Origin of the sequence: Prauserella muralis (assembly GCF_003202285.1) — a bacterium.
GTDB classification, from domain to species: domain Bacteria; phylum Actinomycetota; class Actinomycetes; order Mycobacteriales; family Pseudonocardiaceae; genus Prauserella_B; species Prauserella_B muralis.
The window spans coordinates 395,509-509,265 of record NZ_MASW01000002.1 but is presented as its reverse complement, the minus strand read 5'-3'; the positions used below and the strand labels follow the sequence as shown (position 1 = coordinate 509,265).

107 protein-coding genes, 1 tRNA gene and 2 pseudogenes (2 of these 110 cut by a window edge) are annotated in these 113,757 nt (G+C 72.1%); 46 read left to right on the top strand and 64 right to left on the bottom strand.

The features are described from left to right. Positions 1–118, bottom strand: partial view of a histidinol dehydrogenase gene (gene hisD / locus BAY60_RS13480; RefSeq protein ID WP_112281283.1) — the beginning only. Its footprint begins 1,208 nt before the window's first position; only the first 118 of its 1,326 coding nucleotides appear in the window; its start codon is at positions 116–118; its stop codon lies off the left edge, out of view. Positions 119–166: 48 nt separating this feature from the next. Between hisD and BAY60_RS13475 the strand changes: the two genes are divergently transcribed. After that, complete coding sequence (locus tag BAY60_RS13475; RefSeq protein WP_112281282.1) at positions 167–967, top strand: carbon-nitrogen hydrolase family protein; 801 nt, start codon at positions 167–169, stop codon at positions 965–967. On the opposite strand, the gene BAY60_RS13470 is transcribed toward BAY60_RS13475, so the two are convergent. Genes BAY60_RS13470 through nadA form a run of 4 tightly spaced genes read right to left on the bottom strand, consistent with a single transcriptional unit; the run spans position 964 to position 5,131 of the window. Beyond that, the gene (locus BAY60_RS13470; protein WP_112281281.1) at positions 964–1,602 is read right to left on the bottom strand and encodes a LuxR C-terminal-related transcriptional regulator; all 639 of its coding nucleotides are present in this window, start codon (positions 1,600–1,602) and stop codon (positions 964–966) included. The genes BAY60_RS13475 and BAY60_RS13470 overlap by 4 nt on opposite strands. A 21-nt stretch (positions 1,603–1,623) precedes the next feature. Further along, the gene (gene nadC / locus BAY60_RS13465) at positions 1,624–2,493 is read right to left on the bottom strand and encodes a carboxylating nicotinate-nucleotide diphosphorylase (protein ID WP_112281280.1); all 870 of its coding nucleotides are present in this window, start codon (positions 2,491–2,493) and stop codon (positions 1,624–1,626) included. After that, positions 2,490–4,127, bottom strand: a complete 1,638-nt coding sequence (locus tag BAY60_RS13460) for an L-aspartate oxidase (RefSeq protein WP_112281279.1) — start codon at positions 4,125–4,127, stop codon at positions 2,490–2,492. The genes nadC and BAY60_RS13460 overlap by 4 nt, the downstream gene beginning before the upstream one ends. Continuing rightward, complete coding sequence (gene nadA / locus BAY60_RS13455; RefSeq protein ID WP_112281278.1) at positions 4,124–5,131, bottom strand: quinolinate synthase NadA; 1,008 nt, start codon at positions 5,129–5,131, stop codon at positions 4,124–4,126. Before nadA ends, BAY60_RS13460 begins: the two co-directional genes overlap by 4 nt. A gap of 112 nt (positions 5,132–5,243) precedes the next feature. Between nadA and BAY60_RS13450 the strand changes: the two genes are divergently transcribed. Both BAY60_RS13450 and BAY60_RS13445 read left to right on the top strand, forming a co-directional pair. Continuing rightward, complete coding sequence (locus tag BAY60_RS13450; RefSeq protein WP_112282361.1) at positions 5,244–5,927, top strand: NUDIX hydrolase; 684 nt, start codon at positions 5,244–5,246, stop codon at positions 5,925–5,927. A 4-nt stretch (positions 5,928–5,931) separates the two neighbouring features. Next, entirely contained in the window at positions 5,932–6,642 is a 711-nt protein-coding gene (locus BAY60_RS13445) for an LON peptidase substrate-binding domain-containing protein (protein WP_112281277.1), read from the top strand. A gap of 97 nt (positions 6,643–6,739) precedes the next feature. Here the strand turns inward: BAY60_RS13445 and BAY60_RS13440 are convergent, their stop codons facing one another. The 6 genes from BAY60_RS13440 to BAY60_RS13415 form a co-directional block, all read right to left on the bottom strand. Continuing rightward, complete coding sequence (locus BAY60_RS13440; RefSeq protein WP_245992483.1) at positions 6,740–7,315, bottom strand: DUF2567 domain-containing protein; 576 nt, start codon at positions 7,313–7,315, stop codon at positions 6,740–6,742. 46 nt (positions 7,316–7,361) lie between these two features. Continuing rightward, positions 7,362–7,571, bottom strand: a complete 210-nt coding sequence (bsaP, locus tag BAY60_RS13435; protein ID WP_112281276.1) for a biotin synthase auxiliary protein BsaP — start codon at positions 7,569–7,571, stop codon at positions 7,362–7,364. Beyond that, entirely contained in the window at positions 7,568–8,584 is a 1,017-nt protein-coding gene (gene bioB / locus BAY60_RS13430) for a biotin synthase BioB (RefSeq protein WP_112281275.1), read from the bottom strand. Before bioB ends, bsaP begins: the two co-directional genes overlap by 4 nt. Before the next feature lie 77 nt (positions 8,585–8,661). Continuing rightward, on the bottom strand, positions 8,662–9,384 hold the full coding sequence (gene bioD, locus BAY60_RS13425) for a dethiobiotin synthase (protein WP_112281274.1): 723 nt from the start codon (positions 9,382–9,384) through the stop codon (positions 8,662–8,664). A gap of 35 nt (positions 9,385–9,419) precedes the next feature. Next, a complete protein-coding gene (locus BAY60_RS13420) occupies positions 9,420–11,687 on the bottom strand; it encodes a SulP family inorganic anion transporter (RefSeq protein ID WP_112281273.1) in 2,268 nt (755 codons plus the stop codon). A gap of 302 nt (positions 11,688–11,989) precedes the next feature. Further along, positions 11,990–13,279, bottom strand: a complete 1,290-nt coding sequence (locus BAY60_RS13415; protein WP_112281272.1) for an adenosylmethionine--8-amino-7-oxononanoate transaminase — start codon at positions 13,277–13,279, stop codon at positions 11,990–11,992. A 118-nt stretch (positions 13,280–13,397) separates the two neighbouring features. Here BAY60_RS13415 and BAY60_RS13410 point away from each other — a divergent pair, with 118 nt between their 5' ends. Continuing rightward, positions 13,398–14,036, top strand: a complete 639-nt coding sequence (locus BAY60_RS13410) for a nucleoside/nucleotide kinase family protein (RefSeq protein ID WP_112281271.1) — start codon at positions 13,398–13,400, stop codon at positions 14,034–14,036. 24 nt (positions 14,037–14,060) lie between these two features. Here BAY60_RS13410 and BAY60_RS13405 read toward each other — a convergent pair whose 3' ends face one another. The 6 genes from BAY60_RS13405 to BAY60_RS13380 form a co-directional block, all read right to left on the bottom strand. Next, a complete protein-coding gene (locus BAY60_RS13405; protein ID WP_112281270.1) occupies positions 14,061–15,218 on the bottom strand; it encodes a glycosyltransferase family 4 protein in 1,158 nt (385 codons plus the stop codon). A 41-nt stretch (positions 15,219–15,259) separates the two neighbouring features. Further along, the gene (locus BAY60_RS13400) at positions 15,260–16,312 is read right to left on the bottom strand and encodes a C40 family peptidase (protein WP_112281269.1); all 1,053 of its coding nucleotides are present in this window, start codon (positions 16,310–16,312) and stop codon (positions 15,260–15,262) included. Positions 16,313–16,725: 413 nt separating this feature from the next. Continuing rightward, positions 16,726–16,953, bottom strand: a complete 228-nt coding sequence (locus BAY60_RS13395) for a hypothetical protein (RefSeq protein WP_112281268.1) — start codon at positions 16,951–16,953, stop codon at positions 16,726–16,728. 42 nt (positions 16,954–16,995) lie between these two features. Further along, positions 16,996–18,795 (bottom strand): D-alanyl-D-alanine carboxypeptidase family protein, encoded by a 1,800-nt coding sequence (locus BAY60_RS13390; RefSeq protein ID WP_112281267.1) that lies wholly within the window; start codon positions 18,793–18,795, stop codon positions 16,996–16,998. A 70-nt stretch (positions 18,796–18,865) separates the two neighbouring features. Further along, the gene (locus BAY60_RS13385; RefSeq protein WP_112281266.1) at positions 18,866–20,245 is read right to left on the bottom strand and encodes an NYN domain-containing protein; all 1,380 of its coding nucleotides are present in this window, start codon (positions 20,243–20,245) and stop codon (positions 18,866–18,868) included. Positions 20,246–20,302: 57 nt separating this feature from the next. Beyond that, on the bottom strand, positions 20,303–21,121 hold the full coding sequence (locus tag BAY60_RS13380) for an endonuclease/exonuclease/phosphatase family protein (protein ID WP_112281265.1): 819 nt from the start codon (positions 21,119–21,121) through the stop codon (positions 20,303–20,305). 118 nt (positions 21,122–21,239) lie between these two features. Between BAY60_RS13380 and BAY60_RS13375 the strand changes: the two genes are divergently transcribed. Together BAY60_RS13375 and BAY60_RS13370 are read left to right on the top strand one after the other, a co-directional pair. Next, positions 21,240–22,931: a DEDD exonuclease domain-containing protein gene (locus BAY60_RS13375; RefSeq protein WP_112281264.1), complete on the top strand. Its 1,692-nt coding sequence runs from the start codon at positions 21,240–21,242 to the stop codon at positions 22,929–22,931. A gap of 50 nt (positions 22,932–22,981) precedes the next feature. Continuing rightward, positions 22,982–23,266 (top strand): Lrp/AsnC family transcriptional regulator, encoded by a 285-nt coding sequence (locus BAY60_RS13370; protein ID WP_112281263.1) that lies wholly within the window; start codon positions 22,982–22,984, stop codon positions 23,264–23,266. A 67-nt stretch (positions 23,267–23,333) separates the two neighbouring features. Here BAY60_RS13370 and qcrB read toward each other — a convergent pair whose 3' ends face one another. From qcrB to ctaE, 4 genes are read right to left on the bottom strand one after another with little or no spacing between them, the layout of a single operon-like run. Further along, on the bottom strand, positions 23,334–25,004 hold the full coding sequence (qcrB, locus tag BAY60_RS37550) for a cytochrome bc1 complex cytochrome b subunit (RefSeq protein WP_112281262.1): 1,671 nt from the start codon (positions 25,002–25,004) through the stop codon (positions 23,334–23,336). Further along, complete coding sequence (gene qcrA, locus BAY60_RS13360) at positions 25,001–26,149, bottom strand: cytochrome bc1 complex Rieske iron-sulfur subunit (protein WP_112281261.1); 1,149 nt, start codon at positions 26,147–26,149, stop codon at positions 25,001–25,003. The genes qcrB and qcrA overlap by 4 nt, the downstream gene beginning before the upstream one ends. A 4-nt stretch (positions 26,150–26,153) precedes the next feature. After that, entirely contained in the window at positions 26,154–26,978 is an 825-nt protein-coding gene (gene qcrC / locus BAY60_RS13355) for a cytochrome bc1 complex diheme cytochrome c subunit (protein ID WP_112281260.1), read from the bottom strand. A gap of 57 nt (positions 26,979–27,035) precedes the next feature. Further along, positions 27,036–27,665, bottom strand: a complete 630-nt coding sequence (ctaE, locus tag BAY60_RS13350) for an aa3-type cytochrome oxidase subunit III (protein WP_112281259.1) — start codon at positions 27,663–27,665, stop codon at positions 27,036–27,038. Positions 27,666–27,809: 144 nt separating this feature from the next. On the opposite strand from ctaE, the gene BAY60_RS13345 reads away from it, so the two are divergent. After that, on the top strand, positions 27,810–28,229 hold the full coding sequence (locus tag BAY60_RS13345) for a hypothetical protein (protein ID WP_112281258.1): 420 nt from the start codon (positions 27,810–27,812) through the stop codon (positions 28,227–28,229). A 4-nt stretch (positions 28,230–28,233) separates the two neighbouring features. Then, a complete protein-coding gene (gene trpD / locus BAY60_RS13340) occupies positions 28,234–29,274 on the top strand; it encodes an anthranilate phosphoribosyltransferase (RefSeq protein ID WP_112281257.1) in 1,041 nt (346 codons plus the stop codon). A gap of 17 nt (positions 29,275–29,291) precedes the next feature. Here trpD and BAY60_RS13335 read toward each other — a convergent pair whose 3' ends face one another. Beyond that, positions 29,292–30,260, bottom strand: coding sequence for a GlxA family transcriptional regulator (locus tag BAY60_RS13335; RefSeq protein WP_112281256.1), 969 nt, complete (start codon positions 30,258–30,260; stop codon positions 29,292–29,294). 153 nt (positions 30,261–30,413) lie between these two features. Here BAY60_RS13335 and BAY60_RS13330 point away from each other — a divergent pair. Further along, positions 30,414–31,232, top strand: a pseudogene (locus BAY60_RS13330) (DMT family transporter); the annotation flags it as partial. Positions 31,233–31,244: 12 nt separating this feature from the next. Here BAY60_RS13330 and BAY60_RS13325 read toward each other — a convergent pair. Both BAY60_RS13325 and ctaC read right to left on the bottom strand, forming a co-directional pair. Then, the gene (locus BAY60_RS13325; protein WP_112282359.1) at positions 31,245–31,664 is read right to left on the bottom strand and encodes a cytochrome c oxidase subunit 4; all 420 of its coding nucleotides are present in this window, start codon (positions 31,662–31,664) and stop codon (positions 31,245–31,247) included. 76 nt (positions 31,665–31,740) lie between these two features. Beyond that, complete coding sequence (gene ctaC / locus BAY60_RS13320; RefSeq protein WP_112281255.1) at positions 31,741–32,691, bottom strand: aa3-type cytochrome oxidase subunit II; 951 nt, start codon at positions 32,689–32,691, stop codon at positions 31,741–31,743. 169 nt (positions 32,692–32,860) lie between these two features. Between ctaC and asnB the strand changes: the two genes are divergently transcribed. Further along, on the top strand, positions 32,861–34,789 hold the full coding sequence (gene asnB / locus BAY60_RS13315) for an asparagine synthase (glutamine-hydrolyzing) (RefSeq protein WP_112281254.1): 1,929 nt from the start codon (positions 32,861–32,863) through the stop codon (positions 34,787–34,789). 9 nt (positions 34,790–34,798) lie between these two features. On the opposite strand, the gene BAY60_RS13310 is transcribed toward asnB, so the two are convergent. Together BAY60_RS13310 and BAY60_RS13305 are read right to left on the bottom strand one after the other, a co-directional pair. Then, positions 34,799–36,181 (bottom strand): FAD-binding oxidoreductase, encoded by a 1,383-nt coding sequence (locus tag BAY60_RS13310; RefSeq protein WP_112281253.1) that lies wholly within the window; start codon positions 36,179–36,181, stop codon positions 34,799–34,801. Positions 36,182–36,368: 187 nt separating this feature from the next. Continuing rightward, a complete protein-coding gene (locus BAY60_RS13305) occupies positions 36,369–37,358 on the bottom strand; it encodes a carbohydrate kinase family protein (protein WP_112281252.1) in 990 nt (329 codons plus the stop codon). Positions 37,359–37,450: 92 nt separating this feature from the next. Between BAY60_RS13305 and BAY60_RS37070 the strand changes: the two genes are divergently transcribed. Next, positions 37,451–37,615 (top strand): hypothetical protein, encoded by a 165-nt coding sequence (locus tag BAY60_RS37070; protein ID WP_170160397.1) that lies wholly within the window; start codon positions 37,451–37,453, stop codon positions 37,613–37,615. 75 nt (positions 37,616–37,690) lie between these two features. Here BAY60_RS37070 and BAY60_RS13300 read toward each other — a convergent pair whose 3' ends face one another. Beyond that, positions 37,691–38,068, bottom strand: coding sequence for a HesB/IscA family protein (locus BAY60_RS13300; RefSeq protein WP_112281251.1), 378 nt, complete (start codon positions 38,066–38,068; stop codon positions 37,691–37,693). A 138-nt stretch (positions 38,069–38,206) separates the two neighbouring features. Here BAY60_RS13300 and BAY60_RS13295 point away from each other — a divergent pair, with 138 nt between their 5' ends. Both BAY60_RS13295 and BAY60_RS13290 read left to right on the top strand, forming a co-directional pair. Beyond that, on the top strand, positions 38,207–38,866 hold the full coding sequence (locus BAY60_RS13295) for a DUF3043 domain-containing protein (RefSeq protein WP_112281250.1): 660 nt from the start codon (positions 38,207–38,209) through the stop codon (positions 38,864–38,866). A gap of 79 nt (positions 38,867–38,945) precedes the next feature. Beyond that, on the top strand, positions 38,946–39,941 hold the full coding sequence (locus BAY60_RS13290; RefSeq protein ID WP_112282358.1) for an aldo/keto reductase family protein: 996 nt from the start codon (positions 38,946–38,948) through the stop codon (positions 39,939–39,941). A gap of 7 nt (positions 39,942–39,948) precedes the next feature. Here BAY60_RS13290 and BAY60_RS13285 read toward each other — a convergent pair whose 3' ends face one another. The 10 genes from BAY60_RS13285 to srlA all read right to left on the bottom strand — a co-directional run bounded on the left by BAY60_RS13285 (position 39,949) and on the right by srlA (position 48,154). After that, positions 39,949–40,302, bottom strand: a complete 354-nt coding sequence (locus BAY60_RS13285) for a hypothetical protein (RefSeq protein ID WP_112281249.1) — start codon at positions 40,300–40,302, stop codon at positions 39,949–39,951. A gap of 5 nt (positions 40,303–40,307) precedes the next feature. Beyond that, positions 40,308–41,045: a 2-C-methyl-D-erythritol 4-phosphate cytidylyltransferase gene (ispD, locus tag BAY60_RS13280; protein ID WP_112281248.1), complete on the bottom strand. Its 738-nt coding sequence runs from the start codon at positions 41,043–41,045 to the stop codon at positions 40,308–40,310. A gap of 7 nt (positions 41,046–41,052) precedes the next feature. Then, complete coding sequence (locus BAY60_RS13275; RefSeq protein WP_112281247.1) at positions 41,053–42,174, bottom strand: dihydrolipoamide acetyltransferase family protein; 1,122 nt, start codon at positions 42,172–42,174, stop codon at positions 41,053–41,055. Next, positions 42,168–43,172: an alpha-ketoacid dehydrogenase subunit beta gene (locus BAY60_RS13270; protein WP_112281246.1), complete on the bottom strand. Its 1,005-nt coding sequence runs from the start codon at positions 43,170–43,172 to the stop codon at positions 42,168–42,170. Before BAY60_RS13270 ends, BAY60_RS13275 begins: the two co-directional genes overlap by 7 nt. Beyond that, entirely contained in the window at positions 43,169–44,140 is a 972-nt protein-coding gene (locus BAY60_RS13265) for a thiamine pyrophosphate-dependent dehydrogenase E1 component subunit alpha (protein WP_112281245.1), read from the bottom strand. Before BAY60_RS13265 ends, BAY60_RS13270 begins: the two co-directional genes overlap by 4 nt. Further along, positions 44,131–45,438 carry an NAD(P)H-dependent oxidoreductase gene (locus BAY60_RS13260; protein WP_112281244.1) on the bottom strand — a complete coding sequence of 436 codons (1,308 nt, stop codon included), beginning with the start codon at positions 45,436–45,438 and terminating at the stop codon, positions 44,131–44,133. Before BAY60_RS13260 ends, BAY60_RS13265 begins: the two co-directional genes overlap by 10 nt. A 173-nt stretch (positions 45,439–45,611) precedes the next feature. Then, a complete protein-coding gene (locus BAY60_RS13255; protein WP_112281243.1) occupies positions 45,612–46,007 on the bottom strand; it encodes a transcriptional regulator GutM in 396 nt (131 codons plus the stop codon). Further along, positions 46,004–46,378: a PTS glucitol/sorbitol transporter subunit IIA gene (locus tag BAY60_RS13250; RefSeq protein ID WP_112281242.1), complete on the bottom strand. Its 375-nt coding sequence runs from the start codon at positions 46,376–46,378 to the stop codon at positions 46,004–46,006. Before BAY60_RS13250 ends, BAY60_RS13255 begins: the two co-directional genes overlap by 4 nt. Positions 46,379–46,460: 82 nt before the next feature. Continuing rightward, positions 46,461–47,507, bottom strand: coding sequence for a PTS glucitol/sorbitol transporter subunit IIB (gene srlE / locus BAY60_RS13245; protein WP_112281241.1), 1,047 nt, complete (start codon positions 47,505–47,507; stop codon positions 46,461–46,463). Beyond that, a complete protein-coding gene (gene srlA / locus BAY60_RS13240) occupies positions 47,507–48,154 on the bottom strand; it encodes a PTS glucitol/sorbitol transporter subunit IIC (protein ID WP_243852296.1) in 648 nt (215 codons plus the stop codon). Before srlA ends, srlE begins: the two co-directional genes overlap by 1 nt. 127 nt (positions 48,155–48,281) lie before the next feature. Here srlA and BAY60_RS13235 point away from each other — a divergent pair, with 127 nt between their 5' ends. Genes BAY60_RS13235 through cobT form a run of 3 tightly spaced genes read left to right on the top strand, consistent with a single transcriptional unit; the run spans position 48,282 to position 50,538 of the window. Then, positions 48,282–48,548 carry an HPr family phosphocarrier protein gene (locus tag BAY60_RS13235; protein WP_112281239.1) on the top strand — a complete coding sequence of 89 codons (267 nt, stop codon included), beginning with the start codon at positions 48,282–48,284 and terminating at the stop codon, positions 48,546–48,548. Between the two features lie 4 nt (positions 48,549–48,552). After that, positions 48,553–49,506: a sugar-binding transcriptional regulator gene (locus BAY60_RS13230; protein WP_112281238.1), complete on the top strand. Its 954-nt coding sequence runs from the start codon at positions 48,553–48,555 to the stop codon at positions 49,504–49,506. Positions 49,507–49,515: 9 nt separating this feature from the next. Beyond that, positions 49,516–50,538, top strand: a complete 1,023-nt coding sequence (cobT, locus tag BAY60_RS13225; protein ID WP_112282357.1) for a nicotinate-nucleotide--dimethylbenzimidazole phosphoribosyltransferase — start codon at positions 49,516–49,518, stop codon at positions 50,536–50,538. Positions 50,539–50,628: 90 nt separating this feature from the next. Here the strand turns inward: cobT and BAY60_RS13220 are convergent, their stop codons facing one another. After that, positions 50,629–51,738 (bottom strand): branched-chain amino acid aminotransferase, encoded by a 1,110-nt coding sequence (locus tag BAY60_RS13220; RefSeq protein WP_112281237.1) that lies wholly within the window; start codon positions 51,736–51,738, stop codon positions 50,629–50,631. A gap of 60 nt (positions 51,739–51,798) precedes the next feature. Here BAY60_RS13220 and BAY60_RS13215 point away from each other — a divergent pair, with 60 nt between their 5' ends. Then, positions 51,799–52,104, top strand: coding sequence for a hypothetical protein (locus BAY60_RS13215; RefSeq protein ID WP_112282356.1), 306 nt, complete (start codon positions 51,799–51,801; stop codon positions 52,102–52,104). 15 nt (positions 52,105–52,119) lie between these two features. On the opposite strand, the gene BAY60_RS13210 is transcribed toward BAY60_RS13215, so the two are convergent. Both BAY60_RS13210 and BAY60_RS13205 read right to left on the bottom strand, forming a co-directional pair. Beyond that, on the bottom strand, positions 52,120–52,749 hold the full coding sequence (locus tag BAY60_RS13210) for a ribonuclease FAU-1 family protein (protein ID WP_245992480.1): 630 nt from the start codon (positions 52,747–52,749) through the stop codon (positions 52,120–52,122). Further along, positions 52,743–53,654, bottom strand: a complete 912-nt coding sequence (locus BAY60_RS13205) for a hypothetical protein (RefSeq protein ID WP_211330317.1) — start codon at positions 53,652–53,654, stop codon at positions 52,743–52,745. Before BAY60_RS13205 ends, BAY60_RS13210 begins: the two co-directional genes overlap by 7 nt. A gap of 80 nt (positions 53,655–53,734) precedes the next feature. Between BAY60_RS13205 and BAY60_RS13200 the strand changes: the two genes are divergently transcribed. Together BAY60_RS13200 and BAY60_RS13195 are read left to right on the top strand one after the other, a co-directional pair. Continuing rightward, positions 53,735–55,228 carry a leucyl aminopeptidase gene (locus BAY60_RS13200; protein WP_112281236.1) on the top strand — a complete coding sequence of 498 codons (1,494 nt, stop codon included), beginning with the start codon at positions 53,735–53,737 and terminating at the stop codon, positions 55,226–55,228. A 30-nt stretch (positions 55,229–55,258) separates the two neighbouring features. Beyond that, entirely contained in the window at positions 55,259–56,215 is a 957-nt protein-coding gene (locus BAY60_RS13195; protein ID WP_112281235.1) for an SMI1/KNR4 family protein, read from the top strand. Positions 56,216–56,386: 171 nt separating this feature from the next. Here BAY60_RS13195 and BAY60_RS13190 read toward each other — a convergent pair whose 3' ends face one another. Next, positions 56,387–56,752: an oxidoreductase gene (locus BAY60_RS13190; protein WP_112281234.1), complete on the bottom strand. Its 366-nt coding sequence runs from the start codon at positions 56,750–56,752 to the stop codon at positions 56,387–56,389. A gap of 178 nt (positions 56,753–56,930) precedes the next feature. Here BAY60_RS13190 and lpdA point away from each other — a divergent pair, with 178 nt between their 5' ends. From lpdA to lipB, 5 genes are all read left to right on the top strand, one after another. Continuing rightward, positions 56,931–58,304, top strand: a complete 1,374-nt coding sequence (gene lpdA / locus BAY60_RS13185; protein ID WP_112281233.1) for a dihydrolipoyl dehydrogenase — start codon at positions 56,931–56,933, stop codon at positions 58,302–58,304. Between the two features lie 62 nt (positions 58,305–58,366). Beyond that, complete coding sequence (gene sucB / locus BAY60_RS13180; protein ID WP_112281232.1) at positions 58,367–60,256, top strand: 2-oxoglutarate dehydrogenase, E2 component, dihydrolipoamide succinyltransferase; 1,890 nt, start codon at positions 58,367–58,369, stop codon at positions 60,254–60,256. 74 nt (positions 60,257–60,330) lie between these two features. Further along, a complete protein-coding gene (locus BAY60_RS13175; RefSeq protein ID WP_112281231.1) occupies positions 60,331–61,215 on the top strand; it encodes a TIGR01777 family oxidoreductase in 885 nt (294 codons plus the stop codon). A gap of 5 nt (positions 61,216–61,220) precedes the next feature. After that, positions 61,221–61,850 (top strand): phosphatase PAP2 family protein, encoded by a 630-nt coding sequence (locus tag BAY60_RS13170; protein WP_245992479.1) that lies wholly within the window; start codon positions 61,221–61,223, stop codon positions 61,848–61,850. Next, the gene (gene lipB, locus BAY60_RS13165) at positions 61,847–62,593 is read left to right on the top strand and encodes a lipoyl(octanoyl) transferase LipB (protein WP_112281229.1); all 747 of its coding nucleotides are present in this window, start codon (positions 61,847–61,849) and stop codon (positions 62,591–62,593) included. The genes BAY60_RS13170 and lipB overlap by 4 nt, the downstream gene beginning before the upstream one ends. 107 nt (positions 62,594–62,700) lie before the next feature. Here lipB and BAY60_RS13160 read toward each other — a convergent pair whose 3' ends face one another. Together BAY60_RS13160 and BAY60_RS13155 are read right to left on the bottom strand one after the other, a co-directional pair. Continuing rightward, positions 62,701–63,636, bottom strand: a complete 936-nt coding sequence (locus BAY60_RS13160) for an LLM class F420-dependent oxidoreductase (protein ID WP_112281228.1) — start codon at positions 63,634–63,636, stop codon at positions 62,701–62,703. An 84-nt stretch (positions 63,637–63,720) separates the two neighbouring features. Beyond that, positions 63,721–64,317 carry a TetR/AcrR family transcriptional regulator gene (locus BAY60_RS13155; protein WP_112281227.1) on the bottom strand — a complete coding sequence of 199 codons (597 nt, stop codon included), beginning with the start codon at positions 64,315–64,317 and terminating at the stop codon, positions 63,721–63,723. 130 nt (positions 64,318–64,447) lie between these two features. On the opposite strand from BAY60_RS13155, the gene BAY60_RS13150 reads away from it, so the two are divergent. The 4 genes from BAY60_RS13150 to BAY60_RS13135 all read left to right on the top strand — a co-directional run bounded on the left by BAY60_RS13150 (position 64,448) and on the right by BAY60_RS13135 (position 67,785). Continuing rightward, positions 64,448–64,990, top strand: coding sequence for a hypothetical protein (locus tag BAY60_RS13150; protein WP_112281226.1), 543 nt, complete (start codon positions 64,448–64,450; stop codon positions 64,988–64,990). A gap of 41 nt (positions 64,991–65,031) precedes the next feature. After that, positions 65,032–65,982, top strand: coding sequence for an oxidoreductase (locus tag BAY60_RS13145; protein ID WP_112281225.1), 951 nt, complete (start codon positions 65,032–65,034; stop codon positions 65,980–65,982). Between the two features lie 37 nt (positions 65,983–66,019). After that, the gene (gene lipA / locus BAY60_RS13140; RefSeq protein ID WP_112281224.1) at positions 66,020–67,027 is read left to right on the top strand and encodes a lipoyl synthase; all 1,008 of its coding nucleotides are present in this window, start codon (positions 66,020–66,022) and stop codon (positions 67,025–67,027) included. A gap of 104 nt (positions 67,028–67,131) precedes the next feature. Then, positions 67,132–67,785, top strand: coding sequence for a DedA family protein (locus tag BAY60_RS13135; RefSeq protein WP_112281223.1), 654 nt, complete (start codon positions 67,132–67,134; stop codon positions 67,783–67,785). A gap of 90 nt (positions 67,786–67,875) precedes the next feature. Here the strand turns inward: BAY60_RS13135 and BAY60_RS13130 are convergent, their stop codons facing one another. After that, entirely contained in the window at positions 67,876–69,810 is a 1,935-nt protein-coding gene (locus BAY60_RS13130; protein ID WP_112281222.1) for an acyl-CoA dehydrogenase family protein, read from the bottom strand. Positions 69,811–69,966: 156 nt separating this feature from the next. Between BAY60_RS13130 and BAY60_RS13125 the strand changes: the two genes are divergently transcribed. After that, positions 69,967–70,725, top strand: a complete 759-nt coding sequence (locus BAY60_RS13125) for an SIR2 family NAD-dependent protein deacylase (RefSeq protein ID WP_112281221.1) — start codon at positions 69,967–69,969, stop codon at positions 70,723–70,725. Here BAY60_RS13125 and BAY60_RS13120 read toward each other — a convergent pair. From BAY60_RS13120 to dnaE, 3 genes are all read right to left on the bottom strand, one after another. Beyond that, positions 70,720–71,922 (bottom strand): low temperature requirement protein A, encoded by a 1,203-nt coding sequence (locus tag BAY60_RS13120; protein WP_112281220.1) that lies wholly within the window; start codon positions 71,920–71,922, stop codon positions 70,720–70,722. The genes BAY60_RS13125 and BAY60_RS13120 overlap by 6 nt on opposite strands. Before the next feature lie 352 nt (positions 71,923–72,274). Beyond that, positions 72,275–73,753, bottom strand: a complete 1,479-nt coding sequence (locus tag BAY60_RS13115; RefSeq protein WP_245992477.1) for an MFS transporter — start codon at positions 73,751–73,753, stop codon at positions 72,275–72,277. 25 nt (positions 73,754–73,778) lie between these two features. Then, on the bottom strand, positions 73,779–77,360 hold the full coding sequence (gene dnaE / locus BAY60_RS13110; protein ID WP_112281219.1) for a DNA polymerase III subunit alpha: 3,582 nt from the start codon (positions 77,358–77,360) through the stop codon (positions 73,779–73,781). 159 nt (positions 77,361–77,519) lie between these two features. On the opposite strand from dnaE, the gene BAY60_RS13105 reads away from it, so the two are divergent. Continuing rightward, positions 77,520–78,305: a PP2C family protein-serine/threonine phosphatase gene (locus tag BAY60_RS13105; RefSeq protein ID WP_112281218.1), complete on the top strand. Its 786-nt coding sequence runs from the start codon at positions 77,520–77,522 to the stop codon at positions 78,303–78,305. A gap of 132 nt (positions 78,306–78,437) precedes the next feature. Here the strand turns inward: BAY60_RS13105 and BAY60_RS13100 are convergent, their stop codons facing one another. Then, positions 78,438–79,001: a DUF4383 domain-containing protein gene (locus BAY60_RS13100; RefSeq protein ID WP_112281217.1), complete on the bottom strand. Its 564-nt coding sequence runs from the start codon at positions 78,999–79,001 to the stop codon at positions 78,438–78,440. 111 nt (positions 79,002–79,112) lie between these two features. Here BAY60_RS13100 and BAY60_RS13095 point away from each other — a divergent pair, with 111 nt between their 5' ends. Further along, positions 79,113–79,637, top strand: coding sequence for a 2'-5' RNA ligase family protein (locus BAY60_RS13095; RefSeq protein ID WP_112281216.1), 525 nt, complete (start codon positions 79,113–79,115; stop codon positions 79,635–79,637). 3 nt (positions 79,638–79,640) lie between these two features. Here the strand turns inward: BAY60_RS13095 and BAY60_RS13090 are convergent, their stop codons facing one another. From BAY60_RS13090 to BAY60_RS13065, 6 genes are all read right to left on the bottom strand, one after another. Further along, positions 79,641–80,756 (bottom strand): sulfite oxidase, encoded by a 1,116-nt coding sequence (locus tag BAY60_RS13090; RefSeq protein WP_112281215.1) that lies wholly within the window; start codon positions 80,754–80,756, stop codon positions 79,641–79,643. A gap of 28 nt (positions 80,757–80,784) precedes the next feature. After that, a complete protein-coding gene (locus tag BAY60_RS13085; RefSeq protein WP_112281214.1) occupies positions 80,785–81,768 on the bottom strand; it encodes a neutral zinc metallopeptidase in 984 nt (327 codons plus the stop codon). A gap of 111 nt (positions 81,769–81,879) precedes the next feature. Then, positions 81,880–83,262: a PhoX family protein gene (locus BAY60_RS13080; RefSeq protein ID WP_211330316.1), complete on the bottom strand. Its 1,383-nt coding sequence runs from the start codon at positions 83,260–83,262 to the stop codon at positions 81,880–81,882. Positions 83,263–83,365: 103 nt separating this feature from the next. Beyond that, positions 83,366–83,437 (bottom strand) — tRNA-Val (locus BAY60_RS13075). Positions 83,438–83,466: 29 nt separating this feature from the next. Continuing rightward, on the bottom strand, positions 83,467–83,928 hold the full coding sequence (locus BAY60_RS13070; RefSeq protein ID WP_112281213.1) for a peroxiredoxin: 462 nt from the start codon (positions 83,926–83,928) through the stop codon (positions 83,467–83,469). Between the two features lie 112 nt (positions 83,929–84,040). Further along, entirely contained in the window at positions 84,041–84,466 is a 426-nt protein-coding gene (locus BAY60_RS13065; protein ID WP_112281212.1) for a DUF3052 domain-containing protein, read from the bottom strand. A gap of 391 nt (positions 84,467–84,857) precedes the next feature. On the opposite strand from BAY60_RS13065, the gene aceE reads away from it, so the two are divergent. The 10 genes from aceE to BAY60_RS13015 all read left to right on the top strand — a co-directional run bounded on the left by aceE (position 84,858) and on the right by BAY60_RS13015 (position 98,483). Next, on the top strand, positions 84,858–87,683 hold the full coding sequence (gene aceE, locus BAY60_RS13060) for a pyruvate dehydrogenase (acetyl-transferring), homodimeric type (protein ID WP_112281211.1): 2,826 nt from the start codon (positions 84,858–84,860) through the stop codon (positions 87,681–87,683). A gap of 109 nt (positions 87,684–87,792) precedes the next feature. Then, positions 87,793–89,004: an alpha-hydroxy acid oxidase gene (locus BAY60_RS13055; protein WP_112281210.1), complete on the top strand. Its 1,212-nt coding sequence runs from the start codon at positions 87,793–87,795 to the stop codon at positions 89,002–89,004. 175 nt (positions 89,005–89,179) lie between these two features. Further along, positions 89,180–90,373: a PucR family transcriptional regulator gene (locus BAY60_RS13050; protein WP_112281209.1), complete on the top strand. Its 1,194-nt coding sequence runs from the start codon at positions 89,180–89,182 to the stop codon at positions 90,371–90,373. 187 nt (positions 90,374–90,560) lie between these two features. Next, a complete protein-coding gene (locus BAY60_RS13045) occupies positions 90,561–91,673 on the top strand; it encodes a flavin-containing monooxygenase (protein ID WP_112281208.1) in 1,113 nt (370 codons plus the stop codon). Between the two features lie 102 nt (positions 91,674–91,775). Beyond that, on the top strand, positions 91,776–93,404 hold the full coding sequence (locus BAY60_RS13040) for a LuxR C-terminal-related transcriptional regulator (RefSeq protein WP_112281207.1): 1,629 nt from the start codon (positions 91,776–91,778) through the stop codon (positions 93,402–93,404). A 156-nt stretch (positions 93,405–93,560) separates the two neighbouring features. Then, positions 93,561–94,460 carry an ACP S-malonyltransferase gene (locus BAY60_RS13035; protein ID WP_170160396.1) on the top strand — a complete coding sequence of 300 codons (900 nt, stop codon included), beginning with the start codon at positions 93,561–93,563 and terminating at the stop codon, positions 94,458–94,460. Next, complete coding sequence (locus tag BAY60_RS13030; protein ID WP_112281205.1) at positions 94,457–95,443, top strand: beta-ketoacyl-ACP synthase III; 987 nt, start codon at positions 94,457–94,459, stop codon at positions 95,441–95,443. The genes BAY60_RS13035 and BAY60_RS13030 overlap by 4 nt, the downstream gene beginning before the upstream one ends. 69 nt (positions 95,444–95,512) lie before the next feature. Then, on the top strand, positions 95,513–95,758 hold the full coding sequence (locus BAY60_RS13025; RefSeq protein ID WP_112281204.1) for an acyl carrier protein: 246 nt from the start codon (positions 95,513–95,515) through the stop codon (positions 95,756–95,758). 40 nt (positions 95,759–95,798) lie between these two features. Further along, the gene (locus BAY60_RS13020; protein ID WP_112281203.1) at positions 95,799–97,046 is read left to right on the top strand and encodes a beta-ketoacyl-[acyl-carrier-protein] synthase family protein; all 1,248 of its coding nucleotides are present in this window, start codon (positions 95,799–95,801) and stop codon (positions 97,044–97,046) included. A gap of 15 nt (positions 97,047–97,061) precedes the next feature. Further along, the gene (locus BAY60_RS13015) at positions 97,062–98,483 is read left to right on the top strand and encodes an acyl-CoA carboxylase subunit beta (protein ID WP_112281202.1); all 1,422 of its coding nucleotides are present in this window, start codon (positions 97,062–97,064) and stop codon (positions 98,481–98,483) included. Between the two features lie 16 nt (positions 98,484–98,499). On the opposite strand, the gene BAY60_RS13010 is transcribed toward BAY60_RS13015, so the two are convergent. The 3 genes from BAY60_RS13010 to BAY60_RS13000 form a co-directional block, all read right to left on the bottom strand. Beyond that, positions 98,500–99,090, bottom strand: a complete 591-nt coding sequence (locus tag BAY60_RS13010) for a hypothetical protein (protein WP_245992476.1) — start codon at positions 99,088–99,090, stop codon at positions 98,500–98,502. A gap of 22 nt (positions 99,091–99,112) precedes the next feature. Beyond that, the gene (locus BAY60_RS13005) at positions 99,113–99,604 is read right to left on the bottom strand and encodes a DUF3145 domain-containing protein (RefSeq protein ID WP_112281201.1); all 492 of its coding nucleotides are present in this window, start codon (positions 99,602–99,604) and stop codon (positions 99,113–99,115) included. Positions 99,605–99,915: 311 nt separating this feature from the next. Continuing rightward, the gene (locus tag BAY60_RS13000; RefSeq protein WP_112281200.1) at positions 99,916–101,379 is read right to left on the bottom strand and encodes a S8 family serine peptidase; all 1,464 of its coding nucleotides are present in this window, start codon (positions 101,377–101,379) and stop codon (positions 99,916–99,918) included. Between the two features lie 173 nt (positions 101,380–101,552). Between BAY60_RS13000 and BAY60_RS38305 the strand changes: the two genes are divergently transcribed. Continuing rightward, on the top strand, positions 101,553–102,953 hold the full coding sequence (locus BAY60_RS38305) for a hypothetical protein (RefSeq protein ID WP_112281199.1): 1,401 nt from the start codon (positions 101,553–101,555) through the stop codon (positions 102,951–102,953). A 22-nt stretch (positions 102,954–102,975) separates the two neighbouring features. Here BAY60_RS38305 and BAY60_RS12990 read toward each other — a convergent pair whose 3' ends face one another. Then, on the bottom strand, positions 102,976–104,370 hold the full coding sequence (locus tag BAY60_RS12990) for a dihydrolipoyl dehydrogenase family protein (protein ID WP_112281198.1): 1,395 nt from the start codon (positions 104,368–104,370) through the stop codon (positions 102,976–102,978). A 3-nt stretch (positions 104,371–104,373) separates the two neighbouring features. On the opposite strand from BAY60_RS12990, the gene BAY60_RS37545 reads away from it, so the two are divergent. After that, positions 104,374–105,084: an Lsr2 dimerization domain-containing protein gene (locus BAY60_RS37545; RefSeq protein ID WP_245992473.1), complete on the top strand. Its 711-nt coding sequence runs from the start codon at positions 104,374–104,376 to the stop codon at positions 105,082–105,084. 20 nt (positions 105,085–105,104) lie between these two features. On the opposite strand, the gene BAY60_RS12980 is transcribed toward BAY60_RS37545, so the two are convergent. The 4 genes from BAY60_RS12980 to BAY60_RS12965 form a co-directional block, all read right to left on the bottom strand. Next, entirely contained in the window at positions 105,105–106,496 is a 1,392-nt protein-coding gene (locus tag BAY60_RS12980) for an NAD(P)(+) transhydrogenase (Re/Si-specific) subunit beta (RefSeq protein WP_112281197.1), read from the bottom strand. Further along, complete coding sequence (locus tag BAY60_RS12975) at positions 106,493–106,801, bottom strand: NAD(P) transhydrogenase subunit alpha part 2 (RefSeq protein ID WP_170160395.1); 309 nt, start codon at positions 106,799–106,801, stop codon at positions 106,493–106,495. Before BAY60_RS12975 ends, BAY60_RS12980 begins: the two co-directional genes overlap by 4 nt. Continuing rightward, entirely contained in the window at positions 106,801–107,907 is a 1,107-nt protein-coding gene (locus tag BAY60_RS12970) for a Re/Si-specific NAD(P)(+) transhydrogenase subunit alpha (RefSeq protein WP_112281196.1), read from the bottom strand. Before BAY60_RS12970 ends, BAY60_RS12975 begins: the two co-directional genes overlap by 1 nt. A gap of 144 nt (positions 107,908–108,051) precedes the next feature. After that, positions 108,052–109,104, bottom strand: a complete 1,053-nt coding sequence (locus tag BAY60_RS12965) for an aldo/keto reductase (protein WP_112281195.1) — start codon at positions 109,102–109,104, stop codon at positions 108,052–108,054. Positions 109,105–109,230: 126 nt separating this feature from the next. Here BAY60_RS12965 and BAY60_RS12960 point away from each other — a divergent pair, with 126 nt between their 5' ends. Then, positions 109,231–109,851, top strand: a complete 621-nt coding sequence (locus BAY60_RS12960) for a TetR/AcrR family transcriptional regulator (protein ID WP_245992471.1) — start codon at positions 109,231–109,233, stop codon at positions 109,849–109,851. 39 nt (positions 109,852–109,890) lie between these two features. After that, the gene (locus BAY60_RS12955) at positions 109,891–110,301 is read left to right on the top strand and encodes a YjbQ family protein (RefSeq protein WP_112281193.1); all 411 of its coding nucleotides are present in this window, start codon (positions 109,891–109,893) and stop codon (positions 110,299–110,301) included. Here the strand turns inward: BAY60_RS12955 and BAY60_RS12950 are convergent. Continuing rightward, positions 110,245–111,309: pseudogene (locus BAY60_RS12950) on the bottom strand (YhgE/Pip domain-containing protein); the annotation flags it as partial. The gene BAY60_RS12955 and the pseudogene BAY60_RS12950 overlap by 57 nt on opposite strands. 120 nt (positions 111,310–111,429) lie before the next feature. Here BAY60_RS12950 and BAY60_RS12945 point away from each other — a divergent pair. After that, positions 111,430–112,137 carry an HAD family hydrolase gene (locus tag BAY60_RS12945; RefSeq protein WP_245992468.1) on the top strand — a complete coding sequence of 236 codons (708 nt, stop codon included), beginning with the start codon at positions 111,430–111,432 and terminating at the stop codon, positions 112,135–112,137. A 13-nt stretch (positions 112,138–112,150) separates the two neighbouring features. Here BAY60_RS12945 and BAY60_RS12940 read toward each other — a convergent pair whose 3' ends face one another. Then, a protein-coding gene (locus tag BAY60_RS12940) for a proline--tRNA ligase (RefSeq protein ID WP_112281192.1) crosses the window boundary here: on the bottom strand, positions 112,151–113,757 show its 3' portion. Its footprint extends 142 nt past the window's final position; the window shows 1,607 of its 1,749 coding nt (coding positions 143–1,749); its start codon lies beyond the right edge, outside the window; its stop codon occupies positions 112,151–112,153.

The following is a 113,757-nucleotide window of genomic DNA, read 5'->3' as shown; positions in this document are numbered from 1 at the left end:
CGACCACCGGCCGCACCTGATGCACGGCGGCGTCCACGTCCACCTCGGCGCGCGGCAGCGTGGCGCGCAGCTCCACGGGTGTCGGGACGCGACCTCGCAGGTCGGTGCGGTTCAACATGTGGTCTAGGGTACGAGGCAGGAGTGCGCCCGCGACCGGGAGGTAGCAGTGCTGCGAGTCGCCTTGTGCCAGCTCACATCCAGCGCCGACCCCGAGGAGAACCTGCGGCTCGTCCGCGACTGGGTCGCCAAGGCCGCGGGCGAGGGCGCCCGCGTGGTCGTGTTCCCCGAGGCCACCATGGCGCGCTTCGGCGTCAGGCTCGCGCCGCTGGCGCAGCCGGTCGACGGGCCGTGGGCCCGCGCCGTCGCCGACATCGCCGCCGAGCACGACGTGCTGGTCGTCGCGGGGATGTTCACGCCGGACGGCGACCGGGTGCGCAACACCCTGCTGGTGACCGGGCTCGGCGAGCACCGGGGCTACGACAAGATCCACCTCTACGACGCGTTCGGCTTCCGCGAGTCCGACACCGTCGCCGGCGGCTCCGAGCTGGTCACCGTCGACGTCGACGGCGTCACCCTCGGCGTCGCCACCTGCTACGACGTCCGCTTCCCCGAGCTGTTCCAGGCGCTGGCCGACCGGGGCGCGAGCGCGGTGGCGCTGCCCGCGTCGTGGGGCGCGGGCGAGGGCAAGCGGGAGCAGTGGGAGCTGCTGGTGCGGGCCAGGGCGCTCGACTCCGGCACCTGGGTGCTCGCCTGCGGGCAAGCCGACCCGACGGCCTCCGGTGTCGAGGTCAACCCGAAGGCGCCCACCGGCATCGGCTACTCGACGGTGGCCGACCCGTTCGGCAACGTGCCCGCACAGCTCGGCGCCGCGCCGGACCTGCTGGTCGCCGACCTCGACCCGGCCGTGGCCGAGAAGTCGCGCAAGGCCACGGCCGTGCTGGCCAACCGGGTGCTCGGCAGGTCCTAGGCCTCCCGGCCGCCGGGCGAGGCGATGCCTTGCTCGATGGCCAGCCTGGTCAGCTCCGGCCTGCGCCGCCTGCCGGTCTTGTCCCTGATGCGGTCGAGGTAGGAGCGCACGGTGCGCACGCTGATGTGCATCGCCTCGGCGATGTCCTGGTCGCGTTCCCCCGCCGCCACCAGGGACAGCACCTCCCGCTCGCGTTCGGAGAGGTCGAGCCGCGAACCGGCCCGCTGCGCGTCGAGCACGAACGACGCCAGCACCGGCGAGACGTGGGAGCCGCCCGCGGCGACGTCCTGCACCGCGGCCAGGATCTCCTCGCCGTCGGCGTCCTTGGTGAGGTAGCCGTGCGCCCCGGCCGCGATCGCGCTCAGCACCTCGTCGCGGCCCGCGTAGGCCGAGAGCACCAGCACCCGGTAGCCCATGCCGACGAGCTGGCGCACCGCGCCGACGTCGGCGAGCCCGCGCAGCTTCAGGTCCAGCACGACGACGCTGTCGGCGGGCTGGCCGGACGCGGCGAAGCGGCCCACCGAGTCGGCGACCGCGCCCAGCCGCACGTCCTCGGCCTCGTACAGCACCCGGGCCAGTGCCTCGCGGTACAGCGGATGGTCCTCGATGACGCCCACCGTGACTGCTCCGCCCATGACCCTCACCTTAGTGCCGCGTCAGTCCGTTCCGAGGTCCATTCCGAGGTCCAGGGCCGGGGCCGAATGGGTGAGAGCACCCACCGCGAGGTAGTCCACGCCCGACTCCGCATAGGCGCGCGCGTGCTCCAGCCGCAACCCGCCGGAGGACTCCAGCCGCGCCTTCGGCGCCGTCCGGTCGCGCAGTTCCACCGCCCGGGCACACTCCTGCGGGGTGAAGTTGTCGAGCAGCACCTCGTCGGCACCGGCCTCCAGGGCCTCCGCGAGCTGGCCCAGGTCGTCCACCTCGACCTCGCACGGCAACCCGCCCGCGCGCTCGCGCGCCAGGCGCAGCGCCGCGGCGACCGAGCCTGCCGCCACGACGTGGTTGTCCTTGATCAGCACGGCATCGCCGAGTCCGAGCCGGTGGTTCACGCCCCCGCCGCAGCGCACCGCGTACTTCTCCAGCAGGCGCAGCCCCGGCAGCGTCTTGCGGGAGTCGCGGATCGCGCACCCGGTGCCCGCCACGGCCGCCACCCACGCCGCCGTCGCCGTCGCGATCCCGGAGAGGTGGCAGAGCAGGTTCAGCGCCGTGCGCTCGGCGGTGAGCAGGCCGCGGACCGTGCCGTGCACCACGAGCGCGGGCTCCCCCGCGGTGAGCGGCGAGCCGTCGGGCGTGCGTGCCCGGACCTCGTGGTTCTCACCGAGCACGGCGTCGAAGACGGCGAGCGCGGCCGGGCCACCCGCCAGCACGCCGTCGGCGCGCGGGGTGATCCTGGCGGTGGCGACGGCGCCTGCGGGCACGGTGGCCTCGGTGGTGGCGTCCGGCCCGTAGCGCAGGTCCTCCTGCAGCGCGATGCTCACCACCCGCCGCAGGTCGTCGGCATCCAGCGTGCTCTCGATACCAGTCACGCGGCCTCCAGGACGGGGTCCGCCAGCACCGGCTGGCCGGAGGGGCTGAGCCGGATGGCCTGGCTGCGCTGCCACGTCACGTCGTCGCGCTCGGGGAAGTCGGAACGCACGTGGCAGCCGCGCGACTCCTCCCGGCGCGCGGCCGTGGCGACCAGCGCCTGCGCGATCAGCGTCAGCGCGGCGTCCTCCACGGCCTCCTGCGTCCACAACAGACTGTCCTCTGTGGACAGGTCGAGCACGGAGCCGGCCACGGCGAGCCCTTCGGCGTCACGTCCGATGCCGGCGTAGCGGCTCATCACCCGCTGCAGCGAGTCCCGCTCGGCCACCGCCGCCACGGCGGCCGCCGGTTCCCGGCCGTTCCGGGGGTCGGCCAGCACGCCCGCGGCCAGGTCCTCGGCCACCGCGCGTGCGGCCCGCTGCCCGACGACCAGGCCCTCCAGCAGGCTGTTCGACGCCAGCCGGTTGGCCCCGTGCAGGCCGGTACGCGCCACCTCGCCCACCGCGTACAGGCCGGTGACGCCTGTGCGGCCGTCGGTGCCGGTGACGACGCCGCCACAGGCGAAGTGCGCGGCCGGGGTCACCGGGATCGGCTCGCGGGCCGGGTCGACGCCCGCCTCGCGGCAGGCCGCGGACACGGTCGGGAACCGCGCCGCGAAGCCGGAGATGCCGGTGGCATCGAGGAACACGTGGTCGTCGACGCCGCCCGGCGCGTGCGCCAGATGCCGGGTGATCGCGGCCGACACGACATCACGCGGGGCCAGGTCGGCCAGCGGGTGCACGCCGCGCATGATGGGCACGCCCAGCGCGTCGACCAGCACGGCGCCCTCGCCGCGCACGGCCTCGGTGACCAGCGGGCACCGGCCCCGCGCGCCCGGCGTGTAGAGCACGGTGGGATGGAACTGGACGAACTCGATGTCGGCCACGGTCGCGCCCGCGCGCAGGGCCAGGGCGAGCCCGTCGCCGGTGGCGACCTCCGGGTTCGACGTGGCCTGGTAGAGCTGGCCGAAGCCGCCCGTGGCGACGAGCACCGCAGGGGCGCGCAAGAGCCCCGGCACGCCGTGCGGGTCGAGCACCGTGACACCGGCGACCTCGCCGAGTGGGGTGCGCAGTGCGTCGATCGCGACGTGCCGTTCCAGCACCGGCACGCTCTGCGCCCCCGCCGCGGCGACGAGCGCGCGTTCCACCTCGGCGCCGGTGGCGTCACCGCCGGCGTGGATGACGCGGAACGCGCTGTGGCCGCCCTCGCGGGTCCTGGCGAGCCCGGTGGCACCGGCGTCGAACCGGGCACCGGACGCCCGCAGCCATCCGACCGCGGCGGGGCCCGCGCCGACGATGCGCGCCACCGCGTCCGGGTCGCACAGCCCGGCGCCCGCCGTCAGGGTGTCGGCGGCGTGCGCGGCGACGGTGTCGCCTGCGTCGCGGTCGCCGTCGAGCACGACGGCCACACCGCCCTGCGCCCAGCGGGTGTTGCCGTCGGCCACGGCCGCCTTCGTCACGACCAGCACGCGCAGGCCCAGCTCCCTGGCCCGCAGCGCGGCGGTCAGTCCGGCCACCCCACTGCCCAGCACCACCAGGTCGGCCCGCGCCTCCCATTCCGGAGTTTTCGACCGACGGTCGTTAACCGGGTTGCTCATTCGCCGCCGCCGGGCTGGCCGATCTCGATCATCCGGCGCACCGAGGCCCTGGCCCGCTCGGCCGTCCCGGCGTCGACGTGGACCTCGTCGGCGCCCTCACGCAGCGAGCGCAGCATGGCGGCGGGCGTGATCATCTTCATGTACCGGCAGGACGCCCTGTCGTTCACGGCCCGGAAGTCGATCTCGGGGGCGGCCTTGCGCAGCTGGTGCAGCATGCCGACCTCGGTGGCGACCAGCACCGACGTCGCCTTCGTCTCGCGCGCGGCGTGCAGCATGTCGCCGGTGGAGAGGATCTTCACCCGCTCCGGCTCGACCGCGCCCTCGCCGGCGAGGTAGAGCGCCGAGGTGGCGCAGCCGCACTCGGGGTGGATGAACAGGTCGGCGTCCGGCGAGGCGGCCGCCCGCTCGGCCAGCTCGGGGCCGTTGATACCGGCGTGCACGTGGCACTCCCCCGCCCAGATGTGCAGGTTCCGCCTGCCCGTGATGCGCTTGACGTGCGCGCCGAGGAACTGGTCGGGGCAGAACAGCACCTCGCGGTCCTCCGGGATGGAGGCCACGACGTCCACGGCGTTGGACGAGGTGCAGCAGATGTCGGTCTCGGCCTTGACCTCGGCGGTCGTGTTGACGTAGGAGACCACGACGGCGCCGGGGTGCTCGGCCTTCCAGGCACGCAGCTGCTCGGCGGTGATCGAGTCGGCGAGCGAGCACCCCGCGCGCGCGTCCGGGATGAGCACCGTCTTGTCCGGGGAGAGGATCTTCGCGGTCTCCGCCATGAAGTGCACGCCGCAGAACACGATCGTCGCCGCGTCGCTGCCGGCCGCGATCCGGCTGAGCGCGAGCGAGTCGCCGGTGTGGTCGGCGATCTCCTGGATCTCCGGCAGCTGGTAGTTGTGCGCGAGCAGCACGGCGTCGCGCTGCCTGGCGAGCCGGCGCACCTCGTCGGCCCAGGCCGCGTCCGGCTCGACACCCCCGAAGGGAACGAGTGCCTCCGCCTGCAGAGTCATGGTGAGCCTCCGTGTCCTTCGGCGGGTTTTCGCCTTATAATCGAAAACCGTGCGCTCTCATATTAACAGCAACAGCCCCCTGGCACACGAGGTGCTGGCCGCCGTCCTGCAGGTGCGCTCCGCCACACTCCAGGTGCTGCTGTGGCGCCGGGCGCTCGATCCACATCTCGGCCGCTGGTCGCTGCCCGGTGGCAGGCTGCGCCCCGACGAGGACGTCGAGCAGTCCATCCGGCGGCAGCTGGCCGAGAAGGTCGACGTCAAGCAGCTCACGCACGTCGAGCAGCTGGCGGTGTTCAGCGATCCCTACCGCGTGCCGGGGCCGCGCGTGGTGGCCACCGCGTTTCTCGGGCTCGTCCCGTCCGGCGTCGATCCGGCCGTGCCCGAGGACACGGCGTGGCACCCGGTGGACGCCCTGCCGCGCACCGCCTTCGACCACGAGGCGATCGTGCAGCGGGCCCGCGACCGGCTGCGCGCGAAGCTCAGCTACACCAACCTCGGCTTCGCCCTCGCTCCGAAGGAGTTCACGATCTCCGCCCTGCGCGAGCTGTACTCGGCGGCGCTGGGCTACCGGGTCTCGGCGACCAACCTGCAACGGGTGCTGTCCCGGCGCGGCCTGCTGGTGCCCACGGGCAACACCGCGCCGTCCGGGCGCACCGGTGGCCGCCCCGCAGCGCTGTACTCGTTCGCGCACGACGACATGCAGGTCACCGACCCGTTCGCCGTTTTCAAGCCCCCGGCGCCGAAGCAGGGGCGGCGCTCGCGAACGCGCGTATCGGCGCCGGACACCGTAACGTGAGGGCGTGGCCGAGACGAGACCGGACAGCGCGCGGGCGACCCTGCCCCTGTTTCCGCTGCAGACCGTGCTCCTGCCCGGCGCCAACCTGCCGCTGCACATCTTCGAGCCGCGGTACCGGCAGCTGACCGTCGACCTCGTCACCGAGAACCTGCCCGACCGGCTGTTCGGGGTCGTCGCGATCAAGACGACGATGGTGCGCGAGGTCGAGACGCTCGACCACGTGTACGGGATCGGCTGCGCGGCCCGGCTGCGCCAGGCGACGCGGCTGCCCGACGGGCGCTTCGACATCGTCACCACCGGGCACCGGCGGTTCAACCTGCTCGACATGGACACGCGCTCGGCGCCCTACCTCATGGGCACCGTCGAGTGGGTGGACGACGTGCCGCTGTCGCCGGGCAGCGCGGAGGTGGCCGACCGGCTCGGCGACCTGGCGAGGGCGGCGCACCACCGGTACTGCGCGTCGGCGTGGGAACGCGACGGCTGGGAGACGCCGTCCACCGACACCGACGTCACCGACCTGGCCTACCTGCTGGCGGCCGACTGCCTGCTGCCGCTGGGTGACCGGCAGGCGCTGCTGGAGGAACGACAGCCGCTGCGCAGGCTGCGGACGGTCTGTCGCCTGCTGAACAGGGAGGCCGGGTTCCTGTCGGAACTGGGAGCCGTGCCCGCCCCGTTCAGCGACACCGAGGCGCTCTCCAAACCGAGCCTCAACTAGCCGCCCGGCAAGCTCCCCAATGTGGCATTCGTAGCGCTCAACGCCACCAATGCGGCATTCGTTGCGCTCAACGCCACCAATGCCGCATTGGGGAGCTTTAGGCCAGGCGCCTGCCGAGGTCATCGCGGCTGTTCCACGTCGCCAGCAGGCCGTAGGCGACGGCGGTGGTGAACGGCTGCGCCACCACGGCCCACCCCGACTCCAGCACGGGCGCCGCCTCGACGACGTCACCGATGGCGGGCGCCTCGGTGACGGTGTAGAGCCCCTCGGCGAAGGCGATGCCCATGCGCATGCCGAGCCAGGCCGCCAGCAGTGAGCCCGCCACGGCGGCGAACAGCACGACGGGGCCCCGCCGCTCACGCAGAAACCACACGGCGACGCCGACGAGCACACCGGTGACGAGGCCGAGCAGCAGGTAGATCGCGAGGCCGTCGAAGCGGTGCCAGCTCTCCAGCTGCAGCGGCACGGGGTCGCGCTCGGCGTCGATCACCCGCATCCGCTGGGGTGGCGCGAGCCGAGACCAGATCCAGCCGAGCGGGATGCCGAGCAACGCGATCATGGAGAGCACGCTCACGGCGGGCAGCAGGTCGGCCTTCACCACCACTCTGGGCCGCTCCCGCCGGACGCCGGCGAACGCCTGCGCGAACCATGCGGTGTCAGCGTGCTCCGGCACCGACGACCCTCCTTTGTGGCATTCCCGCCTGTCCGGGCGAGCCTAACTAACGGGCGGGGCTCCGGCCCGCCGAGGTGGACTCGCCGTGCCTGCTGCACCGCGCGCTCCAGCCGCCCGGCGTCACCTGGACCACCATCCGCCGCGCGCACTCGGCGCAGTAGCGGGGTGGTTCCAGCGCCGCCTGCTGGCTCCGGCACGCCGCGTGGTCGCCGCCGTGCCGCGGCTGCCCGCAGCGGGGACAGTACGGGCCGCTCACAGCGTGTCGCTCAGGGCCTTGACCGGCATCCGCAGCTCGGTCAGCATGTCGAGGTCCTGCTGGGCGGGGCGGCCGAGATTGGTCAGGTAGTTGCCGACGATGATCGCGTTGATGCCGCCGAGCATGCCCTGCTCGGCGCCGAGGTCGCCGAGGGTCAGCTCCCGGCCGCCCGCGAACCGCAGCATCGTGCGCGGCATCGCCAGCCGGAACGCCGCCACCACGCGCAGGGCGTCCCTGCCCTCCACCACCTCGTAGTGCTCGTACGGGGTGCCTGCCTGCGGGATGAGGAAGTTCATCGGCACCTCGTGCGGGTCCAGCTCGGCGAGCTGCTCGGCGAACTCGGCGCGCTGCTCGTCGGACTCGCCCATGCCGATGATCCCGCCACAGCACACCTCCATGCCCGCCTCGCGGACCATCCCCAGCGTCTCCCAGCGCTCCTGCCAGGTGTGCGTGGTGACCACGTTCGCGAAGTGCGAGCGCGCCGTCTCCAGGTTGTGGTTGTACCGGTGCACGCCCATCGCGACGAGCTCGTCCACCTGGGCCTGGGTCAGCATGCCCAGCGAGCACGCGATCTGGATGTCGTTGCCCGACTCGCGGATCGCGGCGATGCCGTCGCGCACCTGCGCCAGCAGCCGCGCGTCCGGCCCGCGCACGGCGGCGACGATGCAGAACTCGGTGGCCCCGGTGGCCGCCGTTTCGGCGGCGGCCTTCACCAGGCCGGGGATGTCGAGCCACGCCGAGCGCACGGGCGTGGGGAACCGGCCGGACTGCGAGCAGAAGTGGCAGTCCTCGGGGCAGCCGCCGGTCTTGACGCTGACGATGCCTTCGACCTCCACCTCGGGCCCGCACCAGCGCATCCGGACCTCGTGGGCGAGCGCCAGCAGGTCGCTCAGGTGCGCGTCGCCCAGCCTCAGCACGCTCAGGACCTGCTCGCGGGAAAGGCCCACTCCGCGTTCGAGCACCTGCTCACGTGCGGTCGCGAGGATCGCGGCGCCGGTGGTCGCTGCCGTCACGGGCGGCTCCTTCCCAGGGAAGCGTCAGGTCTTCGGCGAGTGTCACGGATCGCGCGGCGCCGCGAGTGCGAGGTGTGTCACGCCTGCGCCGAGGCGTTGCCCGCGAAACAGTCCGGGTCGAACTGGCCGCCGAACCACGGCGACAGCCCGCGCCGGGCCTCCTCGGCGAACTCGTCCCTGCTCGCGCGGCCGAGCCCCTCGGGAAGCGCGCCGAGCAGCGGGGCGCCCGCCACGACGGGAAGGTCGGCGAGGTTGCTGCGGGCGGCGAGGTCCGGCTCGGCGGGCCACGACCCGATGACCACGCCCATGACGTTGAGCCCGCGCCGGGTGGCGACCTCCGCGGTCAGCGCCGTCGCGTTGAGCGTGCCGAGCCCCGCCTCCGCGACGATCAGCACCGGCGCGGCCAGCGCCCACGCGACGTCGGCCAGCGTGCCGCCCTCGGAGTCGAACGGCACCAGCAGCCCGCCCGCGCCCTCCACGAGCACGAGGTCGTGTTTCTCGTGCAGCTCCGCGGCGGCCCGCGCCGCCTCGGCGGGTGTGACGGGAACGCGCTCGCTGCGCCGGGCCGCCGCCTCGGGCGACAGCGGATCCGGGTAGCGGGCCAGCTCCCGGGTCTCGACGTCGCCCGCGAGCCTGCGCACCTCGGCCAGGTCACCCGGCTCGCCGGGCCCGACACCGGTCTGCGCGGGCTTGAGCACGGCGACGCCGTTGCCGTCGCCGGTGGCCAGTGCGGCGATGGCCGCCGTCACCACGGTCTTGCCGACGCCGGTCCCCGTTCCAGAGATCACCAGCACGGTCACGCCCGCGACACTAATACCGGACCGCTACCGGCGCCTCACCCGGCCCGCACACCGGGCTCGGCACCGGCGGGCCGGAAGTCTCCGGACTCGCCGTCGAACAGGTACACCTGAGCCCCGCCCACGTCGAAGTACATGCCGGTGAGGTGCAGTTCGCCACGCCGCTCGGCCGCCGCGACCATCGGGTAGCGGCGCAGGTGCTCCAGCTGTTGCAGCACGTTGTGCAGCGCCAGCCGGTCGCCTTCGGCGTCCGGGGCCTCGCCGCCGAGTGTCACCGCGGGCTCGCCGGCGTGCCTGCCGACACTCGGCTGGGCGTGACGCAGCCAGCGCGCCAGCGACGGCAGCCCGGCGGGGGCCTCACCCAGCACCGCCTTCATCGCACCGCACGACGAGTGCCCGCAGACGACGATCTCGCGCACCCGCAGCACACTCACCGCGTACTCGATCGACGCGCCCACCGACGTGTCGCCTGCCGCCGTGTCCCCCTCCGGCACCGGGACGAAGTTGCCCACGTTGCGCACGGCGAACAGGTCACCCGGCCCGCTGGTCGTGATCAGGTTGGGCACGATCCTGGCGTCACCGCAGGTGATGAACAGCGTGTGCGGCTGCTGCCCGTCGGCCAGCCTGCTCAGGGTCTCCTGCACCAGCGGGGCGGTGCGGTTCTGGAACTCCGAGGTGCCCCTGCGCAACGGGGCGGTGCGCTGGTCGGGAACGGAGACTCCGGCGTCCTTGGCCATCCACTCCGACCACGGCGCGAGCCAGCGCGGCAGCGCCGTGCCCGCGGCGTCCTTGCGCACGATCGGCGAGTCGGACTTGCCGCGCTCGAACCACGGGTGGCCGATCTCGTCCACCACGACGGTGCCACCCGCCCGCTCGTGCGCCTCCTGCCACGTGTGCAGGCAGTCGAACGCGGCGTGGTCCAGGTAGTCCACGACGAGCTCCAGCGTCACCGTGCTCCGGGCAGGCAACGAGTTGAGCACAGTGGACAGACGAGGCACCGAGAGGAACGTCAGCGCGCCCTCGACGACGATCCGCCACGAGTCGCCCTCACCCTCGGCATGGATTCCCGACCACATCGTGCGGCGCAGCATCAGCACCAGCGAGAACGCGATCCCGATCAGCACGCCCGAGAGCAGGTCGATGAACACGACGCCCAGCAGTGTCACGACGTAGAGCGGCAGGTCGCCGTGCTTGAGCACCTCCCGGATGTGGGTGAGTTTCACCAGCTTGGCGCCGACGTGCACCAGCAGCCCGGCGAGCGCGGCGAGCGGGATGCTCTCGATGAGCCCGGCCAGCAGCACCGTGAACAGCAGCACCCACACGCCGTGCAGGACCGCCGAGGCCCGCGTGCGCGCGCCCGAGGCGACGTTGGTGGAGCTGCGCACGATCACGCCCGTGACCGGAAGGCCACCGATCGCGCCCGAGGTCATGTTGGCCATGCCCTGGCCGAGCAGCTCGCGGTTGAGGTTGGCGCGAGGCCCGGTGTGCATCTTGTCCACGGCGACGGCCGAGAGCAGGGTCTCGACGCTCGCGATCAGCGCGATGGTGAGCACGGCCAGTGCGAACTCGAACCAGCCACCCTCGGGCAACCGCGGCATGAGGTCGACGGCCAGCACGTCACCCGGCAGGTCGACGCGCTCCGCCGACGAGTTCGTGAGCACGGCGAGGGCCGTCACGGCCGCGATGGCCGCGAGCGGGCCGGGCACCTTGCGCACCGCCCCCGGCAGCCTGCCCCACACGAGCAGGATCGCGATGGTCAGAATCCCGAGCATCGCGGCCTGGTCGTGGTGGCCGACGATCTGGCCCGGCAGTTCGAGGATGTTGTCGATCGCCGAGCTCTGCGCCGACCCGCCGAGCACGATGTGGAGCTGGCCCAGAACGATCGTGACGCCGATGCCCGCGAGCATCCCGTGCACGATCGCGGGCGAGATCGCCAGTGCGGCACGGGCGACCCTGCTCAGTCCGAAAAGGACCTGCAGAGCGCCCGCCGCCACGGTGATGGCACACGTGACCGCCCAGCCGAACTGGTTGATGGTCTCGGCCATGACGACCGTGAGCCCGGCCGCGGGACCGCTCACCTGCAACGGCGCGCCACCGACGGCACCGGCGACGACGCCGCCCACGATGGCGGCGATCAGCCCGGCGACGATCGGCGCCCCCGAAGCCAGCGCGATTCCCAGGGACAGCGGCACGGCGACGAGGAACACCACCAGGGAGGCCGGCACGTCGTGGCGCAGAACTCTGCCCAGAACGACCTGCCGGGGGTGGGGTTCCGCACTCCTCTCGTGACCGACCTGCCGTGACATCGGTAGTCCTCCCAGTGGCTGTGTCGAAGATGGCTCGAAAGTGGATCGTCGGCGCGGGCCACTCTGCCGGCACGGCTCCAGGTAACCGGAAAGAACGTGAAATGTCCGCTATGGAAAGAAACTCTCATGTTCGGCGCAGCGCGATGTCATTACCAAGCGGACATCCGAAGGTGAGCGACGACCACGGCAAGTGGGCCAGGTCTCACTCGATCAATGACGACACCGGGAAGTTCCGTCGCGATGCGTGATCGGCACCCGCCGCATGACCGTGGTCCGGACAAGATCGGGTGATCTTGGTACGACTACGCCGTTCGCGCCGCCTCGACCATCGCACCGGCGATGAGCGAGACGTCCTCGTCCTCGGTGACGTACGGCGGCATCGCGTACACGAGGTCGCGGAAGGGGCGCAGCCACACCCCGCGCCCGGTGACGGCGCGCGTCGCCGCCGCGACGTCGGCGGGGTGGTCGAGCTGCACCACGCCGACGGCGCCGAGCACCCGGACGTCGACCACACCGGGCAGGTCGGCCGCGGGCGCCAGGCCCTCGCGCAACAGCCGTTCGATCCGCGCGACGTCGGCCTGCCAGTCTCCCGTGCGCAGCAACCCGAGCGAGGCGCCGGCGACCGCCGAGGCCAGCGGGTTTCCCATGAACGTCGGACCGTGGGCGAGCACCGGCACCTCACCCGCCGAGATGCCCCGCGCCACCTCGGGCGTGCACAGGGCCGCGGCCATCGTCAGGTAGCCGCCGGTGAGCGCCTTGCCGACGCACAGCACGTCCGGTGTCACCCCGGCATGGCCGGCGGCGAACATCGCCCCGGTCCGGCCGAATCCCGTGGCGATCTCATCGAAGACGAGCAGCACGTCGTGCGCGGCGGTGATCTCGCGCAGCACGCGCAGGTAGCCGGGGCTGTGGAAGCGCATGCCACCCGCACCCTGCACCACCGGCTCGACGATGACGGCCGCGAGCTCGCCTGCGTGCCGCGCGACCTCCCGTTCCAGCATGTCTACATAGGACTTTTCGGGAGCGCGATCGAAGCCCGGTGGTGGCGCGGGCACGAACACCTGCTCCGGCAGCACGCCCCGCCACAGGGCGTGCATGCCGCCGTCGGGATCGCACGCGCTCATCGGGTGGAAGGTGTCGCCGTGGTAGCCACCGCGCCACGTGAGCAGCCTGCGCTTGCCCGCGCGGCCCCGCGACCGCCAGTACTGCAGGCACATCTTGACGGCGACCTCGACCGACACCGACCCGGAGTCGCAGAGGAAGACATGCCGCAGCCCGTCCGGGACCAGCTCGACCAGCGTCGTGGCCAGCCGGATCGCCGGCTCATGGGTGAGCCCGCCGAACATCACGTGGCTCATGCGGCCCGCCTGCGCGGTCAGCGCCTCGTCGAGCACCGGGTGCCGGTAGCCGTGGATCGCCGACCACCACGACGACATGCCGTCCACCAGCTCCCTGCCGTCGGCCAGCCGTAACCGCACCCCCTCCGCCTCGGTGACCAGCAGCGGCGGCACGGTGCCCGGCATCGGGCCGTACGGGTGCCACACGTGCTCGGCGTCGAGGGCGAGCAGGGCGTCGGCTTCCTCCGGCGACATGCCCGGCACTGTAGCCGCAGGCTGTCGGCGCAGCCCGCACCGGCAGCCGCTCCAGACCCTGTTGTGCCGCCGCGTTTCACGATGCCGGCACCCTGGTGTGCGTTGCTAGCGTTGCGGCATGCCGACCAGCGCCCGTTACCGGCCGATCTCGTTCGACCGGCTCGTCGACGAGCTGGCCGAGCGCATCACCGCCCTGCCGCCACGACCGTGGGCGGCGGTGGCGATCGACGGCGCCGCAGGGGCGAGCGACCCGGCCGGCGTCGCCGACGCGCTCGTCGACCCGCTGCGGGTGCGCGGCCACGAGGTTCAGCGCGTGTCGGCCTGGGACTACCTGCGGCCCGCTTCCCTGCGCCTGGAACGCGGGCGGCACGACCCGGACGTGCGCTACGAGGACTGGCTCGACGAGAGCGGCCTGCGGCGCGAGGTGCTCGACCCGCTCGCGCCCGGCGGCTCAGGCGCCGTGCTGCCCGCGCTGTGGGACCGGGAACGCGACCGTGCCTACCGGCTGTCCCGCACGCGGCTGCCGGAGGGCACGGTCCTGCTGCTGGACGGCGAGCTGCTGCTCGGCAGGGGCCTGCGGCTGGACCTCACCGTGCACCTGTGGCTCTCCCCCGCCGCTCTGTCCCGGCGCCTGCCCGCCGGGCAGCAGTGGGCACTGCCCGCCTACGAGCGTTACGAGCGGGAGGTGGACCCGGCGGCGGCAGCGGACGTCGCGGTGCGCATGGACCATCCGGACAACCCGGCGCTGCGCGACTGAGGCGGTGCCCTTCGTGCGGTCCTGTCACCGGGGGCCGACGACCCGGCTGCCGTCGAGCATCGCCGCGAGGCGCGCCGCGAGCACGTCCCAGCGCCAGTGCTCGCCTGCCCAGCGGCGCCCCGCCTCCCCCATGCGGCGGGCCCGCACCGGATCGGCGAGCAGCGCGGCGAGCGTGTCGACGATCTGGTCGAGCTTGCGCCCGTCCACGACGTGCCCGGTGACCTCGTCCAGCACGGTCTCCGGCGCGCCACCGGAGCTCCCGGCGACCACCGGCAGCCCCGCCGCGGAGGCCTCGAGGTAGACGATGCCGAGGCCCTCCACGTCGAGGCCCTTGCCGCGGGTGCGCGCGGGCATCGCGAACACGTCACCCGCCGTGTAGTGGGCGGGCAGTTCCTCCCAGGGCACCGAGCCGGTCAGCACCACGTGTTCGGACACCCCCAGTTCCGTGGCCAGCTGGGCGAGCCGCTTGCGGTAGGGGCCGCCGCCGACGAGCAGCAGCGCCGCGTCCGGCACGCGTTTGCGCAGCTCCGGCAACGCGTGGATGAGCATGTCCTGGCCCTTGCGCGGCACAAGCCGGGACACGCACACGACGGTGGGCCGGTCGCCGAGGCCGTAGCGGCGGCGCAGGTCGGCGCGGGCGGCGTCGTCGGGGCGGAACAGCTCGGTGTCGACGCCGGAGGGCAGGTGTTCGAGCCCGGCGAGCGGGCCGAACGCGGAGGCGAAGCGGCCGCGCGTGTAGTGGCTGACGAAGGTCACCACGTCGGCGGTGTCGCCGATGCGGCGCAGCGCCTGCCGGGCCAGCGGCAGCATCGACCAGCCGACCTCGTGGCCGTGGGTGCAGGCGAGCACGCGGTGTGCGCCCGCGTCGCGCAGCGGGCTGCCCAGCAGGGCCAGCGGGGCGGCGGCGCCGAACCACACCGCCTCGCAGCCGCGCGAGCGCAGCAGCTGCCTGGCCCGCCGCAGCACGTCCGGGGTCGGCAGCATCAGCGAGGTGGGGTGCCGGACAACCTCGAACGGGGCCTTGGCATCGAACTCGGTGTGCGAGCCGGACTCCCGCTCCCAGGACGGCGCGTAGACGACGAGGTCGTCGGCGGGCAGCCGGGTGGCCAGCGAGTGCAGATAGGACTGGATTCCCCCTGGCCGGGGCGGGAAGTCGTTGGTCACCAGCAGCGTGCGACGCATGGCGGCCAGACTATCCCGCCCCGCAGGGAGATCCTGCCGGGCTAGGCGACCCGGCGGGCGCCGCTGTACTCGTCCTGCAGCGGCGAGACCTTCACCACGTCACCCGAGGTCGGGGCGTGGACCATCATGCCGTCGCCGACGTAGATGCCCACGTGCGACACCGGCGAGTAGAAGAACACCAGGTCGCCCGGCTGCAGCTGGTCGCGCGACACCGGGGTGCCGTAGGTCGACTGCGAGCTGCTCGTGCGCGGGATGCTGATGCCGGCCTGCGAGTAGGCCCACTGGGTGAGGCCGGAGCAGTCGAACTCGCTCGGGCCGGTGGCGCCCCAGACATAGGGGCTGCCGCGCACGCTGAGCGCGGCGTCCACGGCGGCCTGCGCGGCCGGGCCTGGCGCCGTGACGGGACCGATGTCGACGCCGGTGTCCTGCTGGGAGGCGACGTCGGAGTCGCTGAGCAGGCCCGCCTGCTCGGCGAGTTCGTCGATCTGCGCGTCCAGCCGCTCCTTGCGGGCCTCGATGTCCGCGGTGAGCTTGGCGGCGGCGTCCTTGGCGCGCTGCGCCTTGTTCCTGGCGTCGGCGGCCTGTTGCCTGGCTGCGTTGGCCGCGTTGACGGCGCCCTGGAGCCTGCTCAGGGCCTCGTTCTTGTCGGTGGCGAGCACGTCCAGCGCCGAGGACCGGTCGAGGAAGTCCTGCGCCGAGTCGCCGGTGAGCAGCGCGGACATCTTGTTCAGCTGCGCACCGCTGGTGAACGAGGCGCCCGCGAACTTGTCGACGTCGACGCGGTAGCGGCCCTCGTCGGCCGAGGCCTGCCGCAGCGCCTGCTGGGCCTTCTCCAGCTGCTTCTGCGCGCGACCGAGCTCATGCTCCTTCGCTTTCAGGTCCTCCTGGGCCCTGAGGTACTCCTCGTTGAGCTTCTCGGCCTGGCTCGCCAGCTCGCGGTACTTGTCCAGCGCCTCGGAGGAACTGCTCGGGGGTTGTTGAAGGGCGGGGGTGGGGGATGCGGTAGCTGGTGCCTGGGTGAAGGTGACGACCGCGATCACGGCGGAGGCCGCCAGCGCGCCCGACACCACGCGCCTTACGGGATGCGACTGCACGCCGCGTGTGTCTCCTTTGCTCTCCAGCCGCCTGCCGGGGCGAACCGTTCGCGGGAGGTCGGGGGCCCTCTCCGCGGCTACGCGACCCAGGCATGGCGGTACCGCAGGTACCTGCACCCGTCCTGGTGTCGCGCGGTGGCTCCGACACAGCTCCCCGACAAAGCCGTTTCGGCGGCGATCCCGCGTCGCCGGCCCGGTGGCTCGGCTACCTGGCGCGAGATCTCGGCCAGGTTACGAAAGAGCGGTGCCCACGTCCACCGGCGCGGTACCGAAAATCGCCCACTGTGCGCCGACCCCCCTTCAGACCAGCGGCTAATCGCTGTATGTGATGGATCTAACAAGCAAGCACCGAATTCGCCCTGACCGTTCACCTGATCGGATGGACCGCTCGCCGCACGAGGTTTGCGCGGCGATCACCCAGCGCGCCGCCGCGGCCGGGCCGGTTGCTCGTCCACGAGGCGCAGCCGCGGCACCATGCCCGCGTCGGCGAGCGCGTTCACGGCGCGCTGCTCCGCGCTGTCCCACTCCACCGAGGGCGGCGCGCCCAGCAGCACACTGACGACGCACTCGGAGCACGCGTCGCCCCTGACCTGGCAGCGGTCACAGTCGATGACCAGCGTGTTCTCGTCGATGTAGTCCATGCGGCGCACGGTAGGCACACCCACCGACAATTTCGGCGCGGCTCACGCCCGGCCCGCGTACTCCCAGTGCCACGGTTCCTCGCGCCCCCCACCCGGCCGGGCCCAGCCGGGGTTGACCCAGCCGAACGCGCCCGCGTTGCGGGCCAGCCAGCCGTACTGCGGGGTGCCGAACGACTCCGCGCCGCCGCACAGGTCCACCGCGAGGCCCCAGCCGTGGTTGCTCGTACCCGGCACGGCGGCCAGCGACGGCTTGCGCCGGTACAGATCCACCTGGGCGTCGAAGGTCCGGTAGGAGTCGGTCAGGCACAACGGGCTGCCGAAGGCCCCGGCGTAGGCCCGCGACATCGCCTGGAACGCCTGCGCGGCGTCGCAGCGCAGCAGGTGCGAGCCGACGCCGATCGGGCACAGCGCGGCGGCCGGGATCAGCCCGTTCGGGTACCCGCCCCAGGCACCCGCGGCGCCGCTGCTGCCGACCGCGCTCCCGCCGGCGGGGCGCGGGGGCAGCTCGACGCCGCCGCAGCGCCACGTGAGTTCTCCGGCCGCCCTGCGGGGCACGGCGACCGCGGGGCGCGGGCCGAGCGCGGGCCGCACCACGCCGAGCAGGCCGTCGCCCGCGGGCAGGTCGGCCACGACCACACCGGCCAGCCGGGCGTCGGCGACGAGCATCGTGCGCCGGTCGAGCACGATGCCCACCGACTGCACGCCGTGGCGCGCCGGACCGGCGAACACGAGATCGCCCGGCTGGGCGTCGGCGGCCGGTACCCGCCTGCCCGTGGCGAACTGGCGGCCGGCCGAGCGCGGCAGCTCCAGCCCCGCGCCGGTGAACGCCGAGCGGACCAGCCCGTCGCACGAGTACGCAACGGGCCCCTCGCCGCCGTCATGGGGCACGTAGGGCTTGCCCAGCGCGCCGATGGCCGCCGACACCGCGTCGACGGTCTCCCTCGGCAGCACGAGCAGCCGCTTCCCGCCCGCACTCACCTGCGCCACGCCCGCCTGCGGCCTGCCGTCCCGGCCCGGCAGCGGCCGCAGCCCGGCGGGCAGCCGGGCAGGGTCACGCAGTGCCACCGCCGGCGGAGGGTCGATGCCGGCACGAGCGAGCCGGTCCAGGTAGGCACGCCAGTTCGCCGCCGTCGTGGCGTTGCGGTCACGCTGGGCCCGCTGCTGGGCGACGACGGCGGAGTTGGCCTCGGCGATGGGGTCGCGCAGTTCGGCGGACACCGCGTCGGCCCGGTTGCGCGCGTCGGCGCCCCGCCGGTCCAGCTCGGCCTTGCGGGCCGCGGCGGCCCGTTCCTGCTCCAGAGCCACCCGCTCGGCCTCGGCGGCCCTGCGCTGCCGGTCGAGCACGCCGGCCAGCCGCTCGTCCTGCGCCGCCCGCAGCCGCTGGAGCATGGACGTGCCGTCGAGCAGTTCCTCGGCGTTCGCGGCCGTGACCAGCAGGCGGAACTCGTCGGCGCGGCCCATCGCCGTGAACACCGAGCGGGAGAACGCGTCCACCTCGCGTTGCTGGGCGGCCACCGCGGCCTCGGCGGCCCTGCGCTGCGCGCGGGCCTCGGCCAGCCGCGCGCCCGCCGCGCGCACCCGCCGCTCGGCGGCGGCGATGTGCCCGGTCAGGTCGCCGAGCTCGCGCTGCACCGTGTCCGCCGCCCGCTGCAGCCGGGCCACGGCCGGGTCCGCGAACGCCTCACCTGGCCTGCTGTCGGGCACCGGCGCTCCCGGCGCGACACCCGCCTCGACGCGCGGATCGCCGGGATCGGCAGGGGGCCGTTGCCGCGCGTCCGCCGCCTGCGGCACCGCGAGCGCACCGACCAGGACCAACGCTGCCGATACCCGACCGACCCGCATCCGCACCTCCGCGCACCAACTCGCGAGTAACAACGAGCAGGCGGCGAAAGTGTGACGGGAGCTCGCCGGTTCAGACGCGCCCGAGCCGGGTGAGGAAGAGCGCCGACGGTGCGGCGTGCGCGCCCGATTCCCGCACCGACGTGACCACCGCCTGGTCCGAGGTGACCACGAGGATCGGCCTGCCGGTGGGCTCCGAGCCCACCAGCGAGCGGATCACGTCGTCGGCGAGCACGCCCGGATCGGAGAACAGCACCCGCACCCCGCGCGGGCCCGCCAGCGGGATCGAGGTCACGCCCGCACCGTCGAACACGACGGTGACCTCGGCGCCGGTCCTGGCCCCCAGCGCGGCGAGCTGGCCGGTGAGCCGGTTGCGCTGCTCGGCCAGCGTGAGATCCGGATAGCCGGTCTTGGTGACGTTGTAGCCGTCGACGACCACGTGCAGGTTCGGCAGCGCCAGCACGCGGTCGAGCGTGGCGGGGTCCTGCACGCGGTCGCCATGGCGCCGCCCGGTGCCCGCGCCACGCACGGTGTCGGCGGGCCTGCGGTTGGTCTGCCCCACCGACAGTTCCCTGCGCAGGCCGTCGACAGCGCCGCCGAGCGTGTCGAGCAGCAGCGAAAGGCGCACCTCGTCGGCGTCGCGGGCCTCCCTCGCCGACTGCTTGGCCGTCTCCGCCTCGGCGGCGGCGCGGTCGGCCCGCGCCCGCTCGGCGGCCGCCCGCTGCCGCTCGCGCTCCACCTGTGCGGTGAGCGTCTCGATCTCCTCGGCACGCGCGGCGGCGGCCTGGTCCGCCTCGGCCCTGGCCTGCTCGGCCTCGTCCCTGGCCCTGCGCAGCACCACGCCCTGCTCCCGCAACCGGCCCCGCAGCTTGTCGAGCTCCTCCTCGCGTTCGTTGCGGGCCCGCTCGGTGGCCGTGAGCGCCTGCTCGAGCTCGGCCCGGACCCGCTCCAGCTCACCCTCCAGCCGCCTGCACCGGGCCAGGGCGGCGTCGCGTTCGGCCCGCAGGGTGGTCTCCTCGGCGTTCTTCGCCACCAGGCGAACCCGCGAGGAAGCGCTGGACTCCCCGAGCAGCACCGCGGCGGCCGCGGCCGCGACGGAGTCCTCGGCGTTCGGATCGAGGGCGTCGTGCCGGTGCTCCCGCAGCCACTCCAGCACGGCGGTGCGGAACCGGCTGGAATCCCGCAGCCCGGCGAGCAGCGCGCTGCCGCCCACCCGCGCCCGCTTGGCGGGTGCGAAGCGGGCCACGGGCCGCAGCTGGCGGGGCACGTCCTCGACGGGCAGCCTGCCGAGCGCGGCGGCCGCCAGTTCGGCCACCCGCTCGCGCACGGCCTCGGGAAGGCCCAGCCAGTCGACGTGCGCCTGCCCTGGCGAGGCGGCGTCGCCCGGCGCGGCGGCCACCGGCCCGGGGACGGTGTCCTCGGGCCGTTCCGAGTGCGCGGACGACGGCAGCATCCACCCAGCTTAAGTTCTAGGCCGCGGGGGCGCGCCCCCGCGGCGGCACGAGGCGGGTCACACGACGACGCGGCACGCGAGCGGCAGGTGATCGGAGGCGGCCGGGTCGGTGGTCAGCACCCTCGCCCACACCGGGCGCACGTCGCGGCTGGTGTAGACGTAGTCGATGCGGCGGTCGGGCGCCTCGGCCGGGTAGGTGGCGCCGTCGCCGATGCCCGCCACCGGCCACGCGTCGCGGAACGCGGCGTCGAGCGTGCTGATCTCGGGTGAACCCGGCAGCGCGTTGAGGTCGCCGAGCAGCACCGCGCGCCGCCGCTCGCCGATCAGGTCCGCGATCTGCCCGGTCTGCTCGGCGCGGTCGGTCTGCGAGCTGGCCGCGAGATGCGTGTTGTAGACGTGCACCGGCACCCCGCGGACGTCGATCTCGGCGTGCAGCAGGCCGCGCTGCTCCTGGTTCGGCGAGCGGAACAGGTGGGTGTTGTACCAGGCGGTGATCGGGTGCCGGGACAGGATCGCCGTGCCGTACTGGATCCGGGGCCTGCCCTCGGCGGGCGGGTCGCGATCGATGTTGGCGCCGAACACCACGTGGTAGCCGAGCATGCCGGCGAGCTCGCTCGCCTGGTCGGCCCACTCACTGCGGCCGGAGTAGTGGCGGTCCACCTCCTGCAGCCCCACCACGTCGGCACGGCTCGCCCGGATCACCCTCGCCACGCGGCCGAGGTCGAGCACGTCGTCGGTGCCCTGGGCGTGGTGGATGTTGAACGACAGCACGGTGACCACCCTCGCCCCGTGCACGCCCCCGGCTCCCGCCGGGCCCGCGACCATCGTCAGGAACCCGCACACCAGCAGCACGATCGCCAGCGCTCTGCGCGCCATGGCAACTCCTCTCGCTCGTCGTCGCCGGTGATCGTCGTCGGCGAAGGCGCCGGGAGGGTGGAGCGCCGGTGAACCGGCGGCGAAAGATTGTCGGTGGTCGTGCCTAGGGTCTGCGATCATGCAGCTCACGTTCGACGAGCTCGGCACTCCGCTGCGCGACACGACGTTCGTGATCGTCGACCTGGAGACCACCGGGGCCCCGCCCGCCCCTGACGGGATCACCGAGATCGGTGCCGTGAAGGTGCGCGGTGGCGAGGTGCTCGGCGAGTTCGCCACCCTGGTCGACCCGGGTTCGGTGATCCCGCCGCAGATCGTCGCGCTGACCGGCATCACGACGGCGATGGTGCGGGCGGCGCCGCGCATCCAGGAGGTGCTGCCCGCGTTCCTGGAGTTCGCCGCGGGCTCGGTGCTGGTGGCCCACAACGCCGGGTTCGACGTCGGCTTCCTCAGAACGGCCTGCCAGGGGCACGGCTACGCCTGGCCACGCCCGCCGGTGGTGTGCACGCTGCGCCTGGCACGGCGGGTGCTGGCCGGGCAGGAGACGCGGGGGTTCCGGCTCGCCACCCTGGCCCGGCTGTTCGGCGCCGCCACCATGCCGACCCACCGGGCACTCGACGACGCACGCGCCACCGTGGACGTGCTGCACGCCCTGCTGGAGCGGGTCGGGTCCGTCGGCGTGCACTCGCTGGAGGAGCTGCTGGACTACCTGCCCGAGGTCACCCCGGCGCAGCGCCGCAAGCGCGGGCTCGCCGCGAACCTGCCGGAGCGGCCCGGCGTGTACCTGTTCCGGGGGCCCGGCGACGAGGTGCTCTACGTCGGCACCGCGCGCAACCTGCGGCGGCGGGTGCGCCAGTACTTCACCGGCTCCGACACCCGGGGCCGCATCCGCGAGATGGTGGGGCTGGCGGAGCGGGTGGACAGTGTCGAGTGCGCGCACGCGCTGGAGGCGCAGGTGCGGGAGCTGCGGCTGCTGGCCGCGCACCGCCCCGCCTACAACCGGCGCTCGAAGAACCCCCGCAAGGCCTGGTGGGTGGCGCTCACCGACGAGCCGTTCCCGCGCCTTTCGGTGGTGCGGCAGCCCAGGGACGGCGTGCTGGGCCCGTTCACCTCGCAGGCCCGCGCGAAGGTGGCCGCCGACACGCTGGCCGGCGCGACCGGGCTGCGGACCTGCACGCAGCGCATCCCGGCGACCGGAGCCGACGCCACGCCGTGCGTGCTGGCCGAGCTGGGCCGGTGCGGCGCCCCGTGCGCGGGCAGGCAGACCGTCGAGCAGTACGCGCCCGCCGTGCGGCAGATCGCCGACCTGATCGTGGGCACCGACAACGCCGCGCTGCACGCGGCGAACCGGCAGGTGGAGCAGCTGGCCACCGGCCAGCACTTCGAGCAGGCCGCGCGACGCCGCGACGAGCTGGCGACCCTGTTGCGCGGCGTGGAGCGAGCCCACCGGCTCGCCGCGCTCGCCGCTGTCCCCGAGCTGATCGGGGCGGCGCCCGACGGGGCGGGCGGCTGGGAGTTCGCGGTGATCCGGTACGGCAGGCTCGCCTCGGCCGGGGTGGCCAGGCGGGGCGTGGCGCCGATGCCGGTGGTGGACGCGCTGGTCGCCTCGGCGGAGACCGTGCTGCCCGGCCCCGGCCCGCTGCGTGGCGCGGGCGCCGAGGAGACGGGCCTGCTGCTGCGCTGGCTCATCCAGCCGGGGGTCCGGCTGGTGCGCACGGAGGTGCCGTGGGCCGAGCCCGCCCACGGCGCGGGTGGGTGGCGGCCCTGGCTGGAGCGCGTCGCGACGGCCTCGACCCTGGAGCACGTCGGCTGACCGCGGGATACGATCACCGCGCACGTTCCCGGCTACGAGGAGGCCCAGCGTTGATCACCGCGATCGTCCTGATCCACACGGCGGCGGACCGCATCCCCGAGACCGCGCAGGCGATCGCCGACATCGAGGGGGTCTCCGAGGTGTACTCGTGCGCCGGTGACGTCGACCTGATCGCGATCCTGCGCGTGGCCGGTCACGAGGACCTGGCCAGCATCATCCCGGCGAAGATCAGCAAGGTGCCCGGCGTGCTCGACACCGACACCCACATCGCGTTCCGTTCCTACTCCAGCGCCGACACCGAGTCGGCGTTCGAGATCGGCATCGACGGCGACTGACCGCCGCGCGGCCCGCACACGACGAAGCCCGAGGGGGTGTCCCCTCGGGCTTCGTGTCGCCGTGGCGTCAGTGCTGCTGGCCGCCGGAGCCGGAACCCGCCTGTTCCGGCTGCGGAGCCTCCAGCTCGCCGTGCGGGTAGTCGTGCTCGCCGCCCTTCGCGGCTTCCAGCGCGGCCGTCTCCTCCGGCGGGTCCGGCGTCAGCAGGCTGCCCGGCACCGCCTGGCCCGCGGTGCCCAGCTTGTTGACCTTCTTCGGCACCGGCGCGCCCTGGTACTCCAGCGGCAGCGGGTGGCCGTGGTCGTCCACCGGGCCCAGCGGCTGGTGCAGCTCGATGAACTCACCGTGCGGGAGCCGCTTGATGATGCCGGTCTCCACACCGTGTTCCAGCACCTCGCGGTCGGAACGCTGCAGGCCGAGGCAGATCCGGTACGTCACGTAGTACGCGATCGGCGGAGCCAGCAACGCCCCGATCCGGCCTGCCCACGTCGTCGCGTTCAGCGAGATGTCGAACGTGAACGCGATGATGTCGTTGAAGCCCGACAGCTCCAGCACCATGAAGAACGTGATCGCCATGACGCCGAGGCCGGTCCTCACCGGTGCGTCGCGCGGCCGCTGCAGCAGGTTGTGGTGCCCGGTGTCCTTGGACAGCCTCCGCTCGATCATCGGATACGCGATGAGCACCGTGAACAGCACGCCCATGCCGATGGCGCCCGCGAAGAACACCGGGGGCACCGTGTAGTTGCCGATGTAGAGCTCCCACGCGGGCCAGATGCGGAGAATGCCGTCCGCCCAGGCCAGGTACCAGTCGGGTTGCGAGCCCGCCGACACCTGCGACGGGTTGTACGGCCCGAGGTTCCACACCGGGTTGATCTGGAACAGTCCGGACATCAGCGACAGGAAACCGGTCACCACCACGAACCAGGCGCCCGCCTTGACGGCGAACACCGGCATGATCCGGACGCCGACGACGTTGGTCTCCTTGCGGCGCACACCGGGGAACTGGGTGTGCTTCTGGTACCACACCAGCGCCAGGTGGACGGCCACGAGCGCGAGCATGATGCCCGGGATCAGCAGGATGTGCAGGGCGTACATCCGCGGCACGATCAGCGTGCCGGGGAACTCCCCGCCGAACAGTGCCCAGTGCAGCCAGGTGCCCGCCACCGGGACCGACAGCGTGATGCCCGACAGGGTCGCGCGGATACCGGTGCCGGAGAGCAGGTCGTCCGGCAGCGAGTAGCCGAAGAAGCCCTCGAACATGCCCAGGATCAGCAGCAGCGCGCCGAGGATCCAGTTGGCCTCCCGCGGCCTGCGGAACGCTCCGGTGAAGAACACGCGGAACATGTGCACGAACATCGAGGCGACGAAGATCAGTGCCGCCCAGTGGTGCAGCTGCCGGATGAACAGGCCGCCGCGCACCTCGAACGAGATCTCCAGGGTGCTCTCGAACGCCCGGGACATCTCCACGCCCTGCAGGTTGCGGAACGGCCCGTTGTAGACGACCTCCTCCATGGAGGGGTCGAAGAACAACGTCAGGTAGACGCCCGACAGGATCAGGACGATGAAGCTGTAGAGCGCCAGCTCCCCGAGCAGGAAGGACCAGTGCGTCGGGAACACCTTGTTCATCTGGTGCCGCAGGCCCTTGGAGAGCACGTACCGCTGGTCGGCGTTGTTGGCGGCTTCGGCGGCCTGCTTTTCCAGCGCGCTGGAGCCCTTGGTCGGTGTTGTCAGTGAGCTCATGACTTGCGCTCCCAGAAGCCCGGTCCGATCGGCTCGATGAAGTCGTGCCTCGCGATCAGATAACCGTCAGTGTGCACCGTGATGGGCAACTGCGCGAGTGCCCGGGTGGCGGGCCCGAAGACCGGCTTGGCGTAGGTCAGCGCGTCGAACTGCGACTGGTGGCACGGGCAGAGGATCCGGTTGGTCTGCTGCTCGTACAGCGACGTCGGGCAGCCCACGTGACTGCAGATCTTCGTGTAGGCGTAGTAGTCGCCGTAGTTGAAGTCCTCCTGGCCCTTGCGCTTGACCACGCGCTCGGCGTCGTCCGGGCGGAGCCGGATGAGCATCACCGGGTTGTCGGCGCGCTTGAGCGCGTGCGCGAGCGCCTCGTGATCGCCCCGTTCGGACTCGCGGAACGGGAAGACGGTCTCCATCGCGCCCGCGTCCAGGTCCTCCGGCCGCACCAGCGAGACCTCTTCCGGGTTGCCGGTGTTGCGGCGCAGGTAGACGATCTCGCCGGGGAACTGGGCCTTCCACCCGGTGTGGGCCAGCGACTCCTTCGAGTCGGGGTGTGCCCACGGGTTCTTGACGAACCCGGCCAGCGGCAGCGCCACCGCGCCCAGCCCGAGCACGCCCGCGCCGAGGCCGGCGCTGCGCTTGATCAGCGAGCGGCGGGCAATCGTCGAGCGCTCGCCGGAGTCGGCGAGGTGCGCGAGGATCGTCTTGCGGTCGATCTCGGCCGAGCCCCGGCCCTGGTTGTCGGTGCGCTGCTGCACTGCCAGCTCGTTGGGGATGAACCGCTTGCCGTAGAGCAGCACGCCGATGCCGAGCGCCAGGACGGACACGCCCAGGGTGATGCCGAGCACCGGGGTGTAGAGGCTGTACCAGAAGTAGCCGTCCGTGTTCTCCGGCGGCTCGTACTGCCAGGGCCACCAGATGAGTGCCACCAAGAACGCCAGCCCGGCCACCGCCGCGAGCAGGAACCACAGGCCGATGATGCGCTCGGCACGCTTCTCGGCCCTGGTGCCCTTGACCGGCCACGGCTCCGGATAGTTGACGATCTCGACGCCGTCCAGCTTGCCTCCGAGCCGGAGCAGCTCGTCGCGGCTCATCCCCGCGAGCTCCTCGTCGGTGGGCCGCGGTCCCGGTTCGCTACCGCTACTCATGTGCTTATGCCCTCGATCCGATCCACAGGGTCGCGCCGATCAGCGCCCCGATGCCCACGACCCACGCGATGACGCCCTCGGAAGCAGGCCCGAGCCCGCCGAGCGGGTTGCCGCCGGGCGAGTTGCTTCCGTCGGACACGGACTTGACGTAGGCAATGATGTCCTTCTTCTCCTCCGGCGACAGCTGCCGGTCGGAGAACTTCGGCATGTTCTGCGGCCCGGTCTGCATCGCGGTGTAGATCTCGTCCTCGTTGGCGGGCGCCAGGTGCGGCGCGTACTTGCCCGCGGAGAGGGCACCGCCCTGCCCGGTGAAGTTGTGGCACGAGGCGCAGTTGAGGCGGAACAGCTCCCCGCCGCGCGCCGGGTTGGACCCGCGCAGCTCCTCGCCGCTCTCGGCGGGGCGCTCGGGCCCGCCACCGTGCTCCTGGATGTAGGCGCCCAGCGCGTCGATCTCGTCCGGCGAGAGTTTCGCGGGCTTGCGGGAGGCCTGGGCCTCCTGGCGCACCATCGGCATCCGGCCGGTGGAGGTCTGGAAGTACACGGCGGCCTCGCCGACACCGATCAGGCTGGGTCCGCGGTCCTCGACACCCTCGAGGTTGGAGCCGTGACACGTGATGCACGTGTTGTTGTAGATCTGCTCGCCCTTGCGCAGCAGCGCCGGGTCGGTCTGCGCCTCGGCGGTCTGCGGCTCCGGGGCGAACACGGCGTACAGCGCTCCCACGCCGACGAGCGCCATCCCGAGCGCGAGCAGGCCGGCCATCCGCCGACGGAACTTCGTGCGGCGACCCGCACGCCGCTTGGCGGTGGCGGGGTTCTTGGTGGAGGTCATCTTCTGCGGCAACCCTTGCTGTCAGTTCGGCCGTTTGGTTCCGGGCTGTCTGCCCCGTCAGGGGATGATGTAGATCACCGCGAACAGGCCGATCCACACGATGTCGACGAAGTGCCAGTAGTACGAGACGACGATCGCCGATGTCGCCTGGGCGGGCGTGAACTTGCTCAGCTTCGTCCGGATGAGCAGGTAGACGAACGCGATCAGACCGCCGATGACGTGCAGGCCGTGGAACCCGGTGGTGAGGTAGAAGACCGTGCCGTAGGCGCCCGAGGGGATCGTCACACCCTCCCCGATCAGCGTGATGTATTCGCCCACCTGCCCGCCGACGAAGATCGCGCCCATGATCAGCGTGACGAGGTACCAGCGGCGCAGGCCGAAGACGTCGCCCCGCTCCGCGGCGAACACGCCGAACTGGCAGGTGAAGGACGAAGCCACCAGGATGATCGTGAACGGCAGCGCGTACGGGATGTCCAGGTGGATCGGCTCGCCGGTCGCCGGATTGTCCGGCGGCCAGTGGCCCGAGTCGTTCTGGGCCTTCACCGTGAAGAACATCGCGAACAGCCCAGCGAAGAACATGAGCTCGCTGGACAGCCAGACGATCGTGCCGACACTGACCATGTTCGGCCGGTTCAGCGAGTGCACACGCTGGCTGATGGTGGGAGCTGCCGTTGTCACGAGTCGCATTATGTCTCGTCCCGGCGGCGGCTCGCAGGGTGGGTCCTACGGACGGTCGTGGAGACGGCGGGCGACCGGTCACCCCCTGGGTCGCGGACCGCTTCGCCAGCTAACATCGGGCCATCCACCACCGAGGGCGCGGAGGGCACGACCATGACCGAGCAGGCAACGCGGGCTCTGAGGATCCTGGTTTTCAGCCACCGGCCCGAGGTCAGGGATTCGATCATCAACGCCGTCGGCCGCAGGCCCGCTGCTGACCTGGGCAAAGTCCGGTACGTCGAGGCCGCCGGCGTCGCCGAGGTGATCACCGAGATGGACGCGGGTGAGATTGATCTCGCCATCCTCGACGGTGAGGCCCAGCCGACCGGCGGCATCGGCCTGTGCAGGCAGCTCAAGCACGAGATCGAGCAGTGCCCGCCCATCGTGATCGCCGTGCGCCGCAAGGACGACCGCTGGCTGGCGACCTGGTCGCAGGCGGACGCCGTCCTGGTGCATCCGCTCGACCCGCTGACCGCCGCCGAGACCGTCGCGGACGTGTTGCGCACGCGGCGGGTGCCCGTCGTGCGTGGCTGAGCCCATGACCGGCACCCACACCTGGCCCGCCGTGCTGGGCAGGCTCATCGAGCGCACCAACCTGTCCGAGGCCGACACCGAGTGGGCCATGGACCAGATCATGTCCGGCGCAGCCACCCCCGCCCAGATCGCCGGGTTCGCGGTGGCGCTGCGCGCGAAGGGCGAGACCGCGGCCGAGATCGCGGGCATGGCACGGGCCATGCTCGCGCACGCCCGCACCGTGGAGCTGGGCGTGCGCGCCGTGGACGTCGTCGGCACCGGCGGCGACCGCTCGGGTTCGGTCAACATCTCCACGATGACCTCGCTCGTGGTCGCCGCGGCAGGCGCGCCCGTCGTCAAGCACGGCAACCGCGCGGCCTCGTCCAAGTCGGGCGCCGCCGACGTACTGGAGGCGCTGGGCGTCACCATCGAGGCGTCCCCCGAGCAGGTCCGGCACTGTGTCGAGACGTTCGGCATCGGGTTCTGCTTCGCCCCTGCCTTCCACCCCGCCCTGCGGCACGCGGGCAGCCCGCGCCGGGAGCTGGGCGTGCCGACGACGTTCAACCTGCTCGGCCCGCTGACCAACCCCGCGCAGCCCGCGGCGGGGCTCATCGGCTGCGCCTACCCGGACAAGACCGAGGTGCTGGCCGAGGTGTTCGCCCGCCGCGGCAGCAGCGTGCTCGTGGTGCGCGGTGACGACGGTCTCGACGAGATCACCACCACGACCACCAGCACGGCGTGGGTGGTCGCGGGCGGCGAGGTGCGCACGGCCACCATCGACCCCGCCGAGTTCGGCATCGCCGCCGCGACGGCCGAGGACCTGCGCGGGGGCGACGCGGCGGTCAACGCCGAGGTGGTGCGCGACCTGGTCGGCGGCAAGCCCGGCCCGGTCCGCGACGCGGTGCTGCTGAACGCCGCCGGTGCGCTGGCCGCGTTCACCGGCTTCACCGGTGACCTGACCGCCGACCTCGCCTCCGGGCTGGACCGCGCGGCCAAGGCCGTCGACTCGGGCTCCGCCGCCGACCTGCTCGCCCGCTGGACGGCGTTCCGCCCGGAACCCGCCTGACCTTCGGCGCGCGCCCCTCAGCCGTTGTGGTGCGCGAACGCTTTCCGGTACGCGCTCGGTGACAGGCCACGCAGCCGCGTGAACTGGTGCCGCAGCGCCGCGGCCGAGGCGTAGCCGCAGGCCAGTGCGATGTCGTCGATCGAGAGCCTGCCCTGCTCCAGCAGCCCCTGTGCGCGGTCCAGCCTGCGCTCGGTGAGCCAGCGATGCGGCGTGGTGCCGGTGGCGTCGGCGAACCGCCGCAGGAAGGAGCGCTGGCCCAACCCCGCCCGCCTGGCCAGCTCGGCGACCGTGACGGGCTGGTCGATCCTGCGCTCGACCCACTCCAGCACCTCGGCGATGATCGCGTCGTCGGACGCGCCGCCCTCCGGCACCGGCGCCTGGACGAACTGCGCCTGGCCGCCTGCCCGGTGCGGTGAGGCCACCATGCGCCGGGCCAGTGCCGTCGCGGCCTCCACTCCGCGCACCAGCCGCACCAGGTGCAGGCACAGGTCGACGGCCGCCACCGTGCCCGCACTGGTGAAGACGCCCGCGTCGGAGGCGTAGAGAGCGCTGGCATCCACCCGCGCCGCCGGGAACCGCTGCCGGAACTCCCGCTCGTAGACCCAGTGCACGGTGCACCGCCGGTCGTCGAGCAGACCGGCGTAGCCCAGCGAGAACACCCCGGCGCAGAAGCCGGCCACCCAGGCACCGCGCTCGCGGGCCGCACGCAGCGTCTCCAGCACCGGCTCGGGCGGCGGGGCGCTGCGGGGCGCGCACGTGGGCACGATCAGCAGATCGGCCGACGCCGCGACGGCCAGCGGCGCGAGCCCGCCGACCTCGAACCCCGACCAGCTGCGCACCGGGGCACCGCCCGGCGAGCACACGGAGAACTCCCAGCCGGCGATGCCGTCGGCGGTGCGGTCGGTGCCGAACACCTCACACGCGACACCGAGTTCGAACGGCGACACCTCGTGTGCCACCACCACGGCCACCTTGTCGACCCGCATCTGCCGAGCATGTCACAAGCTTTGCGATCGTTGTCATCTCTGACACTCGTCGGCGGTCCCGGTTCGGCGGAAGCTGGCCGCATGACCACGCAGAACGCACTCACCACCCAGCTCCCCCACTCCCGCACCGCCCTGCTGCAGTGGACCTCGGCGATGGCCCTGTCCGGCACGATCGGCGCGGTCGTGCTGGAGAGCGGCGCGCAGGCCCCGGCCGTCGCGTTCGCCCGATCGCTGGTGGGCGGGCTGCTGCTCGTGTTGTGGTCGGCCGCGCGAGGCTGGCTCCGGCCGGGAGCGATCGGGCTGAGCAGACGTGACGTCGCCCTCGCCGCGCTCGGCGGGCTGATGCTCGTCGGCAACTGGGTGCTGCTGTTCGCCTCGTACGCGCTGTCCTCGATCTCGGTCAGCACGGTCGTCTACCACACGCAGCCGTTGCTGCTGGTCGGGCTCGCGGCGCTGCTGCTGCGGGAACGCCTCACCCGTGGCCACCTCGGCAGGGCGCTCGTGGCGTTCGGCGGCGTGACGCTCATCTCGCTCGGCGCGCACGGCACCGCGGAGCAGCCCGTGCACATCGGTGGCATCGCGCTCGCGCTGGGCGCCGCCGTGCTGTACGCGGGCGCGTCCCTGATCGCCAAGCAGCTCAGCCACGTGCGCCCGCACCTGCTCGCCGCCATCCAGCTCGGCATCGGCGCCGTGGTGCTCGCGCCCGCGTTGACGATCACGCCGCTGCCGTCGTCGACGGGAGGGCTGCTCTGGCTGGTCCTGCTGGGCGCGGTGCACACCGCGGTGATGTACGTGCTGATGTACGGCAGCATCGGCAGGCTGCCGACCGCGACCGTGGCGCTGCTGTCCTACGTGTACCCGGTGGTGGCCGTGGTGACGGACGTGCTCGCCTACGGCCACCGGGTGACGGTCGCCGAGGCCGTCGGGATGGCGGCGATCCTCGTCGCGGCGATGACGCCCGGCCGGTCGCGGACCGGCCGGGGCTCAGTGGTGGCTCGGCCCGGTGTGGTACTCGAAGACCAGGCCGCCGATGGCGATGAGCAGCGCGGCGATGGCCAGGACCAGCAGCCACACCTGGAAGAACGCGAGCGCGACACCGGCGATGGCGGCGCAGGCGGCGAGCGCCACCGGCCAGTAGCTGCCGGGGCTGAAGAAGCCCAGCTCACCGGCGCCGTCGCTGATCTCGGCCTCCTCGTTGTCCTCGGGCCTCGGCTCGATGCGGCGGGCGATGAAGCGGAAGTAGCTGCCGACGAGCAGCGCCAGCGCACCGGTGAGGATCAGCGCCACCGTGCCGATCGGCTCGACACCGTCGTCGGTCATGTAGCCGGTCATCACCGCGTAGACGATCGCGACGACGAACGCAAAGGCCGTGACGATGTCGAACAGCCGGGCTTCGACCTTCATGGACCTGTCCTTACCAGTGTCTGTGACTTACGTCGGCTCGCTTGAGAATACTGTCCGCGGCGTGTGGGCCTGCCGCTCAGCCGGACGCCGTGCGCAGCGTCCGGTCGGTGGCGAACGGCTTCGTCGTCGTCGCGGTCGGGCTGCACAGCTGCTGGTCGCAACCCTCGCCCTGCAGGATCCGCAGCGCCTCGGCGGCCGTGTTCGGCTGGCCGGTCTCCTGGTTGATCCGGGTCCGCAGCTGCAGGTAGCGGTCGAACTTGTCCGGCGACAGCGCCCGCACCTCGAAGTTCATCATCGCGTGGTAGGTGCCGCACAGCTCGGCGCAGCGGCCGACGAAGGCGCCCTCCCGGTCGATGGAGTTCTGGAAGACGTTGTCCTGGTTGTTCTTCTCCGGGTACGGGAAGACGTCGCGCTTGAAGTGGAACTCCGGCACCCAGAAGGAGTGGATCACGTCGGTGGACCGCAGCCGGTACTCGATGGTCCGGTCGGTGGGCAGCACCAGCAGCGGGATCTCGGTGGAGCTGCCGACGGTGCTCACCGGCTGGCCGTTCGGCGTCTTCGCCTCCTCGGGGTAGGCGAACTCCCAGTTCCACTGGAAGGCGGTCACGTCGACCACGACGTCCGGGTCGGCCTCCTTGGCGAGCACCCGGCTCTCGGTGGTGGCGGTGAAGAAGAACAGCACGCACACCATGACGACCGGGATGACGACGCAGAACAGCTCGAGCGGCACGTTGTACTGGAACTGCCGGGGCAGTGCCTCGACGGTGCCCTTCTTCTTGCGGTGGAAGGCGACGCTCCAGAAGATCAGGCCCCAGACGACCACGCCGACGACCAGCGCCGCGATCACGGACCACGTCCACAGTGTGCGCATGTGCTCGGATTCCGGCGTGACGCCCTCCGGCCAGCCGAACCGCAGTACCTCACTGCCGGAGCACCCGGTCGCCAGCACGGCGACCAGCCCGGCGAGCCCGGTCACCTTGGCGACCCTGCCCGGTCGTGACCCCCGCGTGCGCTGTGTAACGCCCACTGCGCGATGCCTCCTCGCCCGATCTTTCTTTCAGCGGGAGCCTAGCCGAGATACGGAGCCTCGCTGTCCAAGGGGTATGCCGCCCACCCGGGGCTCCGGGCGGCCGGCGCGCCCCGGCATACTGGCGACTTCGAACGCCGGTGCTGACGAAAAGGGTGTGTGAGGACGCGTGTGCGGCCTGCTTGGACTGGTCTGTGCCAGTGAGAACGACGCGGCGAACGCCAGGGCGGCTGTCGGCCAGGCGCTGCGCTGCCAGCGGCATCGCGGCCCCGACGAGACGGACACCTGGGCCGACGGCGAGGTCGTGTACGGCTTCAACCGCCTGGCCATCATCGACGTCGACCACTCCCACCAGCCGCTGACCTGGGGCCCGGCCGACAACCCGCAGCGCTACACGATCAACTTCAACGGCGAGATCTACAACTATCTCGAGCTGCGCAGCGAGCTCGCGCGCGAGTTCGGTGCGACGTTCGCCACAGAGGGCGACACGGAGGCCATCGTCGCCGCCTACCACCATCTCGGCCCGGCAGCGGTGGGCAGGCTGCGGGGGATGTTCGCGTTCCTGATCTGGGATTCCGAGCGCAAGGTCGTCTTCGGTGCGCGGGACCCGTTCGGAATCAAGCCGCTGTACTACTCCTCCGGCCCCGGCGGTGTCGCCTTCGCCAGCGAGAAGAAGAGCCTGCTCGACCTCTCCGGCGCCCTCGGCGTGACCGAGGAGCTGGACCGCACCGCCCTCCAGCACTACCTCGTGCTGCAGTACGTGCCGGAGCCGGAGTCGCTGCACCGGGGCATCCGGCGCATCGAGTCGGGCACCTCGTTCACGGTGGCGCCCGGCGGCGAGCTGAAGACCGAGCGCTACTTCTCCCCCGAGTTCACCTCCCGGCCGGTCAGCGGCGCCGCCGAGGTCGCGGCGCTGCACGAGGAGATCGCCGAGGTCATGCGCGACTCGGTGGCCAAGCACATGCGCGCCGACGTCACCGTGGGCGCGTTCCTGTCCGGCGGCATCGACTCCACCGCCATCGCCGCGCTGGCCAGGGAGCACAACCCGAACCTGATCACGTTCACCACCGGCTTCGAGCGCCAGGGCTACTCCGAGGTGGACGTCGCGGCCGAGTCGGCGGCGGCGATCGGGGTCAAGCACGTGGTGCGCACCGTGTCCGCCGACGAGATGATGGACACACTCCCGCTGATCGTGTGGTACCTCGACGACCCTGTCGCCGATCCGGCGCTGGTGCCGCTGTGGTTCATCGCCCGCGAGGCGCGCAAGCACGTCAAGGTGGTGCTCTCCGGGGAGGGCTCGGACGAGCTGTTCGGCGGCTACACGATCTACAAGGAGCCGCTGTCGCTCGCGCCGTTCGAGAGGGTGCCCGGCGCCGTGCGCAGGCTGCTCGGCAAGGTGTCCACGATGATCCCGGAGGGCACGCGGGGCAAGGACCTGCTGCGGCGGGGCGCGCTGTCGCTGGAGGAGCGCTACTACGGCAACGCCCGCATCTTCCGCGACGACCAGCTCAGGGGCGTGCTGCGCACGTTCCGGGAGGGCGTCGGCCACCGCGACGTCACCGAGCCCTGGTACCGCATCTCGCAGGGCTGGGACCCGGTGGCCCGCATGCAGCACGTGGACCTGTTCACCTGGCTGCGCGGCGACATCCTGGTCAAGGCCGACAAGGTGACGATGGCCAACTCGCTGGAGCTGCGGGTGCCGTTTCTGGACCCCGAGGTGTTCCGGGTGGCCGCCGGCATCCCGCTCGACCAGAAGATCACCAGGGAGACCACGAAGTTCGCCCTGCGCCGGGCCCTGGACGGCATCGTGCCCGCCCATGTGCTCAACCGCCGCAAGCTCGGCTTCCCGGTGCCGATCAGGGTCTGGCTGCGCGACGAGATGTACGACTGGGCGCGCGGCATCATCGCCGACTCGCAGACGGGCGACCTGCTCGACAAGGCGGCCGTGCAGGCGATGCTGGACGAGCACAAGGCGGGCACGGTGGACCACAGCAGGCGCCTGTGGGCGCTGCTGCTGTTCATGCTGTGGCACGGCATCTTCGTGGAGGGCCGGATCAAGCCCGAGATCCCCGAGCCGCAGTACCCGGTGAAGCTCTGAGGTCGTGCCTCACCGTGCGGGCAGCACGTTGTGCCACCGGTGGAACACGTTGTCCGGGTCGAACTCGGCCTTGACCCGTGCGAGCCTGCCGTAGTTCTGCTCGCCGTACCCGGCGATGACCCGGTCGGTCCCCTCGTCACCGATGAAGTTGAGGTAGACGTCGCCGGCCGCCCACGGGCGCATGTCGGCACGCAGGTTGCGGGCCCAGGCGATGGCGCGGTCGTCGTCGGCGGGGTCCTCCCACAGGCCGAGCGGGTGCACGGCCCACGTCGTGCGCCGGTCGAAGCCGGGCCAGTCGGCGCCGCGGGCGACCGCGCCGCCCCAGGGCAGCAGCGCGTGCTGCGACGGTGACGGCACCACCATGTCGGCGGCCCGCTCACAGAAGCGGTCGAGTGCCTCGTCGGGCAGCGCGCGCAGGTTCTCGTCCGACCAGTAGTTCCGGTAGCCGGGCGGATCGTCGAGCATGCACTGCAGGTCGGCGTAGCCGATGTCGGTGACGACCTGGCCACGTGGGCCGGTGGCCAGCAGCGGAGCGATGAACTCGCGCAGCGCGGCCTCGCCTCCGACGTAGGTGACCAGGACGCCGCAGCACAGCCTGCCGACGAGCTGCTCGGGCACGAACTCCTCGGGCGGTCCGGTGAGGTAGAGCAGTCCGCCGCCGGCCTCGTCCGGCGCGCCTGCGAGAAGGTCCCGGTAGACACCGGCCACGGCGCGGCCCTCGTCGGCGGGCCACAGCAGCAGGGCCATCGAGAACTCCGGCAGCCGGTGCAGCCGGAACGTCAGCGCCGTGGCCACACCGAAGTTGCCCCCGCCGCCGTGCAGCGCCCAGAACAGCTCCGGGTTCTCCTCCTCGCTGGCGGTGACCTCGCGGCCGTCGGCGGTCACCAGTTCCACCGAGAGCAGGTTGTCGCAGGAGAGGCCGAACTTGCGTTCGATCCAGCCGGATCCGCCGCCGAGGGTCAGCCCGGCGACACCCGTGGTGGACACCCGCCCGCCGGTGGTCGCCAGCCCGAACGGCTGCGTGGCCCTGTCGAAGTCGCCCCACGACGCACCGCCGCCGACGCGCGCGATGCTCAGCGCGGGGTCGACCGTGACCTCGCTCATCGGCCGGGTGTCGATGACGAGCCCACCGTCGGTCAGGCAGGACCCCGCGACGCTGTGGCCGCCGCTGCGCACGGCGATCTCCAGGCCGTTGGCACGGGCGAACTCGATCGCCGCCGCGACGTCGCGCGGGTCCGCGCACTGGGCGATGACCTGCGGGCGGGCCGTGAGCATCGCGTTGAAGACGCTGCGCACGTCCTCGTAGTCGGCGTCGGCCCGCGTGACGAGGCGGCCCGTGAACCGTTCGGACAGCGCCGACACCGACGTGGGTTCGAGCAGGTTGCCGGTCATGATGTCACTCCTCGCTCCCCTGGCCGGAAGCGAGTCGCACGAGAACCGAGTTCGTTACGCGCAACTGAAATACCGGGTCGCCGCAAGCTCCCCAATGCCACATTTGTTCCACTGGATGGAGCGAATGTGGCATTCGGTCCATCCAGTGGAGCGAATGCCGCATTGGGGAACTTGCCCCGGCGAAGGGTTACGCGGGGAGAACGGCTCCGACCTCGTCGGCGGCCTCGGTGCCGAAAGCGTCGCCGAGGCGGGCCAGGGCGGAGTCGCGGTCGAAGGTCCACTCCTGGGTGCCGACGGTCTCCAGGGCGAGCACGGCGATGAGCGAACCGAGCTGGGCGGCGCGCTCCGCGCCGAGGTCGTAGTACAGCCCGGCGAGGAAGCCGGCGCGGAAGGCGTCGCCCACGCCGGTCGGGTCGGCCTTGGACAGCTCGGGCACGGCGCCGACCTGCAGGGAGCCACCGCCGGCGCTCACGATCTCCACGCCCTTCTCGCCGAGCGTGGTGACCCGCGTGCCGACCTGGGCGAGCACGTCGTCCTCGCTCCAGCCGGTCTTGCGCAGCAGCAACTCCCACTCGTAGTCGTTGCTGAACAGGTACGTCGCGCCGGCCACGAACTCGCGGGCCTGCTCACCGTCCATCCTGGCGAGCTGCTGCGACGGGTCGACGGCGAAGGTGTAGCCCCGCTGCCTGCACTCCTCGGCGTGGCGGAGCATGCCCACCGGGTCGTCCGGGCTGATCATGACGAGGCTGAGCCCGCCGGCGCGTTCGGCGATCGGCGCCAGCTCGATGTTGCGGGCCTCGGCCATGGCACCGGCGTAGAACGTGGCGATCTGGCACAGGTCCTCGTCGGTGGTGCACACGAACCGCGCGGTGTGCGCGATCTCGGACACGTGCACGCCAGAGGTGTCCACGCCGTGCCGCTGCAGCCACGCCCGGTAGTCGGCGAAGTCGTCACCGACCGCGCCGACGAGGACCGGCGACACGCCGAGGACGCCGAGTCCGAAGGCGATGTTGGCGCCGATGCCGCCCCGGCGCACGATGAGGTCGTCGGCGAGGAAGCTCAGGGAGATCCTGTGCAGCTGCTCCGGCACCAGTTGCTCGGCGAACCGGCCGGGGAAGTGCATCAGGTGGTCGGTCGCGATGCTGCCCGCCACCGCGATGCGCGCCTTCGCTGCCACCGGTCCTCCAGATGGGTAGTCGAATGGGCCGCGGGCGACACTACCCAGCGGTAAGGGTGTCGCACACCGGCCGCAACCCTTACCGTCGCGATGTGAGCATCGCCACCGAGCCCGAGAGCATGGACCAGCTCATCGCCGACTGCGCCGACATTCCTCGTCCCGAGGTGCGTCAGCCGCGGCCCTCGGAGGCGGCACAGCCCTGGACGGTCGACGACGTCTGCCACGCCCAGGTGGCTGAGCTGGACGAATACGTCTGACCCCGCGAACTCACAGGGGGCGCGATCAATGGCGATCGCGCCCCCTGTGTGCTCTCTACGCTGGGGTCCGCGGACTCAGTGGAACGAGTCACCGCAGGCGCAGGAACCACCGGCGTTGGGGTTGTCGATGGTGAAGCCCTGCTTCTCGATGGTGTCGACGAAGTCGATCTCGGCGCCCTGCACGTAGGGGGCGCTCATCCGGTCGACGGCCACGCGCAGGCCGTTGAACTCCCGGAACAGGTCGCCGTCGAGCGTGCGCTCGTCGAAGAACAGCTGGTAGCGGAGGCCGGCACAGCCGCCGGGCTGGACGGCGATGCGCAGGTGCATGTCATCGCGGCCCTCCTGGTCGAGCAGCGCCTTGGCCTTGGCCGCGGCGGCGTCGGTCAGCGTGACGCCGTGCGTGGCCTCACCGGCGTCGGCCGTGGTGTTGCCGGTCTGCTCAGCGGTCGTCATGACACTCCCTCAAGGTCTGTCTGCAGGGCGGGTACTGGTAGCAACAAGCCCAGCTCCCGTTCTGTTCCCTGCCTTCCATGGTGACACACATCCGGACCGGCTGAACATCAGCAGTGCGGCCTGCAATACCCTGGTGCGGTGAGGTTCCTGCGCCGTAACAGTTCCGATGATGCCGATGTCGCCGAGGCCGACACCGTCGACGCCGACTCGGCTGCCGAATCTCACCGCCCGAGGGGCTACACCCCAGGTAAAGGCCGGGCCACGCCGCGCCGCCGGGAGGCCGAGGGCAAGCGCAGGGGCCCGGTGGCGCCGCCGCCGCGCACCACGCGCGAGGCCATCAAGCGCAACCGGGAGTTGCGCAAGCAGAACCCGGTGAGCAAGGAGGAGCGCAGGGCGGCCGCCAGGGAGCGCCGCGAGCGCATGATGGCCGGTGACGAGCGTTACCTGCTGCCGCGTGACCGCGGGCCGGTGAAGGCCTACGTGCGCGACCTCGTGGACTCCCGGCGCAACATCCTCGGGCTGTTCATGCCCCTGGCGATCCTGGTGTTCGTGACGCTGCTGGTCCCGGTGCCGGAGTTCCAGCAGTACGGCACGCTGGTGACCACCGTTTTCCTGCTCGGCATGCTGGTCGAGGGTTTCCTCAACGGCCGCCGCATCACCAAGCTCGTGCGGCAGCGTTTCCCGGACGAGAACGTCCGCGGCGTCTCGATCGGCTGGTACGCCTTCGTCCGGGCCAGCCAGGTCCGCAAGCTGCGCATGCCGAAGCCGCGCGTCAAGCCCGGCCAGCCCATCCCCTGACCGGCGCGCGCCGGGACCGGCGGCTGGAGTCACTCCAGGTCGTTAGCATTGCAAACGATTGACGGCTAGGGTGGCGGACATGGAGTTTCGTCGTCTCGGCCGCAGTGGCCTTTCGGTCAGTGAAATCTCGTACGGCAACTGGCTCACCCACGGTTCCCAGGTCGAGGAGGAGCAGGCCCAGGCGTGCATCAAGGCGGCGCTCGACGCCGGCATCACCACCTTCGACACCGCCGACGTCTACGCCAACACCGCCGCCGAGGCCGTGCTCGGGCGCGGCCTGGCGGGACAGCGCCGGGAGAGCCTGGAGATCTTCACCAAGGTCTTCTGGCCGACCGGGCCGAAGGGACCCAACGACAAGGGCCTGAGCCGCAAGCACATCATGGAGTCGGCCCACGCGTCGCTGAAGCGCCTCGGCACGGACTACCTCGACCTCTACCAGGCCCACCGGTTCGACCAGACCGTCCCGCTCGAGGAGACCATGGTCGCCTTCGCCGACCTGGTCCGCCAGGGCAAGGTCCTCTACGTCGGTGTCTCCGAGTGGTCGGCCGAGCAGATCACGCGCGGCGCGGCGCTCGCCCGCGAGCTGAAGATCCCGTTCGTGTCCAACCAGCCGCAGTACAACATGCTCTGGCGGGTCATCGAGGAGCAGGTGATTCCCGCCTGCGAGCGCGAGGGCCTGAGCCAGATCGTGTGGTCGCCGATCGCGCAGGGCGTGCTCACCGGCAAGTACCGCCCCGGCCAGCCCGCGCCAGCCGGGTCCCGCGCCACCGACGAGAAGGGCGGCGCCGACATGGTCAAGCGCTTCCTGCGCGACGAGGTGCTCGAGCGCGTGGAGAAGCTGCGCCCGCTGGCCGACCAGGCCGGGCTCTCCCTCGCCCAGCTCGCCGTGGCGTGGGTGCTGCAGAACGACAACGTCGCCTCCGCGATCATCGGCGCGTCGCGGCCGGAGCAGGTGCACGAGAACGTCAAGGCGGCGGGCGTGCAGCTCGACGCCGACCTGCTCACCGCCATCGACACCGCACTGCTCGGCGTCGTCGAGACCGACCCGCGCCAGACCAGGAGCCCGGTCCTGTAACCGGGTGTCACGACTCCCGGTCGCGCTCCGGCCGGGAGTCGTGCCTGCGGGCGTCGGCGGCGGCGCTCCAGACGAGCCGCACCTCCTCCAGCAGCTCCCACGGCTTGAGCACGGTGGTGCGCGGCAGCGAGCCCGCGAAGCTCACCGGATGCCTGCGGAACCGGCGCAGCATCCGGCCGGGCTTGCTGGTCATCCGGTGCCGCAGGTCGGCGAGGTAGCGGCGGCGCACGTCCCGTTCGATGCTGGTGCCGCACCGGGTGCACGTCGTGACCACCAGCAGCCGCCCCGCGTACGCCAGCTCGTGCGGGGTCTCCTCACCGCAGTGGTGGCACAGCAGCGTGGCCCGCTCGACGACACCCATCCGCCTCACCTCTGATAGTCCTCGGCCGCGAGCACCTGCTCGGCGATCACCAGATCGTGCGGGTACGTGATCTTGAAGTTGCGCTGCTCGCCGCGCACCCAGTGCACCGGCAGCCCGGAGAACCGTTCCATGCAGGAGGCGGTGTCGGTGCCGAGGAACTCCTCGCGCGCGGCCTGCTCGTAGGCCGCGAGCAGCGGCGCCGCGCGGAATCCCTGCGGCGTCTGCGCCCGGATGATCGACCCCGGTGCCTGCTCGGCGAGCGTGCTGCCGTCACCGCCCACCGCCACGATGTCGTCCGCGGGCAGCCCCGGAACCGCGCCGCCGTGCTCGCGCGCCGCGTGCAGGACCCCGGCGATCAGCGACGGGCTCACCAGCGGGCGCGCGGCGTCGTGCAGCAACACCGTGTCGACGGTCCCCTCGTCGATCCGGCTCGCGAGGTGCCGCAGCGCCTTCAGCTCGGACTCCTGCCGCGTGTCGCCGCCGTGGACCAGCTCCACCTCGGCGCCGTCGACCTCCCGGTCCAGCACCCACTCCACCAGCTCGGTGTCCTGGGGGCGGGCCACGAGCACGAGCACGCCGATCTCGGGCACCCTCGCGAACGCACCCAGCGACCACGAGACGAGCCTGCGGCCCGCCAGCGGCAGGTAGACCTTGTTCATCCCGGCCCCCACCCGGGTTCCTGCCCCGCTCGCCAGCACGACTCCCGCGGCGTACGGCGTGCGTCGCGCTTTCCGTCGTGCCACCCGGCGATCATACGAGCTCGCCGTCCAGCAGCTCCTGGACCGTGGCGAGCAGCCGCGCACCGTCGGCGCCGTCGGCGACCCGGTGATCCACGCTCAGCCCGACTGTGCAGCGCAGGCGCGTGCCGATGCCACCCGGCACGGGCACCACCTTCGGCGTCACCGCGCCCAGCGACAGTGCCGTGGCCTGCGGCGGCGTGAGCAGTGCCTGGAACGCCTCGACGCCGAGCCCGCCCAGGTTCGACAGGGTGGTGGTGGCCGGTGCGGACAGCTCGGCCAGCTCCAGCCTGCCCGTCCGGGCCCTGGCCACGACGTCGGCGATGCGGGCGGACAGCGCGTCGAGGCTCTGCCGGTCCGGGTCGGTGAGCACGGGTGCGAGCAGGCCGCGCTCGGTGTCGACGGCGAGTGCGACACCGACGTGCTCGTGCGGCCGCGGCGCACCGTCCACCCACCTCGCGTTGAGCGCGGGATGGCGGCGCAGCGCCGCCGCGAGCACCGCGGTGAACACGGCCGTCCACCCGTGCCCCGACCGCGCCGCCGTCTCCAGGTCGACATCGCGATACAGCACGAACTGCGGCACCTCGGCGCTGGCGGCCATCCGCCGCGCGATCACGGCCCTGCCGCCCCGCGGCCTGCGTTCCCTCGGCGGCTCCCCGGTGTCGACAGTGTCCAGATCGGACAGCCGGATCGTGTTCCACGGCCCCGTGGGCCGCACGGCGGCCAGGTCGATGCCGCGGGCCGCGGCGAGCCTGCGGGCCGCGGGTACGGCGGCCACCCCGCCTGCCCGGACCGCCACCGCGGCGGGCCGGGGCCCGGGTTCCTGTTCCCGCTCCGGCTCGGGAGGCGGGGAGGGGGTGTCGAACAGGCCCTCCAGCAGGTCGTCGGACTCGGAGGCGACGTAGGCGATCGGCTCCCCCACCGCGATGACGTCCTCGGGCTCGGCGACGAGCCTGCTCAGCGTGCCGTCGACGGTGGCCTCCACCTCCATGTCCACCTTGTCGGTGGTCACCTCGCACACCACGTCGCCCTGGCGCACGCGGTCCCCCACGGCCCTGCGCCAGGCCACGAACACGCCCTCGGTCATCGTCATCGACATCTTCGGCATGACGAGCGGGATCTCCCTGGCTACCACGTCGTCACCAGCTCCCGCGCCCTGCGCACGATGTCGCCGGTCTGCGGCACGGCGGCCCGCTCCAGCTGCGGCGCGTACGGGATCGGCACATCCAGCCCGCACAGCCTGGCCACGGGTGCCCGCAGGTGCCCGAACGCGCTGGACTCGACGATCGCGGCCGCCACCTCCGCCATGAAACCGCCGGTCTGTGGCGCCTCCTGCACCAGCAGTGCCCTTCCCGTCGCCGTCACGCTGTCCACGATGGGCGCCGCGTCGAGCGGTCGCAGCGTGCGCGGGTCCAGCACGCTCGCCTCGATGCCCTCGGCCGCCAGCTGCCCCGCCGCCTCCAGCGCCCGCGACACCATCACCCCGGTCGCCACGATCGTCACGTCGCCCCCGCTGCGCCGCACGGCTGTCTCCCCCAGCCGCACGCGCGTGGCCTCCTCCGGCACCGGGCCGCTCTGCTTGTAGAGCAGCTTGTGCTCCAGCACGATCACCGGGTTCGGGTCGTCGATCGCCGCGAGCAGCAGCCCCTTGGCGTCGGCCGCCGTGCTCGGCATGACGACCTTGAGGCCGGGCACGTGCGCGAACCACGCCTCCAGGCTCTGCGAGTGCTGCGCCGCCGCGCCCGTGCCCGAGCCGCCCGGTGCCCGCAGCACCATCGGCACGCTCGCCGCCCCGCCGAGCATGAAGTGAATCTTGGCGGCCTGGTTGACGATCTGGTCCATGGCCTGGGCGGTGAAGTCCGAGAACTGGATCTCCACGACCGGGCGCATGCCCGCCAGCGCGGCCCCCACCGCCGCGCCGACGATGCCCAGCTCGCTGATCGGCGTGTCCCGTACCCGCCGCTCGCCGAACCGGTGCACCAGATCGCCGGTGACGCCGAACGCGCCACCGTAGGTGCCGATGTCCTCGCCGAGCAGGAACACGCGCTCGTCGGCCTCCATCGCCTGCGCCAGCGCCTCGCGCACCGCCTCGGCGTAGGTCAGGGTGCGCTGCTGCGGCAGTACGGCGGTCATGCTTCGCTCCCCGCGTACACGGCGTCGGCCAGCGAGTCGGCCCGCGCGTCCGGTGCCGCGTTGGCCACGCGGATCGCCTCGCGCACGGCGTCCCTCGCCTCGTCCCGGCAGGCGGCGACGTCCGCGTCGGACAGTGTCGCCGCGACCGCCCGCTCGAACCGCACGATCGGGTCCTGCTCGCGCCAGGCCTCGATCTCCTCCCGCGTGCGGTAGAGGTTCTTGTCGCTCTTCGAATGGCCCTTCCAGCGGTAGGTCACGGCCTCGACCAGGCTCGGCCCCCGCCCGGCCCTGGCCCGGTGCACCGCGTCGGAGACGGCGTCGTGCACGGCCTGCGGGTCGTTGCCGTCGACGGTCACCCCGGGGATGCCGTAGGCGGCGGCGCGCTCGGCGAGGCGGTCGACCTTGAACGCCTTGCCCACCGACATGGACATGCCGTAGTGGTTGTTCTCGCACACGAACACCACGGGCAGGTCCCAGATCGCGGCGAGGTTGACCCCCTCGTGCCAGGCGCCCTCGTTGACGGCGCCGTCGCCGAAGAAGCTCACCACCACCTCGTCGCCCCCGCGCAGCGACACGGCCAGCCCCGCACCGGCCGCGATCGGCACGCCGCCCGCGACGATGCCGTTGGCGCCGAGGTTGCCGGTCGCGACGTCGGCGATGTGCATCGAGCCGCCCCGGCCCCGGCAGTAGCCGGTCTCCTTGGCCAGCAGTTCCGCCATCATCGCGTCGATCCGCGCGCCCCTGGCGATGCAGTGCCCGTGGCCGCGGTGCGTCGAGGTGATGTAGTCGCCCTCGCGCAGCGCAAGGCAGGCGCCCGCGGGCACCGCCTCCTGCCCGATCGACAGGTGCATCGTGCCGTGCATCAGCCCGCGGGCGAAGAGGTCGTCCACCGCCTCCTCGAACCGGCGGATCGTCCACATCGTCCGCAGTGTCTCCCGCGCCGCGTCCGCGTCCTTGGTCAGGTCCATGCCGCGGCCACCTCCTCGCCCGCGAGCACCCGGTCCTGCAGCCTGCGCAGGGTGGCGATCGTGGTGGTCTCGTCGATCGCGACGTCCGCGGCGGTCAGCGGCGTCCCGGCGGGCACGTCGCGCAGCACGCGCGCCCCGGCGACCAGCCCGAGCGGGATGTGGCCCCCTTCGGCGGCGCTCGCGGCGCTGTCGGTGACGCCGTAGACGGTCTGGCCGCCGATGCCGTCGATCGACTCGCCCTCGCGCAGATCGCGCTTGGCCACGGCCAGCACCTCGGCGTTCCAGGCCCGCGGCGCGAGGCTCGGCGTGCGGTCGAGCACCGCCTCGGCCACCGACAGCGGTGCCTCCACGCTCGCCAGGTGGTAGGGCCGGTAGAAGGCGTAGTACGGGCCCTTGCCCATGCTCAGGTAGGCCATCTCCTCCACGACCACGGGGTGGTCGCTGCGGCCGACGACGAACACGCCGGGCGCGACCGGGCCGGTGCAGTAGTCCACGACGCCCGCACCGGGCAGCACCCCGCCGTCGGCGGCGGGCCGGAACGTCTCGGCGAGCCCTTCCACCGTGCAGTGTGGACCGGTGAGCCCGCGGGCGGGCACGGCGAGGTCCGCGCCGTTGGCGAGCGCGGCCAGCTCGATCATGGTCTTGGAGCCGTCGACGAAGCTCGCGAGCATGTGCGGGTTCATGCCCTTGGCCGCCGCCGCGTCGGCGACCGAGGCCGGAGTGGCCGAAGGGTCGAGCGGGTTGTTCTTGCCCTTGCCCGCGCACACGACCTCGAAGCCGATGTCACGCACGTAGTCCACCAGCGCCTTGCACTCGACCGGTTCGTCGCCCCGGCACACGGTGTAGACGCGGCCGAGCCGCTGTGCGAGGTGCGCGAGCAGCAGCCCCACCGTGACGTCGCACTCGACGTTGAGCATCGCGATGTCCTTGCCCGCCAGCAGGCCCGCGAACGCGATCCGCGCGCCGACCTCCGGCACGCCGCTGGCGTCGACGAGCACGTCCAGCGGCAGCTGGGTGAGGGTGGTGGCGTCCTCGGTGACCACCACGCCGCCGTCGGTGATGGTCCGGGAGGCACGGCCTGGCTCGTTGGTGACGACCACGCCGTCGCGCCCGGCCTGCTCGAAGGCGTGCCGCCCCCGGCCGGGCGCGAGGTCGGCGATGGCGGCGACCTCCATGCCGTCGATGCGGCTCGCCTGCACCACGAAGCCGAGGCCCATCTGGCCCGCGCCGACGAGACCGACCCTCACCGGGCGGCCCAGCTCGCGCTGCCGCGCCCGCAGCCGATCGACATAACTCATCCGCACAACCCTCCGGTCTGCACATATGTGCACATGATGTGCACCGTCGTGCTTTCTTTGGTAGCACGGGAAATCGGCCGCACACAAGACCGGCAGTGCGCACGTATGTGCAAACAGAACGGCGCCCCGCGCGGGCGTTCGCGTGGGGCGCCGTCGTCTCCGTCGTCCGGCCGTCAGGCGGCCTTCGATTTCAGCGTTCCGGCGTTGAGCCTGCTGGCCATACCCAGCGCCTCGTGCACGGCCTTGGCCATCGCCTTGGACCCGGCCCGTTCCTCGGCGCCCTCCACGGGGCCCGCCAGCTCGGGACGCTCGCGAAACCCCGCGAACACCGACGCGCCCTCCATCGCTCTCGCCCGGATGACGTGGCCCCGGCGCCGGTCGATCGCCAGCAGCACGATCGCGCCGCGGAGCCTGCCCTTGGCCCTGCCGCTGACCAGCAGCACACCGCTGCGGTTCTCCGCGTCCGCCAGCTCGTTCACCGCTCGCTGGTAGCCCAGATGCTGGCGGTAGCTCAGGATCCCGGCGACGACGAACCCGCTCAGCAGCAACGCCATCGCCTGCCAGGTCACGACGCCGCTCCGCTCAGCGCGAGCCGGGCGCCCGCCTCGGGCACCGTCACCGTGCCGCGGCCGTGCACCGCCCCCGGCAGCAGCGACGTGCCCTCGTCCGGGTTGAGGTAGACGACGATGTGGCCGAGCGTGCGCAGGTTCTCGTGCGCCCGCTCCCCGACGGCCACCAGCTCGACCCGCTGCTCGCCGAGCGAGAAGACGTCACCGGGCCGGATCTCGCGCTCGGGACCCCTCGCCGGGCCGTGCACGACGCTGACGCTCTCCAGCGCGTCCGGGATCGGGTCGGCGTAGAGGATCACCACCCCGCCCTCGACCATGTCGCCCGCCTCGTTGCCCGCCCGCAGGACGGTGCTCTCGTAGTACACGTTCATGCTTGCCTCCCTCACTCCCGCGACCCTGCGCGCGACGTCAGGGCTCGTCCGCCGGCCGCGCGCCGTCTCGTGTGCACGGCCGCTACAGCCCGAAGCTTGCGGCCCAGGCGATCACGACCGCAAGGGGCGCGGTGATCATCCGGCTGACGAGCACGGCCGGGGTGCCGACGGCGACCGTCTCGGGTTTCGCCTCGCCGAGCGCGAGACCGACCGGCACGAAGTCGCAGCCGACCTGGCCGTTGATGGCGAACAGGGTGGGCAGCGCGTACTGCACCGGCAGCGCGCCGATGGCGATCTGGCTGCCCATCAGCGTGCCGATCACCTGCGCGATGGCCGCGCCGGGACCGAGGATCGGCGACAGGAACGGCAGCGCCACGACGAGGCTGATCGCCACGAGCCCGATCGGGTTGCTCGCGATGGGCGAGAGCACCCGGCCCATCCACTCGGCGACCCCGGTGTAGGTGACGATGCCGAGCAACAGGCTCACGTAGGCCATGAACGGCAGGATCGTCTTGAGCGTGAGGTCCACGGTCTGCCGTCCGGCCGCGAGCATCGTGTTCACGAACGAGCCGACCCCGGAACCGAACTTGACGAAGACGCCGGTGACGGAGTTGAAGGTCTGGCCGAACTTCCCTCCGCCGGCCACGGTCGCCGCGACGTCCCGCGACGACGGCCGCTCCTCGCGCGGCGGCACGGCGGGCCGCGCCGTGGCAGGCCCGTCCTCCACCGGCGCCTCGTCCGTTGTGGACGGTGTGACCTGGTCGGTGCCGACGGCGGAGACGAACAGCTCCTCGGTGATGAACTGCGCGAGCGGGCCACCCGGCGCGCCCGGGTAGACGTCGACGGTGGGAATGCCCTTGCGCGGGTACACGCCGATGCGCGCGGTGCCGCCGCAGTTGATGACGGCCGCGACGACCTCGTCGTCGGGCACGGTCGTGGTGAAGCCGTCGACCGCCTCCGCGCCGGTGAGCTCCGCGATCCGCGCCGCCACCGGGTGGATGCCGCCACCGGTGACCGAAAGGACCTTCGTGCGCGTGCCGTCGGTGCGCAGGAGCAGGCCGCGGCCCCAGCCACCCGGCCCCGGCTTGACGAACACCGCCCGTGAGGTGTGGGTCTCCATCTCGCTCATCAGCGTCCACCTGCCTTGGCTGCCTCGAACTCACGGTCGAAATCGGCGAACACCTCGGTGCGGCCGGTTCGCTTGATCATGAACGCGGTGATCTTCTCGGTGACGATCCCGCGAATGAAGATCACGAGGATGCCGACGAGGAAGTACCGCAGTGCCAGCGGAACCGTCGACTCCCCGAGCTGTGTCACCCCGTTGGCGATGCCCAGCCAGACGAACAGCTCACCCGCGTTGGCGTACGGGAAGAACGTCGTCACCGGGTGCACGAACGACACCGCGGAGTCGTAGAAGGCCGGCTTGTGCCGTTCCGGCAGGAACCGGCCGAACGAGTAGCACATCGGGTTGGTCAGCATGAGCACCGCGATGATCGGCATCACGGTGTAGCGGGTGATCCACCAGCGGGCCGACCACTGCACCGCCCTGGTGACCCGCTGCTCACCGATGAACGTGGTGAGCGCGTACATGAACGTGAGCAGCACGATCAACGTCGGCAGGATGCCGGTGATCAGCCCGACGAACTGCTCGCCCGACTCGTTGAACAGCCCGATGAAATGGGTGCCCAGCCATTCGAAGACGCCGAGCACACCACCGCTCGTCTCGCCTTCCGGCTGTGCCGGCTGCTGCTGCGCCATTACAGCAAGCACGTGCATTCCTGGCCTCCTTCTCGGCCCCCCATACCGGCATGTGCACATTTGTGCGTACGTTCTTCACGTTTGCCAGTGATGTGTGTAACATGCCGCTCAATCGGCGACAAGACCCAACCGCGAAGGAGCCCGCATGCCGGAGATCCGCGTCAAGATCGCGTCCCCCGTCGGCCTGCACGCGCGGCCCGCGAGCCAGTTCGTCAAGGCCGCGGCCCAGCATTCCGGGTCCGTCTTCATCGGACGGCCGGGCACGGAGCCAGTGGACGCGCGCAGCATGCTGTCGGTGCTGAGCCTGGCCATCGGGCACGGCGAGGAGGTGGTGCTGCGCACCGAGGGCGAGGGCGCCGACGCCGCGCTGCGGGAGCTGTCGCGGCTTCTCGTGCACGACGGGGACGCGTGAGCCGATGCCCCCACCGCGCGACCAGCAACTGCTGGTGAAGGCGGCCCGGTTGTACTACGAGGAGGGCCGTTCGCAGAACGAGATCGCGACGGCACTGCAGGTCAGCAGGTCGAGCGTGTCGCGGATGCTGACGGCCGCCCGCGAACGCGGCATCGTCCGCATCCAGATCAACGATCCCACCGGCAGGGACATGGACCTGGAGTCGGAGCTGACGGCGCGTTTCGGGCTCCGGGACTGCCGGGTCGCCGAGATCCACAGCGGCGACCGTCCACTGTCGAGGGTCGGCGACCTCGGTGCCCGCTGGCTGCTGGACAATCTCCACCCCGGCCAGCAGGTCGGTGTGTCGTGGGGGCACGGGCTGCAGGCCGTCGTGCAGCACATCCCCGACGAGGGCGGACTCGACGTCGAGGTGCTGCCGCTCGTGGGCGGGTTGTCCGCAGTGGACTCGGCGATCAGCGGTGAGGAGCTGGTGCGCGACCTCGCGGGCCGGGTCGGGGGCCGGTTCCAGCGGCTGCACGCGCCCGCGCTGCTGACGTCCAAGGCAGGCCGCGACGTGCTGCTCGCCGAGCCGTCCATCCAGCGCACGCTCGACGCCGCACGGCGGGTGCAGGTGGCGCTGGTGGGCATCGGCAGCGCCGGACACGGCTCGTCGGCCTCGCTGGTGAAGGCCATGAGTCTCAGCGAATCCGAGCGGGAGCGGTTCGACGCCGCGCACCCGGCAGGCGACGTGTGCGCGCGCTTCTTCGATGCCGAGGGCAAGGCGATCCTCGGGCCCACCGACGACCGCGTGCTGGGCGTCTCGCTGGCCGATCTCGCCGCCATCCCGCTGGTCGCGGGTGTCGCGGCGGGGCCGGAGAAGGCCGGTGGCGCGCTCGGCGCGCTGCGCACGCGCGTGCTGGACGTGCTGGTGTGCGACAGCTCGCTGGCCAGGGCGCTGCTCGCCCGGGACGCCCGGTAGCTTGTGCGCGTGCGCATCGAGTTCCCGACCGTCCCCATGCCCGACGAGCTCGCCCGTGCCGAGGCCCGCAAGCGGGAGGCCACGGTGCTCAAGCCCGCCGGTTCGCTCGGCACCCTGGCCACGCTCGCCGCCTGGGTCGCGGCCTGCCAGGCCCAGTCGCCGCCGCGGCCGTTTCGCCGGCCGCGCCTCGTCGTGTTCGCCGCCGACCACGGCATCGCGGCACGCGGCGTCTCCGCCCACGGTCCCGCGTACACGCGAACCCTGCTCACGGCCGTGAGGGACGGCGGTGCCGCGCTGAACGTGCTCGCCGAGGCGGCGGGCGCGGGCCTGCGGGTCGAGGACATCGCGGTGGACAGCGACGAGGACGGCCCGTTCAAGGTCCGCCGCGCGTCGGGCTCCATCGACGTCGAGGACGCTCTGAGCGAGACGCAGGCCGAGGCGGCCGTGCGCGCCGGGATGCGGCTGGCCGATGCCGAGGTGGACGAGGGCGCGGACCTGCTCGTGCCCGCCGAGCTGGGCGTCGGCGCGAGCACCCCGGCGTCGGCGCTCGTCGCCGCGCTGACCGGCACCGAGCCGGTCGCCGTCATCGGCCGCGGGTCCGGCATCGACGACAACGGGTGGATGCGCAAGGCCCTCGCCGTGCGCGACGCGCTGCGCAGGGCGCGGCCGGTGCTGGGCGACCCGATGGACCTGCTGCGCACGGCGGGTGGCGCCGACCTGGCCGCGATGGCGGGGTTCCTCGCGCAGGCGGCCGTGCGCCGGACGCCGGTGGTGCTGGACGGGCTCTCGGCGGCCGCCGCCGCGCTGGTGGCCGAGGAACTGGCGCCGGGCGCGCGGAGCTGGTGGGTGGCGGCGCACCGGTCCACCGAGCCCGCCCACGCGCTGGCCCTCGACCACCTGGACCTGGAGCCGATCGTGGACCTCGGTATCGGCCTCGGCGGCGGAACCGGTGCGGCCGCCGCCCTGCCCTTGCTGACGGTGTCCGTCCGCCTGCTCGCCGAACTGCGACCGGCGTCACCGACTGCCAGGTAGTTCCCCAATGTGGCATTCGTAGCGCTCAACTTCCCCAATGCGGCATTCGTAGCGTTCAACGCCACCAATGCCGCATTGGGGAGCTTCGGGTCAGGCGCTCGCGAGCTGGTGCATCCAGCCGTGCGGGTCGGGGCGGGTGCCCTCCTGGATACCGGTGAGCTCCTCGCGCAGGCGCAGGGTGAGCTCGCCGGGCCTGCCGCCGGACACCGTGAACTCGCCGCCGGCGTGCTTGACCCGGCCGACCGGGGTGATGACGGCGGCGGTGCCGCAGGCGAACACCTCGGTCAGCTCGCCGGAGCGTGCCGCCTTCTCCCACTCGTCGGTGGAGATGCGCCGCTCCTCCACGCGATAGCCGTGGTCGGCGACCAGCTTCAGCAGCGAGTCACGGGTGATGCCAGGCAGCAGCGAGCCGCTCAGCTCGGGCGTCACGACCTTGGCGTCGTCACCGGAGCCGAAGACGAAGAACAGGTTCATCCCGCCCATCTCCTCGACCCACCGGCGCTCGACGGCATCCAGCCACACCACCTGGTCACAGCCCTGCTCGACGGCCTGCGCCTGCGCCACGAACGACGCCGCGTAGTTGCCGGCGCACTTGGCGAAGCCGGTGCCTCCGGGCGCGGCCCGCACGTACTCGGTGGACAGCCACACGCTCACCGGCTGCACACCGCCGGAGAAGTACGACCCGGCAGGCGAGCCGATCAGCGTGTACAGGTAGCTGCCGGACGGCCGGTTCACGCCCAGCCCCGCCTCGGTGGCGATCATGAACGGCCGCAGGTACAGCGTGTCGCCCTGCCGGGTGGGCACCCACCGGTTGTCGGCGGCGATCAGCTCGTGCAGCGAGCCGAGGAACAGCTCGTCGGGCAGCTGCGGCATCGCCAGCCTGCGGGCCGAGGTGCGGAACCGCTCGGCGTTGGCCTCCGGCCGGAACGCGTTGATGGAGCCGTCCGGCTGGCGGTAGGCCTTGAGCCCCTCGAAGATCGCCTGCCCGTAGTGCAGCACGGCGGTGGCCGGGTCCAGGGTGAACGCCTCGTACGGGCGCAGCTCGGCGTCGTGCCAGCCGCGCTCGCGGTCCCACCTGACGGTGACCATGTGGTCGGTGAAATGGACGCCGAACCCCGGCTTCGCCAGTACCTCCGCTACCCGCTCCGCGGAGGCGGGAGCCGAGCTGAGGGTACGGGTGAAGGGGATCGTCGTCGTCATGGCCGCAGCATATCTCGTTAGTAGGACGTCAGAACATTCCCCAGCCTCTACGATGAGGTGGTGATCTCCCAGCCTCCGCGGCCTGCAGGCGGAAACAGCGTCTCCGCAGGCCCCGCCTCCGACGTCAAGACGTTCACCGCCGCCGCGCTGCTGACCTTCGCGGGCGGCATGCTCGTGCTCATCGGCTACGTCATGGCAGGCGGCTTCGGCGGGCTCCTCGGCATCATCGGGGCCGTGTTCGGGGTCGTCTGGTGGAAGAACCTCAACGAGAAGGTCTTCCCGCGCGACCTGCCCGGCTCGCGCCTGGCGGGGCTGGCCGTGGCGGCGGCGGTGCTGCTGGGCCTCGCCTACCTGATGGCCTCCTGACGGCCCGAGCGCCGGTCACAGGCCGCGCAGCAGGTCGTCCGGCAACTCGGGCGCCGGCCAGGCCGGCTCGGGACGGAAGTCCGTCCACGTCCCGTCGAACGGAAACGCGCCCGCCTCGGCCAGCGCCGCGTACCGCTCGCCCTCCGCGCGCAGCCGCCGCAGCTGCCCGGCGGTGAGCCTGCCTGCACGCACCGCCTCGTCCGCCTCGTCCTCGTCCTTCCACGCCCAGCGCCGGTCCGCGCCGACCACGAGGTCGAGCACGCCGTCGATCCGCACCGGGCCCCGGTCGTCCCGCCCCAGCGGGATCTCCAGGTTGACGTACCAGTCCGTGAACACCCCGGCGGCATCGAAGAACCACCACACCGACGCCCACGCGGCGTCGTCCACCAGCCGCAGGGTGGACCGGGTCCACCAGGCGTCGCGGGTCCGCACCCGCGGCAGGGTGAACCGCTCGGCCAGCGGGGCGTCGCGCATCCGCCTGCCGTCGGCGAGCCTGCTGCTCACGATGGGCGTGCCGGCGGGCAGCCAGCCGAGCAGCTCGCGGCCGTCGTCGGCGAGCACACGCAGCGGATGCTGCTGGCCCACGCTGCCGTCCGGGCGCGCGAACGTCAGCACGGCGGTCTCGCCGGGCCGCCAGGTCACCACGCGAACACCAGCCCCGCCAGCAGCGCGACCGCCAGCACGCCGGTGGCCACGGCGCGGCCGGTCGGCCTGCCGGTCGCCACCGCCGCGGCCAACGCCTCGGCGACCGCGAGCCCGGCCGCCAGCAGCACCGCACCGAGCGGTGTCAGCACGGCCGCGGCGAGCGCGGCGGCAAGTCCGGCCACGAGCGCGCCGCGCACGCGGTTCGCGGGCCGCACCGCCTCCCGCGCGGCGGTGAACGCGAGCAGCGCGGCGGGCGCGGTCGCCAGCACGACCACCACCCCGAGCACCGGCTCGAGCGCCTGCGCGTCGGCGGCGGCCAGCACGTCCCGCAACGACGTCGGCGACAGGCCCAGCCGGACGGGCCCTGCCTGGTACAGCGCCGCCGCCGCGACAGCGAGCGCCAGCACGGTTCCCGCCGCGAGACGCCTGCGGTCCAGGCCCGCGAAGGCAGGCAGACCGACGGCGGCGGCGAGCAGCAGGCCGCTCCAGCCGGGCGAGCCCGGCGGCTCCGGACGCGCGGCGGGTTCGATCGCCACGCACAACGCGACGAACGCCAGCGCGGCCACGATCAGCAGCCCCGCGATCCAGCGGCGCCAGTACCCGCCAAGGTGAATCCCTGCCGCGTCGGCCACGGCGACGAGCACGACGAACCCCGCCGCCGCGAGCGGCCGGTACGCGGGCACCGAGTACGCCGCGAAGACGCTCGCGAACAACACCACCCTGCTCAGCGCCGACACCGTGGGCAGCCCGGCGAGCAGGCGGCCGGTGCGCCCTTCCGGCTCGGGCACCGTCCACTGCGCACAAGCGGCGAGCAGCGCCGCGAGCGCGAACCCGCCGAGCAGCCACCAGCCCGCCGCCGACGCCGCCACGGCCAGCGCGCCGAGAAGGCCCGCTCCGACCTGCACGCGCGTACCTACCTCTCAGCGATCATCACGTCGTCAATAGCATGGCCGACAGACGTGCAGTACCGAACGAGGAGTCCGATGTGAGCGTGCCGAAGCTGGCCCTTTCCGAGATCACCGAGGCGGCGCTGGGCAAGTCCCGGGCCGAGGCCGTGGTGGTCGGCACCGTGCAGGGCGCGAACGGGCTGGAGCTGGCGCCGGGCGCCGAGGCCGTCGACGCCGCGCTGGGCGGCACTCTCGTCGAGGTGCTGCGCACCCTCGGGGCCACCGGTAAGGCCGAGGAGGTCGTCAAGGTCCCCACGCTGGGCACGCTGCCCGCGGGCGTGGTGCTCGCCGTGGGGCTGGGCGCGCCGGAGCCCACCGCCGAGCAGGTCCGCCGCGCGGCGGGCGCGTCCGGCAGGGCGCTGGCGGGGACGGCCCGCGCGCTGACCACGCTGTCGGTGATCGACCTGCAGGCGGCGGTGGAGGGCACCGTGCTGGGCGCCTACAGCTTCACCGAGTACAAGTCCGAGCCCGGCGACGCACCGGTGTCGGCCGTCGACGTCGGCGCTCCCACCGAGGGCACCACGCGGCAGCACCGCGCGACGCTGAAGGCGGCCACCGCCATCGCCGAGGCGGTCGTCATCGCGCGCGACCTCATCAACACCCCGCCCAACGACCTGTTCCCCGCCTCCTTCGCCGACCGCGCCCGCTCGCTCGCCGAGGCGGAGGGCCTGGAGTTCGAGGTGCTCGACGAGCGCGCGCTCAAGCGCAAGGGCTACGGCGGCATCCTCGGCGTCGGCGGCGGCTCGTCGCGGCCGCCGCGCCTGGTGCGCATCGCCTACAAGGGCGCAAGGCCGAGGAAGAAGGTGGCGCTGGTCGGCAAGGGCATCACGTTCGACACGGGCGGCATCTCGCTCAAGCCCGCCGCGAACATGGACCACATGACCTCGGACATGTCCGGGGCCGCGGCCGTGCTCGCCTCGGCGCTGCTCGCCGCCAAGCTCAAGTACCCGCTGGAGGTCACGGCGTATCTGCCGCTGGCGGAGAACATGCCCTCGGGCACGTCCTACCGTCCCGGCGACGTGCTCACGATGTACGGCGGCAAGACCGTCGAGGTGCTCAACACCGACGCCGAGGGCAGGCTCGTGCTCGCCGACGCCATCGTGCGCGCCGCGGAGGACGACCCGGATTACCTGATCGAGACGTCCACGCTCACCGGCGCGCAGGTGGTGGCGCTGGGCAACCGCACGGCCGGGATCATGGGCAGCGACGACTTCCGCGACCGCGTGGCCGGGATCGCGCAGGCCACCGGTGAGGGCGGCTGGCCGATGCCGCTGCCGGAGGAGCTGCGGGCCGACCTGGACTCGAAACTGGCCGACATCGCCAACGTCACGGGCGCGCGCTGGGGCGGCATGCTCGCCGCGGGCATCTTCCTGCGGGAGTTCGTCGCCGACGACCTGCCGTGGGCCCACATCGACATCGCGGGGCCCTCGTTCAACACGGGCTCGCCGTGGGGCTACACCGGCAAGGGCGGCACGGGCGTGCCGGTGCGCACGATCGCGGCCGTGCTCGCCGACATCGCCGACAACGGCTGACCGTTCCGGCGACTTCCTGCGACGACGTCGATGGGCGGGCAGACCTACGCCGAGGCGGCCGTGCGCGAGGTGCTCACGGCCGCCGACGCGGAGGTCGACGCCGCGATCGGGTACGCCGCGCTGCTGCTGGCCTGTGCCGGGGCGACGAGCGAGTCCGACCGGCTGGTGCGGCGCTGGCACGCCTGCACGGGACGGCCGGTCACGACGTTCACCGCGGACCCGCTGACCGCACGGGCCTGGGCGATGCTGCTGGAGGCGCGCGGCGCGCTGCCGGACTGGGCGGGGGAACTGGACCCGCTCGACCTCGACGCCGAGGAGGAGGCGCACCGGGACCACCTGGCCAAGGACGCCGGTGAGCTGCGGACCGCCGCGGCCGAGGCGCAGGCGCGCGCGGCGGAGGGCGACGCCGACGGCGCCACCTCGGCGCTCGCCAGGTGGGCGGAACTGGCCCGCGACGACGTGAAGCCGGACGTGGCGACGCTGGCGGCGTGCCGGCACGTGGCGCCCCTGCTGGTGCGCGGGGTGCTGACCGTGCCGCGGGACTGGGCGCGGGACTACGCGGGCACGCTGATCGCCGCGCTGCATCAGCGCTACCAGCCCGCCGCGGAGCACCGGCACTGGCCGGGGCTGATCGGCGAGATCCTGCGGCTGCGCGGAGAGCCGGACAGCGCTCCGCCACCGGCGTCGGCGGCGGGCATCGCCGCGGCCGAGCGCAGGCTCGGCCTGACCCTCCCGGACGACTACCGCGAGTTCCTGCTCACCTGCGACGGCCTGCCCGCCGACGTGGTGTTCCCGCGCCTGCTCGGGGTCTCGGAACTGACCGCCGACGCCGACGGCGTGACGATCAGCGAACCGGGGACGGTCGTACTGCGGCCCGCCACCGGCGAGGTGCTGGACTGGGACCCGCTGTTCGGCGAGACCACCCATCCGGGGATCCGCTCGCTGCTGGAGGAGCACCTGCGGCTGCTGGAGGCCAGCAGCGGCTGACGGCCCGGAACGCAGGACTCGCGGGCCCGAACGCAGGACTCGCGGGCCCGAACGCAGGACTCGCGGGCCCGAACGCAGGACTCGCGGGCCTGGACGCAGGACTCGCGGGCCCGAACGCAGGACTCGCGGGCCCGAACGCAGGACTCGCGGGCCTGGACGCAGGACTCGCGGTCAGGAGGGGGCGTCGCGCTCGGTGCGCCGCCTGCGCTCGAGAATCCGCTGACGCTCCGTGTACTCGCGCATGCGCTTGGGGTAGCCGGTCTTGGCGACCTCGTAGACCGGGATCGAGCGCTTGCGGCCGAAGTCCTGGGCGGCGGACAGGCTGCCGATGCGCCTGCGCGTCCACTCGCCGTCGTGTGCGACCAGCACCACAGTGGTGTCAGTGACAGTCGTGCGCGGCTCGACGTAGGCCTCGACCCCCCGCCGGGACGCCGCCCAGGCATCCAGGTGCTCCGTGTCGGCCGAGCTGGACCTTCGCAGCGTACCGGGCTTTCCGCCGCCTCTGCCTCTCCTGCGCAACGAGTCGAACAGCCCCACCCCGACCACCTTCCTTCTCCGCGTCCTCACGATCATTATCCCGCGCTCGAAACGGTGTGTCCGGCACACACCACCACTAGCTCGCAAGCCTGTCAGGCGAGGTGACAAGATGAGGTGTGATGAGCGCACCACGGCGCCCGTGTACACCATCGACACTGCCTGCCGAGGAGTTTGAGAAGTGACCGACGCTGAAGCCGACCTGGTGATCCTGGGGGGCGGATCGGGTGGCTATGCCGCGGCGTTCCGCGCCGCTGAGCTGGGCCTTTCCGTGACCCTGATCGAGAAGGACAAGCTGGGCGGCACCTGCTTGCACCGGGGTTGCATCCCGACGAAGGCACTCCTGCACGCGGCCGAGGTCGCCGACTCGGCTCGTGACGGCGAGCAGTTCGGTGTCAAGACCGTCTTCGAGGGCGTCGACATCGCCGGGGTCCACAAGTACAAGGACTCGATCGTCACCCGCCTCTACAAGGGGCTGCAGGGCCTGGCGAAGGCCCACAAGATCAACTATGTGGAGGGCACGGGCACGTTCGCAGGCGGCACGTCGGTGGACGTCGACGGCACCCGCTACACCGGCAAGAACCTGCTGCTGGCCACCGGCTCCTACTCCAGGACGCTGCCGGGCCTCGAGCTCGGCGGCCGGATCATCGCCAGCGAGGACGCCCTCAACCTCGACTACGTGCCGAAGAAGGCGATCGTGCTCGGCGGCGGCGTGATCGGCGTCGAGTTCGCGAGCGTGTGGGCGTCCTTCGGCGTCGACGTCACCATCGTCGAGGCGCTGCCGCGGCTCGTGCCCAACGAGGACGAGTTCGCCTCCAAGCAGCTGGAGCGCGCGTTCCGGCGGCGCAAGATCACGTTCAAGACGGGCGTGAAGTTCACCGGAGCCAAGCAGGACGACAACGGCGTGAGCGTCACCCTGGAGTCGGGCGAGACGCTGGAGGCCGACCTGCTGCTCGTGGCCGTCGGCCGCGGCCCCAACACGGCGGGGCACGGCTACGACGAGGCGGGCGTGCGGATGGAGCGCGGGTTCGTGCTCACCGACGAGCGGTTGCGCACCAACCTGCCGAACGTGTACGCCGTCGGCGACATCGTGCCCGGGCTGCAGCTGGCCCACCGCGGCTTCGCGCAGGGCATCTTCGTGGCCGAGGAGATCGCCGGGCTCGCCCCGAGGCCGATCGACGAGGCCGGCATCCCGCGCGTGACGTACTCCCACCCCGAGGTGGCCTCCGTGGGGCTCACCGAGGCGGCGGCCAAGGAGAAGTACGGCTCCGGCGTCACGACGTTCACCTACGACCTGGCGGGCAACGGCAAGAGCCAGATCCTCAAGACCTCCGGTGCGGTGAAGCTGGTCAAGGCGGCGGACGGGCCGGTGGTGGGCCTGCACCTGGTGGGCGACCGCGTCGGCGAACTGATCGGCGAGGCCCAGCTCATCTACAACTGGGAGGCGTTCCCCGAGGACGTCGCCCCGCTCATCCACGCCCACCCGACCCAGACCGAGGCCCTCGGCGAGGCGCACCTTGCCCTGGCGGGCAAGCCGCTGCACGTGCACGGCTGATCCCGGCCCGCGCGGCCGCCCAACACCAGACCACACCAGAGAAGTCAAGGAGTCAGCGAACGATGGCGTACTCCGTCACATTGCCGGAGCTCGGTGAAAGCGTCACGGAGGGCACGGTCACCCGGTGGCTGAAGCAGGAGGGTGACTCGGTCGAGGTCGACGAGCCGCTGCTGGAGATCTCCACCGACAAGGTCGACACCGAGGTCCCCTCCCCCGTCGCCGGCACGGTGCAGAAGATCGTGGCCCGCGAGGACGAGACGGTCGAGGTCGGCGCGGAGCTGGCCGTGATCGACGACGGCTCGGGTGGGGGCGGCGAGGCCGCCGCGCCCGCGCAGCCGGCCGCCGAGCAGGCACCCGCACAGCCCGAGCCGCAGGCCCAGCCGGAGCCGGAACCGGAGCCCGAACCGCAGGCCCAGGCGCAGCCCCAGGCCCAGCCGCAGGCGCAGCCCGAGCCCGCTGCCCAGCAGGCGCCGTCCGGTGGCGCGTCCTCCGGCACCCCGGTGACGCTGCCCGAACTGGGCGAGAGCGTCACCGAGGGCACGGTCACCCGGTGGCTCAAGCAGGTCGGTGACTCGGTCGAGGTCGACGAGCCGCTGCTGGAGATCTCCACCGACAAGGTCGACACCGAGGTGCCCTCCCCCGTTGCCGGGACGCTGCTGGAGATCTCGGTCAACGAGGACCAGACCGTGGAGGTCGGCGGCCAGCTGGCCGTGATCGGCGACGCGAACGCCGCGCCGTCGGCTCCGGCCCAGCCGCAGCAGCCCGCGCCTGCCCAGCAGGAGCAGCCGGAGCAGCCCTCGCGGCCGGAGCCCCCGAAGGAGGAACGGCAGCAGCAACCGCAGCAGCAGGCGCCCGCACCGCAGCAGGCGCAGCCGTCGCAGGAGCCGCGGCCCTCGCAGCCGGCCCAGCCGTCGCGGCCCGCCGAGCCCGCACCGGCCCCGGCACGCACCGAGGCCACGCCGAGCCGCGACGGTGCGGCGGGCCCGTACGTGACGCCGCTGGTGCGCAAGCTCGCCGCCGAGCACGACATCGACCTGTCGAGCCTGACCGGAACCGGTGTCGGCGGCCGCATCCGCAAGCAGGACGTGCTGGCCGCCGTCGAGGAGAAGCAGAAGCAGCAGGCCCCGGAGCCCGCCGCGGCCGAGCCCGCACCGGCCGCCCCGGCAGCGTCGGCGGCGCCGTCCGCTCCGGCCCGGCAGGCCGCGGTCTCCGACGCGGAGAAGGCGGCGCTGCGGGGCACGGTGCAGAAGGCCAGCCGGATCCGGCAGATCACGGCGACCAAGACCAGGGAGTCGCTGCAGGTCTCCGCGCAGCTCACCCAGGTGCACGAGGTCGACGTCACCAAGATCGCCCGGCTGCGGCAGCGGGCGAAGGCGGCCTTCCGCGAGCGTGAGGGCGTCAACCTGACGTTCCTGCCGTTCTTCGCGAAGGCCACCGTCGAGGCGCTCAAGCAGCACCCGAACGTCAACGCCTCCTACAACGAGGAGACCAAGGAGATCACCTACCACGGCGCCGTGCACCTGGGCATCGCCGTGGACACCGAGCGCGGCCTGCTCTCGGTGGTGATCCACGACGCGGGCGAGCTGAGCCTTGCCGGGCTGGCGCACCGCATCGCCGACCTGGCGGAGCGGGCACGCAGCAACCGGGTGACGCCCGACGAGCTGACCGGTGGCACGTTCACGATCACCAACATCGGCAGCAACGGCGCGCTGTTCGACACGCCGATCATCGTCCAGCCGCAGTCGGGGATGCTCGGCACCGGCGCGGTCGTGAAGCGTCCCGTGGTGAGCACGGACGCCGACGGCAACGACACCATCGCGATCCGCTCGATGGCGTACCTGCCGCTGACCTACGACCACCGGCTGATCGACGGCGCGGACGCGGGCCGCTTCCTCACGACGATCAAGCAGCGTCTCGAGGAGGGCAACTTCGAGGACGAGCTGGGTCTGTAGCCAGGCAGAACATCGGCGGGAGGGGCGTCTGCTTCGGCAGGCGCCCCTTCCGTGTGCCTCTCTAAGGTGGACACATGCGGGTTCTGATCGCCGGTTCCAGCGGCCTCATCGGCAACGCTCTCGTACCGCGGTTACGGGAGGTGGGCCACGAGGTGCTGCGGCTCGTGCGGCGTGCCCCGCGCGGTGCCGACGAGCGCGGCTGGGACCCGCCGGCCGGCCGCATCGACGACGGCGCCCTCGACGGCGTGGACGCCGTGGTGAACCTCTGCGGCGCACCGCTGGCGTCCGGCCGGTGGAGCGGGGCCCGCAAGCAACTGCTGCTCGACAGCAGGGTCGAACCCACCGAGGTGCTGGCCGAGGCCGTCGCCGAGCACGGCGTGCCCGCGCTGCTGAACAGCTCCGGCGTCAACTTCTACGGCGACACGGGCGATCGCGAGGTCGACGAGGGCGCGCCCGGGGGCGGAGGTTTCCTGGCGCACCTGTGCGCCACCTGGGAGGCGGCGACCACCTCCGCCGCACAGGGCGGAGCCCGTGTGGTGCTGCTGCGCACCTCGCCCGTGCTGTCCGGAACGGGCGGGCTGCTGGGTCCGCTCAAACCGCTGTTCTGGCTGGGCCTGGGCGGCAGGCTCGGCAGCGGCAGGCAGTACCTGCCGTGGATCAGCCTTCCCGACCAGGTGGAGGCCATCCGGTTCGCCCTGGAGCACACCGACGTCTCCGGCCCGGTGAACCTGGCCTCTCCCCATCCGGTGACCAACGCGGAGTTCACCCGGTCGTTGGGCCGCGCGCTGCGCCGCCCGGCCCCGTGGTGGGCGCCGTCGCCCGCGCTGCGACTGGCCCTCGGCGAGGCCGCCGACGAGATGCTGCTGAGCGGGCCGAGAGCCGTGCCCTCGGTCCTGCCGAAGGCGGGCTTCCGCTTCCGCCACCCCGACCTCGACGACGCGCTCGCCGCGGTGCTGTGAGAGCTGTGCGGACCCCGGTCGCCGCAGGCGTCGCCCTGCTCGCCGCATTCGTGGTGCTCGGTGTGCTCGTGCGCGGCGAGCCGTACGGCCCGGACGCGCTGATCGGCCAGGCGCTGCACGACGAATGGCGCGGCCCGGCCGGGTTCCTCGCCGGCGTGGTCAGTGCCGTGCTGGGGCCCGTGCTCCCGATCGTCGCCGCGGTGGTCCTGGTGGTCGCGGTGCTCCGGCTGCGGCACCGGGGCCGGGCGGACGCCGCACGCGTGGTGACGCGGGTGCTCGTCCTGCTGCTGGCCTGCCGCGCCACGAGCTGGGTGGCCAAACCTCTCTTCGCCCGCGAACGGCCCCGCGTCTACCCCGACTTCGCCTATCCGAGCGGGCACGTCGTGTCGGTGGCCTGCACCGGCTTCGCGATCGTGGTGCTGTGCCTGTGGCTGGCGCCGCGCCTGGTGTCGCGCGCCGTTCGCATCGCGGTGCTGGCGACCCTGCTGTGCGCGGCCAGCCGCATCGTGCTGGACGTGCACTGGCTCACCGACACGATCGGCGCGGTGCTGGCCGTGTGCGGGGTGGGCCTGCTGTCGGGCGTGGCACTTCGGCTGTTGCCGCCTGCCCGGCGCGGCGTAGCCTCGTCTGCGTGACTGCGAAGGTGACCAAGTCCTGCCGGGCGAGCGACGAGCCGGTCGACGTCCGTCCGATCGGCACGATCGACTACCTCGAGGCGTGGGAGCTGCAGCGCGAGCACGTCACGGCGAGGGCGGACGGCCTGCGCCCCGACACGATGCTGCTGCTGGAGCACCCGTCGGTCTACACGGCGGGCAAGCGAACCCAGCCCGAGGACCGGCCCACCGACGGCACCCCGGTGATCGACGTCGACCGGGGCGGCCGCATCACCTGGCACGGACCGGGCCAGCTGGTCGGCTACCCGATCGTGCAGCTCGCCGACCCGATCGACGTCGTGCACTACGTGCGGCGCCTCGAGGAGGCGCTCATCAGCGTGTGCGAGCGGCTCGGCGTGTTCACCGGCCGGGTCGAGGGGCGCAGCGGCGTGTGGCTGCCCGCCGACGACCGCGGCCCGGAGCGCAAGATCGCCGCCATCGGCATCCGCGTGCAGCGGGGCGTCACCATGCACGGTTTCGAGCTCAACTGCAACGCCGACCTCGCCGCGTTCGGCAAGATCGTGCCGTGCGGCATCAGCGACGCCGGTGTCACGTCGCTGTCGGCCGAGCTGGGCCGCGACGTGCCGGTGGCCGAGGTGCTGCCGCTGGCCCGCGACGCGGTGCTGGCCGCGCTCGACGGCAAGCTGCCGGTGAGCGACGACCGCTGGCTGCCGCGCCCGGAGGAGCCGAGCGCACCGGGCGTCACCTTCGCCCTCCAGAGCTGACGCCGCACCCGGGCAGCCTGCCGGCGAGCCCAAGGTGACCTCGGGTACCGGATGGGTACCCACGGTCACCTTGGGCTCGGCTCGTGCCCGGCCGTCGAGGGCGCCGGCTAGTCGAGCTGGCGGGCGACCTCGGAGGCGATCAGCTCCAGGTGGTCGAGGTCGGAGAGGTCCAGCACCTGCAGGTACAGCCGCGACACGTCCGTGTGCTGGCGCCAGTGGCCGATCCTGTCGACGACCTCGGCCGGGGTCCCGGCGAGGCCGTTCTGCCGCAGCTCGTTCGGCTGGCGGCCGATGGCCTCGGCGCGGCGGGTGAACTCCGCCTCGTCCCTGCCGACGGCCACCACCAGCGCCGCCGAGCGGATGATCTCCTTCGGGTCGCGGCCCTCCGCCCGTGCGGCCACCTCCACGCGCTCGTACTGCGCCACCGCCGTGTCCGGGTCGGTGAAGGGGAGGTTGAACTCGTCGGCGAAGCGCGCGGCCAGCTCGGGCGTGCGCTTCTTGCCCTGCCCTCCGATGATCACCGGCGGGCGGGGGCGCTGCGCGGGCTTCGGCAGCGCGGGCGAGTCGGTGAGCGTGTAGTGCGTGCCCTCGAAGGAGAACGTCTGCCCCTCCGGCGTCTCCCACAGTCCGGTGACGATCGCCAGCTGCTCGGCGTAGAGCTCGAAGCGCTCCTTGAGCTCGGGCATCGGGATGCCGTAGGCGGTGTGCTCGTCGGCGAACCAGCCCGAGCCCAGGCCCAGCTCCACCCGGCCGCCGGACATGTGGTCGACCTGCGCCACCGAGATCGCCAGCACCGAAGGGTGCCGGAACGTCGCCGCCGTCACCAGCGTGCCGAGCCGGATCCGGGAGGTCTCGCGGGCCAGCCCGGCGAGCGTGATCCAGGCGTCGGTCGGGCCCGGCAGCCCGGACACCGACCCCATCTTGAGGAAGTGGTCCGACCGGAAGAACGCGTCGAACCCGTTGTCCTCGGTCGCCTTGGCGACCGCCAGCAAATCGTCGTAGCTCGCACCCTGCTGCGGTTCGGTGAAGATCCTGAGTTCCACGCCCCGAATCTACTGTGCCGAGCCCAAGGGCACCCTCGGTACGGGACGTGTACCCAAGGTCACCTTCGGCTCGGCGCCGGGCCGCTAGTCCTCCGCGCGGCGGACCTGGTGCAGCAGGCTCACGATGACGGCCTCCACCTGTGCGCCGACCTCCTGCGGATTCGGCGAGCTCGCGATCTCGGTGGCCGCGCTGGACAGCGCGCCGAACAGCAGCCGCGAGGTGATCTCCACGGGCACGCTCACCACGTCGCCCGCGTCGATGAGGTCCTGCAGGCCGGAGCGGATCAGGCCGAAGCTGTAGCGGTCCTCGGCGTCGCGCCAGCGCTGGTAGCCCATCACCACGGGCGCCTCGTGGATGGCGATGCGCTGGTACGCCGGATCGAGGCAGCTGGAGATGAACTCGCGCAGCCCGCGCAGGGCACGGTCCCACGGCGCGTCCGGCCCGCGCAGGATCTTCTCCAGGCGGCCCTTGACCGCGGTCTCGACCGCGTCGAAGGCCGCCTCGAACACCGCCTGCTTGCCACTGAAGTGGTGATACAGCGCACCTTTCGTCACCCGGGCACGCCTGGCGATCTCGTCGAGGGAGGTGCCGGCGTAGCCCCGCTCGGTGAACAGCTCGACAGCGCTGTTGACCAGGGCCGACCGCGTGGATTCCGAATAGTCTTCCCGCCTGGACCTCACTGTCACCACCCTCACAACTCTACGCGCGCATGATCCGGCCATACCGGTGGTATGTTCACCATGTCAGGTCCGTACCGCGAGTATGCCGCCGACCGGCGGTATGGCGCGGGTCACGGAAGGGGATCAGGCCATGAGCTGGAACGACTTCTATCAGCGGCGCGACATCATCGACGCCGTGTTGCGCGAAGCCAGGCGCGACCCGCGGGGGCCACTGCCGTTCGCCCGCATTCCCGGTGCCGCACGAGCCTTCGGCAGCGAGGAGAACCTGCTGCTCGCGCTGCAGTACAAGTGGGCACAGGTGCTCAGCGGCAGGCTGCGCGCCCAGGCCGCGGGCCCCGAGGACGCGGCCGACGTGCCCGGATGGGGCGAGCGCGACCACGTCGACGCGGTGTCGCGGGCGTGGCTGTCGGCCACGCGCGAGCACCCCACCCTGCGGGCCGTGCTGGACGCACACGCCGACGAGTACCCGCGACTGCGTGCCGCGCACGAGGCCGAGCTGCGGATGCTCGCCGTGACCGCGGGGCTCGCCGAACCGCACGAACCGCGTGAGGAGGCCGTCAAGGTCGGCAGGGCCTTCGTGTCGCTGCTGCGCGGCCGGGACGCGACGGCGAGCCCGCGCAGGCGGAGCAACCCGGTCGGGCAGCTGCTGCGCAAGCTCGCCGCCACGGCGTGACGTGTTGGCGCACCGCCAGTACGTGTAGTTAGCTGTCCGGCATGGCAGGCCACGGGTGGACCGAGCAGGACATCGCCGACCAGAGCGGTCGTACCGTGCTCATCACGGGCGCCAACTCGGGGCTCGGCCTGCGCACGGCGCAGGTGCTCGCGGGCAAGGGCGCCAGGGTGCTGCTGGCCTGCCGCTCCGCGGAACGCGGCGCACGCGCCCTGCGCGAGGTCGCGGCCGCCGCGGGCACCGAGCCCGAGCTCGTCCGGCTCGACCTGGCCGACCTCGCGTCGGTACGCGACGCGGCCGCCCGCGTGCGCGAGCGCACCGGCGACGCCCTCGACATCCTCGTCAACAACGCGGGCCTGATGGGCACGCCCCGCGGCCTCACCGCGGACGGTTTCGAGACGCAGTTCGGCACCAACCACCTCGGACACGCCGCGCTCACCTGGCTGCTCATGCCCGCGCTGCGGGGCGGCACGGCGGCCCGCGTGGTCACCGTGTCCAGCCTCGCCGCGCGCGGCGGGCGTCTCGACCTGCGGGATCCGAACTTCGAGCACCGCCGCTACAACCCGGCCACGGCGTACTCGCAGGCCAAGCTCGCCAACCAGGTGTTCGCCGCCGAACTCGACCGCAGGCTGCGCGCTGCGGGCGAGCCGGTGCTCAGCGCCGCCGCACACCCCGGCTACAGCGACACCGGCCTCGCCTCCGCCATGGCCCGGTCCCAGCCGAGCGCGCTGCTGCGGCAGGTCATCGACGTCGGCACCCGGCTCGGCGGGCTGCTGGTGGCGCAGAACGCCAGGATGGGCGCCCTGCCGCAGCTCTACGCCGCGACCGCCCCCGGCGTGCGCGGCGGCGACTACGTGGGCCCGCGCGGGCCCGGCGAGCTGCGCGGCCACCCCCGGCCGGTGCGGTTCGTCCGGCCGGCGCTCGATCCCGCGCTCGGCGCCGGGCTGTGGGAGCTCACCGCCAAGTTGACGGGCGTCACCCCCGACCCCGCGTGACCTTGTCCGCGCGGGCCCGGCGCGTACCCTGGGGGCCGTGACTGTCGTGCCGGAAGGTCGGAAGCTGCTGCGTCTCGAAGTGCGCAACAGTCAGACGCCGATCGAGAAGAAGCCGTCATGGATCAAGACCCGCGCGCGGATGGGTCCCGAGTTCACCGAGCTGAAGGGCCTGGTGCGCCGCGAGGGCCTGCACACCGTGTGCGAAGAGGCCGGCTGTCCCAACATCTACGAGTGCTGGGAGGACCGGGAGGCGACGTTCCTCATCGGCGGCGACCAGTGCACGCGGCGCTGTGACTTCTGCCAGATCGACACCGGCAAGCCCGCCGAGCTGGACCGCGACGAACCGCGCAGGGTCGCCGAGAGCGTCCAGGCCATGGGCCTGCGCTACTCCACCGTCACCGGCGTGGCCCGCGACGACCTGCCCGACGGCGGCGCCTGGCTCTACGCCGAGACGGTCCGCCAGATCCACGCGCTCAACCCCGGCACGGGCGTGGAGCTGCTGATCCCCGACTTCAACGCCGACCCCGGCCAGCTGGCCGAGGTGTTCGGCTCGGAGCCGGAGGTGCTGGCGCACAACGTGGAGACCGTGCCGCGCATCTTCAAGCGCATCCGTCCCGGCTTCCGCTACGAGCGGTCGCTGGAGGTCATCACCCGCGCCCGCGACGCCGGGCTGGTCACCAAGTCGAACCTCATCCTCGGCATGGGCGAGACCCCCGAGGAGGTTGAGCCCGCGATGCGCGACCTGGTCGACGCCGGGTGCGAGATCCTGACGATCACCCAGTACCTGCGCCCCTCCGTGCGCCACCATCCGGTGGACCGCTGGGTCAAGCCCGAGGAGTTCGTCGAGCACACCCGGGCCGCCGAGGCGCTCGGTTTCGCCGGGGTGATGGCGGGTCCGCTGGTGCGCTCGTCCTACCGCGCGGGCAAGCTGTACGCGCAGACCAAGCAGCACAGGGGCGAGCCGCTGCCGGAGAAGCTCGGCCACCTCGCCGCCGCCGCGCCCGCCGCGCAGGAGGCGAGCAGCGTGCTGGCCCGGCATTCCTGAGCCGACGCCGAGCGAAATCGGGGACAACCCTGAGCCCAACGGCGGCGCGTGAGCGATAGTGTCGTCCCAGGGGATACCGGGGACGATGGGCAAGGGGAACAGGCGTGGTTACCGACGTGCTCGACTGGCTGCAAAGCCTTCCGCAACCGGCGCTGGTGGGCGCCACCGGGCTGCTTGTCCTGCTCGAATGCACGATCGGGCTCGGCTTCATCGCGCCGGGTGAGTCGGGGCTGCTGATCGCCGCCACCACCGCCACCACGGCGCCGCGGTTCATCGTGCTGTGGGTGGTCGTCACCGCCTGTGCGGGCATCGGCGACTCGATCGGCTACGCCATCGGCAGGCGCTTCGGCCCCCGGCTGCGGGAGACCCGGCTGATCCAGCGCTACGGCACCGACGCCTGGGACAAGGCCACCGGCATCCTGCAACGGCGGGGCGCCTGGGCCGTGTTCTTCGCCCGCTTCCTGCCCGTGGTGCGCACGCTCACCCCGGCGGCGGCGGGCACGTCGGGTCTGCCCTACCGCAAGTTCCTGCCCGCGGTGCTCGCCGGAGCCGCGAGCTGGTCGCTGCTGCACATCAGCATCGGCGCCGCGCTCGGCGAGGCGGCCCGGCGGGTCGAGGGCATGCTCAGCACCGGCGGCATGATCGTGGTCGGCGTGCTCGCCGTCGTCGCGGTCGTCGCCCTCGTGCGCTACAAGCGCAAGAAGGCGCTCGGCGCGACGACCGAGCCCGACAAACCGGTCGCCCCGCAGGCCGACTAGCGGTACCCGGCGGCGAGCCGAAGGGCACCCTCGGTACGCGATGCGCGCCCAGGGTGCCCTTCGGCTCGGTGGCACCCGGCCGGGTCGCGCCTATCGGGTGGACGGCAGGTAGCGGCGGGCCACGTTCTCCTCGTCCGAGGCGCCCGCGCGCCAGTCGGCGATCCACGGCCCCGTGCCCTCGCTCGGGTCGAGCACGCCGTCCTCCAGCCACGAGTAGCGACCGTCGAGCACGCCCTTGGCCAGCCGCCGGTCGGCGCTGTCGGTGTTGTTCCACAGTGCCTCGAACAGGCCCTCGACCCGCAGCCTGGACTGGCGGCAGAACACGTCGGCCAGCTCGTAGGCCTCCTCGCCACGCCCGGCGTCCTCACCGCGCAGCATCTCGGCGCGCACGCACGCCGCCGCCATGGCGAACAGCTCGGCGCCGATGTCGACCACGCGGCCGAGGAAGCCCTGCCGCTGCTCCAGCCCGGCCTGCCAGCGCGCCATGCCGTAGAAAGTGGACCGCGCCAGCTTGCGCGCGGTGCGCTCGACGAAGCGCAGATGCCCCGCCAGCGAGCCGAACTCGCGGAACGACGACGGCACCTGGCCCTTGCCTGCCACGAGCTGCGGCAGCCACTTCGCGTAGAAGCCGCTGGCCTTGGCCGCGGCCCTGGCCTTGCTCTGGAGATCGGCCTCGGCGTCGGCCAGGTCACCGGCCGCCGCAAGGTGGGCGTCCACGGCCTCCCTGGCGATCAGCAGCCGCATGATCTCCGAGGAGCCCTCGAAGATCCGGTTGATGCGCAGGTCGCGCACCAGCTGCTCCACGGGTACCGCCCGCTCGCCCCGGGCCGCCAGCGACTCGGCCGTCTCGTAACCCCGCCCGCCACGGATCTGCATGAGCTCGTCGGCGACCTGGCAGGACATCTCGCTGGCCCACAGCTTGGCCAGCGCCGCCTCGATGCGGATGTCGTTGCGGCCCTGGTCGGCCATGTGCGCGGACAGCTCCACCACCGCCTCCAGCGCGAAGGTGGTGGCCGCGACGAAGGAGATCTTCGCGGAGACGGCCTCGTGCCTGCCGACCGGCTTGCCCCACTGCACCCGCTCGGCCGACCACTCCCTGGCGATCTTGAGCGCCCACTTGCTGGCCCCGGCACACGACCCGGGCACCGACAGCCTGCCCGTGTTGAGCGTCGCGAGGGCGATCCTGAGGCCCTTGCCCTCGCCGCCGACGATGTTCTCCTTGGGAACGCGGACCTTGTGGAAGCGGGTCACACCGTTCTCGATGCCGCGCAGGCCCATGAACATGTTGCGCCGCTCGACGGTGATGCCCGGGGTGTCGGCCTCGACGACGAACGCGGTGACGCCGCCGCGGTGGCCCTCGCTCTGCGGCACCCTGGCCATGACGACGAGCAGTTCCGCCACGACGCCGTTGGTGGTCCACAGCTTCACGCCGTCCAGCTCGTAGGCCTCGCCGTCCTCGGTGGGCACGGCGGTGGTGGCCAGCCGCGCCGGGTCGGAGCCGACGTCGGGCTCGGTGAGCAGGAACGCCGACACCGCGCCCTTGGCACAGCGCGGCAGCCACGCCGCCTTCTGTTCCGGGGTGCCCGCGAGCTTGAGCGGCTCGGGCACACCGATCGACTGGTGCGCCGACAGGAGCACGGCGAGTGTCGAATGAACGGAGCCGACGAGCATGAGCGCCTGGTTGTAGGCGACCTGCGTGAGCCCGAGGCCACCGTAGGACTCCGGGATCTTGATGCCGAAGCAGCCCAGCTCGGCCAGCCCCTTGACGTAGTCGTCCGGGATGCGGGCCTCGCGTTCGATCACGGCGGGATCGAGAGTGGCGCAGTACTCCTTGAGGCGGGTCAGGAACTTCTCGGCCTTGGCGGCGTCCTCGTCGCTCGCCTTCGGGTGGGGATGGATGAGGTCCATCCGGAACCGGCCGAGGTACAGCTCCTTGGCGAACGACGGCTTCTGCCAGCCGCTCTCCCTTGCCTCCTCGGCGACCGCCCTGGCTTCCTTCTCCGTCACCCGCGGTTGGTCGACCATGGGCCCTCCTCGTCGAGTCGATCAGCTATGGCGTGCATCACACACCCCAAGTGTTACCGATCGGTAGCGAATGCGAAACCTGCGGAGGCGCGCCGGCCGCGGAAACCGGGCGCCGGTCCGGTTCCCCGGCAGGCGGCGAGCACGCATCATGGGGTCATGGACCCCGCCGAGGACATCCAGCGCGCCAGGGAGCTCGTCGCCGGCGCCGGCCGTCTCGTGGCGATGACCGGCGCCGGGGTCTCGACCGACTCCGGGATCCCCGACTTCCGCGGCCCGAACGGCGTGTGGACCCGCAACCCGGGCGCGGAGAAACTCTCCAACATCCGCGACTACGTGGCCAGCAAGGACGTGCGGGAGCAGAGCTGGCAGGCACGCGTGGGACACCCGGGCTGGCACGCGAAGCCGAACCGGGCGCACGAGGCGCTGGTGGAGCTCGAACGCGATGGCAGGCTCTCGGCGATCATCACGCAGAACATCGACGGCCTGCACCAGAAGGCGGGCTCCGATCCGGAGCGGGTCATCGAGCTGCACGGCACGATGTTCGAGACGGTGTGCCTGAGCTGCGCCGAGCGCCGCGACATGCGGGAGGCGCTCGACCGGGTGCGGGCGGGCGAGAGCGATCCGCCGTGCCTGGCGTGTGGCGGCATCCTCAAGTCGGCGACCATCTCGTTCGGCCAGGCGCTCGACACCGAGGTGCTCGACCGCGCGAAGACGGAGGCGATGTCGTGCGACGTCCTGCTCGCCGCGGGCACCTCCCTCACCGTGCATCCCGCGGCCGGGCTCGTCGGCCTCGCCGCGAGCGCGGGCGCCTCCGTGATCGTCTGCAACGCCTCGGAGACGCCCTACGACTCCGCAGCCTCAGCCGTGCTGCGCGGCCCACTCGGCGACGTCCTGCCCGCCCTCACCCGGTCATGACGCCGGTGCGGCGGTGGGATCGGGCTCGCCATGGGTGGCGATCACCACCGTCGCGACGAGCGCCACGAGGATGCCCGCGGTGACATGCACCGGCGCGGGCACGAACGACGCGGCGATCGTCAGCACCGCCGCCGCGGGAAAGCCGACGGCGATGGGGCGGCACTCGTTGCGCGGGCCGATGTGCATGAGCCACACACTGAGCAGGAACACCGCCACCGGCACCGTCACCGCCATCCCCGCGGCCGCGTCGCTCAGCGCGGCGTGCTCGGTGACGTGGTCGACGGCGACCTCGAGACCGGCGCCGACCGCGGCCGCCGAGGCGAAGATCAGCAGGTGCCCGTAGCCCCACGCGAACGTCGTCCAGAACGACGTGAGCCGCCGGTGCGCGGGCTGGTCGAAGTACAGCCACCACATCGCGAACATGATCGCCAGGCCGGCGACGGCAAGGGAGACGAGCGAACCGGTGTGCTCGCCGGTCTCGAACCCCTCCTGAACGGCGGCCGTTCCGCTGATCACCGCCTCACCGAGCACGATGATCGTGAACAGCCCGTACCGCTCGGCGATGTGGTGGGCGTGCCAGGTGGTGCCGGCCGAGGCCCGCTCGGCCCAGATCGGCACCAGCATCTCCGCCGCCGCGAGCACCAGGAACGACGGGATCAGCCAGCCTTCCGGCACGGCCAGCCTGGCGACCCAGCCGGCCTGCACGAGCGCGATCCCCAGCGCGAACCGCAGCGCGGTGGGCCGGATTCGCGGATCGCCCGCCGCAGCCCGCAGCCACTGCCCGACCAGCGCCAGCCGCATCACCACGTAGCCGATCACGATGATCGTGAAGTCGCCCTCGAACGCGCTCGCGACGCCCGCCGCGAGCACCAGCCCACCGCCGATCTGCACGAAGGTGGCGATGCGATAGGGCACGTCGTCGGTGTCGAACGCCGAGGCGAACCACGTGAAGTTCAGCCAGGCCCACCAGATCGCGAAGAACACCAGCAGGAAACCGACCACGCCGTCGGCGGCGTGGTTCTCCGCCACGGCGTGGTGCAGCTCGGCCGCCGCCCGCCCCACGGCGACGACGAAGCACAGGTCGAACAGCAGCTCCAGCGGAGTGGCCGCCCGGTGCGGCTCGCCGGGATCGCGGCCCCGCATGGGCCGGTACCACACCCGGAGCCGGTGATACGGGCGAACGGATTCCGCGGCCATCGGCACCCTCCCCTGAGTTCTGCGATGCGCGGCCATCCCAGCACATGCCTGCCCTGCGCGCGAGAGCGCCCGGGGTCCGGGTGGGTCCCGGCCCCTTCCTTCCGGAACCCACCCGGGTGATGCCTTCGCGTCTCCGCTCGATCCCCCGCGGCCGCCGGTGACGCACTCAGAAAGGAACACCCTCCGTGTTCAGCTCGACCGGCTGCGCACACAGGAGAGTGCGAACTCGGTTCGCGGTCCCATCCCCGGATCATCCACCGAATCGCCACGCTCCGTAGCGATATCCCTTCTCAGAAGGCACTGTAACGTTTACCTGGTTGCACAGGGTGACACCAGCCGAATGGGCGCAAGGTCACTCGAATGGCCCAGCTTTGGTCACACCATGTGACGCTTCGGTGAGTCGCCGGTGAGGGTCGCGGCGCAGATCCACCACGGCGAGCAGCAGCGCGATCGTGGTGAATCCCACAGAACACAGCATCGCGAAGGACAGCGCCACCGGATAGTTCTCCCCCGCTGCGGTGATGCCCGCATGGAACACCGAGGCGAGTGCCGCCACGCCGACGGCGGTGCCGATGCGCTGACCGGTCTGCAGGGCACCACCCGCGGCCCCGGCCATGTCGGTGGGCACCCGGTCGAGCGTCAGCGTGGTGTTCGGCGCGATCACCATGCCGCCGCCCAGACCCGCGACGAGCAGCGGGCCGGCCACCGCATACCCGATCGCCGACGGCGCGACCACAGGCACGAGCAGCGCCACCGCACCGAGCCCGGCCGCCACCATCGTCAGGCCGGTCAGGGTCAGGCGCCGTCCCCAGCGCGGCACGAGCCTGCCGGCCACGGCGGCCGACACCGCCGACCCCAGCGCGAACGGCGTCACCATGAGCCCCGACTGCAACGGCGTGTACCCGAGGCCCTGCTGGAAGAACATCGCGAACACCAGCCAGATCCCGGCGAAGCCGCAGAAGTAGACGGCGGCGATCGCCGCGCCGATCGCATAGCCGGGCGTGCGGGTGTAGAGGCGCGGATCGAGCAGCACCGCACGGTCCCGGTGAACCCTGCGGTACTCCCAGCGCACGAACGCCACCCCGAGGACCGCGGCGATCGGGAAGAGCCACCACAGCCGGGCCAGCCCACCCTGCTCCGACTGCACCAGCGGCAACAGCACTCCGAGCACGGCGAGGCCCAGCAGCACGATGCCGAGGGGGTCGAGCTGCTCGCGCAGGGACCGCCCGCGAACGGCCCTGCGGCGAGGCAGCAGCCGGGCCGCGAGCACCAGCGCCACCACCCCGATGGGCACGTTGACGAAGAACACCCAGCGCCAGCCGTTGTCCGCGCCGAACGCGGCGATGATCAACCCGCCCAGCACCGGGCCGACGGCGGTGGAGAGCCCCACGATGGTGCCGAACATGCCGAAGGCCTTGCCCCGCTCGGCACCACGGAACAACGTCTGGATCAGGCCCGTGTTCTGCGGCGTGAGCATGCCGGCCGCGCAGCCCTGCAGCAGCCGGGCGACGACGAGCATGGTTTCGCTGGTCGCCGCACCGGCCAGCGCGCTGGTGAGGACGAAGCCCGACAGCGCGATGAGGAACATCCGGCGCCTGCCGAGCGCGTCGCCGAGCCGCCCGCCCGAGACCAGGACGAGGCCGAAGGTGAGCGCGTACCCGGCGACCACCCACTGGGCGCCTGCCACCGACGCTCCCAGGCTGCGCTGGATGGAGGGCAGTGCGACGTTGACGATGCTCACGTCGAGCAGGGTCATGAACCCGGCGGTGAGGGTGACCGCCAGTGCACGCCAGCGGCGCGGATCCGGATCGGCGGTGTCGGAGACGGTCACCCGTCCACGGTATTGAGCACCGCCGTCACGTGCTCGCCGTGATCCCCGGGATGCCTTTCAGCTCACCGATCAGCATGGAGCTGACCTTGACCGGGTAGTCGTACAGCGCGAACACCGTCTCCCGCTGCCTGCCCAGCAGCTTGAGCCGCACCGGAGTCTCGCCCCGGTGGGCCTGCAGGGTCTGCTTGAGCTCGGTGACGACGCTCTGGTTGAGCTTCTCCGCCGACGCCAGCAGCATCAGCGGCGGCTCGTCGTCGCCGACGGTGACGTCGCTGAGGTCGAGCGGAACGAGGCCTCCGCCGAAGACCGACATCCTGTCCTCGCGCCAGTTGACCCTGCCCTTGACCACCACGGCGTTGTCCTCCACCAGGTCGGCGGCGAAGAGGGCATAGGACTTGGGGAAGAACAGCACCTCCAGCGCGGCGTCCATGTCCTCCACCGTGCAGATGGCCCACGGCTCGCCCCTCTTGTTCACCCGCCGCTCCAGCGAGGTGATCAGCCCGGCGATCTCGATCTCGCCCTCCTTGGGCGGGTCGGCCAGGATCGCCGCGATGGGCCGTTTGGCGTGCTTGCGCAGGATCCGTTCCGCCCCGTCGAGCGGGTGCGCCGAGACGTACAGGCCCAGCATCTCCCGTTCGTAGGCGAGCAACTGCTTGCGCGGGTACTCCTCGTCGTCGAACTTCAGATGCGCCAGCGGCGAGGACGACGACGCGGCGGCGGTCTCGTCGCCGCCGCCACCGAAGAGGTCGAACTGGCCCATCGCCTCCTGCCGCTTGAGCGGCACCACCGCGTCCACCGCGTCCTCGTGCTGGCGGATCATCGCCAGCCGCGCGTGGCCCAGCGAGTCGAACGCGCCGGCCTTGATGAGCGACTCCAGCACCCGCTTGTTGCACACCACGAGCTCCGACTTGTCGAGGAAGTCGGTGAACGAGGAGTACTTGCCCTTGCCCTGGCGGGTCTTGATGATCGAGTCCACCACGTTGGCGCCGACGTTGCGCACGGCGCCGAGACCGAAGCGGATGTCGTCGCCGACGGCCGCGAAGCGCTGGCCGGACTCGTTGACGTCCGGTGGCAGCACCTTGATGCCGAGCCTGCGGCACTCGGACAGGTACACCGCCGACTTGTCCTTGTTGTCACCCACCGACGTCAGCAGGGCCGCCATGTACTCGGCGGGGTAGTTGGCCTTGAGGTAGGCGGTCCAGTACGCGATCAGGCCGTACCCGGCGGCGTGACTCTTGTTGAACGCGTACCCGGCGAAGGGCAGGATCGTGTCCCACAGCGCCTGGATGGCCTCGTCGGAGAAGCCGCCAGGAACGGCGTCGCTGTTCTTCATCCCCTCGTGGAAGCCCTCGAACTCCTTCTCCAGGACTTCCTTCTTCTTCTTGCCCATCGCCCTGCGCAGCACGTCCGCGCGGCCCATCGAGTAACCGGCGACCTTCTGCGCGATCTGCATGATCTGCTCCTGGTAGACGATCAGGCCGTACGTCTCGGCCAGGATGTCCTTCAGGGGCTCTTCCAGTTCCGGGTGGATGGGTTTGATCTGCTGGCGTGCGTTCTTGCGGTCGGCGTAGTCGTTGTGGGCGTTCATGCCCATCGGGCCGGGCCGGTACAGCGCCAGCACGGCGACGATGTCCTCGAAGCCGGTCGGCTGCATGCGGCGCAGCAGGTCGCGCATCGCGCCGCCGTCGAGCTGGAACACGCCCAGCGTGTCGCCGCGGCCGAGCAGCTTGTACGCCTCCGGATCGTCGAGGCCGAGCCGGTCGAGGTCGATCTCCTCGCCGCGGTTGGCCTTGACGTTGTCGATGGCGTCGCCGATGACGGTGAGGTTGCGGAGCCCGAGGAAGTCCATCTTCAACAGGCCGATGGCCTCACACGACGGGTAGTCCCAGCCGGTGATGATCGAGCCGTCGTCGCGCTGCCACAGCGGAATGGCCTCCATCAGCGGCTCGCTGGACATGATGACCGCGCAGGCGTGCACGCCCGCGTTGCGGATCAGCCCCTCCAGCCCCCGCGCGGTCTCGAAGATCGTCTTGACCTCGTCGTCGGTCTCGACCAGCGAGCGCACCTCGGCCGCCTCGGCGTAGCGTTCGTGCTCCGGGTCGACGATGCCCGCCAGCGGGATGTCCTTGGCCATGATCGGCGGCGGCAGCGCCTTGGAGATCCGGTCGGCGATGGAGTAGCCCGGCTGCCCGAAGTGCACGCGCGCGGCGTCCTTGATGGCGGCCTTGGTCTTGATGGTGCCGAACGTGATGACCTGCGCGACGCGGTCGGCGCCGTACTTCTCGGTGGCGTAGCGCACCATCTCGCCGCGGCGGCGGTCGTCGAAGTCGATGTCGATGTCGGGCATCGACGAGCGCTCGGGGTTGAGGAACCGCTCGAACAGCAGCTTCTGCGGGATCGGGTCCAGGTTGGTGATACCGAGCGCGTAGGCCACCAGCGACCCGGCCGCAGAGCCGCGGCCGGGACCGACCCGGATGCCCACGCTGCGGGCGTAGTTGATGAGGTCGGCGACGACCAGGAAGTAGGAAGGGAAGCCCTTCTGCGCGATGACGCCGAGCTCGAACTCGGCCCGCTCGACGTAGCCGTCCGGGACGCCGTCGGGAAAGCGCCACTCCAGGCCCTTCATCACCTCCTGGTGCAGCCAGCTCGCCTCGTCGTGGCCCTGCGGCACGGCGAACTTCGGCATCCGGTCGCGGTGCGCGTAGACCTCCTCGTACGACTGCACCCGCTCGGCGATCAGCAGCGTCGTGTCCGCGGCGCCCGGGACCTCGGAGTCCCAGTACTCGCGCATCTCCGCCGCCGACTTGAGGTAGTAGCCGTCGCCGTCGAACTTGAACCGGTTCGGGTCCGACAGCGTCTTGCCCGACTGCACGCACAGCAGGGCCGAGTGGGAGTCGGCCTGGTCCTTGGTGACGTAGTGCGAGTCGTTGGTGGCCAGCGGGCGCAGGTTCAGCTGCCGCCCGATCTCCAGCAGTCCCTCCCGCACCGACCGCTCGATGGGCAGGCCGTGGTCCATCAGCTCCAGGAAGAAGTTGTCCTGGCCGAAGATGTCGCGGTAGTCGGCCGCCGCCTTCAGCGCCTCGTCCTTCTGCCCCAGCCGCAGCCGCGTCTGCACCTCGCCGGAGGGGCAGCCGGTGGTGGCGATGATGCCCTCGGCGTTCTCCGCGATCAGCTCGCGGTCCATGCGGGGCTTGCGGTAGTAGCCCTGGATGCTGGCCAGCGACGAGAGCTTGAACAGGTTCCGCAGCCCGGTGGCGTTCTCCGCCAGCATCGTCATGTGGGTGTAGGCACCGCCACCGGAGACGTCGCCACCCTCGCCGAACTCGTCGGCACCGCGCTGGTTCGACTGACCCCAGAACACCGGCTTCTTGTGGAAGCGGCTCTCCGGCGCGATGTAGGCCTCGATGCCGATGATCGGCTTGATGCCCGCCTTCTTCGCCTGCTGGTAGAACTCGTCCGCGCCGTACATGTTGCCGTGGTCGGTCATGCCCACCGCCGGCATCTCCAGCCGCGCCGCCTCCGAGAACAGCGGCGCGATCTTGGCCGCGCCATCGAGCATCGAGTACTCGGTGTGCACGTGCAGGTGAACGAAGGAATCGTTCGACACCAGCGGAAACCTCCCCAATGATCGGCAGCGACCGACGCGCGAACTCCGGACCCCCTACCCTAGACCGCGCCCCCGACAGAACCCGAGCAGACACGACGACGAGGCCGGGGCGGGCGCACAGCCGTCGTCAACCGAGGCGGCGAATGGTTCACTGCTCCCATGACACGTGACGAGGTGCCCCGGCTGCGTTACGCCGTGGGCTCGGACGTCGGGCGGCGGCGCAGCGCCAATGAGGACTCCGCGTACGCCACCGCACGCGTGCAGGCCGTGGCCGACGGCATGGGCGGGCACGTCGCGGGGGAGGTCGCGAGCGCGGAGGCGATCGCCGCGATGCGGGAGCTCGACGAGCGGCTGCCCGGCCCCGCGGAGAGCGGCGAGGACGGCGGCCAGGAAGCCGCCGACCTCGACCTGCTGCACGAGCTGAGCGAGGCGGTGGCCGGCGCGGCCGGGCGGCTCGACCGGCGCGTCGCCGACGACGAGGAGCTCGCCGGGATGGGCACCACCCTCACGGCGATGCTGTGGCAGGGCGCCACGTTCGGGCTCGCGCACATCGGGGACTCCCGCGGCTACCGGCTGCGGGGCGGGGAGCTGGAGCAGCTGACCAAGGACCACACGATGGTGCAGTCCCTCGTCGACGAGGGCCGCATGCCGCCCGAGCTGGCGGCGCGCCACCCCAGCCGTTCGGTGCTGCTCCGGGCCCTGATGGCGGGCTCGGCGGGTGAGCCCGACCTGTCCGTGCACACCGCCGAGCCCGGCGACCGTTACCTGCTGTGCTCCGACGGGCTCACCGACGTCACCACCGCCGAGGAGATCGCGGAGGTGCTCGGCGAGGCCGCCGAGCCCGGTGACGTGGTCGGCCGCCTCATCGAGCTGGCCAACGAGGGCGGCGGCCCCGACAACATCACGTGCGTGGTCACCTTCGTCGACGAGCCGCCCACCGAGTAGGAGCCGCGACGCTCCCCAATGCGGCATTGGTGGCACTCAACTTCCCCAATGTGGCATTCGTTGCGTCCAACGCTACGAATGCCACATTGGGGAGCTTGGGGCGCCGGCGAGGGGTGCCGGTGCGTCAGCCGGTCAGGAGGTGTGGGCACTCCTGCGGTGCCACAGCCTCCTGCGGTGACCCCGGCCGCCCGCCGGCTCGCCCGCGTCCTGGCGGGGCGGCTCGGTGGTCGCACCGGGCTCGGCGGTCTGCACGACCTTCTTGCGGGCGGGCAGGACGGCCACGAGCAGGCTCGCCACGGCGCCACCGAAGTTCAGCCAGTTGTCGGCGGTGTTGAGGGCCAGCGGGTTGCCGAGGCCGGACACCGGGTTGTCGGCGAACACGCCGGTGATCGCGAGCCCCCACACGACGAGCAGGCCGAGGCCGGCGAACATCAGCCAGCCGAACGTGCGGGACACCCCCGAGTTCAGCGCCGCGATGAGCCCGAGCACACCGACCACGAGGTACACCACACACAGGAACGGGTTGATCGAGAAGTTCCACAGCGTGCTGTGCGTCGGATCGGCGAAACCGCCGAACCCGGTGATCGTCAGCCCGATGATGCCGAAGGCAAGGAACACGAGCCCGATCAGCAGGGCCAGCGCCTGCACCGGCTGGAACCCGGCGGCCTTCACCCGGGTTTGCACTGGACGATCCATGATCGCCTCCTCGAATCCGGATCGTGACTACCGTCACTTCTGTCCGGATTACCCTTCGCGACCGCACGGGAAACGCGGAAGGCACCTACCCGAACGGGTTACGGTCAGCGGATGGCGCTGGGCGTGTGTCTGCTGTTCGACGGCCGTTCGGAGCGCGCGCTGCGGAACCTGTGGCACCGGCTGGAACAGCACGGCCTGCCCACCCTGGCCTCGCACACGCACGGCAGGCACCACCCGCACCTGTCGTACGTGGTGCTGCTCGACTGGGATCTCGACGCCGTCCGCGCGAGCGTCGAGTCGCTGCCGGTGGGCGGCCCGTTCGAGCTGACCTTCGACGCCGTCACCGCGTTCCGGCGCGGCCGGGTGGCGCTGGTGCCCGGCGTGCCCGCCGAGCTCGCGAGGCGCCAGCAGGCCGTGGTGCAGGCCGTCCGCGCCACGGGGGCACTCGTGCACCGGCACTACGAGCCCGGGCGCTGGCTGCCGCACTCGTCCCTCGTCACCCGCGCCGCCACCGACCTGCTGCCGCAGGTGGCCGCCGCGGCCTACGAGGTGCTGCCACTGACCGTGCGGGTCACCCGCGCGGCGCTCGTCGACAGCGCGGAAGGCAGGCTCTGGCCGCTGGACACGCTGCCATGAGCCCTACGACGACAGGCAGGTCACCGGCACCCTGTGCACCGCGTTGTTGGCGAATCCGCCCCGGTTCCACGGCTCGGTCTCGGGCTGGGTGCCCTCGGCGTCGGCGGCCCGCACCGCCAGCACGTGACTGCCCGGTTCGGCGCGCCAGCGCGCCGTCCAGCGGCGCCACGCCCAGCGATGGCCGTGGTCGGGTTCGAGGTCGGCGGGCCGCCACGTGGCGCCGCCGTCGGTGCTGACCTCGACGCCGCGCAGCGGCGCCCTTCCCGACCACGCTCTGCCGGTCAGCTCGACCGGCCCCGGCCGCACGATCCGGTGCCGGGACTGGAAGTCCGGGAACCCGGGCGGCACGAGCAGCGCCCTCGGCGCGATGCGCGCCACCGGGGCGCCGGGCTCGTCTGGCTCCTGCCGCGTCCGGTAGGCCACCGTGTTCTGGAACCCGGTGAACGGCGTCGCCGACACGGTGATCTCCCGCAGCCACTTGACGTGCGCCATGCCGTACCAGCCGGGCACGACCAGCCGCACCGGATAGCCGTGCTGTGGTGGCAGCGGTGCGCCGTTCATGGCGTAGGCGAGCAGCACGTCCTCGCCGAGCGCGTCGGTGACGGAGAGCCCACGCTGGTAGTCCTGCTCCACGCCGCGTTCGACGCCGTGGTCGGCGCCGGTGAACACCACGTCGACGGCGCCGGGGCCGACCCCGGCCCGCTCCAGCACGGCCCGCAGCGGCACCCCCGTCCACTCCGCGGTGCCCACGGCCTCCACCAGCCACGGCTGGCTGACCGGGCGGGGCGTCAGCTGCGCCCTGCCGTTGCCCGCGCACTCCATCGTGACGCGCACGGTACGGGAGGGCAGGGAACGCAGGTCGTCCAGCGTGAGCGTCAGCGGCGTGCCGACCTCGCCGGAGATCTCCAGGCGCCAGCCTTCGGCGTCGAGATACGGGATGTCGTAGTGCACGAGCAGGTAGTGCAGGCCGGGCGGGGTGAGGTCGTGGCGCAGGCTCTCCAGGGGCAGGCCGTGGTTGCGGGCGGCGAGCGCCAGCTCCTCCATGCTGATGCCCTCCGCGGCCTCGGCGAGTCTCGCGGGCGCGCTGACGGCACTGAGGTCGGGCTGCGGCGTGTTCATCGGGACAGCATGCGCCCCCGGTGCCCGGTCAGTCGACCTCCTCGCGCGGCACCGACCAGGTGTCGCATGCGGCCACCGTGGTGGCCGCGTACCCGGTGCGCGCCCAGCGCAGCTGCGTCGCGCTGGTGCCGTGGGTGTCGCTGTCGATCCAGTTGCGGAAGTCGGAGACGGCGGCGTCGGCATCGTCGGCGGTGATCGAGCCGCGCCCGGCGACGCTCGCGAAGAACATGCCGGCCAGGCAGTTGGCCTGCAGCTCGACCCGCCTGCTGAGCTCGCGGTCCTCGGGCCCGTCCTCCGGGAAGCCGGCGAGCTGCCGGTTGGCCGCGCCGAGGATGCCGCTGACCTGCTGCAGGTGGTGGCCGTACTCGTGGGCCACCGTCGCCAGATGCGGCACCGGCCGCTCGCCGAGGGCGTCCAGTGTGCGGGCCCGGGGCAGGTAGATGGTGCCGTCGACGTCGCAGTACAGGCCGGTCGCCTTCGAGGCGGGCGGCAGGTCGCCGCACGCGGTGTCCGGGTCGTCGGCGAGCACGAGGCCGACCCGCGCGACGGGCGCGCCCGCCTCCTCCAGCACGGGCCGCCACGCCCGCTCCAGGCAACGCAGCTCGGCCCGGTAGTACGCGCGCAACGCCGTTTCCCCGACGGCGAACGGCGGCAGCGCGCACGTGGTCCGAGGCGGGGCAGTACCCATCGTGAGCAGCGGCACCTCGGCCGGGCTCTCCGGCCGCACCCGCTCCGGCCCGCCCGTGTCCCCCGCGGCCACCGGTGGGTTCCCGGCCTCGTCCGGATCGCCACGCAGTGTCGTGACCACCGCGACCAGACCGGCCATCAGCAGGAGGGTCACGGCGACCGGAAGGCCTCTGCGCAGGGTCCGCGAACGAGACGCCCGCCGCGGACGTTCCGCTGGTACCGGCTGCTCGGTGGACTCCCACAGCGACAGGGGCAGGTCCTCGATGAGGGGGTCGGGCGACGCCGCGTCACGGGGGCGGGGCCCCAGGTGGTCGCCAGCGTCCACAGTTTCCTTCACGATGAGTAGTCGGCTTCGCAGCAAGCAGAATAATCGCCAACCCGCGGCGGTCACGGTCACGAAACGAGAACATGCCGTGACCGTGACCGCCGCGTTCACTCAGAGTGATCCCCTCCTCCAGGGGCCGGTGATGGCGAACGTGATGCCCGGGCTCTGCGCGTTGACGAACAGCCAGTTGCCGCGCTTGGGCTCGAAGGTCGAGCCGCACCACTCCGAGCCGGAGTAGTCGCCGGGAGCCACGGACTTGCCCGGCACCCCACCCTCGGGAATCACGACCTGGTTCAGCGCGAACGGGAAGATCTCGCCGTCGGTGGTGAGCCCGTGCAGGTACTCGCCCTCACTGCCGTCCTCGCACAGCACGATGCCACCGCGCGGGCTGACGCAGATGTTGTCCGGGTTGTTCAGCACGGAGGCGTCCGGGGAGGCGAAGAGCACCCGCATCCGTTCCGTCCTCGGGTCGTACTCGAACACCTGGCCCTGGCCGGTGGGGCCACCGCTGGTGGACACGACGTACACGCGGTCGTTGCCCCACCAGGCGCCCTCCAGCCTGCGGAAGACGGCGGCGCCGAGCGCCGCGCCCTGCTCGGCGGGCCGCGTCTCGCCCGGCGCGTAGTCCGGGTTGGGCACTGTCACCCACGACGTGCGGTACTCGGTGCCGGTGCCGTCGGCGTAGGTCGAGTAGGAGGAACCGTCAGCGGTCCGCACGACGAGCATCTGCAGCTCACCGCCCGCGGCGAGCGTGCCGCGCCGCTTCGGCAGGTAGCGGTAGAAGCCGGACGGGGTGGCGTCCTCGGTGAGGTAGACGATCCCGGTGCCCGGGTCGACGGCGACGGCCTCGTGGCTGAACCTGCCCATGCCCCTGAGCGGCTCCGGGTTGCCGGGCCCGTCGAAGGGCACCTCGAACACGTAGCCGTGCCGGGTGCCGTCCGGGCCGATCTCGGTGGTCTCCTCGCAGGTCAGCCACGTGCCCCACGGCGTGGGTCCGCCCGCGCAGTTGCGGATCGTGCCCGACAGGCTGGCCCATGACTCGGTGAACTCGCCGGCGTCCGGGTCGAACACGAGCGTCGTGGTGCCGCCCCTGGCCGCCGGGTTGTAGGCGGGCTCGGTGAACGCGCCGCCGTAGCCGCCCAGCTCGTGGTTGCGGACGAGGGCGATCCTGCCGTCAGGCCTGCGGAAGGCGGCCATGCCGTCGTGCGCGCCCGGCGTCGGGGCGCCGTCGGACATGGCATCACCGGTCCAGCCGTAGCTGAGGTACTCGAAGCCCTTCGGCAGCCGGAGCAGTTCGAGACCGGTCGTCTGGTCCCTGACCGGGGCCAGCGGGCCGTAGTCGGGGCTGAATCCCCGCTTGGTCAGCGGCGCGGCACCCGCCGTGCGAGCACCGAGCGCGTCGAGCGGGCCGAGCGCGGCGAGGGTCGCCGCGGTGACGCCCGCGCGCCTGAAGAAGTCTCTGCGGTCGAATCCGGTGGGGGCGATGTCGGTCACGCCAGTTCCTCCCGTCGTCTGGGAACGGGAGGGACGCTAATGACCGATTATTCCGATCCGGCCGCCCTCGCGCGGACGGCCGGGGAACCCTCGATGAACACGGTGGGCGCAGCAGGGTTCGAACCTGCGACCCCCTGCTTGTAAGGCAGGTGCTCTTCCGCTGAGCTATGCGCCCGGGTGGCGGCACGGATGCCGCCGGATGGTTCAGCCGAGTTCGGCGATCGCCTTCTTCCACGACTCCTGGTCACGCGGCTCGCCGGGCTGGTTCACCTCGGCGAAGCGCACGATGCCCTCCTTGTCGATGAGGAAGGTGCCGCGCAGCGCGAGACCGGCCTTGTCGTTGAAGACGCCGTACTTCTGCGCCACCTCGCCGTGCGGCCAGAAGTCCGACAGCAGCGGGAACTGGTACCCCTGCTGCTCCGCCCACGCCTTCAGCGAGAACGGGGTGTCCACGGACACGCCGAGGATCTGCACGCCGTCGTTGTCGTACGTGGCGAACTCGTCGCGCAGCTGGCACAGCTCGCCCTGGCAGATCCCGCTGAACGCGAACGGGTAGAACACCAGCAGCACCGGCTTGTCCCCACGGAAGGAGGACAGGGTGACTTCCTGCTTGTTGTAGTCGTTCAGCGTGAAGTCCGGGGCCTGGGTACCGACCTCAACCGCCATACCGAGTAATCCTCCCGCCAGGTCATCCGACCATCGGAAAACGATGCGTGCCGGACAACCCTATCGCGGGCACCCGCTGGCCACACCCGCCCTCACGTGCCGGATGGGGGCGTCAGCGACGTGATTTGGACCTCGGTACGAGCCGTGTCGCCATCCACGCCTCCCCCACGCTGAGGTTGGAGGTCTGCGACAGGCCCACCGTGGGCACCGCCTCGGCGATCTCGCTGGGTTCGACGTGCCCCGGCTGCCCCGTCTTGGGCGTCAGGACCCAGATCACGCCGTTCTCCTCCAGGGGCGCCCGCGCGTCGACCAGCGCGTCACCCAGGTCGCCGTCGCCGTCTCGCCACCACAGCAGCACGACGTCGATGACCTCGTCGGCGTCCTCGTCGAGCAGCTCACCGCCGGTGTGCTCCTCGATGGCCGCCCGCACGGCCTCATCGACGTCCTCGTCCCAGCCGATCTCCTGGACCACCATGTCCGGCTTGATCCCGAGCCTCTCGGCGACGCTGTGCTGATCAGCGTCTCCCGCGGCGACCACGACTTCACTCCTCCAACTACAACGGTGTGCGGCACGTCACGTTTTCCGGCTGCGACGACCGGCACCTTTCGTACACGGATGGGCTTAGCGAACACTGGCGCGGCGCATGGCGCAACCGTCCACACCGGATCGTCGGCAACTCGTGTCTCGCAGCGTAGGAGTGCGGGGTCTCCGGCGCGAGTGAAATGCCCCTCCCGGGCGCAGGGGCGTCCCCTTACCGAGGGCTCTGAACTAGGGTGGGAGGGAAGCTCCGCCCGGGGCTTCAGCAGGCCAAACGCCGCGCGGAAGGCGAGTCGAAGGTTACCGTCGAGTAGCGGTGACGCCAGCCGCGAATGCGACGACGATGGCAGGCGAAGCACACAAACGAAGCGACACACGGCGAGGAGATCCCTTGGCCCCCCAGAACGAGAAGGCCGAGCGCGGCGCCGGTAACAGCACCAGCGGCGTCCCCGGCCAGGGAGCCCCGGCGCGCGTCCGCGTCATCCGTGACGGACTGGCGGCGCACCTGCCCGACATCGACCCGGAGGAGACGGCCGAGTGGCTCGACTCCTTCGACGCCGCGCTGGCCCGGGGCGGCCAGCAGCGCGCGCGGTACCTGATGCTCAGGGTGCTGGAACGAGCTCGCGAACGCAACGTGGGCGTACCACCACTGACCGCGACCGACTACGTCAACACGATCCCCACGGAGAACGAACCCTGGTTCCCCGGTGACGAGGAGATCGAGCGGCGCTACCGCGCCTACATCCGCTGGAACGCGGCCGTCATGGTGCACCGCGCCCAGCGGCCCGGGGTCGGCGTCGGTGGCCACATCTCCACCTACGCCTCCTCGGCCGCCCTCTACGAGGTGGGGTTCAACCACTTCTTCCGTGGCAAGGACCACTCCGGCGGCGGCGACCAGATCTTCATCCAGGGGCACGCCTCCCCCGGCATCTACGCCAGGGCGTACCTGGAGGGCAGGCTCACCGCCGACCAGCTCGACGGCTTCCGCCAGGAGTACTCGCACGCCGGGGAGGGCGGCGGCCTGCCGTCGTACCCGCACCCCCGGCTGATGCCGGACTTCTGGGAGTACCCGACGGTGTCGATGGGCATCGGCCCGATGAACGCCGTCTACCAGGCGCGGTTCAACCGCTACCTGCACTCGCGCGGCATCAAGGACACCAGCGACCAGCACGTCTGGGCGTTCCTCGGCGACGGCGAGATGGACGAGCCCGAGTCGCGTGGCCTCATCCACGTCGCCTCCGGCGAGGGCCTGGACAACCTGACCTTCGTCATCAACTGCAACCTGCAGCGCCTCGACGGCCCCGTCCGCGGCAACGGCAAGATCATCCAGGAGCTGGAGGCCTACTTCCGCGGTGCGGGCTGGAACGTCATCAAGGTCATCTGGGGCCGTGAGTGGGACGCGCTGCTGCACGCCGACCGGGACGGCGCGCTCGTCAACCTGATGAACACCACCCCCGACGGTGACTTCCAGACGTACAAGGCCAACGACGGCGCCTACGTCCGCGAGCACTTCTTCGGCCGCGACCCGCGGACGAAGGACCTCGTGCGCGACCTCTCCGACGCCGACATCTGGAACCTCAAGCGCGGCGGCCACGACTACCGCAAGGTCTACGCCGCGTACAAGGCGGCGCTGGAGCACCACGGCCAGCCGACGGTGATCCTGGCGCACACCATCAAGGGCTACGGCCTCGGCCCGGCGTTCGAGGGCCGCAACGCCACGCACCAGATGAAGAAGCTCACGCTCGACGACCTGAAGCTGTTCCGGGACGCCCAGCGCATCCCGATCAGCGACGAGGAGCTCGAGCGCGACCCGAAGCTGCCGCCGTACTACCACCCGGGCACCGAGTCCGCGGAGATCGAGTACATGATCGGCCGCCGCAAGGCGCTCGGCGGCTTCCTCCCGGAGCGCAGGGCCAAGTCCAAGCCGCTCGTGCTGCCCGGCGACAAGGTCTACGAGGCCGTCCGCAAGGGCTCGGGCAAGCAGGAGGTCGCCACGACGATGGCGTTCGTCCGGCTGGTGCGCGAGCTGGCCAAGGACGCCGAGATCGGTGGCCGGATCGTGCCGATCATCCCGGACGAGGCCCGCACGTTCGGCCTCGACTCGATGTTCCCGACGGCCAAGATCTACAACCCGCAGGGCCAGACCTACACCTCGGTCGACGCCCAGCTGATGCTGGCCTACAAGGAGTCCGAGCAGGGCCAGTTGCTGCACGAGGGCATCAACGAGGCGGGCTCGACGGCGTCGTTCACCGCCGTGGGCACGTCCTACGCCACGCACGGCGAGCCGATGATCCCGATCTACATCTTCTACTCGATGTTCGGGTTCCAGCGCACCGGCGACGGCCTCTACGCGGCGGCCGACCAGATGGCGCGCGGTTTCGTGCTCGGCGCCACCGCGGGCCGGACGACGCTCACCGGCGAGGGCCTGCAGCACGCCGACGGGCACTCGATCCTGCTGTCGGCGGCCAACCCGGCGGCGGTGACCTACGACCCGGCGTGGTCGTTCGAGATCGCGCACATCGTGCGCGCCGGCCTGCACCGGATGTACGGCGAGACCGGGCCCCACGGCAACGGTGAGAACGTCTTCTACTACATCACCGTGTACAACGAGCCGTACCAGCAGCCTGCCGAGCCGGAGAACCTGGACGTCGACGGCCTGCTGAAGGGCCTCTACCGCTATGCGGAGGCGCCCGCGGGCGACGGCCCCGAGGCGCAGATCCTGGTCTCCGGCGTCACCATGCCGGACGCCCTGCGCGCGCAGGAGATGCTGCTCGAGGAGTGGGGCGTGCGGGCGGCCGTCTGGTCGGCGACGTCGTGGACGGAGCTGCGCAGGGAGGCCGTCGAGGTCGACAGGGACAACTTCCTGCACCCCGACGACAGCCCGCGCGTGCCGTACGTCACCGAGGCACTGCAGGGCGCTCAGGGTCCGATCGTCGCGGTGTCCGACTGGATGCGCGCCGTGCCGGACCTCATCCGCCCGTGGGTCCCCGGCGACATGCTCACCCTGGGCACGGACGGGTTCGGGTTCTCCGACACCCGCCCGGCGGCGCGCCGGTACTTCCTCGTGGACGCCCAGTCGATCACGGTCGGTGTGCTGTCGATGCTCGCCCGCCGGGGCGAGATCGACAAGGCCAAGGTCGGCGAGGCGGCGCGGAGGTACCAGATCCACGACGTCACCGCGGCAGGCCCGCAGACGTCCGACTCCGGCGTCGCCTGACGCCCGCCTCGCCCGAAGCTCCCCAATGCGGCATTGGTAGCGCTGAGCGCTACGAATGCCGCATTGGGGAAGTTGAACGCTACGAATGCCACATTGGGGAGCTTTGCCTGTGACGAAACGCCGCCTGCCCCGGCCCGCAGAACTCGCACAGATCCTGCGGCCCAAGCCGTTCGTGCTCAATCCGACGGACCGGCGGCTCGCGGCCGCGCACACCATCGGCGACCTGAGAACGATCGCCCGCAAGCGCACCCCGCGGGCGGTGTTCGACTACACCGACGGCGCCGCCGAGCTCGAGGACAGCCTCCGCCGCGCCCGGCAGGCGTTCCGCAGCGTGGAGTTCCGCCCGAACGTCCTGCGCGGCGTGTCCGATGTGGACACCAGCGTGGAGGTGCTCGGCCAGCGCAGCGCCCTGCCGTTCGCGTTCGCGCCCACCGGGTTCACCCGGATGATGGGGTACGAGGGCGAGCCGGCCGTCGCGCGCGTCGCGCAGCGCACCGGCATCCCGTACTCCCTGTCCACCATGGGAACCACGTCGATCGAGGACGTCGCCGAGGCCGCCCCCGGCGCACGCAGGTGGTTCCAGCTCTACGTCTGGCGCGACCGCGGCGCCGGGCAGGAACTGATGCGCCGCGCCTGGGACTCCGGCTACGACACGCTCATGCTCACCGTCGACACCCCGGTCGGCGGTGCGCGCATGCGCGACATCCGCAACGGGCTCACCATCCCGCCCGCGCTCACCCTGCGCACGTTCCTCGACGGCGCCATGCACCCTTCCTGGTGGTTCAACCTGCTCACCACCGAGCCGCTGACGTTCGCGTCGCTGTCGGCGTGGGGAGGCACCGCGCAGGAGCTGATCAACAAGATGTTCGACCCGACGCTCGCCTACGACGACCTGGCCTGGGTGCGGGAGAGCTGGCCCGGCAAGCTGGTCGTCAAGGGCGTCCAGAACCCCGACGACGCCCGCGACGTCGTCAAGGCGGGCGCCGAGGCCGTGGTGCTGTCCAACCACGGCGGGCGGCAGCTCGACCGCGCGCCCACGCCACTGGAGCTGCTGGCGCCGACGCTGGACGCCGTCAACGGCGACGCCGAGGTGTGGCTCGACACCGGCATCCTGTCCGGCGGCGACATCGTGGCGGCGATGGCCATGGGCGCCGACCTGTGCCTCGTCGGCCGCGCCTACCTCTACGGGCTCATGGCGGGCGGCGAACGCGGTGTGCAACGCGCCGTGGACATCCTCACCACGGAGATCGTCCGGACCATGCAGCTGCTCGGCGTGCGCTCGGTCGGTGAGCTGCACCGAGGGCACGCCGTGCTGCGTTGACGCAGGTAGATGCACCACGAACGGGTGAGATCACTGGCGTTCGATGATCCACTCGGTCCATAGTGGAACTACCGGTGGGGACCGGGGAGACGAGGCCGCCCGACGCCGCGAGAACCGCAGCGCGTCGGGCGGTCTCGTATGTTGCGAGGACCTCCGCCGTAGGATCGAAACCACGATGCCCACTCCGAAACGGCACGGTCTGTCGGCCAGGACCCTGCGGGAACTCGAGCGCGCCTCCGGCCGCCTCGCCAAGGCGAGCGTGGCGGCCATGGAGGAACGGCTGCCGTGGTTCGGCCGCATGCCCGCCGACCAGCGCGCCAGTGTCCTGCTCATCGCCCAGACCGGCGCCGGGGGGTTCGTCGGCTGGCTGCGGGACTCGCAGGAGGCACTGAAGCTCACCACCGAGGCCTTCCGGTCCGCGCCCCGTGAGCTGTCGCGCTGGATCAGCCTGCGCCAGACCGTCGAGCTGGTGCGGCTGGCGATCGAGGTGTTCGAGGAGCAGCTGCCCGCCTTCGCCGCCGACGACGCCGAGCGCGCCGCGCTCACCGAGGGCATCCTGCGCTACGGCAGGGAGGTGGCCTTCGCTGCGGCCAACTCCTACGCCGCCGCCGCCGAGGCGCGCGGCGCGTGGGACGCGCGGCTGGAAGCGCTGGTCGTGGACGGCATCGTGCGTGGCGACGCCGAGGAGTCGGTGCTGTCCAGGGCCGCGGCGCTGGGCTGGGACCCGGCCGCCGAGGCGACCGTGCTGGTGGGCAACCCGCCCTCCGACGACCCGCCCACCGTGGTGTTCGAGGTCCGCAGCCGGGCGGCACGCGCGGGCAGGGCGGTGCTGCTCAGCGTGCAGGGCTCCCGGCTGGTCGTGGTGGTCGCGGGACCGACCGAGGGCGAGGGCAAGGAACGCAGCATCCTCCCGGTGCTGTCCACCGCGTTCGCCGAGGGCCCGGTGGTGGCCGGGCCGACCGTGGCCGGTCTCGCCGAGGCCCACCACAGCGCCGTCGAGGCGCTGTCCGGCCTGCGCGCGGTGGTCGGCTGGCCGTCGGCGCCGAGGCCCACCCGCTCGGCCGACCTGCTGCCCGAGCGCGCGCTGGCCGGCGATGCCGAGGCCGAGCGCCAGCTCATCGAGGGCATCGCCCGACCGCTGGAGGACGCGGGGCCCGCGCTGCTGGAGACCATCGAGACCTACCTGGAGACCGGCGGCGTGCTGGAGACCTGCGCGCGGCAGCTGTTCGTGCACCCCAATACCGTGCGCTACCGGATGCGCAAGGCGGCGGAGCTGACCGGACGGAACGCGAGCGATCCTCGCGACGCGCTGGTGCTCCGCATCGCCCTCACGGTCGGCAGGCTGGCCCGCGCCAGGGGGCTCTGGTAACGCACGCCACACCCCCATGGGTCGGTTGCCCCATCCGGGGTGCGTGCGATTGGGGTCTTCCACCGATGTGAGCGGCGCGCGTGCCCACCTAGCGTCGCCATGACCGGCACCCGGCACCCCAAGCTCGAACTCGGGGAACGCGGCCGGACTCAGCGAGCCGGCTTCCTGGCCACGAAGGAGCACGAGAATGACCACCCAGCACATCGAGACCCTGGTCATCGGCGGTGGCCAGGCGGGCCTGGCCACGGCCTACCACCTGAAGCGGCTCGGGCGGGAATGCCTGGTCGTCGACGCGGGCGAGCGCATCGGCGACAACTGGCGCCGCCACTGGGACTCGCTGACCCTCTACTCGCCTGCCAAGTACGACGGCCTGCCGGGACTGCCGTTCCCCGGTGACAAGTGGCGTTTTCCCGGCAAGGAGGAGGTCGCCGACTTCCTCGAGCGCTACGCCGTCCACCACGACCTCCCGGTGCGGCTGCGAACCAGCGTGGACCGGCTCACCGCTCGCGACGGCGGCGGATTCGTCGCCCACCTCGGCTCGGCGACGATCGACTGCGACAACGTCGTGGTCGCCACGGGCACGTTCGGGCGCACGCCGAACGTGCCGGCGTTCGCCGGAGGGCTCTCCCCGTCGATCCGGCAGTGGCACTCCACCGGCTACCGGAACCCGCGGCAGCTCGCGCCCGGCCCGACCCTCGTCGTCGGGGCGTCGCACACCGGCTGCGACCTGGCCTACGAGATCGCCGCCGACCGCCCGACGATCCTGGCCGGTCCCGATCGCGGCCAGGTTCCGCTGCACTGGGACTCGCCACTGTTCAAGGTCGCCATCCCGATCATCGTCTTCGCGTGGTTGCACGTGCTGACCCGGCGCACGCCGATGGGCCGCAAGCAGTTCGCGGCGGTCCGCGGACACGGAGCCCCGATGCTGCGGGTGAAGCGGCAGCATCTCGCCGAGCGCGGCGTGGAACGCATCACCGAGAAGGTCACCGGGGCCTCCCCTGACGGGCGGCCGGTGCTCGCCGGTGGCCGGGTCCTCGACGTCGCGAACGTGATCTGGTGCACCGGCTTCCGCCAGGACTTCGGCTGGATCGACCTGCCGATCACCGGTGAGGGCGGCTGGCCGGACGAGTACCGCGGCGTGACCGAGTCGGTACCCGGGCTCTTCTTCTGCGGACTCGCCTTCCAGTACGCCTTCGGTTCGATGGTGCTGCCCGGTGTCGGCCGCGATGCGGCGTACGTGGCCCGGCACATCGCCGACCGGGCGCGGAACCGGGCAGACGCCCCGGCGCCCGCCCGGTAGCCCGCGGCCGTGCGCGCCGCGGAAGCCGCTGGTCACGGGGCACCGGCCGAGTATCCTGACACGGCGACCGACGGCCCTGCGGGCCCGGGGAGTGATGCGCCGATGGGTGTGCTGGAAGACCTGGAAGGGGCGCGGCAGGCGTACGAGCGCCGCGAGTGGGTTTCGGCTTACCAGCGGCTGTCCGGGGTGGACTCCGCCGAGCTGCGCGGCGACGACTTCTCGGCGCTGGCGATCACGGCGTTTCTGCTCGGCCACCGCAACGACTGCGTCCAGGCGCTGCAGCGCGCGTACCAGGTCAACCTCGACGCCGGCGACACGCGCGCCGCGGTGCGGTCGGCGTACTGGCTGACGCAGGTGCTGTGGATGGGCGGGGAGGTGGCGATCGGCAACGGGTGGCTCGCCCGCGCGGAACGGCTGCTCGACGACCTCGGGGAAGACGTCGTCGAGCGCGGCTACCTGCTGCACGAGGCGATGCTGCGGCACGTGATGCGGGGCGAGTTCGCGCAGGCCGCCGAGCTCGCCCCGCGCATCACCGGCTACGGCAGGCGGTTCGCCGACGCCGACCTGGTCGCGATGGGGTTGCACTCCGAGGGCCGGCTTGCCATCTACGGCGGCGAGGTCGCCATGGGCCTGCGGCTGCTGGACGAGGCGATGGTCGCGGTGGTCGCGGGTGAGGTCGGCCCGATGTTCGCGGGGGCCATCTACTGCTCGTCGATCGAGATGTGCCAGGAGATCTCCGATTTCGGCCGCGCCGGGGAGTGGACGCACGCCCTCACCGGCTGGTGTGCCGCACAGCCAGGGCTGGTCGCGTTCACCGGCCAGTGCGCGGTGCACCGCGGGCAGCTGATGCGCCTGCACGGCGCGTTCGGCGACGCCGTCCGGGAGTTCGAACGGGCGGCCGAGCGGTACGCCGCGACGGGCGGCGGCCCCGCCGTCGGCATGTCCCACTACGAGCGCGGAGAGGCGCTGCGGATGCGGGGCGAGTACGGCGCGGCCGAGGCGGCGTACGACCTGGCCGCCCAGTGTGGCCACCCGGCCCAACCCGGCCAGGCGCTGCTGTGGCTGGAACGGGGCCGGACGGCCGCCGCGGCCGCCGCGGTCCGGCGGCTGCTGACGGAGCGCGCCGATCCCGTGCACCGGTCGCAGGTCCTGCCCGCGGCGGTCGAGGTGCTGGTGGCGGCCGGCGACGTGGACGCCGCGCACACCGCGGCGGAGGAGCTGGCCGGGATCGCGTCGGCGTTCGACTGCACGGCGTTGCGGGCCGCCGCCGGGTACGCCGCGGCGTCCGTCGCCATCGCCCGAGGGGAGGCGGAGAGTGCGCTCGCGGGGGCGCGCCGGGCCGCCGACACCTGGCGGAGGCTCTCGGCGCCCTACGAGGTGGCGCGGTGCACGGTGCTGGTCGGCCGGGCACTGCGGCTGCTGGGTGACGAGTCCTCCGCGGTGGCCGACCTGGCCGCCGCCCGGCGCGCTTTCGCCGGCCTCGACGCGGTGCCCGCCGAGCGAGCGGCCGCCGCGTTGCTCGTCGAGGCGGCGGCACCCGGAGGACTCAGCCCGCGTGAGGTGGAGGTGCTGCGGCTGGTCGCGGCCGGCCGCAGCAACCCGCAGATCGCGGCGGAGCTGACACTGTCGGAGAAGACGGTGTCCCGCCACCTGTCCAACATCTTCACCAAGCTCGACGTCGGCTCCCGCACCGCGGCGGCCGCGTTCGCGTTCGAGCACCGGCTGGTCTGACGTCGCCCGCGGCCAAACTGCGCGTATCCGACAACGCTGACACGTCGACCCGGGTGAAATCCACGTCACGTTTGTAGCCCGCCTACAACATCATGGGGCGGACTGTGTGTCTCCCCAGCATCCCGGCAGCCCCTCCCCGGCGTGTTCCCTTGAAGGGTGATCGCCCTCCTCTGCCCCGGACAGGGCTCCCAGGCTCCCGGCATGCTCACCCCCTGGCTGGAACTCGACGGCACCCGCGATCGCGTGCGGCGCTGGTCGGAGGCCGCCGGGCTGGACCTGCTGCGCCTCGGCACGGAGGCCGACGCCGAGGAGATCCAGGACACCGCGGTGACGCAGCCGCTCATCGTCGCGCTGTCCCTGCTTGCCCACGAGCACCTGCCCTCGTCGGTGCCCGCCGACGCGCCCGTGGCAGGGCACTCCGTCGGCGAGCTGGCCGCCGCCGCGGTCGCCGGTGTGTTCTCCGCCGACGACGCCGTCGCGCTGGCCGCCGCGCGGGGCGCCGAGATGGCCAAGGCCTGCGCGATCGAGCCGACCAGCATGGCCGCCGTGATGCTCGGCGAGCCGGAGCGCGTCGTGGCCTGGCTGCACGAGAACGACCTGGAGGCGGCCAACCAGAACGGCGCGGGCCAGATCGTGGCGTCCGGCTCCCGGGAGGCGATCGAGCGGATCGTCGCCGAGCCGCTGGAGGGCACCAAGGTGCGGCCCCTGAAGGTGGCGGGCGCGTTCCACACTCGCTACATGGCTCCGGCGGAGTCGGCGCTGCGCGAGCACGCCGCCCGCATCACGCCCGCCGACCCGGTGCGCCCGCTGCTGTCCAACGCCGACGGCGCGGTGGTGAACAGTGGCCGTGAGTATCTCGACCGGCTGATCTCGCAAGTGACCAGCCCGGTGCGCTGGGATCTCACCATGCGCGGGCTCGCGGGCCTCGGCGTCACCGGCACCGTGGAGCTGCCCCCGGCAGGCACGCTGACCGGCCTGGTCAAGCGCGAGCTGAAGGGCACCGTGACGAGCCTGGTGGCGCTCAAGACGCCGGCGAACCTGGAGGACCTGCGATGAGCACGAACCGGCCCGCGCTCGCGCTGCGGCAGGGCCCTGCGGCCACCCGGGTCCTCGGTGTGGGCAGCACCCAGCCCGACCGCATCGTCACCAACGACGACCTCGCGGCCTCCATGGACACCAACGACCAGTGGATCCGCGAGCGGGTCGGCATCGTCGAGCGCCGGTTCGCGGGCGAGGACGAGCGTCTTGTCGACATGGCGGTCACGGCCGGGGCCAAGGCGCTGGCCGACGCGGGCACCGATCCCTCCGAAGTGGACACGGTGATCGTGCCGAACTGCACGATGCCCTCCCCCATCCCCAACGCCGCCGCCCAGGTGGCCGACCGCATCGGCATCAGCGCGGCGGGCGCGTTCGACCTCAACGCCGCGTGCGCGGGTTTCTGCTACGGCCTCGGCGTGGCCTCGGACCTCATCCGCGCGGGCTCGTCGGGCAAGGTGCTGGTGATCGGCGCCGAGAAGCTCACCGACGTGGTGGACCCCGCCGACCGCTCGACGGCGATCATCTTCGCCGACGGCGCGGGCGCGGCGCTGGTCGGCCCTTCCGACGAACCCGGCATCGGCCCCGTGGTGTGGGGCAGCGCGGGCGAGTCCGTCGACATGATCTACATGCGCGAACACCGCTACATCTACCAGGAGGGCCAGTCGGTCTTCCGGTGGGCGACCACCCAGATGGCTCCCGTCGCGATCAGGGCGGTGGAGGCGGCCGGGCTCGAGCTGTCCGATGTGGACGTGCTCATCCCCCATCAGGCGAACCTGCGCATCGTCGAGGCCATCGCCAAACGGCTGCGCGCCAAGGGCGCGCGCGACGACCTCGTGGTCGCCGACGACATCCGCTACTCCGGAAACACGTCGTCGGCGTCCATCCCGCTCGCGCTCGACCACATGCGGGCGGCGGGCACCGTCAAGAGGGGCGACATCGTGCTCATCGTCGGGTTCGGTGCCGGCCTGTCGTACGCGGGCCAGGTCATCGTCTGCCCGTGACATCCGTGACCCCGGCGGGCGTTAGGGTCCGTCACAACAGCAAGCCCTGAAATCAGGAAGGAAGCACCAGTGGCAGACAAAGCAGAGATCCTTTCCGGCCTCGCCGAGATCGTCGAAGAGGTCGCCGGTGTCGCTCAGGACGACGTGACCTCGGAGAAGTCGTTCGTGGACGACCTGGACATCGACTCGCTGTCGATGGTCGAGATCGCCGTGCAGGCCGAGGACAAGTTCGGCGTCAAGATCCCGGACGACGAGCTGGCGAACCTCAAGACCGTCGGGGACGCCGTCGACTACGTCGCGGCGAACTCCAAGTAACCGGCGAAGCAACTTCGCCTGCACACCTCGGGGAGATGCAATGAGCAACATCGACGTCGTCATCACCGGGCTCGGCGCCACCACGCCGCTCGGCGGGGACGTCGCGTCCACGTGGGACGGGCTGCTCGCGGGCCGCAGCGGCGTCCGCGCCATCGAGGCCGACTGGGTCGAGAAGTTCGACCTGCCGGTCAAGATCGGCGCCTCACTCGCCGAGGAGCCGACCGAGCGCATCCCGCGGGTGCAGGCCCGCAGGCTGGACCGCTGCGAGCAGGTCGCGCTCATCGCGGCCCGCCAGGCGTGGGCCGATGCCGGTTTCGCCGAGCAGACCGAGGACCACACGGACGTGGAGCCCGAGCGGCTCGGCGTCTCCATCGGCTCCGGCATCGGCGGCCCGGTCACCCTGCTGACGCAGGACGACCAGCTGGAGGAGCACGGCATCCGCAAGGTGTCGCCGCTCACCGTGCCGATGCTCATGCCCAACGGCCCCGCGGCACACGTGGGGATCGACCTGCTGGCCCGCGCCGGAGTGCACTCGCCCGCCTCGGCGTGTGCCTCCGGCGCGGAGGGCATCGCCACGGGCTTTCAGATGATCCAGTCCGGCCGGGCCGACGTCGTGGTGGCCGGCGGCGCCGAGGCCTGCATCGCGCCGATCACCATCGCCGGGTTCGCCCAGTCGCGGACCGTCTCCACCCGCAACGACGACCCCGAGCACGCGTCGCGCCCGTTCGACACCGAGCGGGACGGCTTCGTGCTGGGTGAGGGTTCGGGTGCGGTGGTCCTGGAGCGGGCCGACCGGGCGCAGGCGCGCGGCGCGAGGATCTACGCGCGGCTCAGCGGGTGGGGCATCACCTCCGACGCCTACCACATCACGGGCAACCACCCGGAGGGCATCGGTCAGATCGCGGCGATGACCCACGCGATCCAGATGGCCGGGCTGACGTCGGCCGACGTCGGCCACGTCAACGCGCACGCGACCTCCACCGTCGTCGGTGACGTCGGCGAGGCGGCGGCCATCCGCAAGGCGATCGGCGACCACCCGGTGGTGACCGCGCCGAAGAGCGCGCTGGGCCACCTGGTCGGCGGCGCGGGCGCGGTCGAGGCGATCACGACGATCCTGTCGATCCACCACGGGATCGTCCCCGCGACGCTCAACCTCGAGAACCTCGACCCCAAGGTCGAGCTCGACGTCGTCGCGGGCGAGCCGCGCAAGGCCCAGCTCACCGCGGCGATCAGCAACTCCTTCGGCTTCGGCGGCCACAACACGGCTCTGCTTTTCACCGCGGCGTGATGCCAGGGTGGTGGGATGACCGCCCTGGCGCCCACCACCCGGCCCGCATCGCCGGAGCTCGATCCCCGTGATCCCGTGCTCCGGGTCGGCGCCCTGCTCGACCCCGGCACGGTGGTCCCGTTGCGACCGGCGGACTCCAGCGGCGTCTACGCCGCGCGGGGCCGCGTCGACGGCACGCCGGTCGTCGTCTACTGCACCGACGCGGGCCGCATGGGCGGCGCCATGGGCACCGAGGGCTGCAGGCACATCGTCGACGCCATCGACACCGCGGTGCGGGAACGCTGCCCTGTGCTCGGCCTGTGGCATTCCGGCGGTGCCCGGCTGGCCGAGGGCGTCGAGGCGCTGCACGCCGTGGGCCAGGTGTTCGCCGCCATGGTGCGGGCGTCGGGGCGCGTCCCGCAGATCTCCGTCGTACTCGGCGCCGCCGCGGGTGGCGCGGCCTACGGGCCGGCGCTCACCGACGTCGTCGTGCTCGCTCCCGCGGGCCGGGTGTTCGTCACGGGGCCGGACGTGGTGCGCAGCGTGACCGGCGAGCACATCGACCAGGAACAACTCGGCGGCGCCGAGGCCCATGGCAGGAAGTCCGGTGTCGTGCACGTCGTCGCCGCGTCCGAGGCCGACGCCTTCGCGCGGGCGCGGCGGCTCACCGGGCTGCTCGGGCGGCCGGGACTGTTCGACCCCGCCGCCGTGCGCGACGAGCCGGAGCTGCGGGCCCTGCTGCCCGACCGCCCGCAGCGGGCCTACGACATCCGGCCTGTGGTGTGCGGTGTCGTCGACGGCGGCTCGTTCGAGGAACTGCAGCCCCGGTGGGCGCCGAACCTCGTGACGGGACTGGGCAGGCTCGGCGGGCGCGCGGTCGGGGTGCTGGCCAACAACCCGCTGCGCAAGGGCGGCTGTCTCGACTCGCTGGCCGCGGAGAAGGCGGCCCGGTTCGTCCGGATGTGCGACGCGTTCGGCGTGCCGCTGCTGGTGCTGGTGGACGTGCCCGGCTACCTGCCGGGCGTCGACCAGGAGTGGGGCGGGGTCGTGCGCAGGGGCGCGAAACTTCTGCACGCCTTCGGCGAGGCCGTGGTGCCGAGGGTGACGCTGGTGCTGCGCAAGTCCTACGGCGGCGCCTACATCGCGATGAACGCGCGGTCGCTGGGGGCCACGGCGGTGTTCGCGTGGCCGGAGGCGGAGGTCGCGGTGATGGGTGCGCGGGCCGCCGTGGGCGTGCTGCACCGCCGCGCGCTCGCCGCCGCGCCGGAGGACGAGCGCGAGGCGCTGCTGGCCCGGCTGGTCGCCGAGCACGAGCGGGTCGCGGGCGGGGTCGGCAGGGCACTGGAGATCGGCGTGGTGGACGCGGTGATCGAGCCCCGCCACACGCGCCGCGTCGTGGCGGAGGCGCTGGCCGCCGCGCCCGCGGGCCGCGGTCACCACGGCAACATCCCGCTGTGACCGGCGCGGGCCGGGATCAGCAGGGTTCGCGTTCGGGTGTCGAACCCGCAGGAATGGTGTCGATGCGCCACTCGCCGTACTCCTGGGTGAGGGGCAGCGCGAGACGCCAGCGGATGCAGTCGCGGGGCAGGTCGGGCGGCGCGTCGGCGACGTGCTGGGTGCTGGTGAAGCCGATGAGCGCGGTGAGCCGCTGTCCGGGGGCGGCCTCGATGCGGTAGACGAGGATGCTGCCGTCGCGGGTGCTGCGGTAGTTGGCGAGCCACTCCTGCCTCGGCTGCGCCTGCACGCGGGCCGTCACGACGGTGCCCGCCCACTGGTCGTAGTCGCGGCGGTTGATGGCGTCGAAGTGGGCCTGCAGCAGGGCGCGCACCGGCTCGGCCTGCGGATGCGCCGCGGCGTCGGTGGTCAGCTCCACCCGGCCGGGACCGGGCTGGCGGCCTGCGGGCACCGCCGCGGTGGTCGGCCGGGTGGGCCGGACGTCCTCGTCGGCCATGGGCGGCTGGTACAGCTCCCTGGCGAGCAGCCCGCCGCCGACCGTCAGCGAGACCACCACGATCAGCACCGGCACCAGCCAGCGCAGGTGGCTCGAGGACGACGTGGTCGGCACGCCGTCAGACTAACGAGGCAGCTCAGCCCACCTGATGCAGCCAGGTGACGGGCGCGCCGTCGCCCGCGTGCCGGAACGGCTCCAGTGCCTCGTCCCAGCTGGCGCCGAGCAGCTCGTCGAGCTTGTGCGCGAGCTGCTCCCCCGCCCTGCTGCGGGCGACCAGCGACCGCAGCTGGTCCTCGCCCACGACGATGTCGCCGTTGGCACTGGTGCGCGCGTGCCAGAGGCCGAGGCCGGGCGCGTAGCAGAACCGCTGCCCGTCGACGCCGGGGCTCGGCTCCTCGGTGACTTCGAAGCGCAGCATCGGCCACGCCTTGAGGGCCGCGGCGAGCTTGCCGGCCGTGCCCGTGGGCGCGCGCCAGTCACACTCGGCCCTCAGCTGCCCAGGAGCGGCCGGCTGGGCCGTCCAGCGCAACTCGACCCGGCCACCCAGGGTGCCGGAGATGGCCCACTCGACGTGCGGGCAAACCGCAGACGGCGACGAGTGGACGTACACCACGCCACGAGTGCTCACTGCTGACCTCCGCTGCTCGACGAGGGGCGTCTTCCCCTACGACCTCGCGAGCGACGGACACCTCAGCGGGTGGCGACTCCTGCGCCACATTCTGCACTGCGCTCACCCATTTGGCCACATGAGCACCAGAAATCACACCCGGTCAGTGAGCACCAGGGGGTGAGCAAGGGACCTTTACTCCCACAAAACGAGAGTAAATGTCCCTTGCTCCCGCTTCTGCGGCGATGCCAGGGACCGCGGCCACCGAGCCGAAGGGCACCGTGGGTACCTGGTACGTACCCGAGGTCACCTTCGGCTCGGGGCCGGGTGCGCTAGTTGGTGAGGGCGCCGACGGCGGCGACCACGTCGGCGAGGCCGGTGCCCTTGTCGAAGCTGGACGTGTACGGGCCTGCCTGCTGGTACGGCGCGCCGTCGGTGTACTTGTACGCCGTCGACTTCAGCGCGTCCTCGATCTCGGCGGGCGTGGCGTCCGGCTTGGCCTGGTACAGCTGCGCCACGATGCCGGTGATCTGCGGCGCCGCCATCGACGTCCCGCTGATCACGTTGTAGGTGCCGAGGTCGAGCATGCCGGGCCCGTTCACCGGCTGCAGGCCGGTGGAGCAGATCGGCAGGTACGGCCTGCACGCCGACAGGATGTTCTCGCCGGGAGCCGAGATGTCCGGCCAGCTCTGCTGGTCGTTCGCCGCACCGCGCGACGAGTAGTCCGACACGGTCCCGTCGCGGGTGCCGGTGCCCTGGTCGTTGTAGGACGCCACCGACAGGATGCCGGGCGTCGGGTCCTGGCCGGGCGGGTTGGACAGGTTCTGCGAGCCGTCGCCGCCGTCGTTGCCGTTGGCCCAGACGGTCACCACACCCTCGGCGGCCAGCGCGCGCTGCAGCTTCACCGTGGCGGAGTTGGGGTCGAACCCGCCACCGCCGCTGGGCCCGTAGGAGTTGTTGATGACCTTGATCGGCGGGCACGCCTGCGCCGACACTCCGGCGCCGCAGGGCGCGCGGTGGTTCTCCAGCACCCAGTTCAGCGCGGCGTCCGAGCCGAGCACGAGCAGCGCCGCGCCGGTGGAGATGGAGGTGATCTTCGAGCCAGGTGCCGTACCACCCACTCGAGTGCCACCCGACAAGGTGAAGTCGTTACCCGCAGCAATGCCGGTGACGTGCGTTCCGTGGCCGCCGAGCGACAGCGTGTCGGTGTCCACGGAGTTCGGCACCTTGACGATGCAGCCGGTGTCGGTGCCCTGCGCGCAGAGGCTCTTGAGGTTGGCCACCACGCGGCTCGAGCCGTCCTTGGCCGAAAACGCCGGATGCGTCGGGTCCACGCCGGTGTCGATCACGGCGACGCCGACGCCCGTGCCGGTCAGCTTGGTGCCGTCGGCACCGGTCAGCGTCTGCTGCGCCTCCAGGCTGCGCGTGGCCTGCGTGCCCGAACTGGCGTAGACCCGCAGCGGGTCGTTGTTCTCGACGTAGGTCACACCGGCGGCCTGCCGCACGGCGCGCACCTGGTCGGCCGTGCCGGTGGCGGCGACGACGCCGATCTTGCGGAAGGCCGTGATCCGCGTCAGCCCCGCCTCGCGGACGGCGTTCTCGGCCGCGGCCAGGTCACTGCCGTGCACCAGCGCGGTGACTCTCGCGGCACCGGAGGCCGTCGCCAGCAGCGAGCCCAGGGTGTCGGACACCGGGGCAGACGACTGCTCGGCCTGGGCCGGAACCGTGCCGGACAGGGACAGGACCGTGACACAGGCGACGATCAACGTCGATCGTCGCAGCCGGCCTAGGCTCATTTCGGCCTCCAGAACGCGAGGATCACCTGGACGTACCTACCAACGAGTAGCACTCAACTAGGTGACGCGGACCACTGTCAATGGTCACTTTGCGCGCACACCGCTGTGCGGCGGCGGCACGGAGGGCGCGCTAGCGTGTCACCACCGCGAGGCAGGGTCAGGGGAGGTAACTCGTGCGACTCGTCCGGTTCCCGGAGCGCCCCGCGCGCGTCTCCGAGGACGTCCGCGCGGCGCTGGCATCGCTCGGCAGGGGCAGGCACGTCGTCGGCGGAGTGGGCCTCGTCGGCCTGCGGCCGCCGGACTCGTCCGCCGCCGTCGACGCCGTGCTGGTCCTTCCGCACGGTGTGGTCATCGTGGTCGGCGTCGACCTGCCCGACCCCGCGATGCGACTCGAAGCGCCATTGGACCACCAGTGGAAGGCCGACGGCTGGCCACTGGTGAGCGGCGAGGGCGCGGTGCATCCCGCCGTCGAGCCACTGGCCCGCGCCCGCGCGCTCACCGAGCGGGTCCGCGCGCGGGAACCGGACACGGCGGTGGGCACGATCGTCGCGGTCGGGCCCTTCGTCGAGACGGTCGAGCAGCCGCCTGCCGACCTGGCGGGGCCGGTGCGCGTCGTGTACCCCACGGCCACCGCCATGCTCGCCGCCGCCGTCTCACTGGCCTCGGCGGAGCGGGAGCTGTCCGCACGCCGGGCGCTGGCGCTCATCCACGAGTTCGCGCCCTCGGCCGACCTGGACGACGAGGCCCTCGCCGCCGAGGGCTTCGGCACCGACGAGGACCCCCTCACCGATCCGGCCCACACCGTCCCCCTCGACCCCCCGGCGGCACCACGGCCACAGCACGCACCACCGGCACCACCTACGTCGCAGGCACCGGTCCGGACCACCACGACGGTCCCCGCGCCGCGACCCGTGCCCCGCCCGCTGCCCCAGCCCGTTCCCCGGACTGCGCCGGCTCCGGCACCACCCGTCGTTCGGCGCAGGCGGGGCAGGCCGCGGCGGTGGCAGCCGTACGCCGCCGCGGGGCTGCTCGTCGCCGTCGCCGCCGCCACGCTCACGATCGCCACGGGTGCGGCGGGCGACTCCACGGCGGGCGAGAGTCCCTCGCCGACGACACCCGCCCCGGTCGTGGTCACCACCGGCGGGGTCCGGTTCACCGAGCGCGCCACGGACGCGGCCACCGACTGCGCCGCGCACGCCACCGGTGACGTGCAAGCCCGCCTTGCCGAAGGCGGCTGCGAGGGGCTGCGGCGCGGCAGTTACGAGGCCACCCTGAACGGCACGCGGGTCGCCGTGTCGGTGGCCGCGCTGACGTTCGCCGACGAGCGGCAGGCGGCCGGTTTCCGGGAACTGGCCGACACCCCGGGCACCGGGACGGTCACCGACCTCGCCACCGAGGCAGGACGCTGGCCGGAGCCCGCGCCCAGCTTCGCGGGCGCCGCCTACCTCAGCTCGGTCAGCGGCGTCACCGTGCGCATCGTGCTCGCCTGCAGGCGGGACGGGCAGTCCCGGCCGGACGACGAGGTGCTGGCCGACGCCGCGCGGGCCGCACTCGGCATCCCGCTGTCCGAATGAGACGGCGGGACCCGGAATCCGTTCACAGGCCGTACTCCTCCAGCAGGCGCAGCCACACCTCGCTGATCGTGGGGAACGACGGCACCGCGTGCCACAGCCGCCGCAGCGGAACCTCGCCCACCACGGCGATCGTGGCCGAATGCAGCAGCTCGGCAACGTCCTGCCCGACGAGGGTCATCCCGAGCAGCACCTCCCGCTCGGTGTCCACCACCATCCGCACCGTGCCGGTGTAGCCCTCGGCGTGCAGCGCCGACCCCGCGACCGCGATGTCGAGATCGAGCACGCGGTGCTCCGGGCCCTCGGCGCCGGTCAGTCCGACGGAGGCCACCTCGGGATCGGTGAACACCACCTGCGGCACGGCATGATGGTCGGCCGTGGCCGCGTAGCGGCTCCACGGCACCGGCTCCGCGCGCTCGCCCCGCGCCCTGGCCGCGACCACGTCGCCGACCACCCGGGCCGCGTACTTGCCCTGGTGCGTGAGCAACGCCCTGCCCGTGACGTCACCGGCCGCGTACAGCCACCCACCGTCCACTCCGGACACCTGGCCGTCGTCGCCGACCCGGAGCGGCGCACCGGGTTCCAGGCCCACCACGTCGAGGCCGATGTCGTCGGTGGCCGGCCTGCGCCCGGTCGCCACGAGCAGCTTGTCCGCGTCGACGTGGTCACCGCCCGACAGCTCGAGCCGCACCGCGCCGCCATCCACTGTAGACACACGCTCCGCGCGGACACCGAGGTGCACCCGCACGCCGTCGGCGCGCAATCCCTCCGCCACGGCGTCACCCGCGAACGGCGCGTAACGCGGCAGCGGCCGCTCGCCCGACACGATCAGGTCGACCTCCGAGCCGAGGCGGGCCCACGCCTGCGCCATCTCCACGCCGACCACGCCGCCGCCGAGCACGGCCAGCCTGCCGGGGACCTCGGAGGCCGTCGTCGCCTCCCGCGACCCCCACACCGGCACCCGGTCGAGTCCCTCGATGCCCGGGTCGCGGGGCACGCTGCCGGTGCACACCACCACCGCGTGCCGCGCCCGCAACACCCGGCCGTCGTCGAGCGTCACCTCGCGGTCACCGGTGATCCTGGCGAACGCGCGCACGGGCTCCACCCCGGCACCGCGGGCCCACTCGAACTGGCCGGAGTCGTCACCGTTCGAGACGAAGGAGTCGCGGCGTGCGAACACCGCGCCCGGATCGAGCTTGGCCCCCTCCCCGACGCCGGGCATCCTGCGCACGGCGGCGAGCAGGTTTCCCGGCCGCAGCAACGCTTTGCTCGGAATACAGGCCCAGTACGAGCACTCGCCGCCGAAGCGTTCGTGCTCGACGAGCGCGGCCGTCAGGCCGCCGCGCACGGCACGGGCCGCGGCGTTCTCGCCGACCGGTCCCCCGCCGATGACCACCACGTCGAAAGTCTGCTCTGCCATGTCATGAGCGCACACCACGCCAGCCTTCACCGCAACCGGGCTCTCCGCAAGGAAAACGCGCCAGGCGCTATCCTTGCCGCGACCAGAGCACGAGCACGGGGAGGTCGTTCCATGGCCAGGAGTACAGCAGTCGAACTGCTGGACGACATCGACGGTGAACCCGCCGAGGAGACGGTGCGGTTCGCGTTGGACGGTGTGGAGTACGACATCGACCTCTCCGGCGACAACGCCGACACTCTGCGCACCATTCTCGGCCGTTATGTGGAAGGGGGCCGCCGCACCGGTGGCCGTAAACGGCGCCCGCGCATCATCGGGAAACCGAAGGCGCGCAAGCGCACGCCGGCGAAAACCGCAGGAAACGCGGCTGCCGCGAAATCGACGGCTCGCACAAAACAGCCTGCGAAAAAGGCGACGGCAACCAGGACCTCCTCCGCTAAGGCCGCCTCGGGAGCCGGAAAGGCCCGCACCACGAAGGCAACGACCGCGGGCACGAAGGCCGCGACGACGAAAACCACGGGCACCAAGGCCGCGGGCACCAAGCGGGGCAGCGGCGCGACGGCTGCCAAGACCACCAGCACCGCGGCCAGGACCACCACCGCCAAGAACGCCGCGAAGAAGGCCACCAAGCCGGCCGCCAGGAAGCAGACGGGCGGGCAGCGAGCCAGGACCGCGAAGGCGGCCGTGCCTCAGGTGACCTTCTCCGCGGCGAAGTGACCGTCGCCGCCGAGAGCGGCTCAGATCCCCTTCAGTTCCTCCACGATCTCCGACACCGACGATTTCGCGTCGCCGAACAGCATGGCCGTTTTCGGGTCGAAGAACAGTTCGTTCTCGATTCCGGCGAAACCGGAGCTCATGGACCGTTTCAGCACAATCACCGACCGGCTGGACGTGACATTGAGGATCGGCATTCCGTAAATGGGGGAACTCGGATCGGTCTGCGCGGCCGGATTGGTGACGTCGTTCGCGCCGATCACCAGCGCCACATCCGTCTGCGGGAACTGCGAATTGCTCTCGTCCATTTCCTTGAGCGATTCGTAGGGCACGTCGGCCTCCGCGAGCAGCACGTTCATGTGGCCGGGCATGCGGCCCGCCACCGGGTGAATCGCGTAGAGCACCTCGATGCCCTTGCCCTCCAGCAGGTCCGCCATCTCGCGCACGGCGTGCTGCGCCTGCGCGACGGCCATGCCGTAACCGGGCACCACCATGACCCTGCTGGCGTAGGCCATCTGGATCGCGGCGTCGGCGGCACTGGTGCTGCGCACCGGCCGGTCCTCGCCGCCACCAGCGCCGCCCCCGCCGGAGGCGCCACCGCCGCCGAACCCGCCCGCGACGATCGCCGGGATGGAGCGGTTCATGGCCTTCGCCATGAGGTTGGTCAGGATCGAACCGGATGCGCCGACGATCATGCCCGCCACGATGAGCGCCGTGTTGTCGAGCGCGAGACCCATCGCGGCCGCCGAAAGGCCGGTGAACGCGTTGAGCAGCGAGATGACCACCGGCATGTCGGCGCCACCGATGGGCAGCACCACCATCACACCGACGAGCGCGGCGGCGATCAGCAGCCCGATGATGAGCCAGTCCGACGAGCCGCCCGCGGCGATCACCACAGCGAGCACCACGGCGGCCAGCACCAGCAGGATGTTCAGCGGCTGCTGCGCCTTGCCCAGGGTGATGGGCTTGCCGGGCAGCAGTTCCTGCAACTTGCCGAACGCGACGTTCGAGCCCCAGAAGGAGACCGAGCCGACGATCGCGGCGAACAGCGACGCGATGGCCACGTACAGCGGCTCGTGGGCGTAGCCGTCGGTGGTGCGGAACTCGACCCAGGCGATGAGCGCGACCGCGCCACCGCCGACACCGTTGAACAGCGCCACCATCTGGGGCATGGCGGTCATCTTGACCCTGCGGGCAGCCGGGACACCGACCACGGTGCCGATCACGAGGCCGAGCGCGATGAGCCACCAGTTACCCATGCCGGGCAGCAGCAGCGTCGCGATCACGGCGATGGCCATGCCGACGGCGGCGATCCAGTTCCCGCGCACGGCCGTTCGCGGACCGGTCAGGCCCATCAGGCCGTAGATGAACAGCGAGAACGCGATGATGTAGAGGACGGCGATGAAGGTCGTCACTTGTCGGCCTCCTTGGCCGCCTTCTCCTTGGGCTTCTCCTTGAACATGGCGAGCATCCGGTCGGTGACGAGGAACCCGCCGACGACGTTGATCGTGCCGAACGCGATGGCGATGACCAGCAGGATCTTGTTGAGCACGCCGTCTGCGCCGAGGCCGAGCACGATGAGCCCGCCGAGCAGCACGATGCCGTGAATGGCGTTGGTGCCGGACATCAGCGGCGTGTGCAGCGTGTTGGGCACCTTCGAGATGACGGTGAATCCCACGAATCCGGCGAGTACGAGGACCGCCAGGCTTTCCACCAGCATCAGTTCACCTCCTCGTCGGCACCCGCGACGCACGCGCCTGCCACGATCTCGTCGGAGAAGTCGAGCGCGAGCCTTCCCTCGCTGTCCACGATGAGCTCGATGAGCTCGGTCAGGTTGCGCGCGTACAACTCGCTGGCGTGTACGGGCATCTCGGCGGGCAGGTTCAGCGGCGAGCAGATCGTCACGTCGTGGGCGACCGTGTCCTGACCCGGCTCGGTCAGCTCGCAGTTGCCTCCCGTCTCGCCCGCCATGTCGACGATGACGCTGCCGGGGCGCATGCCGCGCACGGCCTCGGCCGTGACGAGCTTCGGTGCGGGACGCCCCGGCACGAGCGCGGTGGTGATGACGACGTCGAAGCCGGTGATGGCCTCGGTGAGCCGCCGTTGCTGCTCTGCCCGTTCCTCGTCCGTGAGCTCCCGGGCGTAGCCGCCCTCGCCCGCGGCCTCGATGCCGAGATCGAGCCACTGCGCGCCGACCGAGCGCACCTGCTCGGCGACCTCGGGCCGGACGTCGTAGCCGGTGGCCTGTGCGCCGAGCCGCTTGGCCGTGGCCAGCGCCTGCAGCCCCGCCACACCGACGCCGAGGATCAGCGCCTTCGCCGGCGGCACGGTGCCCGCCGCCGTGGTGAGCATGGGGAAGAACTTCGGCAGGCGCTGGGCGGCGAGCAGCACCGCCCGGTACCCGGCGACGTTGGCCTGCGACGACAGGGCGTCCATCGCCTGGGCACGGGAGATGCGCGGGATCGACTCCACGGCGAAGGCCCTGATGCCCGCCTTCTTCATGGCGGCGACGCCATCCACATTGGACAACGGGTTGAGGAAGCCGATGAGGACGGTGCCCGCCTTGAGCCGCTCGATGTCGGCCGGGGCGGGCGGGGTGACGGTGAGCACGATGTCGCTGCTCCGTGCCTCGCCGAGGTGAGCACCCGCTTCCTCGTAGAGTTCGTCGGCCAGCTGGGCTCGAAGACCCGCACCGGGCTCGACCACAACCTGCAGACCGCGTTTCGTAAGCCGCTCGACGAGCTTGGGTACGAGCGCCACCCTGCGCTCGCCCGGCCTGGTCTCCTTGACCACGCCGACCGTCAGCGGTGCATCGGTGTCCGGCACTTAGAGTCCTCCTCGACCTGAGGTTCGGCGGTGGAGACCATACTGGACGACGTCGTTATCCAGATCACGTGAGAAGTGTCGCACCCGCGACAGTATTGCATACTGTATGCAAGGCCGGAATGGTTTCCCGCGTACTCACCGTGCTCAGGCGGCGGCCCGCTCGTCGGCGGGGCGGCGGCGCAGCCGGGCCCGCTCGATGGCAGGCGGGTCGTAGGCCATGTCGAGCCTGCCGACGTCGGTGCCCGGCGCGACGATGGCGTCGATGCGATCGAGGATGTCGTCACCGAGCGCGACATCGGCACCGGCGAGCAGGTCGTCGAGGTGCTCCATGGTGCGCGGCCCGATGATCGCGGACGTGACGCCGGGGTGGGCGATCGCGAAGGCCATGGCCAGGTGGGTCAGCGGCATCCCGGCATCCTGGGCCAGGGAGAGCAGCTGCTCGACGGTGTCCAGGCGGTGCTCGTCGGACAGGTGCCGGAACCCGAACCGGGACCGGTGCGTGGCGTTCTCCTGGTTCCTGCGGTAGCGGCCGGTGAGCAGGCCACCGGCGAGCGGGCTCCACACCAGCGCGCCCATGCCGTACTCCTGGACCACGGGAAGCACCTCGCGCTCGATGCCGCGGTTGAGGATGGAGTACGGCGGTTGCTCGGTGCGGAACCGGTGCAGCCCGCGCCGCTCGGCGACCCAGTGGGACCGGACGATGTCCGAGGCGGGCAGCGACGACGTGCCGATGGCCCTGACCTTGCCCGCGCGCACCAGGTCGGTGAGCACCGACAGCGTCTCCTCGATGTCGGTGTCCGGATCGGGCCGGTGGATCTGGAACAGGTCGACGTAGTCGGTGCCGAGGCGGCGCAGCGAGCCGTCGAGGGCACGGACCAGCCAGCGGCGGGAGGCCCCCGAGGTGTTGGGCCTCGGCGGGGTGGCGCCGCTGGGGTCGTAGTGCAGGGGATAGCGGGCCTTGGTGGCGAGCACGACGTCGTCGCGACGCCCCTTGAGCGCCTTGCCCACGATCTCCTCGGACTCACCCGCCGAGTACATGTCCGCCGTGTCGACGAGGTTGATCCCGGCGTCGAGGGCTCTGTGGATGATCCTGATCGAGTCGTCGTGGTCGGGGTTGCCCGCGGGCCCGAACATCATGGCGCCGAGCGCGTAGGGGCTCACCTTGATGCCGGTCCGGCCGAGCGTGCGGTACTGCATGGCGTTCTCCTGATGTCGTGATCGAGGTGTGGTGAGCGTTCCCGTCATGCCGTACGCTGAGCTAAGCGGAACGCTCTTCCAGAACTATACGGAATGACGTTCCGGTTAGCAAGCGAAGGGAGGCCCGTGGCAGAGAACACGGCGGAGCCGGGCGCGCCCGGCCATGCGCCGCGCCGGCTGCGCGCCGACGCGCAACGCAACATCGATTCCCTGCTCGAGGCGGCGAAGGCCGTCTTCGGCACGGCGGGCGTGGACGCGCCCGTGAAGGAGATCGCCGATCGGGCCGGCGTCGGGGTCGGCACCCTGTACCGCCATTTCCCGCAGCGCTCGGACCTGGTCAAGGCCGTCTTCCAGCGCGAGGTGGATGCCTGCGCCGACGAGGCCGCGGCACTGGCGGCCGCGCACGGACCGGAGCGGGCGCTGGAGAAGTGGCTCGACCGCTACGTCGAGTTCCTCGCGACCAAGCGGGGACTCGCGGCCGCGCTGCACTCGGGTGATCCGGCGTTCGACGCGCTGCCCGGCTACTTCCTGCAGCGGCTCGGACCGGCCCTCGGGTCACTGCTGGACGCGGCGGCCGCGGCGGGCGCGATCCGCGGGGACGTCGGGGCGGAGGACCTGCTGTACGCGGTGTCGACGCTGTGCCGGCCCGTGAGCGGGAAAGGGCCCGCCTACAGCAGGCGCATGATCGCCCTGCTCGTCGACGGCCTGCGTTACGGCGCCGGCAGGCCCCGGTCGGCCAGCGCCTGAACGACGACGGCGCGGCGGTCACCGGCCTACGGTGGAGGCATGTACTCCACCGAGATCGAGATCAAGACCGGCGGACGCGCCGTCGTGCACGATCTGACCAGGGACGCCGAGCGTTTCCTTTCCGAGGCCTCAGCCCAGGACGGGCTGCTGCACGTCTGGGTGCCGCACGCCACCGCGGGGCTCGCGATCCTGGAGACGGGCGCGGGCAGCGACGACGACCTGCTGGCCGCCGTCGACGCCCTGCTGCCCCGCGACGACCGCTGGCGGCACCAGCACGGCAGCAGTGGCCACGGACGCGACCACGTGCTGCCTGCCTTCCTACCGCCGTATGCGAGCGTGCCGGTGCTGGGCGGGGTGCTCGCCCTCGGCACCTGGCAGTCCCTCTGCCTCGTCGACACCAACGTCGACAACCCCGTCCGGCGACTGCGGCTCAGCTACCTCGCCGGCTGAGCCACGGCCGCCCGGCCACAGCACCACCAGCAGGCCCGCGGCGAGCAGCGCGCCCAGCACCCAGATGCCGGTGCCGACGTCCGGCGCGCCGGAGGCGCCCACCAGCAGGCTGCGCAGCGCCTCCGTGGAGAAGCGGAACGGCGTCCACGACCACAGCAGCGCCTCGTACGCCGGGTTGAGCGTCTCCGGCACCTGGCTGGCGACCGAGGGAGCCAGCAGGTACAGCGGTCCGAGGATCGCCATGGCGCGCACCCCGAGCAGGCGGAGCAGGCCGCCCTGCACCGCCGCGAACGCCGCGGAGGTGAGCCACAGGAAGCCGACGGTGTCCCAGCCGAGGTGCAGCGACGAGTCCCACAGGGCGAGGAAGCCGGTGAGCACGCCCGTCATCAGCACGCTCGTGCCGAGGACGTGGGAGAACCGGGCGAGCGGGCCCAGCCGGGTGCCGCCGCGCTGGGCGAGCAGCGTCAGCACCGCACCGGCGGCCAGACCTCCGACCCAGGCCAGGGCGCTGATGCCCAGTGGCGCGACCCGTCCTGCGGCCGTCGTCTGGTGCACCGTTTCCACCCGTACGGGTGTGGCCGCCGCGCCGGGGTTCGCCTGCGCGAGCGCCGCCGTGAGCGCCTGCCCCGCCCCGGTGAGCGCCTGCTGGGCGATCTGCGTCCCGGTCGGGTTCACCGCGCCGGAGACCACGACCGTCGCCGACGGGCCCGACTGTCCCGCGGCCAGCTCCAGGACGCCGTAGACCTCCTTGTCGCCGAGCAACCGCCTGCCCTCGGCGGGCGTGGTGACGCGCCAGCTCAGCGCGTCCCCGCCCTGCCCGGAGACCCGCTCGGCCGCCGCCCGCAGCGGTCCGGACTCGGGTGCCGACACCGCCACCGGCACGTGTTCCGGGTGTGCCGTCGTCTGCGCGCCGAAGGTGAGGAACCCGAGGACCACGGCCGCGAGCGCGCCCACCAGGCTCGTCAGCACGACCAGCCGGCCGCGTCCCCACCGGGCTGGACCAGTCATGGTGCTGCCCTCCAGTTTTTCTTCAACCGTTGAATTACCTGTTCACGATAGAACCGGGCGCGCGGTGATGTCAACGCTTGTTGAAAAAGGCCTTCCGGCCAGGCCGGTACCGTGAACGCCGTGCCTTCCGTGAACGGCGTCCCCGCCCGCCTGGTGCTGTGGGACATCGACCTGACCCTGGTGGACCTGCGCGGGCTGGGTGGCCGCTGGTACACCGAAGCCCTCGCCACCGTCGCCGGCGTGGAACTGACCGCGATGCCCTCGTTCCCGGGGCGCACGGAGCGGGCCATCACCACCGAGCTGCTCGCCACGCACGGCATCGAGCCCACCGAGGAGCTCATCCAGCGGGTGTGGCGGGAGCTGATCGAGCTCTCGGCCGGGATGGCGCCGACGCTCGCCGGCTACGGGCGCGCGCTACCGGGCGCGGCCCAGGCGCTGGCCGCACTCGCCGAGCGGGAGGGCGTCGTGCAGACGCTCGTCACGGGTAACCTGCCGGAGATCGCGCGGCACAAGCTGGCGGCCTTCGCCCTGGACACCCACCTCGACTTCGGCATCGGCGGCTACGGCACGGTGTCGGCTCACCGCCCCGACCTGGTGGCACACGCGATGAAGCTCGCGGCGGCCAAGCTCGGCGAGGCGGTGCCGCCGGAGGCCGTCGTGGTCGTCGGCGACACGCCCCACGACGTGACGGCCGCACTCGACCACGGCGCGGTGGCCGTCGGCGTCGCCACCGGAAGGCACACCGCGCGGCAGCTCGTCGACTCGGGCGCCCACCTGGTGTTCGACGACCTCTCCGACACCGAGGCGCTGCTCGCCGCCCTGCTGTGACCAGGCGGCGAGGTCACCGGCCGACGAGGGCGGCCAGGTGCTCCACGACGTCGTCCACGGCGATCTCGGACCGCTCCCCGCTCGCGCGGTCCTTGACCTCCACGACCCCCTTGGCCAGGCCCCTGCCGACGACCACGATCGTCGGGACGCCGACGAGCTCGGCATCGGCGAACTTGACGCCCGGCGTGGCCTTGCGGTCGTCGAGCAGCACCCGGACGCCACGCTCGGACAGCGCCGCCGCGATGCGCTCGCCGCCCTCGAACACCGTGTCGTCCTTGCCCGCGACGACGAGATGGACGTCGGCGGGCGCCACCGCGCGCGGCCAGACCAGTCCCAGCTCGTCGTGGTGCTGCTCGGCGATGGCGGCCACCAGCCGGGAGACGCCGATGCCGTAGGAGCCCATGATGATGCGGACGGGCTTGGAGTCGGGTCCGAGCGCGTCGACCTCGAACGCGTCGGTGTACTTGCGGCCGAGCTGGAAGATGTGCCCGATCTCGATACCGCGCGCCGCGACGAGGGTGCCCTCGCCGTCCGGCGAGGGGTCGCCCTCCCGCACCTCGGCGGCCTCGATCGTGCCGTCGGGCGTGAAGTCCCGCCCGCACACCAGGTCCACGACGTGGTGATCGGCCTTGTCCGCGCCGGTGACCCACGCGGTGCCCCGCACGATCCGGGGATCCACCAGGTAACGGACGCCGTTGGCGGCCAGTGCGCCGGGACCGATGTAGCCCTTCACGAGGAACGGGTTGGCCGCGAAGTCGGCCTCCTCCAGCAGCGCCACCTCGGCGGGCTCGAGCGAGGCCTCCAGCCGCTTCATGTCGACCTCGCGGTCGCCGGGAACGCCGACCCCCAGCAGCTGCCAGTCCTTCTCCCCCGGCCTGCGGGTCTTCACCAGCACGTTCTTCAGCGTGTCGGCCGCGGTGAACGTCCGCCCGAGGCTCGCGCCGTTGAGGAAGTCGACCAGCGTCTCGATGGTCGGCGTGTTGGGCGTGTAGTGCACCTGCGCCTCGGGCAGGCCGTCCAGCGCCCGCTCCGGCGGCGCGGGCGTGACGACGGCCTCGACGTTGGCCGCGTAGCCCGAACCGGTGCTGCGCACGTAGGTGTCCTCGCCCGTCTCCGCGACCGCGAGGAACTCCTCCGACGCCGAGCCGCCCATGGCACCGGACGTGGCCGCCACGATCACGTACTCGAGGCCGAGCCGCTGGAAGATCCGGATGTAGGCGTCGCGGTGCAGCTGGTAGGAGCGGTCGAGGCCGGAGTCGTCGAGGTCGAAGGAGTAGGAGTCCTTCATGACGAACTCGCGGCCACGGAGGATGCCCGCCCTGGGCCGCGCCTCGTCCCGGTACTTCGTCTGGATCTGGTAGAGGATGACCGGGAAGTCCTTGTACGAGCTGTACTCGCCCTTCACCGTGAGCGCGAACAGCTCCTCGTGCGTCGGCCCGAGCAGGTAGTCGGCGCCCTTGCGGTCCTTGAGCCGGAAGACGCCCGGGCCGTACTCGGTCCAGCGGCCGGAGACCTCGTAGGGCTCCTTCGGCAGCAGCGCGGGGAACTGGATCTCCTGCGCGCCGATGGCGTCCATCTCCTCGCGCACGACCGTCTCGATGTTGCGCAGCACGCGCAGGC

Excerpts from the sequence above, each read along its gene's own strand:
- BAY60_RS13325 (WP_112282359.1), bottom strand. The coding sequence starts at position 31,664 with ATGAAGGTCGAAGCCCGGCTGTTCGACATCGTCACGGCCTTTGCGTTC.
- ctaE (WP_112281259.1), bottom strand. The coding sequence starts at position 27,665 with ATGCGACTCGTGACAACGGCAGCTCCCACCATCAGCCAGCGTGTGCAC.
- BAY60_RS13345 (WP_112281258.1), top strand. The coding sequence starts at position 27,810 with ATGACCGAGCAGGCAACGCGGGCTCTGAGGATCCTGGTTTTCAGCCAC.
- BAY60_RS13395 (WP_112281268.1), bottom strand. The coding sequence starts at position 16,953 with ATGGACTACATCGACGAGAACACGCTGGTCATCGACTGTGACCGCTGC.
- BAY60_RS13405 (WP_112281270.1), bottom strand. The coding sequence starts at position 15,218 with ATGCGTCGCACGCTGCTGGTGACCAACGACTTCCCGCCCCGGCCAGGG.
- BAY60_RS13220 (WP_112281237.1), bottom strand. The coding sequence starts at position 51,738 with ATGACGACGACGATCCCCTTCACCCGTACCCTCAGCTCGGCTCCCGCC.
- BAY60_RS13460 (WP_112281279.1), bottom strand. The coding sequence starts at position 4,127 with ATGAGCAACCCGGTTAACGACCGTCGGTCGAAAACTCCGGAATGGGAG.
- BAY60_RS13120 (WP_112281220.1), bottom strand. The coding sequence starts at position 71,922 with ATGGCCGCGGAATCCGTTCGCCCGTATCACCGGCTCCGGGTGTGGTAC.
- srlE (WP_112281241.1), bottom strand. The coding sequence starts at position 47,507 with ATGAGCGAGATGGAGACCCACACCTCACGGGCGGTGTTCGTCAAGCCG.
- BAY60_RS13090 (WP_112281215.1), bottom strand. The coding sequence starts at position 80,756 with ATGAACACGCCGCAGCCCGACCTCAGTGCCGTCAGCGCGCCCGCGAGA.
- BAY60_RS13095 (WP_112281216.1), top strand. The coding sequence starts at position 79,113 with ATGGCGCTGGGCGTGTGTCTGCTGTTCGACGGCCGTTCGGAGCGCGCG.
- BAY60_RS37545 (WP_245992473.1), top strand. The coding sequence starts at position 104,374 with ATGAGCGCACACCACGCCAGCCTTCACCGCAACCGGGCTCTCCGCAAG.
- sucB (WP_112281232.1), top strand. The coding sequence starts at position 58,367 with ATGGCGTACTCCGTCACATTGCCGGAGCTCGGTGAAAGCGTCACGGAG.
- BAY60_RS12990 (WP_112281198.1), bottom strand. The coding sequence starts at position 104,370 with ATGGCAGAGCAGACTTTCGACGTGGTGGTCATCGGCGGGGGACCGGTC.
- BAY60_RS13030 (WP_112281205.1), top strand. The coding sequence starts at position 94,457 with ATGAGCACGAACCGGCCCGCGCTCGCGCTGCGGCAGGGCCCTGCGGCC.
- BAY60_RS13000 (WP_112281200.1), bottom strand. The coding sequence starts at position 101,379 with ATGAGCCTAGGCCGGCTGCGACGATCGACGTTGATCGTCGCCTGTGTC.
- qcrC (WP_112281260.1), bottom strand. The coding sequence starts at position 26,978 with ATGACCTCCACCAAGAACCCCGCCACCGCCAAGCGGCGTGCGGGTCGC.
- BAY60_RS12965 (WP_112281195.1), bottom strand. The coding sequence starts at position 109,104 with ATGCAGTACCGCACGCTCGGCCGGACCGGCATCAAGGTGAGCCCCTAC.
- BAY60_RS12955 (WP_112281193.1), top strand. The coding sequence starts at position 109,891 with ATGTACTCCACCGAGATCGAGATCAAGACCGGCGGACGCGCCGTCGTG.
- BAY60_RS13285 (WP_112281249.1), bottom strand. The coding sequence starts at position 40,302 with ATGGGTGTCGTCGAGCGGGCCACGCTGCTGTGCCACCACTGCGGTGAG.
- BAY60_RS13230 (WP_112281238.1), top strand. The coding sequence starts at position 48,553 with ATGCCCCCACCGCGCGACCAGCAACTGCTGGTGAAGGCGGCCCGGTTG.
- BAY60_RS13150 (WP_112281226.1), top strand. The coding sequence starts at position 64,448 with ATGAGCTGGAACGACTTCTATCAGCGGCGCGACATCATCGACGCCGTG.
- BAY60_RS13235 (WP_112281239.1), top strand. The coding sequence starts at position 48,282 with ATGCCGGAGATCCGCGTCAAGATCGCGTCCCCCGTCGGCCTGCACGCG.
- BAY60_RS13125 (WP_112281221.1), top strand. The coding sequence starts at position 69,967 with ATGGACCCCGCCGAGGACATCCAGCGCGCCAGGGAGCTCGTCGCCGGC.
- BAY60_RS13260 (WP_112281244.1), bottom strand. The coding sequence starts at position 45,438 with ATGAGTTATGTCGATCGGCTGCGGGCGCGGCAGCGCGAGCTGGGCCGC.
- BAY60_RS13015 (WP_112281202.1), top strand. The coding sequence starts at position 97,062 with ATGACCGCCCTGGCGCCCACCACCCGGCCCGCATCGCCGGAGCTCGAT.
- BAY60_RS13290 (WP_112282358.1), top strand. The coding sequence starts at position 38,946 with ATGGAGTTTCGTCGTCTCGGCCGCAGTGGCCTTTCGGTCAGTGAAATC.
- BAY60_RS13105 (WP_112281218.1), top strand. The coding sequence starts at position 77,520 with ATGACACGTGACGAGGTGCCCCGGCTGCGTTACGCCGTGGGCTCGGAC.
- BAY60_RS13335 (WP_112281256.1), bottom strand. The coding sequence starts at position 30,260 with ATGCGGGTCGACAAGGTGGCCGTGGTGGTGGCACACGAGGTGTCGCCG.
- BAY60_RS13375 (WP_112281264.1), top strand. The coding sequence starts at position 21,240 with ATGCAGCTCACGTTCGACGAGCTCGGCACTCCGCTGCGCGACACGACG.
- BAY60_RS13175 (WP_112281231.1), top strand. The coding sequence starts at position 60,331 with ATGCGGGTTCTGATCGCCGGTTCCAGCGGCCTCATCGGCAACGCTCTC.
- BAY60_RS13415 (WP_112281272.1), bottom strand. The coding sequence starts at position 13,279 with ATGTCGCCGGAGGAAGCCGACGCCCTGCTCGCCCTCGACGCCGAGCAC.
- BAY60_RS13070 (WP_112281213.1), bottom strand. The coding sequence starts at position 83,928 with ATGGCGGTTGAGGTCGGTACCCAGGCCCCGGACTTCACGCTGAACGAC.
- BAY60_RS13380 (WP_112281265.1), bottom strand. The coding sequence starts at position 21,121 with ATGGCGCGCAGAGCGCTGGCGATCGTGCTGCTGGTGTGCGGGTTCCTG.
- BAY60_RS13045 (WP_112281208.1), top strand. The coding sequence starts at position 90,561 with ATGACCACCCAGCACATCGAGACCCTGGTCATCGGCGGTGGCCAGGCG.
- BAY60_RS13250 (WP_112281242.1), bottom strand. The coding sequence starts at position 46,378 with ATGAACGTGTACTACGAGAGCACCGTCCTGCGGGCGGGCAACGAGGCG.
- BAY60_RS13130 (WP_112281222.1), bottom strand. The coding sequence starts at position 69,810 with ATGGTCGACCAACCGCGGGTGACGGAGAAGGAAGCCAGGGCGGTCGCC.
- qcrB (WP_112281262.1), bottom strand. The coding sequence starts at position 25,004 with ATGAGCTCACTGACAACACCGACCAAGGGCTCCAGCGCGCTGGAAAAG.
- BAY60_RS13385 (WP_112281266.1), bottom strand. The coding sequence starts at position 20,245 with ATGCTGCCGTCGTCCGCGCACTCGGAACGGCCCGAGGACACCGTCCCC.
- BAY60_RS13195 (WP_112281235.1), top strand. The coding sequence starts at position 55,259 with ATGGGCGGGCAGACCTACGCCGAGGCGGCCGTGCGCGAGGTGCTCACG.
- BAY60_RS13050 (WP_112281209.1), top strand. The coding sequence starts at position 89,180 with ATGCCCACTCCGAAACGGCACGGTCTGTCGGCCAGGACCCTGCGGGAA.
- BAY60_RS13410 (WP_112281271.1), top strand. The coding sequence starts at position 13,398 with ATGCCGACCAGCGCCCGTTACCGGCCGATCTCGTTCGACCGGCTCGTC.
- BAY60_RS13020 (WP_112281203.1), top strand. The coding sequence starts at position 95,799 with ATGAGCAACATCGACGTCGTCATCACCGGGCTCGGCGCCACCACGCCG.
- BAY60_RS13470 (WP_112281281.1), bottom strand. The coding sequence starts at position 1,602 with ATGGGCGGAGCAGTCACGGTGGGCGTCATCGAGGACCATCCGCTGTAC.
- BAY60_RS13390 (WP_112281267.1), bottom strand. The coding sequence starts at position 18,795 with ATGCGGGTCGGTCGGGTATCGGCAGCGTTGGTCCTGGTCGGTGCGCTC.
- BAY60_RS13310 (WP_112281253.1), bottom strand. The coding sequence starts at position 36,181 with ATGACCGGCAACCTGCTCGAACCCACGTCGGTGTCGGCGCTGTCCGAA.
- BAY60_RS13100 (WP_112281217.1), bottom strand. The coding sequence starts at position 79,001 with ATGGATCGTCCAGTGCAAACCCGGGTGAAGGCCGCCGGGTTCCAGCCG.
- BAY60_RS13300 (WP_112281251.1), bottom strand. The coding sequence starts at position 38,068 with ATGACGACCGCTGAGCAGACCGGCAACACCACGGCCGACGCCGGTGAG.
- qcrA (WP_112281261.1), bottom strand. The coding sequence starts at position 26,149 with ATGAGTAGCGGTAGCGAACCGGGACCGCGGCCCACCGACGAGGAGCTC.
- BAY60_RS13420 (WP_112281273.1), bottom strand. The coding sequence starts at position 11,687 with ATGTCACGGCAGGTCGGTCACGAGAGGAGTGCGGAACCCCACCCCCGG.
- trpD (WP_112281257.1), top strand. The coding sequence starts at position 28,234 with ATGACCGGCACCCACACCTGGCCCGCCGTGCTGGGCAGGCTCATCGAG.
- BAY60_RS12975 (WP_170160395.1), bottom strand. The coding sequence starts at position 106,801 with ATGCTGGTGGAAAGCCTGGCGGTCCTCGTACTCGCCGGATTCGTGGGA.
- BAY60_RS13265 (WP_112281245.1), bottom strand. The coding sequence starts at position 44,140 with ATGGACCTGACCAAGGACGCGGACGCGGCGCGGGAGACACTGCGGACG.
- BAY60_RS13270 (WP_112281246.1), bottom strand. The coding sequence starts at position 43,172 with ATGACCGCCGTACTGCCGCAGCAGCGCACCCTGACCTACGCCGAGGCG.
- srlA (WP_243852296.1), bottom strand. The coding sequence starts at position 48,154 with ATGCACGTGCTTGCTGTAATGGCGCAGCAGCAGCCGGCACAGCCGGAA.
- BAY60_RS13040 (WP_112281207.1), top strand. The coding sequence starts at position 91,776 with ATGGGTGTGCTGGAAGACCTGGAAGGGGCGCGGCAGGCGTACGAGCGC.
- BAY60_RS13145 (WP_112281225.1), top strand. The coding sequence starts at position 65,032 with ATGGCAGGCCACGGGTGGACCGAGCAGGACATCGCCGACCAGAGCGGT.
- nadA (WP_112281278.1), bottom strand. The coding sequence starts at position 5,131 with ATGACTCTGCAGGCGGAGGCACTCGTTCCCTTCGGGGGTGTCGAGCCG.